Source organism: Streptomyces sp. NBC_01214, from assembly GCF_026340975.1.
GTDB lineage: Bacteria > Actinomycetota > Actinomycetes > Streptomycetales > Streptomycetaceae > Streptomyces.
This window is the reverse complement of record NZ_JAPEOS010000001.1, coordinates 698,591-806,947: the sequence shown is the minus strand read 5'-3', so window position 1 is coordinate 806,947 and position 108,357 is coordinate 698,591. Positions and strand designations below refer to the sequence as shown.

Below are 108,357 nucleotides of genomic sequence, written 5' to 3'. Positions count from 1 at the left end.
CTACGGCTCCATGTCCCGCGAGGGCGAGACCTGGCCGAACGAGGACCGGCTGTCGGCGCTGAACATCCGCCGGGCCGTCGAAGCCAGCCTCAAGCGGCTCCAGACCGACCACATCGACCTGTACCAGTTCCACCACATCGACCGCCGGACCCCCTTCGAGGAGATCTGGCAGGCCGTTGACGTCCTCATCCAGCAGGGCAAGATCCTCTACGCGGGCTCCTCCAACTTCCCCGGCTACAAGATCGCCCAGGCCAACGAGACGGCCGCCCGGCGCGGGATGGTCGGCCTGGTCAGCGAGCAGTGCCTCTACAACCTCGCCGAGCGGCGGGCCGAGATGGAGGTCATCCCGGCTGCCCAGGAGTACGGCCTCGGGGTCATCCCGTGGTCCCCGCTGCACGGCGGCGTGCTCGGCGGGGTCATCAAGAAGGAGGTCGAGGGCGGCCGCCGGGCCTCCGGGCGGGCAGCGGACGCGCTGGCCAACAGCACGGTACGCGCGCAGATCCAGGCGTACGAGGACCTGCTGGAGAAGCACGGACTGGAGCCCGGCGAAACCGCCCTGGCCTGGCTGCTCACGCGGCCGGGCGTGACGGGCCCCATCGTCGGCCCGCGCACCGCCGAACAGCTCGACAGCGCCCTGCGCGCGCTGGAGCTGGAGCTGAGCGAGGAGGTGCTGACCGGACTGGACGAGATCTTCCCCGGGCCGGGACCGTCCCCGGAGGCTTTCGCCTGGTGATCAGGTAGCCGCACGTACGGTGGTCGTCGTCCCTTCGCTCCGGGCGGCGACCACCTCCTGCTCAAGCTGGCGTTGCAATGCCTGCTTGGCTGTCGAAGAAGTTGATGCCCGGGTCGAGGGCGGAGTCCATGATCGAGTGACTTTCGGGCTCCCCGCTCTGGGGGCCGAAGTTCATGGTGCCGAGCACGAGTCGGCTGACCTTGAGGCCGGTGCGTCCGAGCTGCGTGTACGTCTGGGACCCAAGCCCACTGCTTCGAGTGCGCTCGAAGCAAGACCCCGTCGTGAAGGGCGCGTTACAGCCCCTGAGCGGGCCGGTAGGGACCGCCGATCCCCCATGCCTGGTGCAGGACGGCCGCGAACTCGCCCGCCAGCCGGTGCTCGCCCGAGGCGTTCGGGTGAGTGCCGTCGTAGGTGTCGCGGTGGATGTCGTACGCGTCCGGGCGCGCCGCCAGCACGATCGGCGAGGCATCGGTCGTCAGGTCGGCGACCGCCTTCGCGAGGAGCTCGTTGAAGCGGGCCACCTCGGCCTCGAAGGGGGCGTCCTCCTCGGCCCGGCTGTTCGGGATGACCGGCAGCAGCACCATGCGGACGTCGGGGCGGGCGGCGCGGGCCCCGGCGACGAACCGGCGGACGTTGGCGGCGGTCTGCTCGGCGTCGGTGTAGAAGCCGAGGTCGATCAGGCCCAGGGAGACCAGCAGGACGTCGGCGCCGGTGTCGGCGACCGCGGGACCTATGAGGGGGGCCATGTGCTGCCAGCCCTCGCCCCAGCCGGCCAGGTGGCGGCGGGCGGGCTCCGGGAAGCAAGGGTCGGCGTACGCGTGGCTGCTGGGCGTGTCGGCGACGGTGTCGTACAGCTCGCAGCGCGGACCGACGATCCGGTAGGGGCCGCCGAAGGTCGAGCTGAGGTGCTGCCACATCCGGTAGCGCCAGGTGTAGTCGCCGGCGCGTCCGATGGTCATGGAGTCGCCGACGAACATGAAACGCATCCGGTCATCATCGCGGATCGCGCGACAGAAACCCCTGTGACGCCGGACACGCGGCACGTACTGGCAGGCTGGGGGAATGCGCCTGCCCATGCCGTCCGCCGCCGCGTCCGCCGCCGTTGCCACCACCGCCGCCGTCGCCGCCGCACTCGCCGTGCTGCCGGGCCCGGCCCTCGCGGCGGAGACCCCCGCCACGTCCTCCTTCACCATCTCCGACCCGCGGATCAAGGAGTCGAGCGGCCTGGCCGCCAGCCGGATCCACCCGGGCGTGTACTGGACGCACAACGACAGCGACGACGGCCCGTACATCTACGCGGTGGACTCGGCGTCGGGCAGGACGGTGGCCCGCGTGACGCTGAAGGGGATCGGCACGCCGCGCGACGTCGAGGCGATCTCGCTGGGCCCGGACGGGCAGCTCTACGTGGGGGACATCGGCGACAACCGCAACGGCACCTGGGACCACGTGTGGATCTACCGCTTCCCGGAACCGAAGCAACTGGGTGACGTCACGGTCGAGGCGACGCAGTTCACGGTGAAGTACGCGGACGGGGCGCGCAACGCGGAGGCCCTGATGGTCCATCCGGTGACGGGACGCGTCTACATCGCGAGCAAGGACGAGAACAAGGGCGGCCTGTACGAGGGCCCCGCGGAGCTGACGACGGGCGGCACGAACGTGTTCCGGCGGGTCGCCGCCGTGCCGTGGGTGACGGACGGGGCGTTCTCCCCCGACGGCACCCGACTGACGTTGCGGGGCTACTTCACGGCCCGCACCTACCCGTGGAAGGACGGCCTGCCGGTGGGCGAGGGCGAGCGGGTGGACGCGCCGTGGCAGGGGCAGGCGGAGTCGGTGACGTACACGCCGGACGGCTCCACGCTGATGTTCGGCGCGGAGGGCGAGGGCAGCCGGGTCATCGCGATCCCGGTGTCCGCCGCGGCCGCCTCGGCTTCGGCGTCACCGCAGCCGGGCGCCCCGTCGGGGGCGGCCCCCGCGTCGGAGCCGACGGGCAGCTTCGGCAAGGGGGCCCTCGTCCTGGCGGGCGGCCTGATCCTCGTCCTCGGCGCCAAACGCCTCCTCCGCCGCCGCGGCTGACCCAGCCCCCGCCACCCCATCCGACCCCGCCGGACCCATCCGGCTCCGCCCGCCCCCTCCGGCTCCGCCGACCCAACCCGGCCCCGGCGTGCCGATCCGGCTTCGCCGGGCCAATCCAGCCCCTCCGGCGTTTGGGGAGCGGGGACCGGGGCGGAGCCCCGGCAACGGCGCGGGCGCCGAACCACCTCGTTCCGGGTGCGGCGCCGTTGCGGGGGCGCTGCCCCCGAGCCCCCGCTCCTCAAACGCCGGAGGGGCTGAATGTGCCCGGGGGGGCTGAATCGGCGGAGCCGGATGGGGTCGGTTACTCCTCGTGGATCGGGATGCGGCCGTTCACCGGCGCCGGGGGCGTGGTGGCCGGCGGCGGGGTCTGGCCCATCGTGGCCAGGAGTTGGCGGGCCACGCCCAGACCCGTACCGCCCATCGTGAGCGCCTTCGCGAACATCTCCGACATGCCCTCGGCCCCGTTCAGCAGGACCATGTGCTCCACGTTCCCGAAGGCCCCCGCGCCCGCCTCCACGATCGCCGGCCAGTTCTCGGCCAGCTGCTGCGCGACGACCGCCTCCTGGTTCTCCGCCAGCGCGGCGGCCCGCGCCTTGATCGCTTCCGCCTCGGCGAGACCGCGGGCCTTCGCCGACTCCGCCTCCGCCAGGCCCCGCGCCTGCGTGGCCGCGGCCTCCGCCTCACCGGTCGCCCGCGTGGCCTTCGCCGACGCGATGCCCCGCGCCTCCACGGCCTGCGCGTCGGCGGTCGCCGCCGTCGTCACCCGCGTCGCCTCGGCGGCCGCCGCGAGCTCCGTCTCGCGCGCCTTCGCCTGCGCCGCGGAGATCCGCGCGTCGCGCTCGGCCTCGGCCCGGGTGCGGGTCTCGTACGCCGCCGCGTCCGCCGGTTTGCGCACGTCCGCCTGCAGTTGCTGCTCGCGCCGGTGCGCCTCGAGCTCCGCGACCCGGGTCTCCTGGACGACGACCTCCTGGCGGGCTGCCGCCTCCGACAGCGGGCCCGCCTGGCGGGCCGTCGCCGCCGCCTTGTCCCGCTCGGCCTGGTAGCCGGCCTGGAGGATCTCGCTGTCCCGCGTCGCCTCGGCCATCCGGGCGAAGGCGGCCTGCTCGGCCTCCGTGGCCAGCCGGTTCGCCTCGGCCTGCGCGATCCGCGCGTCCCGCTGTACGGCCGCCGCGTGCGGCATCGCCAGGTTCTTGATGTAGCCGGTCGGGTCCTCGATCTCGTGGATCTGCAGCGAGTCGACGATCAGGCCGAGCTTCTCCATCTCGGTACCGCAGGCCATCCGGGTCTGGCCCGTCAGCTTCTCCCGGTCGCGGATCATGTCCTCGACCGTCAACCCGCCCACGATGGACCGCAGGTGGCCCGCGAAGACGATGTGCACGCGCTCGGGCATCATCTTCTGCTGGTCCAGGAAACGACGGGCCGCGTTGGCGATCGACACGAGGTCGTCACCGACCTTGAAGATGACGACGCCCTTCACCCGCAGCGGGATGCCCTGGTGGGTGACGCAGTCCACGGACAGCTGCGTCTCGTTGAGGTCCAAGGACAGTTTGCGTACCGCCTGCACGCCCGGGAGCACGAGCGTCCCCCGCCCGGTGACGATCCGGAACCCCATGCCCTGCCCGAGGCCCTCGGTCTTGTGCGTGGAGCCGGAGATGACGAGTGCCTCGTTCGGTTCGGCCACCCGCCACATGAGCTTGAACAGGCCGATCAGAGCCACGATTGCGACGAGAACGATTCCCGCCACGACGCCGATAGCCATCGGCAACGCCCCCTTAGCGCGGTGCCGTTCGGCACCGACGAGGCCGAGTCTGCGCCTGCCGCGGCCCCGCCGGAAGATGCGGGCCGCGTCTTGTCGCCATCCTGATACGTACAGGTGGGACGGGGCGTCAGTTGTCGTAGGCGGCCATCACGTACACCGTGCGCGGGGGCAGGTACTCGACCACCGTCACCACCGTCCCGACGGCGAGCCGGCCGGTCCCCGTGACCGGGTGGGCGAGGAAGTGCTCCGCCCCGCCCCGGATCCGTACGATGACCTCGCCCACCAGCCCCGGGCCGACCGTCCCGGTCACCCGGCCGGTCAGTCCCACCATGTCCGCGTCGGCGCCCGTGTCCCCCATGGGGCGAGGGTACGCCGCACGGCTGCCGGACGGAGCCGAGCGGGGCTTGTCGAGCGGGCTACGAGTGGCCGAGGTCCGCGGCCGGCAGGTCCGACTCCGAGACCGGGACCGAGCCGGTGTCGGGGGCCGGTCGCAAGGTGAACTCGTCCGAGGCCATCGAGTCGAGCACGGGCGGCGGCGGCCGCAGCGGCGCCGGCATGACCGCGGCCTCCGAGTGGCCGCCGCAGCCGTAGGACAGCGACACCAGACGGCCGTCGGCCGGGCTGAACTCGTTCGCGCAGACGCCGAAGGCCTGGCCGAGCGAGCCGCCGATGGCGACGAGGAAGCCGCAGGAGACGCAGGACGCGGGCGCGGCCTGCGCCATCGGGGTCTTGGCGCCGAAGGACTCGTCCCAACGGTCGGCGGCGGTGTGCAGCCCGTACCGCGAGAGCACGCGCGCCCGGCGCATGCCCAGTTCCTCGGCGACCGAGGTGATGGAGCCGCGTACGGGGACCACCGCGCGGTCGGTGACGTCGGCGTCCTCGGCCTCGACCAGTTCGGCCATCTCGGTGGAGACCACCGAGTTCGGCGGCGGGGCGTCCTCGCCCGACCAGCCCGGCTCCAGGCGCAGGTCCTCGGCGTCGGTGGGCAGCAGGTCGCCGGGGCCCATGTCGCCGGGGCGCAGCCGCTCGCTCCACGGCACCCACTCGGGGGCCAGCAGCGCGTCGTCGCCGGGCAGCAGCACCGTTTCGTCGAGGGTGACGTTCTTCGCGCGGGAGGCGCGGGTCACGGTGACGGCCCAGCGCCAGCCGCGGTAGCCCGGCTCCTTGGACTCGAAGAAGTGGGTGACGACGCGGTCGCCCTCCGCCACGGCGGAGACGTGCGCGCCGACCACTCCGGGGAAGGCGGCCTCCTCGGCCGCCGCGCGGGCGAGTTCTACCGCCTCGACGCAGAGGCGGTCGGGGGTACGCGGGGTACGGCTTCGCGTCGCAGCACTCACTGGTCTCGTTCTCTCCTACGCCGTCTCACGTGTGCGCCGTCCGTACTGTCGTCCACAACGACCCGTCGGTGCTGTCCGTACGGGGCACGGGCGGAGCGGACCAGAGGGCCGCGTCGACGTCCGCACCCGATCGGACTCCGGGCGCACCTCACTGCAACCCATTCTGCGGGATCACGAAGAGGCGCGCGGCCAGGAGCATCCGCCGGTGGCGCGCTACGCACGCTACCTCCTCTTAAGCCTCGGGCACACATGCAAGGTCCGATTCGCGGACAAGCCACCGGCCGCGCGACGCGCCGGGAGGCGCCCCGGCAGGGCCGGGTGGGGCACTATGTCGAGTGTGGCACCCGTACGGTCGTCCGACGACGGCTCGGGACCGGCCAGGCGGGCCGGCCGGGCTGTCGGGCGTGCGCTGCACCTTCCGGCGCGGGGGATCCGGCGGGCCACGCACGCGCACGGGGCGGGGGAATCTGGCCTCGGCAAGTTGATCGAGCTGCACGCCATCAACGGCGCCGGCGATGTGATGATCACGGTGGCGTTGGCGTCGACGGTGTTCTTCTCCGTTCCCACGGACGAGGCGCGCAGCCGGGTGGCCCTGTACCTGGCGATCACGATGGCCCCCTTCACCGTGCTGGCCCCGGTGATCGGTCCGCTGCTGGACCGGCTGCCGCACGGCCGGCGGGCGGCGATGGCGACGTCGATGCTGGCCCGCGCGCTCTTGGCGCTGCTGATGTCGGGTGCGGTGGCCACGGGGGGCATCGAGCTGTATCCGGCGGCACTGGGCGTACTGGTGGCGTCCAAGGCGTACGGGGTGGTCCGCAGTGCGGTGGTGCCCCGGCTGTTGCCGCCGAAATTCTCACTCGTCAAGGCGAACTCCCGGGTCACGTTGGCGGGTCTGCTGGCGACGGGCGCGGCGGCGCCGGTGGGGGCCGCCCTGCATCTGATCGGGCCGCCGTGGCCGCTGTACGGGGCCTGCGTGATCTTCGTGTGGGGGACCTTCGCGGCGTTCACGCTGCCGCACAAGGTGGACGAGGCCAAGGGCGAGCGCCGGGCGCGGCTGTCCACGCACGAGGCGCACTCGAAGCGGCCGGGCCTGCGGACGGTCAGCCGTTCGGTGCTGTGCGGGCTGCTGGCGAACGCCTCGATGCGTGCGCTGTCCGGGTTCCTGATCTTCTTCCTGGCGTTCCTGCTGCGCGAGCATCCCGTGGCGGGGCAGAGCGCGGCGGTGTCGCTGGGCATCGTGGGCGTCTCGGCGGGCGTGGGCAACGCCTGCGGTACGGCGGTGGGGGCGTGGCTGCGGGCGCGGGCGCCGGAGGCGATCATCGCGGCGGTGCTGTGCCTGACCCTGGGCGTGGCGGTGCTCGCGGCGGTGTTCTTCAGCGCGCTGTTCATGGCCGTGCTGGCTGCGACGGCGGGCTTCTGCCAGGCGCTGGCGAAGCTGTCGCTGGACGCGATGATCCAGCGGGACGTGCCGGAGGCGGTGCGGACCTCGGCCTTCGCGCGTTCGGAAACGCTGCTCCAGGTGGCGTGGGTCCTGGGCGGCGCGATCGGCATCGTGCTGCCGCTGAACGGGGTACTGGGGATGTCGGTGGCCGCGGCGATCGTGGCCCTGGGCACGACGATGGCGCTGCGCGGCGTCGCCACGGCGCCCCGCCACCACCAAGGCGCCTCCCGCCCCCGGGTCGCCTAGCGCGCCACCGCCGGGGCTCCGCCCCGCACCCCGTACGTGCGCTTCGCGCCCGTGCCCTCAAACGCCGGGCGGGCTGGACAATCCAGCCCCGCCAGGGGGCACCTCCCAGCGGTAGCTGGGGGAGTTTGAGGCGCGGGGGTCCGGGGGCAGCGCCCCCGGCAGCGGCGCCGCACCTGGCCGACCCGGCGGGAGCCGAATCTCGCCGCGCCGCAGGCCACCGGTACCCCATGCAGCGGCGCAGCCCAGGGGCCCGATAGCCTTCGGCTCATGACCGCACCGCTTTTCTCGGGTAGGGCCCGCCGCAGCGTCGCGGCCCTCGGAGCCGTGTCCGCCGGCCTCCTCCTCCTCTCCGCCTGTGGCGAGAAGCCGACGCCGCTGGCGACCGTGACGGTCGGCACCTCGTCGGTGTCCGCCGAAGCCTCCTGCCACAACGACGACGGCAAGGAGCTCTCCATGGACCAGGTCCAGGAGTGCCTCACCAACCTCAAGAACCCCAAGACCGTCGAGTACGCCCGGGGCGACACCCTGCGCCTGGGGGTCGAGCCGGAGATCGTCGAGGACGGCAAGCGCTGGTCGGCGGTCCTGGACGGCCAGCCGATCACCGAGCCCTCCTCGAACACCTACCGCAGCTTCCCGGGGGCCGACGTCTTCGCGACCGGCGGCCAGGGCGAGGCCCCCTCCTCGAAGAAGCTCGCGTTCCTGCAGATCGACGAGGCCGGCAAGCCGCTCGCCGTCTGGTCCTTCAACCTCAAGCTCAAGTAACCGGCCGGCGGCAGCGGTGCGCGCGCTCGTCGTGACCGCGGTGGCGGCGGAGGCAGACTCCGTCACCACCGGGCTGACCCCTCATCCGGACGCTCCTGGTCCTGAGCCACGCACCTTGCCCTTGGGGTATCCCCGGACGAAGTCTGGGGAGGGGTACCGCCTCAACCGCCGGGACCTTCCGGGCATCGCCTTCGACGTGCTGGTCGGGGGCGTCGGTCCGGCGGCGGCCGCCGCCGGGACCGCCACCGCCCTGGCCCTCGCCGACTACTCGCTCGTCGTCTCCGCCGGCATCGGCGGCGGGTTCGTGCCCGCCGCCCCGCTCGGTTCCCTCGTGGTCGCCGACGCGATCGTCGCCGCCGACCTGGGGGCCGAGACCCCCGACGGCTTCCTCGACGTGACGGAGCTCGGCTTCGGGCACAGCGTGCACCTGCCGCCCGCCGAGCTCGCCGCCCGCGCCGCCGAGGCGACCGGGGCGCTGCTCGCGCCCGTGCTGACCGTCTCCACCGTGACCGGGACCGCCGCCCGGGCCGCCGCGCTCGCCGCCCGGCACCCGATGGCCGGGGCCGAGGCCATGGAGGGTTTCGGGGTCGCGGAGGCGGCCGCCGCGCACGGGCTGCCCGTACTGGAGATCCGCGCCGTGTCCAACGCCGTGGGCCCCCGTGACCGTGCCGCCTGGCGGATCGGGGACGCGCTCACCGCGCTCGCCGACGCCTTCCGCGTGCTGGGGCCCGTACTCGCGAACTGGGGAGAACGCCATGAGCACGAGCACCGGTGAACCGCTGAAGATCGCCTATTCGCCCTGCCCGAACGACACGTTCGTCTTCGACGCGTGGGCCCACGGCCGGGTGCCGGGCGCGCCCGCCCTCGACGTCACCTTCGCGGACATCGACATCACCAACGGCATGGCCGAACGCGGCGAGCTGGACGTGCTGAAGGTGTCGTACGCCGTGCTGCCGTGGGTGCTGGAGGAGTACGCGCTGCTGCCCTGCGGCGGGGCGCTGGGGCGCGGCTGCGGCCCGTTGGTGCTGACCCGCGAGCCGGGGGTCGACCTGGCCGGGCGGACGGTGGCCGTGCCGAGCGAACGCTCCACCGCCTACCTGCTGTTCCGGCTGTGGGCCGCGGACGTGCTGCCGGAGGGCGTCGGCAAGGTGGTCGTCCTGCCGTTCCACGAGATCATGCCGGCGGTCCGGGACGGCCGGGTGGACGCCGGGCTGGTGATCCACGAGGCCCGGTTCACCTATCAGGACTACGGGTTGCACTGCCTGGCCGACATGGGTGAGCACTGGGAGTCCACGACCGGCCTGCCGATCCCGCTCGGCGCGATCATCGCCCGGCGCTCGCTGGGCGCGCAGCGACTGCGCGCGCTGGCCGAGTCGGCCCGTACGTCGGTCCGGATGGCCTGGGACGATCCGGAGGCCTCCCGCCCGTACGTCCGCGCGCACGCCCAGGAGCTGGACCCGGCCGTCGCCGACCAGCACATCGGTCTCTACGTCAACGAGTTCACCGCCGGTCTCGGCGAGTCCGGCTACGCGGCGGTGCGCGGGCTGCTCACCCGGGCGGCGGCCGAGGGTCTGGTACCGGCCATCCCGCCCGGCGCGCTGGACTTCCCGCAGGACTGACCGCCCCGCACGTACGACTGCGCCCCGCCGCTCTTTCGAGTGGCGGGGCGCAGCCGTACGCGTGACGGCGCCGGGCTCAGACGTCGAGTTGGTCGGCGACCGCGCGCAGCAGTCCGGCGATCTTCGTGCCGTGCACCTTGTCGGGGTAGCGGCCGCGCTCCAGCATCGGGGTGATGTTCTCGAGCAGGGTCGTGAGGTCCTGCACGATCGAGGCGAGCTCGTCGGGCTTGCGCCGCTGCGCCGCCGCGACGGAGGGCGCCGGGTCCAGTACCGTCACCGAAAGTGCCTGGTCACCGCGCTGGCCGGCGACGACACCGAACTCGACGCGCTGGCCGGGCTTGAGGGCGTCCACCCCGGCGGGGAGCACCGACGAGTGGACGAAGACGTCGCCGCCGTCGTCACGGGAGAGAAAGCCGAAGCCCTTCTCACTGTTGAACCACTTGACCTTGCCGGTAGGCACGTCCGTCCTCTGTCCTTGTGCTCGTCGGGGGTCCGAAGGACCGCGAACGGCTCCGGACAACAGCGCAGCGGGCCATGAGTGACCCGCCACCTCAAGGCTAATGGTCGGGGGCCGGGTGACAAGACGTTCCCCGGTCCTTCACGGTCGGCTGCTTCGGCCAGGGAACTACCCTGGTGAGGTGACTGTTACTCCTCATTCAGACGAAGCGCGGCCCGGCGACGGACTGGTCAAGGCCGGCGGCATCGTGTTCATCGCCGGGGCCGTGGCCACGCTGGCGACCATGGCTCCGCTCTTCCTCGACATGGACCCGTTCCCGTCGTACGCGTGGGCGGTCTGCATGCTCATGGGCGTCGGGTTCGCCATCTCCGCGGCGGGCGTGCTCCGCTCGGCCGCGGCGCAGCGCAGGGCGGCCCGGAGCTCGCAGGCGTAGCGGCCCGGGCAGGACCCCGCCGGGCCCGACGGAGCTTCGACGGCTCAGACGGGTTCGGGCTGTGCGGCGACGTACCGCGCGAGCCACTGCGGCAGCGCAGTGAGGTCGGGCAGGACCACGTCCGCGCCCGCCTCGCGCAGTTCCTCCTCCGGGCACGGGCCGGTCGGCACCACGACGGACAGCGCACCGGCCGTACGGGCCCCGCGTACGTCACCGACGTGGTCGCCGACGTAGACCTGCGCCCCGTACTCGCGCAGCGCACCGGCCTTGGCCTCCGCCCAGAGCCAGCCGACGACCGCGTCGGCCTCGATGCCGAGGTGCGACAGGTGCAGGCGGGCGTTGGGCTCGTGCTTGGCCGTGACGACGATCGCGCGGCCGCCGAGCGCCTGGACGGCCTCGATCGCCTCGCGGGCGCCCGGCATCGCCGGGGTCGGCCCGATGGCGTACGTGGGGTAGATCTCGCGGTAGCGCTCGGCCATGGCCGGGATCTCGGCATCCGGGAACCAGTGCGCGAGCTCCTCCTCCAGCGGCGGGCCCAGTCGGGTGACCGCCTCGTCGGCATCGATGTAGGTCCCCGTCTCGGCCGAGAGGGCCTGGTACGCGGCCTTGATTCCCGGGCGCGAGTCGATGAGGGTCATGTCGAGGTCGAAGCCGACGGTGAGGTTCATGCCCTCCATTGTGCCGAGGCGGCTGCACGGGAGGCCGACGGCGGGCCTACACCAGGGGAACGCACGCCGAGGACTGCCCCACCCCCACGCGGGGCCCCCAATCCCTCATGTCCGTGCTCACCCCTTTCCCGGCGGCAGCACTCGAGGCGTTCGCCCGGGTCGGCCAGCGCAGGCTGTACCGGAGCGCGTACCTGCTCTGCGGAACGCCGACGGCGCGCGCGATCTGACCCGGACCACGCGCGCGAAGCTGTTCCAGCACTGGCGGCGGCTGTCCACCGCCGATCACCCCGAGGCGTACGCCCGGACCGTGCTGACCCGCACCTTCCTCGCCGAGCGGCGGCGCCGGCTGCGGGACCTGCCGGCCCACCGGCGCGTCGACCCGCCGCCGCGGCCCGCGCACGCCGACCTGCGCGTCGCCCTGCTCGCCGCACTGGCCGAACTCCCGCCGCGGGCCCGCGCCATGGTCGTCCTGCGCTACTGGGAGGACCTGAGCGACGGTTGCGACGTCGCAGATGCAGCGCACGATCGTAGGCGGCTGACCGACCCGGCGGTTGAGGCGCGGGGGTCCGGGGGCGGCGCCCCCGGCAGTAGCGCGGTGCCTCGGCTACCGCCGCCGCGCGCGCCACACCAGGTACAGCGCGGACGCCAACGCCGCGCTCCGCAGGACCCACGGCCACATCCCGTGCAGCGCCCCGCTCAGCTGGTCGTCGGACAGGGTCTCCCCCCATTTGCCGTTCATCCGGCCCCACACCCACAGCACCGCCGCAGTGAGCACCGCGCCGGGCGGGCCGAGGACCGCCCATTTCCGCTCGGCCGGCCCCAGCACGCGCGAGGCGTACGGAAGGAGCCAGCCGACCACGAGGAGCAGCCAGTAGCCGGTGACCGTGCCGATGACGAGGACGGCCGCCGCCAGCAGCAGCAAGGCGTTCGGCCGCGGGCGGGCGGCCGGGGCCGCCGGGGCTTGCGGCGCGGCGGCGGCCCCGGCCGCCGCGTCCTTCTTCGCGCGCCGCCGCTCGCGCAGGAACCGTACGAGGCTCCGCGCGCTCCCCTCCTCCGCCCCGGGCGGAGCCGGCGCCGCCGCCTCCTTCTCCCGCGGTTCGTCCTCCGGTCCGTCCTTGAAGAGGTCCGGGATCTCGATGCCGCCCGCGAAGCCCTCGACCTGCGGGCCCGCCCCGTGCGTCCCCGGGCCCATCCGCCACCAGTCGGGCTCGGCCCCGCCGGAGGGGCCGAGCTCGTCCAGCCCGGCCAGGTGCGGCGGCACGTTCTCGGGCTCCGCCGCCGGGCGGGCCGGGGGCACGTTCTGGCGGCGCAGGCGGCCCGGTCCCCGCTGGACGGGGACCGACGGGCCGGTGTCGGCGGGGGCCGCGGGGGCGGGGGCCGCGCCCCGTCGGGAGCCGAGGGTGTCCAGGACCTCCTCGGGCGAGCCGATCCGCTCCAGGATGCGCCGTACGGCGGCCGGGGTGTCCGGGTCGTACTTGGCGCGCCGACGGTCGATCTCGTCCCGCAGCCCCGACACCAACCGCATCCGGTCGCCGGAGGACAGCTGCCGTTGTTGCGCCAAGTCCCCGACGCGGCTCAGATATTCGTAGACCAGGTGGTCGCTTTCGATCCCCACGCCCAGGCTCCTCCCTTACCCCCTGCCCCGAAGGTAGCGCGTGCGCCCGTGGAGCTGCTGCGGGCGCAGCGGATACCGTTGACCGGATGGGGACCGGCCGACTGACCGGCCGACGCGACCAGGAGGCGACTGTGCCCGAGGCAAGCACTGCGGCGGGATCCGCCGGCGGGAGCCCGGCGGGAAGCTCCCCGCGCTCACTCGCCGAGGCGCTGCGCGCCCGTGACGACGCGGCGCTCGCGGCCCTGTTGCGCGCCCGCCCGGACCTGCTCGGACCGGTGCCCGGCGACGTGACGCAGCTGGCCACCCGGGCCGGGACCCGGGCTTCGGTGGTGCGCGCCCTGGACCGGCTGGACCGGTTCGCGCTGCAGACCGCCGAGGCCCTGGCGGTGGGCCCGGACCCGTGCCCGTACGCGGTGTTGGAGGGGCTGCTGACGGGCGGCGAGGACGAACGGGCCCGCGCCGCGCTGCCCGACGCCCTGGCCACCCTGCGCGACCAGGCCCTGGTGTGGGGCGACGAGGACCGGCTGCGGCTGGTCCGCACGGCGCGCGAGCTGCTGGCCCCCTCGGCCTCCCGCCCCTCCCCCACCGGGCTGGGTCCGACCGTCGCCGAGGCCACGGCCGGGATGTCGCCGACCCGGGTGCAGGAGATCGTGGCGGCCGTCGGGCTGCCCGCCACCCACGACCCGGTGTCCGCGGTGACCGCGCTGACCGCGCTGTTCACCGATCCGGAGCGGATGTCGGCGCTGCTGGACGAGGCTCCGGCGGAGGCGCACCAGGTGTTGGGGCGGCTCGTGTGGGGGCCGCCGTACGGGGAGGTGACCCCGAATCCGACGCCGCCGGTGCGCTGGCTGCGCGACCGGGGGCTGCTGCTGCCCGCGACGGCGCGGACCGTCGTGCTGCCCCGCGAGGTGGCGCTGCACCTGCGCGGCGGTCTCGCGCACCGGGACACCGCGCCGGTGGCCCCGCCGGTGCCCGCGCACCGCGAGCACCGTCCACAGCTTGTGGACGCGAACGCCGCCGGGCAGGCGCTGGCCGCGCTGGCCACCGTCGAGGAACTGGTGAAGTCCTGGGAGCACACCGGTCCGCCGGTGCTGCGGGCGGGCGGGCTCTCCGTACGGGACCTGAAGCGGACCGCAGCCGCACTGGACACGACCGAGCAGCAGGCGGCCTTCTGGGCCGAACTGGCCTACGCGACCGGCCTGCTGGCCAGCGACGGAGAGGCGGACGAGCGGTACGCGCCCACCCCGGCCTTCGACGACTGGCTCGAACTGCCGCCCGCCGAGCGCTGGTCGCAGCTCGCGGCGGCCTGGCTGCCGGCCACCCGCACGGCCCCGCTGGTCGGCGAGCAGGACGCCAAGGGGCGCACGCTCTCCGCGCTCGGCCCCGAACTCGACCGCTCCGCCGCCCCCGAGGTGCGCCGGCGGGTGCTGGAACTGCTCGGGGAGCTGCCCGAGGGCGCCTCGCCCGACCCGCAGACCCTGCTGGCGCGGCTCGCCTGGGAGCGTCCGGTGCGCGGGGCGAGCGAGCTGCGGGCCCGGCTCGCGCACTGGGCGCTGGCCGAGGCGGAGGTCCTCGGCGTGACCGGCCGGGGCGCCCTGTCCGGGCCCGGCCGGGCCCTGCTGGAGCACCGCGACCCGGCGCCGCTGCTGGCCCCGCTGTTGCCGGAGCCGGTGGACCACGTGCTGCTCCAGGCCGACCTGACGGCGGTGGCCCCGGGGCCGCTGCTCCGCCCGCTGGGCGACACCCTGGCGGTGCTCGCGGACGTGGAGTCCAAGGGCGGGGCGACGGTGTACCGGTTCACGCCCGGCTCGGTGCGCCGGGCCCTGGACGCCGGCCACGCCGCCGCGGACCTGCACGCCTTCCTCAAGGAGCACAGCCGTACCCCGGTGCCGCAGCCGCTGGCCTACCTGATCGACGACGTGGCCCGCCGGCACGGACACCTGCGGGTCGGCGCGGCCTCCTCGTACCTGCGCTGCGACGACGACGCGATGCTGGGCGAGATCCTGGCCGACAAGCGCTCGGCCGGGTTGGGGCTGCGCCGCCTCGCGCCGACGGTGCTGGCGGCGCAGGCGGATCCGACCGTCCTGCTGGAGGGGTTGCGGGCGATGGGGTACGCGCCGGCCGCGGAGTCCCGTACCGGCGACGTGCTGGTGGCCCGGGCCGACGCGCACCGCACCCCGGCCCGCTCGGCGCCCGTACCGGTGCCGGAGGGCCCGCCGGTGCCGGACCGGACGCTGCTGGCGGCGGCCGTACGGGCGATCCGCGCGGGCGACGCGGCGGCGACGGCGGTGCGCAAGGAGCCCGCGACGAGCTCCGCCGCCGGGACCGGGGTGCCGGGCGAACTGCCGCGCACGAGCGCGGCGGAGACCCTGGCGACGGTGCAGGCGGCAGCGCTGACCGGGTCGGCGGTGTGGATCGGGTACGTGAACGCGGAGGGCGCGGCGAGCCAGCGGGTCATCGCGCCGGTCCGGGTGGAGGGCGGCTTCGTCACCGGCTACGACCACACGGCGGACGAGGTACGGACGTACGCGCTGCACCGGATCACCGGTGTCGCGGAACTGGCGGACGATCAGGTGTAGGGCGCGGGGCCGGCGGGCCGGGGCGGCTCCCGGTCCGCGTCGGCGCCGAAACCCGATGGCCTACACGATGACGGGCCGTCATCCTGAACACATGTCCGACGACGTACCGAACCGCCAGATCCGCGCGGCGCACACCGACACCACGATCACCGTGTACCAGGCCTACTCCCCCTCGCTCGGGGTGCCGGCCGCCCGCGACGGCCGCTTCCCGCCCGCCTGGAAGCGGGAGCGGATGACGTGGATCAAGCCGTCGTTCCTGTGGATGATGTACCGCTGCGGCTGGGGGTCCAAGGACGACCAGCAGACGGTGCTGGCGATCGAGATCACCCGTGAGGGCTTCGACCGGGCGCTGCGCGACGCCTGCCTGTCGCACTACGCGCCGGGCGTGCACGCGGACCGGGCGGCCTGGAAGGAAGCACTGCGCGGGGCGCCCGCCCGGGTCCAGTGGGACCCGGAGCGGGACCTGCGGCTGAATCCGCTGCCGTACCGCTCGCTCCAGCTGGGCCTGTCCGGTCCGGCGTCGCGCGCGTACGCCGACGAGTGGACGGTCGGCATCCGCGATGTGACCGGGCTGGCCCGGGAGGTCCGCGGCCTGCTCGGGGCCGGGGACGAGGCGGCCGCGCGCGCCCTGCTGCCCGCGGAGACCCCGTACCCCGCGGGTCCGCTGCCGCACCTGGGGGCGTAGCCGGTCGGCCGCGGTCGGTCCCGGACGGTCCCGGACGGTCCCGGACGGTTCAGTCGCGGATGAGCAGGACGACGAATCCCACGACGGCACCCAGCAGTAGGGCGAGCAGGGAGTAGCGGGGCCGGTTCTCGCGCAGCACCGGAAGGTGGTGGTCGACGGAGAAGCGGCCCGGACCGGTGAGGGTGAGGGCGACGATCGCGGCGAACAGCACCACTTCGAGTTCCACGCCCTTGGGCGGGAAGTAGGCGCTCAGGCCCCGGACGTCGAGGATGTTGATGAAGGTGCCGGTCAGGGCCGCTCCGGCGAGCGGGGTGAGCAGGCCGAGGGCGAGGCCGAGGCCGCCCAGGGTCTCGGCGAGGCCGGCGATGACGGCCATGGCGTCCCCGGCGGGGTAGCCGGCCATCGTGAAGCCCTTGCCGGTCGCGGTGAGGCCCGGGCCGCCGAACCAGCCGAAGAGCTTCATCGTGCCGTGGCCGGCCATGCTGAGGCCGACGACGAGCCGGAGCAGGAGCAGGCCGGTGTCGTGGGTGACGGTGGTGGTGGGGGTCGAGGAGGCGCTGAAGAGCGTGCGGTCCCAGCTTGCTTGCGTCATGAGGGTCCGTTCCGACGTCGCAGGTGGGCGCCTGGGGGCGCCTGCCACCCTAGGACGCCCGTCGGTGACGGCCCGGGAGCGACGTCGCCGCCCGTCCCCTCGGCCTCCGGCATCTACCCGTTCGGCCCTGGACCGCCCGGACGCCCCCGGCAAGGGGCCGCCGTCGACGGTTGGCTACTGTCCCGAACCATGTCTGAGCTGCCCGATTTCCACAGCGCCATCGTCTAACAGCTTCAAGCTGGTCTGCGTCGGCGTGGCGCTGCCGGGCGAGGGGCATCACCCGATCGCGACCTTCGACCGCATCCGCACGGCCCTGGGCGCCCTCGCCCCGGACGCTCGGGACGCCACGGACGCCGCGGGCACCCCGGCGTCCTCCGAGCCCGTCGAGCCCGTCGAGCCGCCGAAGCGTCGCTGGTGGCAGCGGCGCGGCTGATGCGGCCAGCCGGCGCGGCCACCGGCGAACACCGGTCTCACCTGGGGTCGTAGTCGATCCGCTCCGCGTCGAAGGGCCACGCCTCGTGGAGCCAGCGGGTGATCCTCTCGTGGACCCGTGCGTCCAGCGCGGCCCGGTCGGAGCGGACCCAGTGGCTGACGGCGACCCGGCCGGGGGCCTCCCGGGAGCCGTGGATGTAGAGGCAGCCGATCACCTCGCCGTCGCCGGCGCCGTCGGCCCCGCCTTCCAGGAGGCTGTAGGCGAAGGCGACGCGCTCCTCGAACTCCTGCGCGTGCCGGAGCAGGTCGGCCAGGTTCGCCTCGGCGGACATCCCCGCCACCGGCGGCCAGCCCCGCCCCACGAACCCGGGCGTCGCCCTGATGTGCGCGATGCTCCCGGTCCAGGCGGCGAGGTCGCGCTCGTTGTGCTCGGCGCCGAGCGGCTCCAGCCGGAAGCCGTCGGCGACGAGGGTCCGCGGAACCGCGAAGTCGGCCGGCACGAAGGGCTGCTGATCATGGTTCATGCCAGGACGGTACGTGCCTGCGCCGCCAGGGTCAGCAGCTTTTCCACCGGCCACTGGTCGTCCGCGTGCACCCCGTAGCCAGCGGCCAGGACGCGTCCGTCCGGCGCGATCAGGAAGTCCGCCGGCAGTCCGAGCCGCCCGCCGTCCTGGACGAGCGTCGGCGGCTTTGCCCGGCCGCGCAGGATGTCGAGCGTGCCGACGGCGATCGCCCGCCAGGCGCGCGCGGCCAGCAGTGCGCGGTAGGACGACTCGACGCCGAACTCCGCGTACAGCCGCTTGCGGGGGTCCGCGACGACGGCGAAGGGCAGGTCGGCCACGTGCTCGCGCAGTTCGTCGGCGCCGGAGTGGAAGACCACGACCTCCCGGATCCCGGCGGCTTCTATCTCGGCGTGCCGCCGCACCACCGAGCGCAGGTGCAGATGGCAGATGGGGCAGCCGGCGAACCGGCGGAACTGGAGGTGGACGAGGCGTTCGGGGTCGGGGACGGCCACGGGCGCGCCGTCGGCGACGGCGGTGAGGGTGCGGGTACGGACGATGGAACCGGTGTCGAGCTGCACTGAGGGCACTGAGGTCTCCTCCGTAAGCGTATGACGTACACCTACAGCGTAAGCGTATGCCGTACGCTGTCAACACCATGCCGCGCCCCCGCTCACTCACCCCGGACCAACTGGCCGCCGCCGCCCTCGCCGTGATCGACCGCGAGGGTCTGCCCGGGCTGTCCATGCGGGCCGTCGCCGTCGAACTCGGCATCAGCACCATGGCCCTGTACCGGTACGTCCAGGACCGCGGGGAGCTGGAGGCCCTCGTCGTCGAACTGGTCCTCGGTGCCGTCGACAGCACGCCGCCGCCCCTGACCGCCGGCCCCTGGCGCGCCCGCGTCACGCTCCTCGTCGACCGGATGCGGGACACCGTCGGCGCGCACCCGGCCGTGCTGCCGCTCACCATGAGCCACCGGCACCGCTCCCTGGGCGTGATGCGCTGGGGAGAGACCGTCCTCGGCGTGCTCCGCGAGGCGGGCCTCGGCCCCGAGGAGCAGATCATCGCCCTGCGGGCCCTGCTCGCCTACGCGATCGGCGCGGTCCAGCAGGAACACCTCGGCGCCCTCTCCGGCGCGGGCACCGCCGCGATCGCCGAACTCCCGGCGCAGGAGTTCCCGTACCTGACCGAGGCCGCGCTCGGCGCCCGCCACCTCACCCCGGACCGCGAGTTCCACGGCGGCCTCGCCCTGCTGCTGGACGGCATGGGCCGCTGACCGGCCGGACGCCCCGCCCGGCGCCCCGCCGAAGCGCCGTGTTCCCACCCTCCGCGCCGTACGGCACACTGGAGGTTTGACCTGAATGAAACGGGGCGCCGCGCGTGAATGGTCCACTCATCGTCCAGAGCGACAAGACCCTCCTCCTCGAAGTCGACCACGAGCTCGCCGGAGCCGCCCGGCGTGCCATCGCCCCCTTCGCCGAGCTGGAGCGGGCACCCGAGCACATCCACACCTACCGGATCACCCCGCTCGGCCTGTGGAACGCCCGGGCCGCCGGCCATGACGCCGAGCAGGTCGTCGACGCCCTCGTCGAGTACTCCCGCTACCCCGTCCCGCACGCGCTCCTCGTCGACGTCGCCGAGACCATGGCGCGCTACGGCCGCCTGACCCTCTCCAAGCACCCCGTGCACGGACTGGTGCTGACCAGCACCGACCGGCCGGTGCTGGAGGAGATCCTGCGGTCCAAGAAGATCGCCCCGCTCGTCGGTGCGCGCCTCGACGCCGACACCGTGGCCGTGCACCCCTCCGAGCGCGGACAGATCAAGCAGACGCTGCTCAAGCTCGGCTGGCCCGCCGAGGACCTCGCCGGCTACGTGGACGGCGAAGCGCACCAGATCGACCTGGCCGAGGACGGCTGGGCGCTGCGGCCGTACCAGCAGCAGGCCGTCGAGGGCTTCTGGCACGGCGGCTCCGGTGTGGTCGTCCTGCCCTGCGGCGCCGGAAAGACGCTGGTCGGCGCCGGGGCCATGGCGATGGCCAAGGCGACGACGCTGATCCTGGTGACGAACACCGTCTCGGCCCGCCAGTGGAAGCACGAGCTGGTCAAGCGGACCTCGCTGACGGAGGACGAGATCGGCGAGTACTCCGGTACCCGCAAGGAGATCCGGCCCGTCACCATCGCCACCTACCAGGTCCTGACGACGAAGCGGAAGGGCGTCTACCCGCACCTGGAGCTCTTCGACTCCCGGGACTGGGGCCTGATCGTCTACGACGAGGTGCACCTGCTGCCCGCGCCGGTCTTCAAGTTCACCGCCGACCTCCAGGCGCGGCGCCGGCTCGGCCTGACCGCGACGCTGGTGCGCGAGGACGGGCGGGAGTCGGACGTCTTCTCCCTCATCGGGCCGAAGCGGTTCGACGCCCCGTGGAAGGAGATCGAGGCGCAGGGCTACATCGCGCCCGCCGACTGCGTGGAGGTCCGGGTCAATCTGACGGAGTCGGAGCGGCTCGCGTACGCGACGGCCGAGACGGAGGAGAAGTACCGCTTCTGCGCGACCACGGCGACGAAGCGCAAGGTGACCGAGGCACTGGTGGCCAAGCACCGGGGTGAACAGACCCTCGTCATCGGGCAGTACATCGACCAGCTCGACGAGCTGGGCGAGCACCTGGACGCCCCCGTCATCAAGGGCGAGACCTCCAACGCGCAGCGCGAGAAGCTCTTCAACGCCTTCCGCGAGGGCGAGATCAGCGTGCTGGTCGTCTCGAAGGTCGCGAACTTCTCCATCGACCTGCCGGAGGCCACCGTCGCCATCCAGGTGTCGGGCACCTTCGGCTCCCGCCAGGAGGAGGCCCAGCGCCTGGGCCGCGTGCTGCGGCCGAAGGCGGACGGCCACGAGGCGCGGTTCTACTCGGTCGTCGCGCGCGACACGATCGACCAGGACTTCGCGGCGCACCGCCAGCGGTTCCTGGCCGAACAGGGGTACGCCTACCGGATCATGGACGCCGACGAGCTGTTGGCGAGCGACTGACTCCGGCACGCGCGGGCCGTCAGGACGGCCAGTAGGGGAGCGCACCAGACCCACAGCGGCGGCCAGTCCAGTACGAGGGCCCGGGCCGCGTCGGCCAGGTGCCGGGTCCAGAACTCGGCGGAGGCCTCCGGCAGGACCAGCAGCCCGAGCAGGACGGTCCCGGCCGAGGCCGCCAGCGCGGTGAGCCCGGCGCGGACGCGGCGGGTCAGCAGGAGGTAGGCGGCGATGGCCGCCGGGGCGAGGGTGATCCCGGCGGCGACGCCCAGCGCGAAGCCCTTGCCGAGCGCGGAGCGCGGCCGGCCGAGGTCCCACAGGACCAGGCAGGCGAGGGCCAGGTTGATCAGCCCGGCCAACGGTGCCTGGAACAGCGGCTGGAGCCACAGCCCGGCAATGGTGGCGGCCAGCACGGGCCCGGGCCGGGACCGGAGTCCCGCGAGGCGGCAGGACAGGGCGATCAGCAGGGCGAGCAGGCCGGCGTCGCCGAGGACGAGGACGGCCTTCAGCGCGCCGCTCGGCAACCACGCGGCGGGCGTGAACAGGATCGCCGCGAACGGCGGATACGTGGCGGACGGCCCCCACTCGGCGGCGGAGAAACCCTGGACGAGGGCGTCGGCCACCGGAATGCGCAGGGCGATGCAGAGCACGCCGAGCAGCAGCAGCGAGCCGGTCAGCAGCACACCGGCGAGGGACGACGGCGAGCGGCCGGGAACGGGACTGCGGGTCACCCGCGTGACCCTAGTGGATCAGTGCGGGTGCTGGGCGGGGCCCGAGGTCAATGGCGTATGACGCCCGCGTCTTCGGCGTATTGACCGAGCACGACGACGCTCACGGCGGTCGCCGCGAAGATCTTGACGGCGCGCAGCATGCCGCCGAGGCCGTTGCGCGGGAGGGAGTCGGAGTCGGCGCCGCTAGGACGGCTGCCCTGGATCGAGGTGAAGGTTGCGGGGCTCATGCATCCATGGTGCGTTTTCGCGCCGCCCCGCACATCGCCCCCGGGAGGGAACCTCACGGCCCCCGGGGTCCTCCTCCCGTCGCATGCGCACCCCTAGGGGTGGATACCAAGGTCTGACACTCCTTGGTACGACACCCGTCCGGATGCACGGGGGCCGGTCGGGACGGACCCTGGGAAGGTCCGCGGTCTCGGCGACCACGCCATGGGAGTGATCCGCATGACCCACCGTTCCCGGACGCAGCGCCTCGCGCTGCTCTCCGCATCGACAGCCCTGGTCACGGGCGGGCTGCTGCCGTCCGCCACCGCGTCCGCCGCCCCGGCCCGCGCCGCCGCGGTCGCTGCCGCGGCCGCCCCCACGCCCACACCCACCTCCACGTCCTCCCAACCCGCCCAGGCCGCGGTGAAGACCACCGATCCCCCCAGCGGCATCACGGCCCAGCTACCCGGAAAGGCCGAGGTCCGCATGGGTGCCATCCCCATGGCGGGCGGATCGGTCGACACCCGCGTGTACGGGGTGGAGACCCCGGACGGAGCCACCGGCTTCGCCGTCTACGACATGCCGGGCGACCAGATCCCGCTGGAGGACGCCCTCAAGGGCTTCGTCGACGCGTACGGCCTGACCGGCGGCGGCACCCTGACCACGGAAAACGTCCGCAAGACGACGGTGGACGGCCGCCCGGCCCTCGATGCGGACCTCACCGGCGAGGGCCCCGACGGACCCGCGGTCGGCTCCATCCGCTTCATCTCCGACGACGACCACCTCGTCATGGCCCTGACCTACGGTCCGGAGGCGAAGGAGAAGGACCTGGACGCGACGCACCAGCAGCTCCTCAACTCCCTCCAGATCCCCTGATCCGCTGATCCCCGCCTCCTGATATTCGTTCGCGCCGCACCGCCCCGGTGGCTAGAATCTCCGCTCTTGCCGCCTCCCGCCGCCTCATCGGGGAGAGCCGCCCTCCGGCCGGAAACCGGCGGGCCATCTGTTCCGCATCCAGCAGCTGGAGGCAGTTCCGTGCCCGCGCACGCCCCCGAGACCACCCACGACAATCCGACCGCGCCCACCGACCCGCTGGGTCGCGAGCGGGCCCACCTCACCGCCTCGCGTTCCGCCCTGCGCGCCATGCGCGCGGACGTCGAGTCCCTCGACATCCGCGACGTCACCGCGAACTGGGTCAACGCGATCGTCCTCCAGGCCCAGATCGACGACCGCATCAAGGCCCTCGCCGACCTCGCCCACACCCCTCTGTTCTTCGGCCGCCTCAACTACCTGCACGCACCCGGCGCGGAGCTCGCCGAGGGCGCGGGGGGCGAGCAGTTCTACATCGGCCGCCGCCACGTCCACGACGCCGACGGCGACCCGATGGTCATCGACTGGCGCGCGCCCGTCTCCCAGCCGTTCTACCGGGCCTCCAAGACCGACCCGCAGGACATCGCGCTGCGCAGGCGCTTCGGGTACACCGGCGGCGAGCTGACGGCGTACGAGGACGAGCACCTGTCCGACCCCGGCGAGGTGGCCGCGGTCAGCAAGCTGCTCCAGCAGGAGATCGAGCGCCCGCGCGTGGGCCCGATGCGGGACATCGTCGCGACGATCCAGCCCGAGCAGGACAAACTCGTCCGCGCCGGCCTGACCGGTTCCGTCTGCGTGCAGGGCGGCCCCGGCACCGGCAAGACCGCCGTCGGCCTGCACCGGGTCGCGTACCTGCTCTACGCGCACCGCGACCGCCTCGCCCGCACGGGCACGCTCGTCATCGGACCTAACCGTTCCTTCCTGCACTACATCGAGCAGGTCCTGCCGGCCCTGGGCGAGCTGGAGGTCAAGCAGGCCACCGTCGACGACCTGGTCGCCCGCCCCGGCCTGGAGGTACGCGGCACGGACACCGCCCAAACCGCCGTGGTCAAGGGCGACGCCCGCATGGCGCAGGTGCTGGGCCGCGCCGTCCGCTCGCACGTCACGCGCCCCACGGAGCCGCTGATGGTGGTCCGCGGCTCGCGCCGCTGGCGGGTGCCCGCGTACGAGCTGGAGGAGATGGTCGAGGAGCTGCAGAAGCGCGACATCCGCTACGGCGCGGCCCGCGAGGCCCTGCCGCAGCGCATCGCGCACGCGGTGCTCGTACGGATGGAGCAGGCGGGCGAGGCCCCGGACGACCGGGTGCAGGACGCGGTGGCCCGCAACGCGGCGGTGAAGGCGGCGGTCAAGGAGATCTGGCCGGCCGTCGAACCGGCGAAGCTGGTCCTGCGCCTGCTGTCCGACCCCGAGTTCCTCGCCCTGCACGCGGCGGACGTGCTCACCGAGGACGAGCAGAAGCTCCTGCTGTGGCCGAAGCCGTTCCGGAGCGTGAAGTCGGCGAAGTGGTCGGCGGCGGACCTGGTCCTGATCGACGAGGCGGCCGACCTGGTGGAACGGACGCATTCGCTGGGCCACGTGGTCCTCGACGAGGCCCAAGACCTGTCGCCGATGCAGTACCGGGCGGTGGGGCGGCGCTGCACGACGGGCTCGGCTACGGTCCTCGGCGACCTCGCGCAGGGCACCACGCCGTGGGCCACGCGCAGCTGGGACGAGGCCCTGGCGCACCTGGGCAAGCCGCAGGCGGTGGTGGAGGAACTGACGGCGGGCTTCCGCGTGCCGCGCGAGGTGATCGCCTACGCCTCCCGGCTGCTGCCGTCGATCTCCCCGGGCCTGGCCCCCGTCTCCTCCGTCCGCGAGACGCCGGGATCGCTGCGGATCGAGGAGGCCCCGGACCTGACGGCGGCGGTGCTCGCCGCCTGCCGCGAGTCGCTCGCGCACGAGGGCTCGATCGGCCTGATCGCGGCGGACGCGCGGATCCCGGTGCTCGCGGAGGCCCTGCTGGAGGCGGGGCTGCCGTACCTGTCGCCCGGCGAGGAGACCACCGCCGAGTCGCGGCTGACCCTCGTCCCGGCGTCGCTGGCGAAGGGTCTGGAGTACGACTACGTGGTCCTGGACGAGCCCGCGGCGATCGTGGACGGCGAGCCGGACGAGCGGACGGGCCTGCGCCGCCTGTACGTCTGCCTCACCCGCGCCGTCTCGGGCCTCACGGCCCTCCACTCGGCCCCCCTCCCGACGGCCCTGGCCTGACCTGCGGCCCGCCCTCCTGGGGCTCCGCCCCAGACCCCGCTCCTCAAACGCCGGAGGGGCTGGAAAATACAGCCTCGCCGGCGTTTGAGGCGCGGGGGTCCGGGGGCGGAGCCCCCGGTCAGGAAAGGGCTGTGCGCCAGTCCGCGACGGCCGCCGCCGAGACCGGCCCGCCCCACCCGGAGGGCCTCGCCGCGCCACCGATGTGGAAGGCGTCGATCCCGCCCGCCCGCAGCACCGGCAGGTGCGCGAGCGTCAGCCCGCCGCCCACCAGGATCCGCGCCCCGTACCCCGGCTCACCACCCCGCGCCGCCTCCGCCAGCAGCACCGGCAGCCCGGCTTCCACCCCTGCCGCCGAGCCCGCCGTGAGGTACGTGTCCAGCCCCGGCAGATCTGCCAGCGCCTTGCGCAGCTGGTCCCGGTCCGCAGCACGGTCGATCGCCCGGTGGAACGTCCAGCGACAGCCGTCCAGCTCCGCGACGACCGCCTCGACCGCGGCCAGGTCGGGGGCGCCGCCGACGTCCAGGAAGCCGAGGACGAACTCCTGCGCGCCCTCCGCCCGCAGTTCCCGTGCCGCCCGGGCCAAGGCGGAGACGTCGCCGGCCGCGAAACCGTCCGTCTTGCGGAGCATCACGCGCAGCGGGACGTCCACCGCCGCCCTGATCGCCGCGAAGGTCTCGCGCGGCGGGGTGAGCCCGTCGGCGGCCATGTCGGTGACCAGTTCGAGCCGGTCCGCCCCACCGGCCTGGGCCGCGACCGCGTCCTCCACGTCGAGGGCGATCACCTCCAGGAGCGCACGGTTGCTCATTCGATCCCATCCTTCGGAAGAACACTCAAAATAGGTCTAGTCCAATATCCAGGGTACGGGCCTCCGGCCGCGCTCCACCAGCACAATCACGCCACCCCCACAATGTGCGCATGGACATAGGCATCCCGAGCACCGACACCACGGATCTCCGCGCCCGCTGGCGGGCCACCGTCGCGGCCGCCGGCGCCCCCGCCGACCGCGACCCCGCGCCCTACGCCGACCGCCTCCTCACCGCCTGGGCGGAACCGCAGCGCAGGTACCACACCACCGCTCACCTGGCCGACGTACTCGCGCGGATCGACGTACTGGCCCCGCACGCCGCCGATCCGGCCGCCGTTCAGCTCGCCGCCTGGTTCCACGACGCCGTCTACCGGCCCGACCGGTCCGAGAACGAGGAGCGCAGCGCCGCCCTCGCCGAGCGCGCCCTCCCCGAGCTGGGCATCGACCCCGCGCGCACCGCCGAAGTGGCCCGCCTCGTCCGGCTCACCGTCACCCACGACCCCGCCCCCGGCGACACCGACGGCGAGGCCCTCTGCGACGCCGACCTGGCCGTCCTGGCCGGGGAGCCCGCCGCGTACGCCGCGTACGCGGCCGCCGTCCGCGCCGAGTACGGCTTCGTCCCGGACGACGCCTTCCGCACCGGCCGCGCCGCCGTACTGCGCCAGCTGCTCGACCTGCCGCGGCTCTTCCGCACGCCGTACGGGGCCGCGCACTGGGAGGCCCCGGCCCGCGCCAACCTCGCCGCGGAGCTCGCCGACCTCACCGCTCCCACCGACGGCCCTACCGACGGCCCTGCCGCCGACCGGGGAATTTGATCGCGTTCGCGCTGGTTGGTGACAGTCATGCCCGCAGCAGCCGTACGCCCCCGCATGCCCGTCGCCGTCTACGTCCTCGGCCTGTCCGTCTTCGCGCTCGGCACCAGCGAATTCATGCTCTCCGGCCTGCTGCCACCCATCGCCGAGGACATGGGCGTCACCATCCCGCAGGCGGGCCTGCTCATATCCGCCTTCGCGATCGGCATGGTCATCGGCGCACCGCTGCTGGCCGTGGCCACCCTGCGGCTCCCCCGCCGCACCACCCTCATCTCCCTCATCAGCCTCTTCGGCCTCGGGCAGGTCGCGGGGGCGCTGGCCCCCACGTACGAGCTCCTCTTCGCCTCCCGCGTGGTCTCCGCGTTCGCCTGCGCCGGCTTCTGGGCCGTGGGCGCGGCCGTCGCCATCGCCATGGTCGACAAGGACCAGCGGGCCCGCGCGATGGCCGTCATGATCGGCGGCCTGTCGATCGCGAACGTCCTCGGCGTCCCCGCCGGCGCCTTCCTCGGCGAGCACCTGGGCTGGCGCTCCGCCTTCTGGTCGGTCGCCGCCGCCTCCGCGATCGCCCTCGTCGGCATCCTGGCGCTGATCCCGAAGATCCCGCTGCCCGCCGAGAAGCCGACGCTCGGGCGCGAGCTGCGCATCTACCGCGACCGCCAGGTGTGGCTCTCCATCGGCATCACCGCGCTGGCCGCGGGCGGCGTCTTCTGCGCCTTCAGCTACCTCTCGCCGCTGCTCACGGACGTGGCCGGGCTGGACCCGCGGTGGGTCCCGTGGATCCTCGGCCTCTTCGGCATCGGCGCGCTGGCCGGCACCACCGTCGGCGGCCGGATCGCCGACGCGCACCTGTTCGGCGTGATGATCTGGGGCATCACCGCCTCGACCGTCCTCCTCGCCGCGCTCGCCCTGCTGGCCTCCACCGCCGCCGCGGCGATCGCCCTGGCCTTCCTGCTCGGCTTCTCGACCTTCTTCACCGCCCCGGCGCTCAACGCCCGCATGTTCAACGTCGCCGGCGCCGCCCCGACCCTGGCCGGCGCCACCACCACGGCCGCCTTCAACCTCGGCAACACCGGCGGCCCCTGGCTCGGCGGCACCGTCATCGACGCCGGCCTGGGCTTCGCCTCGACCGCCTGGGCGGGCGCCGCCATGACCGTCACCGCGATCGCCCTCACCACGCTCGCCCTACGCCTGGACCGCCGCCGGACCGCCCCGACCCGCGTCGTGGCCTCCTCGACGCCGACCTCGACCACGGCCCCCGTCAGCGCGTAGCACCGCGATACGCCCGGCAGGTTCCCCGTTCCGGGCCGCGGAAGGCGTGGTCGCAGAGGTCGCAGTTCTGGAGCGGGTGTCGTCTGACGGCCGGATGTGCTGCCGGGGCGCGGAACGGCGGCACGGGCGGGAGCTGGGCCGCGAGGCGGTGGGCCAGGAAGGCGGCCGGGCGGTGCAGGGGCTCCGCCGGCAGGTCGGCGGTCAGGGCGTGGTGTACGGCGCTCGGAGGCAGGTCGCGCTCCAGCCAGGCCGCGACTCCGGGGGCGCGGTGCTCGACGTCAGCGACGGAGAGCAGGAGGCGGGGATCCCCACGGCAGAGACCTGCGAGGAGGTCGGGGTCGCGGTACGCGGGCTGCGGCACCGGGGGGGCAGGGCGCCGGGGCTTCGGTTGCGGCTCGTCCGTGGCGCCGGACCGGCCCGGCTGGTTGCAGGAGACCGTACGGGTGACGACGCGACCGCTGCTGGTGCGTTCGCACGTGCGGCGCAGATAGCCGTGGGCCTCCAGCTCGCGCAGGGCGCCGGCGATCCGGGTCTTCCCCTCGGGGAAACGGGCGGCCAGGGTCCGGATGTCGATGGGCGCGCCGCCGGGAAGGGACTGGATGTGCACGGCCAGGCCGATGGCCAGCAGCGACAGCTCAGGTCGGTCCACCTCCCGCCCCGCCCGACCCGGCCCGGCTCCTCCCGGCTCGGCTCGGCTCGGGAGCGTTCCCCTCGGGCGCGGCCTGCGCCTCGTCGAGGCCCCCGCGGAGGGACTCCGTGCGGGCGGGCGCCCGCCGGTTCCTCCGGGTCGGTCCACCTCCCGGCCCGACCCGGCCCGGCTCCTCCCGGCTCGGCTCGGCTCGGGAGCGTTCCCCTCGGGCGCGGCCTGCGCCTCGTCGAGGCCCCCGCGGAGGGGCTCCGTGCGGGCGGGCGCCCGCCGGTTCCTCCGGGTCGGTCCACCTCCCGGCCCGACAGGGCCCCGACAGGGCCCCGACAGCGAACCCCGACCCGGCTCCGCCACGGGCCCGGTCGCCGCGTCGGGGGCGGGTTCCTACGATGGGAAGGTCCGCTCGGGGAGCCGGTGACCGCTCGGGGACGTGCGTCAGAGGTGATCCTCCATGGGCCGGTACCGCACGCCCACCGTCTTGGCAGCCGCCTCCCTGCTGCTGACCGCGCTGTGCGCGGGCCAGGCCCCCGCGGCCGCCCCGCCGGGCCGGGTCGACATCGACCCGGCGACCGCCGAGCAGCTCGACGACGCGATCACCGCGGCCATGCGCAAGGCCGACATCCCCGGGGTGGGCGTCGGCCTGTGGATCGACGGCGAAGACCCCTACGTGCGCGCCTTCGGCACCTCCGACAAGGCCACCGGCACCCCCATCAAGACCGACATGCACACCCGCATCGGCAGCGTGACCAAGACCTTCACCGTCACCGCCGTCCTCCAGCTCGTCGACGACGGGAAGGTACGGCTCGACGCGCCGATCTCGACCTACCTCGACGGCGTGCCCGGCGGCGACAGGATCACCGTCCGGCAGCTCGCCGACATGCGCAGCGGCCTCTACAACTACACCGAGGACCCGCGCCTGCTGGCCACCTACAAGGCCGACCCGCACCGCGCCTGGACCCCGCAGGAGCTGCTGGACACCGCATTCCGGCACCCTGCCAACTTCCCGCCGGGCACGCGCTGGGAGTACTCCAACACCAATACCGTCGTGCTCGGCCTGCTCGTCGAGAAGGTCAGCGGACAGCCCCTGCACACCTACTTGCAGCAGCACGTCTTCGAACCGGCGGACCTGGACGCGACCTCGCTGCCGACCGGCGCGGAGATCGCGTCCCCGTACGTGCACGGCTACACGAACTTCACCCCGAACGGCGCGACCGTCGACGCCTCCACCTGGAACCCGTCCTGGGCCTGGGCGGCCGGCGCGACGATCTCCACCATGGACGACCTGCACTCCTGGGTCCCGACCTTGGTCAGCGGGCAGCTGCCCGACGGCGACCGCCTGCTGGAGCCGGCCACCCAGGCCCAGCGGCTGCGCATGCTGCCCACCGGGCACCCCGACGTGGGCTACGGACTCGGCATCGCCGAGCTCGACGGCTGGATCGGCCACAACGGCGAGCTGCCCGGCTACGAGACCATCGCCGTCCGGCTCCCGCAGGCCCGCGCCACCATGGTGATCGTGGTGAACTCCGACGTCGACGGGAAGTTCGGCAACCTGAGCTCCCTCATCGCCAACACGGTCACCAAGATCGCGACCCCGGACCACGTCTGGGAGCTCCCGCCGGCGGCCCAGCCCAACACCGTCCCGAATTCGCCCGCCCCCGCCCCCTCGACCCCGAGCCCGGCCCCGAACCGAGCTCCTAGTGCCTAAGCCGCCGGTCGGCCCTTCGGGCGGCGCAGGCCCGCCGTGGTGAGGCGGCGGACGAGTTCCTTGCTGCCGATCTCCACCGCGCCGGCGCCGACCGCGTCCGCGTACCGGTACGAGGGCACGTCGTAGTGGTCCCGCTCGAAGGCCCGCGGCGGGCAGCCGATGGCCGCCGCGAAGGCGTGCAGCTCCTCGTACGAGACGTCGCTGACCAGGTGCGACCACATGCGGCCGTGACCCGGCCAGGTCGGCGGGTCGATGTAGACGGTCACCGGCGGCTCACCGGCCGCCGAAGACCGGGCCCAGGCCGCCGATCGCGGCCACCTTCACACCCGCCTCCGAGCACACCCAGTGCGGGTCGGGTCCCAGCTCCGGCTCCACGTCCAGCGCGTGCGGGTCACCGTGGTTGCATACCGGGCACAGCGGCCATCGTCCGTACTTCTCCAACAGCGAGTCCTTCACGTCCTGGGCGACGAGTCCGGCGAGGTAGTCGACACCCTCCGGCCACTGCTCCACCCACCACCGGCGGTGCGTGACCGAGTCCTCGACGAGGGATACGACATCGGCATCGGCGACCTCGCCGGCGGCGAGGTCGGCGAGAACAAGGGCGCGGGCGACGTGCAGCGCCTGCTCCAGGGGGGTCGCGTGGTCCATGCGCCCATTGTGGACCCGCGGGGGCCCGGCGATGAAGGCCCTCTTTCCGCAGGCCCAATGGCGTATTGACCGGACCCGGCCGTGAAAATAAATTTCAGGAGTGAGCCAGAACACGAAGGAAACTGCCACACGCCCGCCCGTCCCCGCCGGACGCCCCGTCTCGGGCCCCGCCTCGGGCCTCGGCGCAGACCCCGGCGCAGACCCCGGCGCAGGCGGCGCCGAAAGCGCCGTCCCGGCTCCCCCGCCCCACGCCCTCCGGGCCCGGATCCGCAGCCTCGGCCCCTCCATGACCCGCTCCGTGCAGGCCGTCGCCGACGCCGTCGCCGCCGACCCCGCCGCGTGCGCCCGGCTCACCGTCTCCGCCCTCGCCGCACGCACCGGCACCAGCGAGGCCACCGTCGTCCGCACCGCCCGCCTCCTCGGCTACCCCGGCTACCGCGACCTGCGCCTGGCGCTCGCCGCCCTCGCCGCCCAGCAGGAGTCCGGCGCCGCCCCCGCCGTCACCGTCGACATAGCCGTCGACGACCCGCTCGCGGACGTCGTCGCCAAGTTGGCCCACGAGGAGGCGCAGACCCTCACCGACACCGCCGCCGCCCTCGACCTCACCCAGCTCGCCGCCGCCGTCACCGCGCTCGCCACCGCCCGCCGCATCGACATCTACGGCATCGGCGCCTCCGCCCTCGTCGGCCAGGACCTCGCCCAGAAGCTGCTGCGCATCGGGCTCCTCGCCCACGCCCACAGCGACCCCCACCTGGCCGTCACGGGCGCCGTCCAGCTCCGCCCCGGCGACGTCGCCGTCGCGATCACCCACTCCGGCACCACCGGCGACGTGATCGAACCGCTGCGCGTCGCCTTCGAGCGCGGCGCCACCACCCTCGCCCTCACCGGCCGCCCGAACAGCCCCGTCACGCACTGCGCCGACCTCGTACTGGCCACCTCCGCCGCCCGCGAGACCCAGCTGCGCCCGGCCGCCATGTCCAGCCGGACCAGCCAGCTGCTCGTCGTCGACTGCCTCTTCGTCGGCGTCGCCCAGCAGACCTACGAAACCGCCGCCCCCGCCCTCGCCGCCACCTACGAAGCCCTAGCCCACCGCCACACCGGCAAACCCGGCCCCGCCCCATCCGGCCCCGCCACCACGCCCAGCCCCGCCGGCGCTTGAGGCGCGGGGCCCGGGGCGGAGCCCCGATCTCGAAGCCCAGCCCGCACACCACCCGCACCCGCACCCGCCAGGGAGCCGCCACATGACCGCCCACGAAGAACTCCGCGCCCAGCTGGACACCCTCACCACCGAGGCCTTCCGCCAGGACCTCGCCGAGATCGACCGGCTGTCCACCCTCGACATCGCCCGCACCATGAACGCCGAGGACGCCACCGTCCCGGCCGCCGTCGCCGCACAGCTCCCCCGCATCGCCGCCGCCGTCGACGCCATCGCCGAGCGGATGGCCCGGGGCGGGCGGCTGGTCTACGCGGGCGCCGGCACGGCCGGCCGGATGGGCGTCCTGGACGCCAGCGAGTGCCCGCCCACCTTCAACACCGACCCGGCCGACGTCGTCGGCCTGATCGCGGGCGGCCCGTCCGCCATGGTCAAGGCCGTCGAGGGCGCCGAGGACTCGAAGGAGCTGGCCGCCGAGGACCTCGCCGCGCTGGAGATCGGGCCGCACGACAGCGTCGTCGGCATCTCCGCCTCCGGCCGCACCCCGTACGCGATCGGCGCCGTCGAGTTCGCCCGTACCCGCGGCGCGCTCACCGTCGGGCTGTCCTGCAACGCCGGATCCGCCCTCGCCGCCGCCGCCGACCACGGCATCGAGGTCGTCGTCGGACCCGAACTCCTCACCGGATCCACCCGCCTGAAGGCCGGCACCGCGCAGAAGCTCGTCCTCAACCTCATCTCGACCATCACGATGATCCGCCTCGGGAAGACGTACGGGAACCTGATGGTCGACATGCGCTCCTCGAACGAGAAGCTGCGCGCCCGCGCCCGCCGCATCGTCGCGCTGGCCACCGGCGCACCCGACGCGGAGATCGAAGCCGCCCTGACCGCCACCGGCGGCGAGGTGAAGAACGCCGTACTCGTCGTCCTCGGCGGAGTCGACGGCCCCACGGCCGCCGAGCTGCTCGCCGCCTCGCAGGGCCACCTGCGCGCCGCCCTCGAACTCGCCCCCGCCCGCACCCGCTGACCCCGCCCCCGAGCCAAGGCGATCCCACATGTCCACTGACAAGAACCGCGCCACCGCCGCCGCGATCCTTCCGCTGGTCGGCGGCCCGGACAACATCACCTCGATCGCGCACTGCATGACCCGCCTGCGCATCTCGCTGCGCGACCGCTCGCTGGTCCAGGACGAGGCCCTGCGCGCCCTGCCCGCGGTGCTCGGGGTGGTCGAAGACGACACATACCAGATCGTGCTGGGCCCGGGCACCGTCGCCCGCGTGACCCCGGAGTTCGAGGCGCTCGTAGCGGAAGCCCGCTCGGCAGCCCCCTCCCCGGAGACTGCGACCGCCCGCACGGTCACCGCGGACGACCTCGCTGCCCAGGGCGCAGCACTGAAAGAGGCTCAGAAGGCGCGCAACGCCACGCCCTTCAAGCTCTTCCTGCGCCGGATCGCGAACATCTTCGTCCCGCTGATCCCGGCACTGATCGGCTGCGGCATCATCGCCGGCCTGAACGGCCTGCTGACGAACCTCGGCTGGGTGCCCGCCGTCGTGCCCGCCCTCGCCGCCATCGCCTCCGGCTTCATGTCCCTGATCGCCGTCTTCGTCGGCTACAACACGGCCAAGGAGTTCGGCGGTACGCCGGTCCTGGGCGGCGCGGTCGCCGCGATCATCGTCTTCCCGGGCGTCGCGAAGATCGACGCCTTCGGCCTGGAGCTCAAGCCCGGCCAGGGCGGCGTCCTCGGCGCGCTCGCCGCCGCCCTCCTCGCCGTGTACGTGGAGAAGTGGTGCCGCAGGTGGGTACCGGAGACCCTGGACGTCCTCGTCACACCCACCCTCACCGTGCTGATCTCGGGCCTCGTGACCATCTTCGGCCTCATGTACCTCGCCGGCGGGGCCTCCGCCGCCATCGGCACCTTCGCGAACTGGCTCCTCGCCAGCGGCGGCGCCTTCGCGGGCCTGGTCCTGGGCGGCCTCTTCCTCCCCCTCGTGATGCTCGGCCTGCACCAGGCCCTGATCCCCCTCCACACCACCCTGATCGAGCAGGACGGCTACACCGTCCTGCTGCCCATCCTCGCCATGGCGGGCGCGGGCCAGGTCGGCGCGGCCATCGCCGTCTACTACCGGCTCCCGCGCAACGGCTCGCTCCGCGCCACCATCAGGTCCGCGCTCCCGGCCGGCTTCCTGGGCGTCGGCGAACCGCTGATCTACGGCGTCTCCCTGCCACTGGGCCGCCCCTTCGTCACCGCCTGCATCGGCGGCGCGGCCGGCGGCGCCTTCGTCGGCCTCTTCCACCAACTGGGCGTCGCCTTCGGGTCCACCGCCATCGGCCCCTCGGGCTGGGCCCTGTTCCCGCTGCTCGACGGCCGCTCCAGCGCGGGCACCACCCTCGCGATCTACGCGGGCGGCCTGCTGGTCGGCTACCTCGTGGGCTTCGCCGCCACCTACTTCTTCGGCTTCACCCGCCAGATGCTGACCGACCTCGACACCGACCCGGACCGGGGCCAGGACCCGGACGCCACCACGGCCACCGCCGGAACACCCCCGAAGGAACGGGTGCCCGCGTAAGCCGCATGCTGTGCGGATGCAGCTGCCCTCCGAAGCCGTCGCCGCCACGACCCGCATCGACGTCGTACGCATCACCGCCGGTCCCGAGCGGCACGGCGACCCGATGACCGGACCCGTCGTCGGGCACTGGGAGGGTCCCGCCGTCGCCGAGGTGCTCGCGGCCGTACGGAAGATCCCCGCCGCCGACATCACCCTGTGCGGGTTCGCCCCGGGCTGGGGCCTCCGCGCGTACGCCGACCCGGCCGGACCGCCCCTGTACGAAGCGGCGTTCTGCTACGGCTGCGACATGGCCTGGCTCTGGGGCCCCCGGGTCCCGGAGCGGCTGCACCGCCAGACCTTCGCCTCGGACTCGCCCTACGCGCTGTTCCTGCGCATGCGCATGCGCGCCTCGGGTCCGTCGTCATGCGGGCACGGGCATGATGCAGAGATGATCAACTCCATACCTCCCGTGGTCCCCGCCGGCCGGATGCGCGCCCTGCCGCAGCCGGAGTTCGAGCTGCCGGGCGGACTGCTGCTGCTGCGCCCCTGGGCGGCCCACGACGTCCCCGCGCTCGTCGAGTCCTGTCTCGACCCGGACATCCGGCACTGGAACCGGCCCGCCCTCCTCGGCCCCGCCGAGGCCGAGGAACGGATCGCCCGCTGGCACGCCCGCTGGCAGGACGAGGAAGCCGCGATCTGGGCCGTCGCCCCCGCCACCGGCGGCCCGGCCGTCGGGCTCATCGGCATCGGCGACCTCGACCTCGCGGGCGGCAGCGGCGAGATCCTGTACTGGCTGCTGCCCGCCGGGCGCGGCCGCGGGGCCATGGTGGCGGCCACGGAACGCGTCAGCCGCTGGGCGTTCGAGGACCTCGGCCTGCACCGGATACGGATCACCCACTCCGTGGCGAACCCGGCCTCCTGCGCCATCGCGACGAAGGCCGGATTCCCCCTGGAAGGCACCATGCGCGGCGCCCTCCTGCACGCGGACGGCTGGCACGACGAACACCTCCACGCCCGCCTGCGTACCGACGCCCCGGTGTGAGAGGGGCTCACCGGGCCTGGGGCTGGGGCCGGATCGGGGGCAGGTACGGGGTCGGAGTCGGGGTCGGGGTCGGAGTGGGGGTAGGAGTCGGGGACGGCGTCGCGGTCGGGGGCGGGGTCGCGCCCTTTTCGGTCGCGCTGGCCTTTTCCAGGAGCTCTGCGTAGGGCGTCTCCGCCGTGGAGCCGCGCACCTGCATGAGGCCGTACCGCTCAGATGCCTCTTCGTTCGTGCGCGGGTTTCTAGGGTCGTAGGAGATCCGTCTGTTCGGTGGCGACACGTCCACGATGACGTGCGGATTCCTGCCGCCCACCCCCACCTTCCACAGGGTGATGCGCTGTGGGCCGCGGGTCACGTTCAGGACTTCGCTGCTGTTCGAGATGGGGGTCCGGTATCGATACTCCGCATCGGCAGGATCCCCCGGCTGGCAGTCCTCCATGAGCGTCCTACCCGACATCCTGGAGCGCTCGTAGTCCGCGGTCATCTTCATTCTGTCTTTCCTGATCACGTACACCTCGGTCCGGGCCCTGACCGCTTCGTACTTGTGAGGAACGGCACCCTCTATCTCAATGACCGCATCCTGGACGACCTCTTCCCCGGGATTGAGTACGCGGCCGACCGGCGAGACGAACTCGCCATCGTAAATCAACTCGGGTGCGGCAGGCTTGTCTAGCTTTTTACGCGCAGCCAGACGGTCAGACTTGTTACTCGCAGGCACACCGTGGACCCAATAGATGCTGCCGAGGACGTAGACGGGCACCTGGCCCGCGTTCTTCAGGAACAGGCGGACCGTCACGTACGCTCGCCCCGACCCCTTTTCCATGTTCGACTCCCTGAACTCGGCCCCACTCTGGATCAGCGGCGTCGTCACAAAGGGAACATAGACCTGCGAATATGCAAGGTTGGCGGTGGCGAGAAGGGTGGAAATTATCAACCCGATCGCGACTTTCCTGGGAACGCGGAGCCCCTTCCACGCCCCGCATTTGAGAAGTCCGTACAGGGCCAGCGAGGACCAGACACCGAGGGCTATTCCGACCTCGGTGTAACCGGTGAACCGCTCGCCGATCTGTAGGAGGAGCAGGAGGACGCTACAGAGGAGGGAGATCGCGACACCGACCAGAACGACCACTCCCGAGTAACGCCACCGCCTCTTGGTCCAGTAGTCGATGGCGGCCACGGCGGCCGACACCTCCACCACGGCCACGACGAGGATGGTGAGTCCCGCGATCCGTCCGGCGTACGTGAGGGCATCGCCGCTGTCCGACATGCCGATCAGGAAGAGCGGATATGCCGTCGCGAGGAGGCCCACGACCATGAAGAAGCAAATGGTTCGTCGCACCCACGCCACGTCCGGCCAGACGGTGTGGTCTCCGCCGAGCCAGTGGATCTCGTGCCCCGGTTCCACACCGGCACGATCCAGGATTTTTCGGAGCTCCTTGAGGGATCCGGCCTTGCCGACCCGCCTGCCGCCCACCGAAACCGGCCGCAAGCCGAGTTCTCCAGGCGGTCCCACGGAAACCTCGGGCGTGTTCGCCATAACACCAGCCTGCCGCTCGACCGCGAGCGGCGCCCCTCGAGCGCCCCCTCGTGCGCCCCTTTGTGCGCCCCCCACCAGGGTGCGCCCGACCCGTCGCAGAGGGAGGCTGGTGTTGACGTTGATGTCGCTCGACCCCCGGAGGAGTCCCATGCGTACCCGAATCCTCGCGGTCACCGCTGCCCTCGTACTGGCCGCCTTCGGCGCCGCGGTCCCCGTTGCGCAGGGCGCCGTACCGACCGTCCCCGGACCGACGTGCGAGGCCCACCACGGAACGGTGGAGTACGACTCCGCCACCGGCATCTACAACTGCGTGGGCGGCTACTACGACGGCGAACGCATCACCAGCTGAATCCGGCTCAGCCCGCGGCGGTACGCAAGAACCGCACCAGGTCATCGACCCCGTAGCCGAGCTTCGGCCCGCGCTCGGCGGCCATCAGGAGCAACTGGCCCACGATCTCCGCACCCCAGCCGTCCGTACCGTCCTGCGACCACTCCCACAGCTTCTCGATGCCGAGGTCGGACATGAGCAGCCCGTGCTCCGTCCGGACCTCCCGGCAGGTCTCGGCGACGGCGTCCAGCAGCCGCGCCCCCGGCCGTTCGCAGCGCAGCCCGAAGTACCCGCCGACGTACTCGACCACGCACCCCTGCGGCGGGCGCGCCTCGATGCGCTCGTAGCTCGGCGACTCCTCCACCGGGCAATGGATCAGAGTGAACCGGTGCCACCCCGGCGGCGGAGGCGGCTTGGGGCGCCACGCGGTCAGCCCGAACGCCTCCTGCACCAGCGCGGTCGCCTCGTCCGCCGTGGCGGCCGTCCGCGACTCCCGCCGCTCCCCGTCGTCCCCGACGGCCGTCCAGTGCCCGCTGCCCTCATCGCCCTGCACGCGCACGGACAGTCCCACGCCTCCACGCCTCCACGCACCAGCGGCGAGGGCCGTCTCCAGCCCCCGCAGTTTCCAGCCGAGTTCGAAGGCGAAGTTCACCGCCTCCACGGACTCGCTCACGCGCCCGCCGCCCGCTCGTGCAGGACGGCGGCCAGCCGGAGCGCGGTGTCGAGGTTGCAGCGGCCGAGGTCGACCAGCGGCAGGCCGTACGTACCGGCGGCCGATACCCGCTCCACGTCCAGCGAAGGGAACAGCACCCCGACCGCGGCAAGCGATTCCCGCAGCTGCTGGACGGCCTCCTCGGCCGCCTGCATGCGCTCCTGTGGGGAGAGCACCATGACATGTCACCTTTCTACTCTGAGTATCCAACTTCTTCACACAGAGTGGCGACGCGCTCACTAGCCTTTCAAGTGCGGACCCCGCAACAACCGCACATGTTGCTCAGGGAGTTGCCATGCCACGAAAGAACCTCGATCCCTCCTCCTCACCCCGCGCCCTCCTGGGCGCGGAACTGCGCGTAGCGCGCGAACGCGCGGGCATGAGCCAGGCCGAACTCGGCGAACGGCTCTTCGTCAGCGGATCGTTCATCGGCCAGCTCGAAGCCGGCACGCGCCGCATGCACCTCGAATTCGCCAAGCAGATCGACGAGATCCTCGGCACCGGCGGCTTCTTCGCCCGCAACTGCGGGGCACTGGCCAAGTCGAAGTACCCGAACCACTTCGCAGAGGCTGCTGAAGCAGAAGCAGAGGCGAAGACGATCCGGGAGTACGCACCCTTGGCGCTGCCCGGGGTGCTCCAGACGAAGGCATACGCCCGAGCTGTCTTCATCGCCTACCAGCCAACGGCCACCGAGGAGGTCATCTCCGAACTGGTGCAGAACCGGCTGGACAGGGCCGCGGTCCTCAGCGATCCAACAACCCCGTTGTTCTGGTGTGTACTCGACGAATCGGCCCTCCGACGAGTCGTCGGCAGCCGGGCAGTGATGGCCGAAGTCCTGCGTCACATCACCGCCCTGATCCGTGCACGCCGGATCTTCGTGCAGGTACTGCCGTTCAGCGCGGGAGCACATTCGTCCATGGGCGGCACCCTGAAGCTAATGACCTTCGAGGACGCTCCCCCGCTGGCGTACGTCCAGGGCAACGCCATAGGAGTGCTTCTAGACGATCCGGCAACCGTGGCTCGCCATTCACTGACCTACGATCTCCTCACGGCCGGCGCGCTGTCACCCAGCGATTCGCTGGCTTTGATCGAGTCCGTGGCGGAGGATTACGAACATGACCAGCACGCCTGAGTACGACCTGTCAGCAGCCGCGTGGCACAAGTCCAGCTACAGCGACGGCAGCGGCGGCAACTGTCTGGAGATGGCCACCTGGCGGAAGTCGACGTACAGCGACGGCACTGGCGGCGACTGCCTCGAAGTCGCCGACGGCCACCCCGGCCTCGTCCCCGTGAGGGACTCCAAGCAGCCCGAAGGCCCGCACGTGGTGTTCCACGCGCAGGCCTGGGCCCGGTTCGTCGGGTCGCTCTGAGCGGTCAGAGACCGTCGGTGAACAGCAGCTTGTTCGGGCTGTCGTCGCTGAGGTTCTGGACGATGTCCTTCGTGGACACCTCGTCCAGGAAGTCCGACACCTCCGCCGGCAGCGCGTTCGGGTGCTCCGACTTGTAGAGCGCGGCCACACCGGTGACGTGCGGCGCGGCCATCGACGTACCGTCCATGGTCGTGCTGCCACCGCCCAGACGCGCGGAGATGATGTCCTTGCCGGGGGCGTAGAGGTCCAGGCAGGTGCCCCAGTTCGAGAAGTCGGTCTCCTCGTCGAAGCGGTTCGTCGCGCCGACCGTCACCACGCGCTCGGCGGACGCGGGCGAGACCCGGCAGGCGTCGATGTTGTCGTTGCCCGCCGCGATGACCGGCAGCACGCCCCGGTCGGACACGGCGGTCACGGCCGCGTTGACCGCTTCGAGCCGGCCGCCGCCCAGCGAGGCGTTCAGGACGGCCGGCTGCCGGATGTTGTTGGCCACCCAGTCGAAGCCCGCGATGATGCCCGCCCAGGAACCCCGGTTGTCACAGCCGAGGACCCGGACGCTGACCAAGGTCACCTTGCGCGCCACGCCGAAGGTCGTCCCGCCGACCGTGCCCGCGACGTGCGTGCCGTGGCCGTTGCAGTCCCCACCGTTGCGGCCGTCCCCGATCGCGTCGAAGCCCGGCCGTGCACGGCCCTCGAAGTCGGGGTGGCGGAAGTCGATGCCGCTGTCGACGATGTACGCCGTCACGCCCTGGCCGCTGCGGTTGGCGCTGAAGTTGTTGTCCAGCGGCAGGAACCGCTGGTCGATGCGGTCCAGGCCCCAGGAGTTGGACGGCGACTTGGTCCCGACCCCCTTCGCGGGGGTCGGCTGCACGGTCACCGTCGCGTCCTGCGTCACGGACGTCACACCGACCGCCTCACGGACGGACTTCAGCTGCTCCGCCGTGAGGGCCCCCGCGAATCCGTTGATCGTCTTGGTGTAGGTGAACTTCGACGTCAGGCCCAGTCGCTTCGCGAACGCCGCCGGGGCCACCTTCTTGTCGAGGCTGACGATGTAGCTGCCCGGGATGGCGTTCGCGGACGTGTGGAGCGGCGCCGGGGTGGGCTCCGGGGCCGCGGCAGAGGCCGTGCCGGCCGCAACGGGGGTGACGGTGAGGAGAACGGCGGTGGCCAGACGTGCGAGCAAACGCATGGAAGGAGCTCCCTGACGTGCTTGGAAGGTCGGCGTGGAAGAGCCGCCCCCGCGATCTGGAGTCCTCCGCGGGTGCGGCCCCCCAATGCATCGGGCACCCCCTCGGCGCGGCTTGAACCGTCGCCGCCACCTGGCCGATCGCCCGATCGCCGCGTCGACATGCCGTGTCGCGCGCGCTGCAGAAAGGGTTCGTCGCTTGCGCCGCCCAGGCTGCGGCCCGCTCCGCCCCGCTCCCGGAAACCCGTGCGAGATTCACCCGTACGTCCGGCCCCCACATCAGGGAGCGCGCGTCCGGTGCCCGCCGTGCATCCGCCACACCCACGGGCGTCGTTGACCGGCCCCGCCGCGCGTGATCGCCTCAGGCCATGCGCATCCGCCTGAGCCGAGCCCTGCCCGTGGCCTTCACCGCACTGGCCGCCGTCGCCACGCCCGCAGTCGCGGCCACCACCGACGTGCCGGAACCCGTACCGCACACGGCCCCCGCCGACCACGCCACGTACATCGTCACCGTAAGGAAGGACGTCGACCCGGCCGAAGTGGCCGAGCGCGTCGACGCCACCCCCGTCCACGTCTACCGCACGGTCCTGCACGGCTTCTCCGCCCGGCTGAGCCCCGAACAGGTCGAGGCCCTGCGCGCGATGCCCGACGTCGAGACCGTGGAGGAGGACAGCGGGGCCACCGGCTTCGGCACCGGCATCGGCACCGGCTTCTGAGGCCCCGGCTCCTGAGGCCCCTCCCCGCCCCGACGGGCGCGGGGAGACTGGGTTCATGGAGCTGCCCGCCGAAGTCGTGACCGGTACCGCGTTGATCGAGGTGGTACGGATATCCGCCCTCCCGACCGAGGAGGGCGCCCCGTACCCGGGCAGGCCGGTCGCCCACTGGTCGGGGGACGAGGTGACCGGCGCCCTCGCGCTCATCGGGACCCTGCCGGGCAGTGAGCAGCACCGGTGCGGCTTCGCACCCGGATGGAGCGTGCGCGCCTACGACGACTGCCTCGGACCGGCCTTGATGGAGGCCGCGTTCTGCTTCGGCTGCCACGAGGTGCGCATGCACGGACCGGCCGTCCCGCCCGCCCTCGCCAAACAGTTCTTCGACGCGGACGCTCCGCAGGCCGCCGCGCTCCTCGCCCGCTTCCGCGGGTCGGGGGCGCGGCACGGTCTGTGACACGGGCGGCGGCCCGGGAGCCCGGGTCAGAGCCCGCCGGTGAAGAGCAGCTTGTTCGAGGTAGCAGGGCTGACACTGGTCAGCACGTCCTTGGTGGACTGCGCGTCGAGGAACTCGACGACGTCCCCCGGGGTCGCGGTCGGGTTCTTGGCCTTGTAGAGCGCCGCGACACCGGTCACGTGCGGCGCGGACATCGAGGTGCCGCTGTGGGAGATGCTGCCGCCGCCGAGCTGGGCGGAGACGATGTCCTCGCCCGGAGCGAAGAGGGAGACGCACTCGCCGTGGTTGGAGAAGGAGCTCTCCTCGTCGAACTGGTCGGTCGCCGCCACCGTGAACACCTTCGGCGCGGAGGCCGGGGAGACCAGGCAGGCGTCCTTCGCGGAGTTGCCCGCCGCGATGATCGGCAGCACACCCGCGTCGGTGACCGCGTTCGCGGCGTTGTTCAGCGCCTCCGACCGGTCCCCGCCCAAGGAGCCGTTCAGGACCGCCGGCTGCTGGGCGTTCTTGGCCACCCAGTCCAGGCCCGCGATGATCCCGGAGAAGGTGCCCGTGCCGTCGCAGTTGAGGACGCGGACGCTGACCACGTGGGCCTGGCGCGCCACTCCGTACGTCTGGCCGGCGACCGTGCCCGCGACGTGCGTGCCGTGGCCGTTGCAGTCCTGGCCGTTGCGGCCGTCGTCGACGGCGTCGAAGCCGAAGGCGGCACGGGTGGCGCCCGGCCCGCCGAACTCCGCGTGCTGGTAGTCGATGCCGGTGTCGAGGATGTAGGCGGTCACGCCGGCGCCGTCGCCCGCGACGGCGAAGTCGTTGTCCAGCGGCAGCTTCCCCTGGTCGATCCGGTCCAGGCCCCACGAGGTCGCCGGGACCCGGGTGCCGCTTACGGTGCTCGGCCGCGGGACGGACCGGACGTTCGCGTCCTCCTCCACCGACGTCACCCCCGGGCTGTTGCGGACGGCCGTCAGCTGGAGCGGGGTCAGCGGGACGGCGAAGCCGTTGAGCGCCGAGGTGTAGACGAACGAGGGCTCCAGGCCCAGCTCCTGCGCGGCCTCGGCCGCGTCCACCCCCTTCTCCAACGTCACGATGTACTCGCCGGGCACCGGGTTGGCGGCGGTCTTCAGCGGGGCCGGAGTCGGCTCCGGGGCCGCGGCGGAGGCCGTACCGGCGGCGACCGGGGGGACGGTGAGGAGGGCGGCGGCGGCCAGTCGGGCGAGCAGGCGCATGGAAGGAACTCCCTGACGGGTGGCGGGAAGGCACGGGTGAGCCGCCGCCCCCACGGCACCGGGTGCTCCTGCGGGGGCGGCCCTCAGCTCCATCGGTGCCACCTCTCGGCTGGTTGAATCACCGGCTCACCTGGTTGCCCGTCGGGTGTGCGCGTCGACGCGGCCAGATCACCCGTACGGCCCGCCCCCGGACCAGGGAGCGCACGGCCGGTGCGCCGGCCCGTGCTCCCGCCACACCCACCGGCGTCGTTGACCGGCCCCGCCGCGCGTGATGGCCTCGGGCCATGCGCATCCGCCTGAGCCGTGCCCTGCCCGTGGCCGTCGCCGTACTGGCCGCCGTCGCCGCCCCGCCAGTCGCCGCGGCCACCGCCGACGTGCGGGAACCCGTACCGCACACGGCCCCCGCCGCCGACCACGCCCCGTACATCGTCACCGTGCGGGAGGACAGCGACCCGGCCGAGGTGGCGGACCGGGTCGGCGCCACCCCGGTGCACGTCTACCGCGCCGTCCTGCACGGCTTCTCCGCCCGGCTGAACTCGGAACAGGTCGAGGCCCTGCGCGAGATGCCGGACGTCGAGACCGTGGAGGAGGACGGCCGGGCCACCGGCGGCGACGGCTTCGGACCCTACCGGTGGTGGGGGTCCTCAGACGTGTGACCGTGCGGCCGCGCCTGCGGTCGGGCCCCCTTGTCCGGCCGGCCGCCCCGCGACCGCCCCGCGACCGCCCCGCGTCACCAGCCGAAGACCGGGTCCACGTCGAAGACCGGCGGCAGCAGGCCCTTGCGGTCCAGGTTGACGAAGACGTACGAGCCGGGCGGCCCGGGGTGGAACGCGAACCGCTCGCCCAGGGGCAGGTCGCGCAGGACCGTGGGCTCCGCCCGGCGCCGGCCGTCGCGCAGGCCGCGGTGGGTGAGGTACGTCCACCAGCGGTCGGAGGTCACCACGCCGACCTGGCCCGGGCCGGTCGGCGCCAGCCCGCGGACCTCCTCGTCGCCGACGCCCGCGTGCCACAGGCGTCGGCCGTCGGTGAGGGAGTAGGCGGACACGCCGTTCCCCTCCCCCTGCTTCACCGGGGTGACCAGTAGATCTCCGGTCAGCACCGGGGACGGCTCGGACAGCAGGTCCCCGTCCGGACCCGTGGCGGGTACGGAGCCCCGCACGCGGCCCGTGTCGTCGAGCAGGAGCACCGCGTCGATGCCCCTTTCCGCGGTCTCCGTGACGCGCAGGACCGGCGGGACGGCGGACAGCACCCGCACCTCGCGCAGCCGGCTCGCCGTCGGCAGCGCGCTCTGCCAGGCGCGGGTACCCGTACGGGCGTCGACGGCCGTGATCCGGGCGGCGTCGCCGCACTGCTCCACGTACAGGGCGCGTTGCTCCGAGCCGTCGACGGCCTTCACCGTGCAGTCGGCCGGGACCGGGACCCGCCAGAGCTCCTGGCCGCCGCGCAGGTCGAGGCCGGTCACCGTGTCCCGGTCCGCCACGACGGCGCTCGGGCCGGCCGCGGCCACCAGGGCCCGGCCGGTGTCCCGGGTCCAGCGGACCCGGCCCTCGGCCAGGTCCACGGCGACGACCTGCGAGCCGCACGTGCCCACGCTCTCCCCGTACGCGAGGAGGCCGATGCCCGACGGGATCGTCCGGCTGAGCGCGCAGAGCGGCGTGCGCTCCGGGGCGGGCAGCCGCCAGCCCTTGCGGCCCTCCCCGTTGTAGGAGACGAGCCCGTCCGTGCGGGCCCGTACGAGCCTTCCGGGCGCGGGCGCCCAGACGCCGACCGGGGCCGCCGCCGGATGCACCGGCTCCTGCCACCCGGACAGGTCCAGCTGCGGGCCGCGCATCCGCTCGAAGCCCAGCCAGCCGGGCCCCAGCGCGGCCAGCGCCACGCAGGCGGCGATCACGCGGACGTGCACCGGGGCGCGGCCGTGGCTGCGCTTCCTCGGCATGCGCCACAGCAGCCACGCGGCGGCGGCGCACAGCGGGGCGAGGAGCGCGAGGGTGCCCGTGCCGCGCGGGCAACTGTCGATCCCGCACACGCGGACGGGGGCGTCGGCGACCACCAACTTCGCCAGGAGGACCAGGTACAGGGCCGCCACCGCCGCGAACGCTGCGGCAGCAGCGCACGCGAGGTGCCCCGAGAGCCGCACGCGCGGCGGTCGTTCCATTTCCATGATCCCCCTCGGCCGCAGCCTAACCGGGGGCCTTCGGCTCACAGCACGGAGCCTCCGGTGGCGTCGACCACACGCCCGGTCACCCAGCGCTCGGCGGCGGAGCCGGGACTGCCGAGCGGCTCCGACTGGAGGGCGAAGGCCCGGCCGCCGTCCTTCGCGATCCGCTCGACGGTCTCGCGTACGTGAGCACGCCGGTGGTGCCGTCGGCGGCGAACCGCTCGGCGACGGCCCGTCCGATGCCCCTGCTGCCGCCCGTGACCAGCACGTTCTTCCGTAACGATCGCTACGGAAAACTAGGCGCGGGCCGCCTCGATGAAGGCGCGGATCAGCCCGGGGTCCTTCACGCCGCGCTCCCGCTCCACCCCGCTGGACACGTCCACGCCCCACGCCCCGGTGGCCGCGAGCGCCTCCCGCACGTTGCCCGGGTTCAGCCCGCCGGCGAGCAGCCAGCGCCCCTCGGGCGCGGTGAAGTCCGCCGCACCCCAGTTCCACGGCTTGCCGGAGCCCGGGTCGGGCGCGTCCAGCAGCAGCAGGTCCTCGCCGTACTCGCCGCAGCGCTGCACGCGCTCGGCGGTGGCCCGCAGCAGGGTCCGGCCGTCGGCGCGCAGCGCCGCGAAGTCCTCGGGGCCCTCCTCGCCGTGCAGCTGCACCCCGCGCACACCGCTCTCCTCGGCGAACCGGCGCACCTCCGCCACCGCCTGCCCCCGGAACACGCCGACGGTGAGCACCCCGTCGGGCACCCGCGCGGCCAGCTCCCGCGCGGTGGCGGCGTCCACGGTCCGCGGGCTCCCGGGCGCGAAGACGAACCCGACGGCGTCCGCCCCGGCGGCCACGGCCACGTCGACATCGTGCGCGGCCCTGAGCCCGCAGATCTTGACGAAGAGATCGCTCATGCGACCAGTCAACCAAACCCGCCGCACCCACGGGTGGCACGTCCCATAGGCCGGGCACGGCAGCCCCGCCGTCGCTAGCCTGGGACAAGGCACACACCCACAGCACGGCACGCCCCGGAGGACGACGGTGACGACCATGATCGAACGGGCCACACCCATAGAGACGTCGTCGGCGCCACTGGCCTTCGAAGACCTTCTGCGCACGGTCGCAGAGATGGACACACCAGACGGCTTCAAGGCCGAGCTCATCCGGGGGAAGATCGTCGTGTCACCGTTTTCCAGGCTGCGCTACTCCCGTCGCATGCGCCTGTTGCGCGAGCAGCTCCAGTCCCACGTGCCCGACGGCCACTTCGCCGACACCTCCCCCTTCCTTTTCCGGTTCCCGTCGGCGGAGCGCGGCTACGGACCGGACCTGTACGTCGCGGACGAGGCAGCCTTCGAAGAGGACGGACTGCACGCGGACGGAGCCGCACTGTCCCTGGTCGGAGAGTTCACGTCCGTCTCCACCAAGGACGCCGACTGGAACGAGAAGCTCGACGTCTACGGACTCCTTGTACCGGTCTACCTGGTCGTCGACATGCAGGACTCGGAGATCACCTGCTTCTGGGACCCCTCCCCGCACGGGTACCGCTCCCGTACGACGGTGTCCTTCGGCGAGCCCCTGCACGTCCCGGAACCGTTCGACTTCGCGATCGACACCACCGGCTTCTGACCCCGTCCGGGAAACGCCCGAGGGCGGCACCCCCGTGGGGGTGCCGCCCTCGTTCGAGAACAGCCGATCAACCAGTGGCCGGAGCCGGGGTCGATCAGAAGTCCATGTCACCGCCCGGCATGCCGCCGCCCGCGGGGGCACCGGCCTTCTCGGGCTTGTCGGCGATGACGGCCTCGGTCGTCAGGAACAGCGCGGCGATCGACGCGGCGTTCTGCAGCGCGGAGCGCGTGACCTTCGCCGGGTCGATGATGCCCTCGGCGATCATGTCGACATACTCGCCGGTCGCGGCGTTCAGGCCGTGACCGATCGGCAGGTTGCGCACCTTCTCGACGACGACGCCACCCTCGAGACCACCGTTGACGGCGATCTGCTTGAGCGGGGCCTCGAGCGCGAGCTTCACGGCGTTGGCGCCGGTCGCCTCGTCACCCTCGAGCTCCAGCTTCTCGAAGACCGCGGAGGCCTGCAGCAGGGCCACGCCACCACCGGCGACGATGCCCTCCTCGACGGCCGCCTTCGCGTTGCGAACGGCGTCCTCGATGCGGTGCTTGCGCTCCTTGAGCTCAACCTCGGTCGCGGCACCGGCCTTGATGACGGCCACGCCGCCGGCCAGCTTCGCGAGGCGCTCCTGGAGCTTCTCGCGGTCGTAGTCCGAGTCGGAGTTCTCGATCTCGGCGCGGATCTGGTTCACGCGACCGGCGACCTGGTCGCTGTCACCGGCACCGTCGACGATGGTGGTCTCGTCCTTGGTGATGACGACCTTGCGGGCGCGGCCGAGCAGGTCGAGACCGGCGTTCTCCAGCTTGAGGCCGACCTCCTCGGAGATGACCGTGCCGCCCGTGAGGATGGCGATGTCACCGAGCATGGCCTTGCGGCGGTCACCGAAGCCCGGGGCCTTGACGGCGACGGACTTGAAGGTGCCACGGATCTTGTTGACGACGAGGGTGGAGAGCGCCTCGCCCTCGACGTCCTCGGCGATGATCAGCAGCGGCTTGCCGGACTGCATGACCTTCTCCAGGAGCGGCAGCAGGTCCTTGACCGAGCCGATCTTGGAGTTGACGATCAGGATGTACGGGTCGTCGAGGGACGACTCCATGCGCTCCATGTCGGTGGCGAAGTACGCCGAGATGTAGCCCTTGTCGAAGCGCATGCCCTCGGTGAGCTCGAGCTCCAGCCCGAAGGTCTGGGACTCCTCGACGGTGATGACGCCTTCCTTGCCGACCTTGTCCATGGCCTCGGCGATGAGCTCGCCGATCTGGGTGTCGGCGGCGGAGATGGAGGCCGTCGAAGCGATCTGCTCCTTGGTCTCGACATCCTTCGCCTGGGCGAGCAGGGCGGCGGAGACGGCCTCGACGGCCTTCTCGATACCGCGCTTGAGGGCCATCGGGTTGGCACCGGCGGCCACGTTGCGCAGGCCCTCGCGGACGAGCGCCTGGGCCAGCACGGTGGCGGTGGTCGTACCGTCGCCGGCGACGTCGTCCGTCTTCTTGGCGACTTCCTTGACCAGCTCGGCGCCGATCTTCTCGTACGGGTCCTCGAGCTCGATCTCCTTGGCGATGGAAACACCATCGTTGGTGATCGTGGGGGCGCCCCACTTCTTCTCAAGGACGACGTTGCGACCCTTGGGGCCAAGGGTGACCTTGACGGCGTCGGCGAGCTGGTTCATCCCACGCTCGAGGCCGCGGCGGGCCTCCTCGTCGAACGCAATGATCTTGGCCATCTGAAGTGGTCCTCCCGGACAGCGGTGGATTGCTCCTGGACCGCGCCCGCGCCCGCGACGGACGGCCTGCGTGCCCGACGGTTCCTTCCCGCCGGACCCTGCGGGCCTCACCGACCCGGTCCTCGTTCAGTAGCACTCTCAACCGGAGAGTGCTAACGCCAATGATTAGCACTCGACCCCCTCGAGTGCAAGCGGCTTCGAGTGATGCCCGGCTACTACCGGGCACACGCACGAGGGGCCCCCATCCCGTGTCCAGGATGTGGGCCCCTCGTGGTGTTCCAGGTCTTCGCTGAAGACCGTGCGTCGGTGGTCGATCGCTCCAGGACTAGCCGAGTGCGAGCTTGACCATGTCCGCCTGCGGACCCTTCTGGCCCTGCGAGATCTCGAACTCGACCCGCTGACCCTCTTCAAGGGTGCGGTACCCGTCCATCTGGATGGCGCTGTAGTGGACGAACACATCCGCACCACCGTCGACCGCGATGAAGCCGTAGCCCTTCTCCGCGTTGAACCACTTGACGGTGCCCTGAGCCATGCCTAACTCCCCTATTACTGGCCCTTGCGCAGGAACGCACTTCACGATCCCGGGTCAGAACTTGCGTCGGAACGCGTCGACCGAGGCTGAATGTATCTGCGCGGATGCTGTCTGCAACAGGTCAATCCGATGAGAATTCTGGACACCGAGAAACATTGAAATAGAGTGAAAATTTGCCATACTCCCGGACAACTCGGGCCTGACATATCTCGCCAAAGCCCCATAGCGCACTCGCATGTTGGCCCGATATCGACCCTTGCGCGGCCCGTTCATATGCAGGGGGCAAGAACAGCGGAGGGGACTTCCCCAACCCTACCGTGCCCAATCAAGCAGAATTGCCCCCTCCGCTTTAGCGGAGGGGGCAATTTCGTTTTGCGCGTGTCACCGGAGCGGTGACCGGGGAGATGCGGTGCGGATCCGGGGAATCAGCAACCGCCGGCGACGGCCGGGATGATCGAGACGCCGGCGCCGTCCGGCGTCGCCGCCTGCAGCCCGCCCTCGAAGCGCACGTCGTCGTCGTTGACGTAGACGTTCACGAAGCGGCGCAGCTTGCCCTGGTCGTCCAGGACGCGCGCGGCGATGCCCGGGTGGTTCTTCTCCAGGGACTCGATGACCTCGGCGAGGGTCGCGCCCTCGGCCGCGACCTCGGCGACGCCGCCGGTGTAGGTGCGCAGGATGGTGGGGATGCGGACGTTGACGCTCATGGCGCTACTGCCTTTCCGGGTGCAGGAGGAAGAGGATCAGGCCAGGCCGGCGGCGCGGAACGCGTCCAGGCTCGGGCGGATGGTGGCGGTCTGCCCGCTGTCCGCGGCCACCGCCTCCAGGGTCTTGAGGCCGTCACCGGTGTTGAGGACCACGGTGGTCAGCGTCGGGTCGAGCTGCCCGCCCTCGATGAGCTTCTTCGTCACGCCGACGGTCACACCGCCCGCGGTCTCGGCGAAGATGCCCTCGGTCTGCGCGAGGATCTTGATGGCCTCGACGACCTGCTCGTCGGTGACGTCCTCGACGAAACCGCCGGTGCGGCGGGCGATGTCCAGGACGTACGGACCGTCCGCCGGGTTGCCGATGGCCAGCGACTTGGCGATGGTGTTCGGCTTCTGCGGGCGGACCACGTCGTGACCGGCCTTGAAGGCGGTGGACACCGGGGAGCAGCCCTCGGCCTGGGCGCCGAAGATCTTGTACGGCTTGTCCTCGACGAGGCCGAGCTTGATGAGCTCCTGCAGACCCTTGTCGATCTTCGTCAGCTGCGATCCGGACGCGATCGGGATCACGATCTGGTCGGGCAGCTGCCAGCCGAGCTGCTCGCAGATCTCGTACGCCAGCGTCTTGGAGCCCTCGCCGTAGTAAGGACGCAGGTTGACGTTGACGAAGCCCCAGCCCTCGCCCAGCGGGTCGCCGATGAGCTCGGAGCAGAAGCGGTTGACGTCGTCGTAGTTGCCCTCGATGCCGACCAGGTCACCGCCGTACACACCGGCCATGACGACCTTGCCCTGCTCCAGGTCGTGCGGGATGAACACGCAGGAGCGGAAGCCGGCCCGGGCGGCCGCGGCGCCGACGGCGCCGGCCAGGTTGCCGGTCGAGGAGCAGGACAGGGTGGTGAAGCCGAAGGCGCGGGCGGCCTCGACGGCGATGGCCACGACGCGGTCCTTGAAGGAGTGCGTCGGGTTGCCGGAGTCGTCCTTGACGTACAGCTTGCCGGTGATGCCCAGTTCCTTGGCCAGGTTGGCCGCGTCCACGAGCTTGGTGAAGCCGGGGTTCAGGCTGGGCTTGGCGGCCACGTCCGCGGGGACGGGCAGCAGCGGCGCGTAGCGCCAGATGTTGTTGGGGCCGGCCTCGATCGCGGCGCGCAGGGCCTCGACGTCTTCGGGCGAACCAGTGCCGGTCGGCAGGTCGTAGGCGACTTCCAGCGGTCCGAAGCACTCGGCGCACGCGAAGATGGGGCCGAGCTCGAAACGGGTACCGCACTCGCGACAGGAAAGGCCGGTGGCGGGTCCGAGGTCGACAGAATCAAGGTGGGCAGAGGTGGCGACGGTCTGTGCAGCCATGATGGCGAGGCCCTTTCTCCTCATCTTCCCCATGGCGCACTTCGCCATGAGACGGAATTGGCACCTTCCCTAGCCGGGGACCTCGCTGACGAGCGCTGACGCGCGATCGCGAGAACCGACTGGAGGGTTGCCGGGGCTTCAACGGGCCGTGTCCCTCTGCCCCTCTGGATGAGCGGTATGGCACCGGCACACGCGCTCTATGGCGCGCCGGTGCGTTTGTGCGCGGGACCCCCGGCATGCGGTGGTCCTTCGCGTTGTTCAAGACTGTAACCGAAGGCCCGGGCGGTTGAGACAGCCGTCCGAACCTCGAGATGGATCACATAAGGGCGAATATCGCCGACACGCAGGGAGTGCTGAGGGTGCTGGAAGAGGTGGAGCGATGGCTGGCCGACCGCTCCTGGTCCGCCGCCGACCGACCGCTCGACCAGCTGCTCGACCGGAAACGGGCGGCCGGAACCACGGTCAGCGTGGTGCTGCCCGCACTGGACGAGGAGGCGACGGTCGGCGCGATCGTCGAGGTCATCCGGCGTGAGCTGATCGAGGGACTGCCGGTCCCCCTGGTGGACGAGCTGGTCGTCATCGACTCGGGCTCCGCCGACCGGACCGCGGAGGTCGCGGCGAAGGCCGGGGCCCGGGTGGTGCACCGCGACGAGATCCTGCCCCGCCTCCCGGCGCTGCCCGGCAAGGGCGAGGTGCTGTGGCGCTCGCTGCTGGCCACCACCGGCGACATCGTCTGCTTCGTGGACGCCGACCTGCGGGACTTCTCGGCCTCCTTCGTCTCCGGGATCGTGGGCCCGCTGCTGACCGACCCCGGAGTGCAGTTCGTCAAGGCGATGTACGACCGGCCGCTGGGGGACGCCCCGGGCCAGGGCGGCCGGGTCACCGAGCTGGTCGCCCGCCCGCTCCTCAACCTCCACTGGCCGCAGCTGGCCGGCTTCGTGCAACCGCTGGGCGGCGAGTACGCCGTGCGCCGCTCCCTGCTGGAGCAGCTGCCGTTCCCCGTCGGCTACGGCGTCGAGCTGGGCCTGCTGGTCGACGCGCTGCACACGGTCGGGCTGGACGCGCTGGCCCAGGTGGACGTCGGCGTACGGGTCCACCGCCACCAGGGCGGGCAGGCACTGGGCCGGATGGCCGCGGCGATCTACCGCACCGCCCAGGTACGGCTCTCGCGCGGGCACCTCGTACGACCGGAGCTCACGCAGTTCGAGCGCGGGCCGGAGGGTTTCGTACCGCGGACGCATCCCGTGGACACGGAGGAGCGGCCGCCGATGGCGGGCATCAAGGAGTACGCGCTGCGTCGCGTGGCGTGAGCGAACGTACGGTTTGAGCGGGTGCGGGCCGGGCTAGGTTGGCGGCATGGCTTCCCAGGTGCTCGTCGCAGCGAACCGCGGCCCCCTCTCCTACGCCCTCGCAGCGGACGGGACGCTCAGTGCCCGGCGCGGCGGGGGCGGTCTCGTCTCCGGACTCTCCACGGCCCTCGCCGAGCAGCCGGACGCGCTGTGGATCTGTGCGGCACTGTCGGACGCGGACCGGGAGGCGGTCCGCCGGGGCGTGGCCGAGCCGGGCGTCCGGATGTTGGACATCGATCCCACGATGTATGACGCCGCGTACAACGGCATCGCCAACTCTGTGCTGTGGTTCACGCACCACCACTTGTACGACATCCCGCGCGAACCGGTCTTCGACGCCGGGTTCCGCCGGCGGTGGGAGTCGTACGAGCGCTACAACCAGGCCTTCGCCGAGGCCCTGGCCGAGGAGGCCGGGCAGGGCGCGCAGGTGCTGGTCCAGGACTACCACCTGGCCCTGGTGCCCGGACTGCTGCGGGTGCTCCGGCCCGACCTGCGGATCGCACACTTCACGCACACCCCGTGGGCGGCGCCGGGCTACCTCGCCATGCTTCCGGACACGGTCCGCGAGACCCTGCTGTGGGGCATGCTCGGCGCGGACGTGCTGGGCTTCCACACCGAGGCCTGGGCGGCGGAGTTCCTGGGATCGGCGCGGCTCGACGACGCGTGGGGGCGGTCGGAGGTGCACGGCGGCTCGGTGGTGGAGCACCACCGGTACGCGGTGTGGCCCACCCGGACGACGCACGTGTGCGCGTACCCGCTGGGCGTGGACGGGGACGAACTGCGGGCACTGGCGCAACGGCCGGAGGTGAACGCCAAGCTGGCGGAGCTGCGGGCGGAGGTCGACGGCCTGCGGACGATCGTCCGCGTGGACCGCACGGAGCTGTCGAAGAACATCCTGCGCGGCCTGCTGGCCTACCGGGAGCTGCTGACCGCGCGCCCGCAGTGGCGGGGCCGGGTGGTCCACCTGGCGTCGGCGTACCCGTCGCGGCAGGACCTGAAGGTGTACCGGGACTACACGCAGTCGGTGCGGGACCTGGCGGCGGAGATCAACGCGGAGTTCGGTACGGAGGACTGGCAGCCGGTGCTGGTGTCGGTGAAGGACGACTTCGAACGCTCGCTGGCGGCGTACCGGCTGGCGGACGTGGCGCTGGTGAACCCGGTGCGGGACGGGATGAACCTGGTGGCGAAGGAGATCCCGGTGGTGTCGGAGGCGGGGTGCGTGCTGGTGCTGTCCACCGGGGCGGGGGCGTACGAGGAGCTCCGCCAGGACGCGCTGACGGTGAACCCGTACGACGTGACGGCGACGGCGGACGCGCTGCACGCGGCGCTGTCCATGCCGATGGGTGAACGCGCGGAACGCACGAAGCGCCTCTCCGCTGCCGCGACGGCCCTCCCGCCGACGGCCTGGTTCGAGGCCCAACTCGCAGCCCTCGCCCCATCCAGCCCCAGCTGAAGAACCGGGCTCCGCCCGAACCCGGTCCTCAAACGCCGGACGTCTGAAAAATCCAGCCCCGCACATCCAGCCCCGCACATCCAGCCCCGCCGGCGTTTGAGGCGCGGGGGTTCGGGGGCGGAGCCCCCGCACATCCAGCCCCGGCTGAAAAACCGGGCTCCGCCCGAACCCGGTCCTCAAACGCCGGACGGCTGAAACATCCAGCCCCGCCGGCGATTGAGGCGCGGGGGGCAGGGGTGAAATCAGCGGCGGATGGCTTCGGCCAGGGCGGACAGGAAGGAGGCGACCGTTCCCGGTCCGGGAAGGACCAGGTCGGCCCGCGCGGCGAGCTCGGGGACCTCCGCCGAGCCACTGCACACCAGCAGCCCCGGCAGGCCGTCCGCCCGCCCCTTCTCCACCGCCGAGAACGCCGCCAGGTCGCCCAGGTCGTCGCCCGCGTACAGCACCGCCTCCGCGTCCCGTTCCGCCAGGAACTCGGTCAGGGCGACGCCCTTGTCCATGCCGGGCGGCCTCAGCTCCAGCACCGCCCGCCCCGGCTCGACCATCAGCCCGTGCCGCGCCGCGAGCTCCGCCAGCGGCTCCCGCAGCGCCGCGAAGGCCGCCGCCGGGTCCTCCGCCCGCCGGGTGTGCACGGCCAGGGCCCGGCCCTTCTCCTCGATCCAGGTGCCGCGCCAGGCCCCGATGGAATCCAGGAACCCCGGCAGCTCCGCCCGGACCGCCGCCACCCCGGGGTGCTCGGCGGGCGCGTGGACGATGCCGCTGACGGCGTCCCACCGTTCGGCTCCGTAGTGGCCGAGGACGACCAGGTGCTGCAGGCCGGGGACCCCGGCGAAGCCCCCGTAGCGGACGGCGACGCCCGCCGGTCGGCCGGTGATCACCGCCACCGAGTCGACCTCGGGGGCGAGTGCGGACAGGGCCGGAACGGCTCCGGGATGGGCCCGGGCCTGGTCCGGGTCCGGGACGATGTCGGCGAGGGTGCCGTCGAAGTCCAGGGCGACCACGGACCGGCGGGGTACGCGGAGCAGGGCTTCGAGTCCCTCGCGTCCGGCTGCGGTGACGGGCATCGGCAGATCGTGCGGATGACTCCCCATACGCACGACCCTAACGGCCGCGCGGTGCCACGGCTACGGCTATCGCCGGGCTCGCTGGGCCTCTCGGATCCTGCGCAGCCGGTTCACGGTGCCCGGGGCGTGGGCCAGCGCCCGCGGGTCGTCCATCAGTGCGTTGAGCAACTGGTAGTAGCGGACGGGGGTCATCCCCAGCCCTTCCCGGATGGCCCGTTCCTTGGCTCCGGGCCCGGGCCAGGTGCGTCCCTCGTACGCGAGCACCGCGGCCTCCGTGGCCGTCAGCTGCCCCTCGTCCGTCATACCGCCAGATTAACGCCGCGCGCTGACACCCGGCCCGCCGCCACCGCTCAGCGCGGGTCGGCCGCCCGGGCGGCGGTGGCGATCTGCTCCAGCACCTTCGCGGGCTGTCCGCCCGGCTGGACGGTCTTGCCGATGTTCTGCTTGATGTCCTCGCTGACGCCCGCCCAGGACTTCTTGCCGACGGGGTACAGCCGGGAGTTCGGCAGGGCCGTCAGGAAGGGCTTCAGCTGCGGGGCCGAGGCGCCCGTGGCGGCCTGCTTGGCCTGGTAGCCGCTGGTGGTGGCGGGCAGCAGGTCGTACTTCTCGGTGAAGGCCGTCACGTTCTTCGGCTGGTACAGGAAGTCCAGGAACTTGCCGGACTCCTGGCGGTGGCCGTTCTTGAAGGCCATGATCCAGTCCGCGACGCCCATCGCGGGCTGGTCGCTGCCGTCGGAGGTGGGCAGCGGCACCATGCCGAACTTCACGCCCTTGGCGGCGGCCTGCTTGAGCAGGGTCGGGTGCCCGTTGAGCATGCCGACCTCGCCCTTGGTGAAGCCGTCGAAGGCGGCCTGGCGGTCCAGCTTGCCGGGCTCCACGGGGCCGGTCAGCCCCTGGCCGACCATCTTGTCCCGGAGGAACTCCAGCGCCTTGGCGTTGGGGGCGGAGTCGATCGAGTACGACTCCTCGTTGTCGGTGTAGCCGCCGCCGCCCGCGAGCATCCACATCATCGTCTCGGCCTGCGCCTCCTCGCGGCCCAGCGGCAGCGCGAAGGGGGTGGGCACGTTCGCGGCCTTGAGCTTCTTGGCGGCGGCTTCGAGGTCCGCCCAGTTCTTCGGCTGCCAGCCCTTGGCGTCCTTGCCGATCACACCGGCGTCGGCGAGCAGCTTCTCGTTGTAGAAGAGCAGCCGGGTGCTGGCCACGAAGGGCATGCCGTACTGGACCTGCTTGACCTTGCCGGCGTCCGCGAGCGGCCCGAGGAAGTCGGCCTCGGTCTTCACGGAGAGCAGCTCTTCCGCCGAGTACAGCTTGCCGGCGGCCGCGTAGTCGGAGTAGGCGCCGATCTGGGCTATGTCGGGGGCCTTGCCGGCCTTGACCATCTCGGCGACCTTGGCGTCGACCTCGGACCAGGAGTAGACGCTGACCTCGACCTTGGTGCCCGGGTTGGCCTTCTCGAAGCCCGCGGCGAGGTCCTTCCAGTACGCCTCGGAGGAGTTCTGCGGATTGTCCCCGTAGTCGGCCGCCACGACCCGCAGGGTCACCTCGTTGTCTCCGGTGAGCCCGTCGAGGGCTCCGCAGCCCGTCAGCGTCACGGCAGTCAGGCACAGCACGGCGCCGGACGCGGCCAGGCTCAGGTAACGGCCCTTCACAGTTGTCCATCCACTCTTTCTTGTACGTACGATCCACGTAAGGTCTACACCACTTTGGCGGCTCGTCCACATCGAGCTCCCGACCTGGATCCCGAATTTGTATGGCCACTCAACAATCTCCCCCATTGGACTAGACCTTTCCCCGCCGAGCACGCGAGACTGTCTCTGTGAAACCCGTGAAACACGTCATCGCCCTCGATGTGGGCGGCACCGGGATGAAGGCCGCCCTCGTCGCCGAAGGGGGGCACCACCCAGCGGTAGCTGGGGGAGGCACCCTGCTCCACGAAGCGCGCCGGGCCACCGGCCGCGAGCGGGGTCCCGACGCCGTCGTCGAGACGATCCAGGACTTCGCCGCCGAGCTGCTCGACATCGGCCGGGAGCGCTTCGGACGGCCCGCCTCGGCCGCCGGCATCGCCGTCCCGGGCATCGTCGACGCCGAGCACGGGATCGCCGTCTACGCGGCGAACCTGGGCTGGCGCGACGTACCGATGCGCGCCCTGCTCGGCAGCCGCCTCGGCGGCATCCCCGTGGCCCTCGGCCACGACGTGCGCACGGGCGGACTCGCCGAGGGCCGCATCGGCGCCGGCCGGGGCGCCGACCGCTTCCTCTTCGTCCCGCTCGGCACCGGCATCGCCGGAGCCATCGGCATCGCCGGCCGCATCGAGGCCGGCGCCCACGGCTACGCGGGCGAGATCGGGCACATCGTGGTGCGCCCGGGCGGCCCCGCCTGCGGCTGCGGCCAGCACGGCTGCTTGGAAACCCTCGCCTCCGCCGCGGCCGTCAGCCGCGCCTGGGCGTCGGCCTCCGGCGACCCGGAGGCCGACGCCGCGGACTGCGCCGAGGCCGTCGCGTCCGGGGACGCGCGCGCCCGGGAGGTCTGGCTGGCCGCGGTCGGCGCCCTCGCCGACGGACTGGTCACCGCGATCACCCTGCTGGACCCGCGCACGCTGATCATCGGCGGCGGGCTGGCGGAAGCCGGGGAGACCTTGTTCACACCACTACGAACGGCCGTGGAGGAGCGCGTGACGTTCCAGCGGCTCCCCCACATCGTTCCGGCTGCCCTCGGGGACACCGCCGGATGCCTGGGCGCAGGGCTGCTCGCCTGGGACCTACTCGCCACGGAGGTACCTGCCTGATGTCCGGAAGCGCGCACAGCACTGTTCTTTCGGGCGCCAGGGTGGTGCTGCCCACCGGAACGGTGGCGAACGGCAGGGTCATCGTCGACGGCGACCGCATCGCCGGCAGCGCCCACGAGGGTGCGCGGAGCGTCGACCTGTCCGGGCACTGGGTCGTCCCCGGCTTCGTCGACATGCACAACCACGGTGGCGGCGGCGCCTCGTTCACCTCCGGCACCGCCGAGGACGTCCTCAAGGGAGTCCGCACCCACCGCGAGCACGGCACCACCACCCTGGTCGCCTCCACCGTCACCGGGGACCTGGACGAGCTCGCCCGGCGGGCCGGGCTGCTCGCCGAGCTGACGCAAGCGGGCGAGATCGCCGGCATCCACTTCGAGGGGCCGTTCATCAACCCCTGCCGCAAGGGCGCCCACAAGGAGGACCTGCTCCGCGACCCCGACCCGGCCGAGGTCCGCAAGCTCATCGACGCCGCGCACGGCGCCGCCCGCATGTTCACCCTCGCCACCGAACTGCCGGGCGGCCTGGACTCCGTACGGCTGCTCGCCGAACACGGGGTCATCGCGGCGATCGGCCACACGGACGCCACGTACGAGCAGACGCGCGCCGCCATCGACGCGGGCGCGACCGTGGCCACCCACCTCTTCAACGCGATGCCGCCCCTCGCCCACCGCGAACCCGGCCCGATCGCCGCGCTGCTGGAGGACGAGCGGATCACCGTCGAGCTCATCAACGACGGCACCCACCTGCACCCGGCGGCACTGGAACTGGCCTTCCACCACGCGGGCGCGCACCGCGTCGCGCTGATCACCGACGCGATGGACGCGGCCGGCTTCGGCGACGGGACCTACCACCTCGGCCCGCTGGAGGTCGAGGTCAAGCGCGGCGTGGCACGACTGGTGGAGGGCGGCTCCATCGCCGGATCGACGCTGACCCTGGACACCGCCTTCAAGCGCTCGGTGACCCTCGACAAGCTGCCGGTGGAGTCCGTGGTCCGGGCGATCTCCGCCAACCCGGCCAAGCTGATCGGCCTGTACGACGAGATCGGCTCGCTGGAGCCCGGCAAGTACGCGGACCTCGTCGTGCTGGACGCCGCGTTCGACGTCAAGGGAGTCATGCGCCGCGGCGAATGGATCGTCAGCCTGCCCTCCTGATCGCCGATCTGACGGCCGAGCGGCTGCACGGAGGGATAACGGTCGGCCCCGGGGCTGGGCCGACCGCCGTGCGTTTGGCATGATCCCGGCAGCAACAGACCCGGGAGTGCCCATGATCCTTACCGTGACGCTCAACACCGCGCTCGACGTCACGTACCAAGTGCCGCGGCTGCTTCCGCACGCCTCGCACCGGGTCTCCACCGTCACCGAACGCCCCGGGGGCAAGGGGATCAACGTCGCGCACGTCCTGGCCGCCCTCGGCCACGAGGTGACCGCGACGGGCTTCGCCGGCGGTCCCGTCGGTTCCGTCGTACGGGGGCTGCTGGCGCAGTCGCCGGGGGTGGTCGACGCCCTGGTGCCCTGCGCGGGCAACACCCGCCGCACGGTGGCCGTCACCGACGCGGCCTCCGGCGACACCACGCAGTTCAACGAGCCGGGCCCGCAGATCACCGCCGCCGAGTGGTCGCGGTTCCTGACCCACTACGAGGACCTCGTGCGCGGCGCCCGCGCGGTGGCCCTGTGCGGCAGCCTCCCGCCGGGCGTGCCGGTGGGCGCGTACGCGCTGCTCGTACGGTCGGCCCGCGCGGCCGGGGTGCCCGTCCTGCTGGACACCAGCGGCGAGGCCCTGCGCCGCGGAGTGGCCGCCCGCCCGGAGATCATCAAGCCGAACGCCGCCGAACTGGCCGAGCTCACCGGATCCCGCGACCCGCTCCCCGCCACCCGCGACGCCCGCCGCCGGGGCGCCCACGCGGTGGTCACCTCGCTCGGCCCGGCCGGCCTGCTGGCCTCCACCGCCGAGGGCTCCTGGCAGGCGGCCCCGCCGCGCCGGCTGTCCGGCAACCCGACCGGAGCAGGCGACTCCGCGGTCGCCGGCCTGCTGTCCGCACTGGCGGAGGGCCTGGACTGGCCGGAACGCCTCACCCGCGCGGTCGCCCTCTCGGCGGCCACCGTCCTCGCCCCGGTGGCGGGGGCCTTCGACCCCGGCGTCTACGAAGAGCTGCGGCACGCCGTACGCGTCACCGACGGCGGCTGACGACTCCACCAATCCGGCTGAGGATCCATCAAAGTGTCGCGCAGGCAACACTCTTGACGACCCTTCCGGAGCGTAAGGCTGCCTTTTCGGCCAACTATGATCATGATTCCGTCGACCCTGATCGCGGACGCTGTTGATCTACGAAAATGCAAGGTAGAGGCACATGAACCGAATTTCCCGCAGGGCGCTCGCCATCACCACCGGCGTAGTGGCCGTCTCCACCCTGGCCGCCGTCCCCGCCCAGGCCCAGGCGATCTCGGGGGGCTCCTGCGGCGCGGGCTACTACCAGCAGGACGCCTACCCGCTCGGTGACGACCGCGGCGCCACCGGCGCCGGCGTGATGTTCCTGTACTACAACAAGTCCACCGGCAAGAACTGCGCGATCCTGCGCCGCGACTCCAAGTTCGCGGTCACCGACGGCATGGGCATCTCCATCGACGCCAGCAACGGCAGGTCCGACACCGACGGCCAGCGCGCCTACACCCAGTACGCGGGCCCGGTCTACGTCTCCGCCGCCGGCGCGTGCGTCAAGCTCACCGGCTTCATCACGGGCTTCTGGAACACCCAGGACTCCAGCTACCTGGAGAAGACCCACCGGGAGACCACCGGCTGGGTGCACTGCGGCTAGCGGGCCCGCGCACAAACGGAACCAGGCTCTGCCGCGTGTGCGGCAGAGCCTGGTTCGTTCCGGGGGCGTCCGCCCCCGCCGCCCCCGCCGTCAGCGCCGTCAGCGCCTGACGTGGCCCGAAGCCAGCTCCAGCTGGTCGAAGACGACGTCGCACTGGTTGCCGGCCTCGCACGAGATCTTCATCGCGTTCGTGCCCTTCTTGAGGTTGATGAACGCGAAGGTGCGCGTCCAGCCCTTGTCCCAGGCGCCGTCCGCCGCCCTGGCGAAGTTGTCCAGGTTCAGCGACTGGTTCGGGCTCTGCCCGTTGACCGTGAGGGTCGCCTTGCCGGGCTTGCCGGGAACGCCGTAGTTGACGAACAGCGTGTACTCGCCCGCCTCCGGCACGTCCACCGTCCAGGTGAGCGCAGCACCGACCTGGTTGAAGCCGGCGACGTACTGGCCGCCCGAGCTCTTCGAACCGGGCACCGTGCTCTCCAGCCGCGCACCGCCGGTCAGCACCATGCCCGCACCGGCCGCCTCGCCCTTGGGCAGCGGGGCCTGCGAGGGCTTCGGGCTGCTCGGGGCCGGGCTGGCCGGGTTCTGGGGGGCCGCCGACTGCTGGCCGTCGTTCGCGGTGGGCTGTTCCTCGCCCTTGTCCTTGTCGCCGAACTGCAGGGCGGCGACGATGCCGATCACGACCACGGCGACCACCGCGACGGCCGCGATCAGCAGGCCGCGACGGCTGGAGCCACCGCCGCCGCCGTGACCGCCCGGGTGCGGAGTCGTCTGGGTCTGGTGCTGCGGGGGGTGCGCCTGCTGCGGAACGCCGTAGCCGCCCGCCTGGAGCGCTTCGGGGGCCTGGTACTGGGCCTGGTAGCCCGGGCTCTGCTGCGGGACGGGTCCGCGCTGGCCGCCGTTCCTGCGCTCACCGACCGTGCGCACCTGGTGGTGCGAGGTGCGGGGGACGCCGGGCTGGGGACCGTGATGACCGCCGGCCGACGCGCCGGGGTAGCCGTATCCACCGCCCGATGCGGGCGGGGTGGCTCCGGCCGCCTGGCCATCCTCGTAGAGGTAGCCGAACGGATCGTCGTCCTCGGGCTTGTTCGCCCCACCGTGCGGGCCGTTGTTCGCGGGCGTCGTCATCGCAGGTCACTCCTTTCGACCCCCGGGAGCCTACCCCGAACAGGTGCCCCCACGAGCGGCAGACCGCGTCATCCCGCCCGGCGATGCGCCTTCGACCGGGACCTCTTCTCGATGTACATCCGCTGATCGGCGGAGCGCAGCACCTCGTCGGCGGACATCCCGCAGCTGGCCCAGCCGATGCCGAAACTGGCCCCGACCCGCACCGCACGGCCGTCCACCCTGATCGGCGGGATGATCGCGTTGCGCAGCCGGACGGCGAGGTCGGCGGCGTCGGCGGCGCCCAGACCGTCGGCAAGGACGACGAATTCGTCACCACCCAGCCGGGCGACGGTGTCACCGTCCCTGACGCCGGTCGTCAGCCGCCGGGCCACCTCGATCAGGACCGCGTCGCCCGTGTGGTGCCCGAACCGGTCGTTGATCGACTTGAAGCCGTCCAGGTCGCAGAAGAGGACCGCGAGCCCCTTCGTCCCGTCGTCGATGTCGGTCGCGGGCGCCACCGTGTGCACGTGGTGGTCGTACGGACCATCCGACGGGGCGGGCGGCGCCCCGGGGAACTCGAAGGGGTCGGCCCCGGTGAACAGGTCGGGGCCGTCGGCATGAAACCCGTGCTCACCGGCACCACCCGCCTCCGCCCCCACCGGGTTCCCGTCGTGCCCCGCGTGCGCCGCATGCCCCCCGTGCGGCCCGTGCGCCGCGTGCCCGTCGTATCCGTCGCGCCCCTCGAAGGCCGCGTCCAGCGCCTCGATCGCGCTGGCCCGTACGGACTGTGGCCTACGGCACAGCCGGGCGCCGAGCCGGGCCCGCAGCTCGGCGCTGTTGGGCAGGCCGGTCAGCGAGTCGTGGCTGGCGCGGTGGGCGAGCTGGAGCTCGTGCCGCTTGCGCTCCTCGATGTCCTCGACGTGCGTGAGCAGGAACCGGGGCCCGTCGGCCGCGTCGGCGACGACGGAGTTGCGCAGCGAGACCCATACATACGTGCCGTCGCGGCGCCCCAGCCGCAGCTCGGCCCGGCCGCCCTCGGCGGAGGTGCGCAGCAGGGTGCCGATGTCCTCGGGGTGGACCAGGTCGGAGAAGGAGTAGCGGCGCAGGACGGAGGCGGGCCGGCCGAGCAGCCGGCACAGCGCGTCGTTGGTCCGCAGCAGCCGGCCGTGCTGGTCCCCGCCCATCTCGGCGATCGCCATCCCGCTGGGCGCGTACTCGAAGGCCTGGCGGAACGACTCTTCACTGGCCCGCAGCGCCTGCTGCTCGCGCTCCAGCCGGACGAGGGCGCGCTGCATGTTCGCCCTGAGCCTGGCATTGCTGATCGCAATCGCGGCCTGGAAGGCGTACATCTGGAGCGCTTCGCGGCCCCAGGCGCCGGGCCGGCGGCCGTTGCGCGGTCTGTCCACCGAAATGACACCCAGAAGTTCCCCGCCGGACGCGTACATGGGCGCGTAGAGCCGGTCCTCGGGGTGCCACTCGTCCTCGAACCGCGGATCGGGGCCGTCGGTGTGCCACTGGGGGACGTCGTCCTCCATGAGGACCCAGCCCTCGGTGTGCGGGATGAACCTGAGCCCGTCCCAGTTCTCACCCATCGTCAGGCGGCGCTCCCAGGAGGCGCGGGAGCCGACGCGGCCGGTGATGAGGGCCTCCGCAGCAGGATCGCCGGCGAAGGCGGCGACGACGAGATCACCGTCCGGGCGAACGAGGTTGACACAGGCGAGTTCGTAGCCGAGCCCCACGACGATGCCGTCCACGACGGTCTGCAGGGTGTCCGCCAGGCTCCGGGCCGTATTGAGCTCGGCCACCACCCGATGCAGCTGCCGCAGGGTCGCAAGACGGACGTACGGCTCCGACTCGGTCTCCATTGCTCGCTCTCCCCGAGACCTCGACAGCAACTCCAGGTTTGTCATCGGCGTTTCGTTGCGGTGTCCCGTCCACTGAATCACAGTGAGCTGTGCGGCAGGTACACAGGGTCAACAAATCTTGCCCTCTGTGACTCAAGTCACATCAGATGAATATCGGTGCGCACCGGGCTCGTGCACTGACTGGGAGCGCTCCCCCGCATTCTCGAGAGCAAACGATACGCCCGGGCCTAGGCCAAGGGGCGGGGGCGCGACTCGGACCAGGGCCCGATGTGCGGCGCGGAAGGGCGAGATTAGCGTTTCAGCGTGCTGAAGACGACCCCCGTACCCGCCCCGTCCCACGGAACCCCCCATGCTGAGGGAGTGAGCAATGACGAGTTCCGGGCTGCGATGTCCCGGCTGGCGGCGGGCGTGTGCCTGATCACCGCGCACGAGCCCCCGCTGACGGCGGACGGCCCGCGCGGCGAGGACGTCGGCATGACGGCGACCGCCTTCATGTCCGTGTCCCTGGACCCGCCGCTGGTCCTGGTGAGCCTGCGGGAGGGCTCCCGGATGGACGACCTGCTGGCGGAACAGCCCCTGTGGGCGGTGTCGGTCCTCGCCGACCACCAGCTCCAGGTGGCGGGCCGCTTCTCGATGAAGGGCCGCATCAGCGACCGGCTGCTCTTCGCCGACCTGCCGTACGTACGCGGCGAGGCCTCCGGCGCCCCCCTGCTGAACGGCGCCCTGGCCACCCTGGAATGCCGTACGGAGAACCGCGTCGAGGCGGGCGACCACACCCTGGTCGTCGGCCGGGTCCTGACGGCCGGCCTGCCGTCCCCGGACGGGCAGCCGCTGACGTACTTCCGCGGGCGCTACCGACACCTGGGCTCGTAGGACACGCAGGACGCGGAGGGCGCACCCGGCGCTCGTGGGGGCCGTGGGGCCCGTAGGGCTCGTAGGACACGCAGCGCACGCAGGGCACGCTGGACGCGGAGGGCACGCAGCGCACCCGGAGCTCGTGGGGCCCGTAGGGATCCTGAGGCGCGTAAGACGGGCACCGGCGGGGCTACCAGTCCCGGCCCGTGCGGCCGCGCTTGGTCTCGGCCCGCGCCTTCTTCTCGCGCAGCCGGCGCTCATTGATCCCGCGCGGGATCTTCGTCGGCCGGCGCTGCTTCGGCGGCGGCGCCGTCGCCTCGGCCAGCAGCGAGGCCAGCCGGACCAGTGCCATCTCCCGGTTGCGCAGCTGCGAGCGGTGCTCGGAGGCCCGTACGGTCACCACCCCGTCCACCAGCTTCGCCGCGAGCCGCTCCAGCGCCCGCTCCTTCCACACCTCGGGCAGCGCCTTGGTGGCCGCCAGGTCGAACAGCAGCTCCACGCGCGAGTCCGAAGTGTTCACGTGCTGACCGCCCGGCCCCGAGGACCGCGAGAACCGCCAGGCGAGCTCCCCCTCGGGAAGCACGACGGAACCGCGGATGACGTAAGGACCAGGCATGCCCCTATGATCCGCCCCCGACGCGGCCGCCGTCACCCGCATTTTCCGCCCTGCCCATTCGGCTCACGGAGATTCCCCGTCACGGACAATTCACGACGGGAACCCGACCGGCCTCTCGTCGCGTTATAGGGGGCAGCGGTAGTTTGACCGCCTGTACGTGCATGTTGGATGAGGAAAGGGACAATCCCATGGCTGTCAGCCTGTCCAAGGGCGGCAACGTCTCGCTCTCGAAGGAGGCCCCGGGCCTCGCTGCCGTCACGGTCGGCCTCGGCTGGGACGTCCGTACGACCACCGGAGTCGACTTCGACCTCGACGCCTCGGCCATCGCGGTCAACCCGACCGGCAAGGTCGTCTCCGACGGCCACTTCGTCTTCTTCAACAACAAGTCCACCCCGGACCAGACCATCGTCCACACCGGTGACAACCGCACCGGCGAGGGCGCGGGCGACGACGAGGCCATCAACGTCAACCTCGCCGGCCTCCCGGCCGACGTGGACAAGATCGTCTTCCCGGTCTCCATCTACGACGCCGAGGCCCGCAGCCAGAACTTCGGCCAGGTCCGCAACGCGTACATCCGCGTCGTGAACCAGGCCGGCGGCGCCGAGATCGCCCGCTACGACCTCTCCGAGGACGCGGCGACCGAGACCGCCATGGTCTTCGGCGAGCTCTACCGCAACGGCGCCGAGTGGAAGTTCCGCGCCGTCGGCCAGGGTTACGCCTCCGGCCTCACCGGCATCGCGCAGGACTTCGGCGTCAACGTCTAAGACCGCACGGTCCGGCACCCGCCGGACACCAGCGCTGGTGAAGCCCCCTCCCGGCCGTCCGGGGAGGGGGCTTCGCTACCGTTCGACAGGTGATCCTGCAACCGCTCGTCCCCATCGACGGCGCCCTTCCCGGCCCGGTACTCGCCGAGATCGCGACCCTCTACTCGACGAACCACGCGTTCTTCGAACTCAGCGGAGACTTTCCCGACCCGGACCGCATCACGGTCGAACAGGTCGCCGCCGCGCTCGCCGGCGAACTCGCCCACGACGGTGCCGAGGTGCTCCTCGCCCGGTCCGCCGGACGCCTCGTCGGGCTGGCCGCCACCCTCGCGCAGGCACCCGCCGACGACGACCCGGACCCGTGGATCGGCCTGTTGCTCATCGACGCCACCGCGCACCGCGAGGGATACGGCCGCGCCGTGGCCACCCTGGTCGAGGACCGCTTCCGCGCCGCCGGACGCGCGGACGTCCGCATCGCCGTACTGGACAACAACCCCGGCGCCCTCGCCTTCTGGCAGTCCCGGGGGTACGTCACCCTGCGCAAGGCCAAGGACCGTGAGCTGGGCCGCGACTGCACCGTGCTGCGCAAGCCGCTCGAAGCCCCGTAACGGACCGGTCCGCCGCTCAGGCCACTTGGGCCACTTGGGCCACTGAGGCTGCTACTTCGGCCGGTCCTTCCCGTACAGCCACACGTCCCAGACCTCCTTCAGGTCCTGCCCCGTCTTCTTCTCGGCGTAGACGGTGAACTCGGACGTGTTCGCGTTCCCGTGGCGGTGGTCGGTGGCCCAGCCGCGCACCAGGGCGAAGAACTTCTCGTCGCCCACCTCCTGGCGGATCCGGTGCAGGACCATCGCGCCGCGGTAGTACACCGGGGACGCGGTGATCTCCTCGGGCCCGGGCGGGGCGGCCGGCGGGAACGCGTCCCAGTCGACACCGGCGTCCTCGTCCACGTCCGTGTCCCCGGCCAGGAACGCCTCGAAGTGCTGCTGCGCCGTGGGCCCGCCGTGGTCCTCGGCCCACAGCCACTCGGCGTAGGTCGCGAAACCCTCGTTGAGCCAGATGTCCTTCCAGGACTTCGGCGACACCGAATTGCCGAACCACTGGTGCGCGAGCTCGTGCACGACGAGCTCCTCGTCCTCGGGCGCGCCGGAGTAGACGGGCCGGCCCTGGGTCTCCAGGGCGTAGGCGAGGGTTCCGGTGGGCACCACGATCGCACCCGCCGTGGCGAAGGGGTACGGGCCGAACCGGCCGCCGCTCCACTCCACCATCTCCGGCAGCCGCGCGAGCGGACCGGTGCTCGCGGCCTCCTCCCCGGGCGCCACGGCGCTGTAGAGGCCGGTCCCCGAGGGCGTCCGCCCGGTCGTCACCTTGTACCGCCCGACGGCGGCGGTCGCCAGATAGCTCGCCATCGGCTCCGGACTGTGCCACGCGAAGGCGGTCCGCCCGTCCGCGCCCTCGGTACGGGAGCGCAACTCGCCGTTCGACACCGCCTCGTAGCCACGCGGAACGGTGAGCGTGATGTCGTACGCGGCCTTGTCGCTGGGATGGTGGTTGCCGGGGAACCAGGTCATCGACCCGACCGGCTCGCCGACGGCGACCGCGCCGTCCTCCGTGGTGATCCAGCCCTCCTTGGCCCCGTCCGGATCGGCGAGGGACTTCGGCTTCCCGCTGTAGTCGACCTCCGTCCGGAAGACCTCGCCCTTCTTCAGGTCCTCGGCGGGGCGCACGGTCAGCTCGGTGCCGGTCCGGTTGTACCGGGCCCCCTCGCCCTGGACGGTCACGCGCTCGACGTCCAGGCCGCTGAGGTCCAGGTTGAAGGAGCTGAGCGCCTGCCCGGCGCGGGCCGTGATCACGGCCTTTCCGTGCAGCTGCCCGTCGGCGGGGTCGTAGTCCAGGTCCAGCGCGTAGTGGTCGACCTGGTAGCCGCCGTTCCCGGCCCGGGGGAAGTACGGATCGCGCAGCCCCGACGCACCCGGCCGCCCCTGCACCGTCTCCCCCGTACACCCCGTGGTGAGGGCGAGCAGGGCGGCGACGGCAGGGGCGGCGAGGCGGGAGAGAGCACGGAGTTCCACGTGCTCGATCCTAGGCGGCCCGGCTCCGCGGGTTACTTGCCGAGCGCGTCCACGCCCGCCTTGGCGAACTTCTCGTCCAGGTCACCGCTCGGGGCACCGGCCACGCCGACACCGGCGACGGGCGCGCCGTTCGCCTGGACCGGGGTGCCACCACCGAGGAAGAGGGTGCCGGGGATGTCCTTCAGGTTCGGGGTCTGGGCGAGGCGGCCCACGAGCACCGAGGTCGGGGCGTTCCAGGACACGGCGGTGAAGGCCTTGCGCTGCGCCGACTCGTAGGACTGCGGACCCGCGCCGTCGCCGCGCAGGGTGACGATGGTGTTGCCGTTGCGGTCGACGACCGCGACCGTCACCTTCTGGTTCTCGGACTCGGCGGCCTTCAGCGCGGCCTGGGCGGCGCGGGTCGCGGCGTCGACGGTGAGGTGCGTCGTCGTGGTGAAGTCCTTGCCGGCCGGCCCGTCCTTCTTCGAGGAGGCCGGGGCGACGGACGCCGAGGCGGCGTCGGAGGCGGGGGTCGCGCTGGCGCTCACGGCACCGAAGGCTCCGGCGCCCAGGGCGACGGCGAGGGCGGTACCGGTGAGAACGCGGGTGCGGGTGTTCATCTCTGCTCCTGAGAACGGTGGCACGGGGCACGGGGTCGGCATCGGGTCGCTCCGGGCCGGTCGTACCGGCTCCTTCACTGCTCCAAGCCTCGCCCCGGAACCCCGCGCCCCCCGTCCCCGTACCGGCTCGCCCCGCCCACCGCACCGGATGACCCCGGGGTCATCCGATCGGTCGATGCGGCCCGCCTCCGGCGCGGTATCTCCTATTCACGCCCTCCTCCACCCCCGCCACCCCCGCCGACGCTCGAGGCGCGGGCCGGGGGCGAAGCCCCGCACTTCCAGCCCCGCCACCCCCTCAGCCCCGCCACCCCTCAGCCCCGCCGGCGTTTGAGGCGCGGGGTGCGGGGCGGAGCCCCGGAGCGGCGCCGCCGCCGACAATGGACGCATGCCCCCGACCGAGGAGCACCCCGTGCACCCCGCCCCGCCGCCACCACCGCCACCACCCGCGCCGCGCGACGACACCCGCACGCTGACCACGGTCGCCCACACCGCGTTCTTCCTCCTCCTCGGCGCCTCCTTGGTCCGCTTCCTCCTCCGCCACCCCGGCGAACCCCGCACCCCGTGGATCCTCGCCCTCAGCATCACCCTGGCCCTGCTCTACGTACTCGGCCCCGCCCTCGGCGCCGCCCCCACCGCCCGGCGGCTGCTCTGGCTCGGCCTGGTCGTCACCACCTGGATGGTCCTGGTCGTCCTCGCGCCGAGCTTCGCCTGGTGCGCCGTACCGCTGTTCTTCACCGCCCTGCGCACCCTCCCGCCGCGCGCCGCCATCGTCCTCGTGGCCCTCCTCACCGGCTTCGTGGTGATCGCCCAGCTCCAGCTGGCCAAGTCCTTCGACCCCAACCTCCTCCTGGCCCCGCCCGCCGTCGCCGCCCTCGCCACCGCCGTCTTCGTCCACATGGAGCGCCAGGCCCAGGCCCAGCGCACCCTCATCGACGACCTGATCCGCACCCGCCGCGAGCTGGCCGCCACCGAACGCCGCGAAGGCACCCTCGCCGAACGGCAGCGGCTGTCCATGGAGATCCACGACACCCTCGCCCAGAACCTGTCCAGCCAGCAGATGCTGCTCCAGGCCGCGGACCGCACCTGGGACACCGACCCGGCCACCGCCCGCGCGCACGTCCGTACCGCCACCGGCATCGCGGCCCACGGCCTCGCCGAAGCCCGCCGGCTCGTGCACGACCTGGCCCCGCCCGAGCTCGCCGACGGCGCGGGCCTCGCCGAAGCCCTGCGCTCCCTCGACGCCGGCCCGGACATCGAGGTCCGCTTCCACCTCGAAGGCACCCCGGCCCCGCTCCCGGACCGCGTCCAGTCCGCCCTGCTGCGCATAGCCCAGGGCGCGCTGGCCAACGTCCGCGAGCACTCCGGCGCCCGTACGACCGCCCTCACCCTGAGCTTCCTGGGCGACCAGGTCGTCCTGGACGTCGCCGACGACGGCCACGGCTTCACACAACCCCGCACCGGCACCGACAGCGGCATCGGCACCCGCACCGGCACCCGCACCGGCTCCCCCGACCGCGGGCACGGCCTCCCGGCCATGCGGGCCCGCGTCCGCCAGCTCGGCGGCACCCTGACGATCGAATCCACGCCGGGCGAGGGCACCGTCCTCTCCGCGGCCATCCCCCTGGAGCCGGCCCCATGACGACGATCCTCCTCTGCGACGACCACGTGGTGGTCCGCGCCGGACTCCTGGCCCTGCTCGGCAGCGAGCCCGACATCGAGGTACTCGGCGAGGCGGGCAGCGGCGAGGAGGCCGTCGCCCTCGCCGCGAAGCTCCACCCCGACGTGGTCCTGATGGACCTCCAGCTGGGCGAGGGCATCGACGGCGTCGAGGCGACCCGCCGCATCACGGCGCTCCCCCGGCCCCCGCACGTGCTGGTCCTCACCACCTACGACACCGACGCGGACATCACCCGCGCGATCGGCGCCGGCGCCACCGGCTACCTCCTCAAGGCCGAACGCCCGGAGGAACTCTTCGCCGCCATCCACTCCGCGGCCCAGGGCCGCACCACCCTGTCCGCACCGGTGGCCAGCCGGGTCATGGCCCACATGCGCGGCACCCGCCCCACCCTGACCGACCGCGAACTCGACATCCTCGGCCAGCTGGCCCGGGGCCTGGGCAACCGCGACATCGCCCGCGCCCTGTTCATCAGCGAGGCCACCGTCAAGACCCACCTGGGCCGCATCTACGACAAACTCGGCGTCGACACCCGCGCCGGCGCGGTCTCCGTGGCCAAGGAACAGCGCCTCCTGCCCTGACACCGGAGGTGAACGCCCCCGGCACCCGTGACACCATCAGCTACGTGCTCGACATCGGCTACTCCCTCTCCCGGCGCTTCCCGGACCCCCCGCAGACCGACTACCGCTCCGCGGACGTCCACGCCCTGCGGCACGACCTGTTCTGCGGGGACGTCTACCTCGCCGACACCGACAAGGACCGGGAAGTGTCCACAGCCTGGGGATGGGTGCCCGTACTGGACTTCGCCTGGGCCCTGTGCGACATCGTCGAGCAGCTCGACAAGGACCCCCGCGGCAACCGCTCCGCCAACCGGCAGTTCGCCGAACTCGACTTCACCGAGTCCACGGACCGGATGCTCTTCGAGCGCCGCTTCGGCTGGGTCGACGTCGAGGCCGATTGGATGCCGGCCGAGGAAGCCCCGCTGACCTTCAGCCACCGCCTGCTGCGCCGCGAGGCGCGCGACTTCCTGCACGACCTCATCGCCGACCTGATCGACATGCACGACGGCCTCGCCGACAACCCGGCCATCTGGACCCTCCAGGCCCGCTTCCCCCGCGTCCCGGCGTAGGCCGGCTCCCGCGGCCCGCCCTCCGGGGCGGTCAGGGCCGCGGCGAGCCCGTGGGCCCCGTGGGCCCCGTGGGCCCCGTCGGCCCCGCCGGCCCGGCGGACAGGAGCTCCCGGAACACCTGGGTGGAGCGCGGGTTCTGCCCGCACTGCCACACGCCGTGCGGGCAGTAGTCGGTGATGCTGTGGTAGAGCGGCTGGTGCTCGGCGAACCAGGCCAGCATGCGCCGCACGTACTCGGGATTGTCGCCGTGGCGGAACAGCCCCCATTCGGGGTACGAGATCCGCTTGCCGTGCGCCTTCGCGAAGTCGACCTGCTGCTGGAGTCCGTAGGGCTGGGTGACCTGCTCGTCGAAGGTCCGGCCGGGCTCCTGGTCGTAGGAATCCATGCCGATCACGTCGACCACGTCGTCGCCGGGATAGCAGCTGGTCCAGGCGATCGCGTCACCCCCGCGGTTGGGGGCGTAGTCGAACCGGAACCGCTGGCCCTCCACCGACCGCATGGCGGCCACGATGCGCCGCCAGTACGTCTTCCAGTTCTCCGGGTCGGGACGACAACGGTGGGTGTAGTTGAAGCCGTTCATCTCCCAGCCGAGCACGATCACCGTGTCCGGCACCCCGAGGTCGACCAGGCGCCTGGCCAACCGCTGGAAGTGGTGGTCGTTCGCGCCCCGGGCGCCGGAACGGATCAGCTCTGCGACCCGGTCGTCGGCAACACCGGCCTCGTTGCGTTCCTGCATGGGCACGTTCAGGACGAACAGCCGATCGGCCTTCTCCTTGCGCCACCGCGCCCAGGTGCGCAGCGAATCCGGTGCCCCCTCGATGTTCGACCAGGTGTCGCCGGGCAGATAGGTGTGCCCTGCGCGCAGCTCGGTACCGCCGAGCCAGCGCGAAAGTTCCTCCATCCGCTCGACGCCGGGCGAGTCGTAGTGGAGATAGGCGCCCACGGCGACCCCGGTGACCTCGGCGCCCTCCGTCCCCGCGCTGCCCCCGGCTCCATCCCGCGGCGGCGGGCTCCCGAAGAAGCCCCCCACGACGAGCAGGCCGACGGCGACCGTACTGGCGCAGGCACCCGCCATCCAGCGGCTCCGACGGAACATGCCACCTCCACAGGCCTCACTCACCGATGTGTCTGCCTGCGACGTTAGGCACCTCATCCGATGCCCCGCTCGTCCGCACACCCGCCCACTCGGCCATTCGCCGCAACCACCCACCCGCCCCCACCGGGCCCCGCCGCCAGGGGACAGCGCCCCAATCTTCAGCCCCGCCGGCGCTTGAGGCGCGGGGCCCGGGGCAGCGCCCCAATCTTCAGCCCCGCCGGCGTTTGAGGCGCGGGGTCCGGGGCAGCGCCCCGGCAACGATGCCGCAGGCTACGAAACGACCCGCACCCCCAGCTGGGAAGCAAGCGCCGGGGCCAGGTCGAACAGCTGCGCCGGGCTGATCACCGCCCCGGTCAGCGAATCCACCCCCCGCGCGATCTCCAGCACGGACGCCTCCCGCAGATCCACGTCCCCCATCCGCACCCCGCTGAAATCCACCCCCCGCAGGGCACAGTCCCGGAACTCCACCCGCTCCAGCACCGCTCCCGCGAAGTCCGGCTCCACCAGCACGCACCCCTCGAAGACCACGTCCTTGAGCCGCGCCTTCCGCAGGTTCAGGTAGTCGATCTTGCCCCCGCGGACCACCACCCGCTCCAGCACCGCCCCGTGCAGCTGCACCCCGCCCAGCCGCGCGTCCACCACTTCCACGTCCCGCAGCGAAGCCCCCGACAGGTCCGTCCCCACCCCCCGGACACCCTCCAGCACCGAATCCAGGATCCGGGCCTTCGCCAGCCCCGCCTCGTCCAGCGCGCACCGTCGCACCGCGCAGTCCATGAACCGGGCCCCGATCCCCTCCTGCCCCGCCAGGTCGAGATCCACGAACTCCAGCCCGTCGTAGTCCCCGTCCGGCTCCAGCCCGTCCCCCTCCCACACCGTCAGCTCGGGCAACCTCAGCTCCGGCCGCCGCGCCGCCTTGACCGTCTCCTGCTGCCCTTTGCGCGCCATGCCCCCATCGTGAACCACCCCACTGACAACAGCCGCCAACAGTCGCCGACGGCCGCCCTTGACCTCAACCCCGCTCGAGGTAGCACCGTGATCGTCATGCCCACCATGCGAGCCATCCGCCTCCACGCCTTCGGCCCCGCCGAGAACCTCTCCTACGAGCACACCGACGCTCCCGTCCCCGCCCCCGGCCAGGTCCGCATCGCGGTCGCCGCCGCCGGCGTCCACCTCCTCGACACGAGCCTCCGCCAGGGCATCCAGGGCCCGCCCGCCCCGCTCCCCGAGCTCCCGACCTCCCCCAGCTACCGCTGGGAGGTGCCCCCGCCGGCCGCGAGGTCGCCGGCACCGTCGACGCCCTCGGCCCCGGCACCGACCCCGCCTGGCTCGGCCGCACCGTCGTCGTCCACCTCGGCTTCGCCCCCGGCGGCTACGCCCAGTACGCCGACGCCGACGCCGACCGCCTGCACCCCGTACCGCCCGGCCTCGACCCCGCCGAGGCCGTCGCCATGATCGGCACCGGCCGCACCACCCTCGGGATCCTGCAGTTCGCCGACCTCGGCCCGGACTCGGTCGCCCTGATCCCCGCCGCCGCCGGCGGCATCGGCACCCTCCTCGTCCAGTACGCGGTCAACGCCGGCGCCACCGTCATCGCCCTCGCCGGCGGCCCCGCCAAAACCGCCCGGGCCGCGGCGAACGGCGCCCACCTCGCCCTCGACTACACCGACCCCGGCTGGTCCGACGCCGTACGCGCCCACCACCCCGGCGGCGCCACCGTCCTCTTCGACTCCGTCGGCGGCGAAACCGCCCGCACCGCCCTCGGCCTCCTCGCCCCCGGCGCCCGGCACCTCGTCTTCGGCTGGTCCGGCGGTCCCCTCCACCTCACCGACGCCGAACGCGCCGACCTCGACGCCCGCGCCATCACCACCCGGGGCGTCCTCGGCCCCACCATGCTCCAGCAGGTCGGCGCCCCCGACCCGCTGCGCGTCCTGGAAACCCGCGCCCTCGCCGAAGCCGCCGCGGGCCGCCTGCGCCCCGCCCTGACCCGCTACCCGCTCGCCGAAGCCGCCACCGCCCACCACGACCTTGAGACCCGCGCCACCACCGGCAAAGTAGTCCTGGAACCCTGACCCGCCCCGTCCCGGTCGGGACTTGTCCACTGGTGGGAGGGGCAACTCAACTCCGGCAACGACGGATGCCCGACCCCCACGACGACGCGGGGCTCCAGAACATCAAGGACGGGGAGGGGTTCGTGGTCGTCCCGCGCGGGCGGCCACCGCCTCGGCACGTGCCGTGGCCCGGTCCGCAGGGTGCTCCAGGTGCTCCAGGTGCTCCGCCAGGTTGTCCAGAGCCTCGGCAATGTCATCCCGCCATGCCGCGTAAGCCGCATCGGTGCAGGGCGCTCCGGGACGCTGGCCACGCACGCTCCGCAGGTGGCGGAGGGCTGCCTTGAGCGCGGGAGCGACCGGCGGCAAGGACTCCGGTGCGCTCACCCCGCCCCGCCGAGCTTGCGGAGGGCGTCGTCCGTCAGGCGGTTCACGGTCCACTCGTCCATCGGTACCGCTCCGACCGATCGGTAGAAGTCGATGGCAGGCACGTTCCAGTCGAGGACCGACCACTCCAGCCGCTCGTACCCCCGCCCGACACAGGTCCGCGCCAATTCCCGCAGCAGCGCCTTGCCGTGGCCGCCACCGCGCACGCCCGGCCGCACGTACAGGTCCTCCAGATAGATCCCGTGCACCCCGCGCCACGTCGAGAAGGACAGGAACCAGATCGCGAAGCCCACGGCCTCCCCGTCCTCCGTCTCCGCGACGTGCGCGAACACCGCCGGGCGCGCCCCGAACAGCGCCTCCCGCAGCTGCTCCTCGGTGGCCCGCGCCTCGTGCGGCACCTTCTCGTACTCCGCGAGTTCGCGGATCATCGCGTGGATGGCGGGCACGTCGTCGACTTCAGCGCTACGGATCATGCCCGCAGCCTAGGACTGAGCCCCAAGCCCCGTCACCGCTCCATGAGCACCTCGGCGACGGTCAACTGGTCCTCGTCCAGGCGCTCTTCCCCGTCCGCCACGTCCCACAGGCAGTTCTGGAGCACCCTCCCCAGCGTCCAGGCGCGCGCCCGCTCCCGCTCCAGCCCCGCCACCTCCGTCAGCAGGTCGAACCGCCACCGCACGTCCCCGGCCCGGAAGTTGTTGATGATCGCCGGCATCAGATCGAAACCCGGATCGCCCGCCAGGGGCTTGGGGTCGATCGCCAGCCACGGCTCCCGGCCGCCCGCCAGCACGTTCTCGTAGTGCAGGTCCCAGTGCAGCAGCCGGTCCCCCGGCTCCCCCACGACCTCCGCCACCGCCGCCGCGCAGTCCTTCAGCACCCGCCGGTCCCGCGCGTCCACCAGCTGCCCCAGCGCCCGCGGCACCTCCTCCAACATCCCGGAGGCCATCTCACCGAGCCCGCGCAACCCGGCCGGAGCCGGCACCGCCGTCAGCCGTGCCAGCAACTCCCCGACCACCACGACCGCCTGCCGCGCGTCCTCCCGCGCGAGCGCCGCCAGATCCCGCCCCTCGTCCAACCGCTCCAGCAGCAGGGTCCCGGTGTCCACGTCGTGCTCCAGCAGCCGTACGCACCCCTGGCCGGCCCACGCGCGCAGCGCGACCGGCTCCCCCACGCTCTCCTCGTCCAGCGACACCAGCTTCAGCACGGCCCCGCTGCCGTCGGCCCGCTCCACCGGCAACACCAGCGCCGTCACCCCGTGCATCACCGGCCCGGTCCGCCGCAGCCCCCACTGGTCCAAGAAGCGCGCCGCCCGCGCGGGCAAGGCGGCGATGAACTCCCGCCCCGCGTCCCCGTTGAACCCGACCTGCGCCTCGATCAACCCGTCCGGAATCTCAACCATACGAAGACCGTAACCGGCGGTTCAGCGGTCGGATCGGTGGCACGAATCCCCCGCGCCGAGGTGGGGTCGCCTCAATCGCCGGCGGGGCTTCAAAGGGTGGGGCGGTGCCCCGCACGAGGATCTCCTCGGCTCGCGCCAGACGGCCGCGGTCCTGCCGTACGACCTGGGTTGCGCGCTCGTCCTGCGGGGACCCTCCTACGTGTCCCCACCCCACACCAGGGCTCCGACAGCACCACCCATCCCCTTACAGGTCTCCTCGGGCCCGCTTTTTCAGCCTCGCCGGCGATTGAGGCGCGGGGCCGGGCGGAGCCCGGTGGGGATCCGGCCGCGCCGCACACCGCCGAGCAGCCCCACCATCCAGCCCCGCCGGCGATTGAGGCGCGGGCTCGCACTTTCAGCCTCGCCGGCGATTGAGGCGCGGGGCCGGGCGGAGCCCGGTGGGGGGCCGGCCCCGCCGTACAGCATCGCGCCGCCGGCTTTCGGTACGCCCCCGCCACCCCACCCGCATCGGACACCCGGCCACCCCTCCACCCCCGAACCACGACACCCCGTCCCTGGACACCCTTCCGGAACGAGGTGTACCAACTCCCCCATGACGATCAACGGCGGTATTTCCTTCTGGTACGCGTCCGAGCGGAGCGGCACCCCGGCCACCCCGCCCCGCGCCCCCCTCACCACCGACGGCACGGCCGACGTCGTCATCGTCGGCGGCGGCTACACCGGCCTGTGGACCGCCTACTACCTCAAGCGCGCCGCCCCCGACCTCCGCATCACCGTCCTGGAACAGAAGTTCTGCGGCTACGGCGCCTCCGGCCGCAACGGCGGCTGGCTCTACAACGGCATCGCCGGCCGCGACCGCTACGCCGCCCTCCACGGCCGGCCGGCCGCCCGCCGCCTCCAGCAGGCCATGAACCAGACCGTCACCGAGGTCATCGACGTCGCCGCCAAGGAAGGCATCGACGCCGACATCCACCGCGGCGGCGTCCTCGAAGTCGCCCGCACCCCCGCCCAACTCAGCCGCCTGAAGGCCTTCCACGCCCACGAGGTCGCCTTCGGCGAGACCGACCGCGAGCTCCACGACGCCCCCGCCACCCGCGCCCGCATCGACATCGCCGACGCCGTCGGCTCCAGCTGGAGCCCCCACGGCGCCCGCATCCACCCCCTGAAGCTGGTCAAGGGCCTGGCCGCCGCCGTCGAAGCCCTCGGGGTGGTCATCCACGAGTCCACCCCCGTCACCGAGATCGCCCCGCGCCGGGCCGTCACCCCGTACGGCACGGTCCGCGCGCCCTACGTACTGCGCTGCACCGAGGGGTTCACCGCCGCCCTCAAGGGTCAGAAGCGCTCGTGGCTCCCCATGAACTCCTCGATGATCGTGACGGCCCCGCTCCCCGCCGAGACCTGGTCCCGACTGGGCTGGTCGGACAGCACGCTCCTCGGCGACATGGCCCACGCGTACATGTACGCCCAGCGCACCGCCGACGACCGCATCGCGATCGGCGGTCGCGGGGTCCCGTACCGCTTCGGGTCCCGCACCGACAACGACGGCCGCACCCAACCGGCCACCGTCTCCGCCCTGACCACCCTCCTGACCTCCTTCTTCCCGCAGCTCGCGGGTACGGAGATCACCCATGCCTGGTCGGGCGTGCTCGGCGTGCCCCGCGACTGGTGCGCCACCGTCACCCTGGACCGCGCCTCGGGCCTGGGCTGGGCGGGCGGCTACGTGGGCTCGGGCGTCGCCACCGCCAACCTCGCGGCCCGCACCCTGCGCGATCTCGTCCTCGGCGAATCCACCGAACTGACCGCCCTGCCCTGGGTAGACCACCGCGTCCGCCGCTGGGAGCCGGAACCCTTCCGCTGGCTCGGCGTCCAGGCCCTCTACGCCGCCTACCGCGAGGCGGACCGCCACGAGACCGCCACCCACCGCCCGACGACCACCCCCCTGGCCCGCCTGGCCGACCGCATCTCGGGCCGCCACTGACCGCGGCCCGGCGGAAACGCGAGAACCCCGGCCCAGAGATCTGAGCCGGGGTTCCGGTGGGGCCCCCTGTCGGATTCGAACCGACGACCTACGCATTACAAGTGCGTTGCTCTGGCCGGACTGAGCTAAGGAGGCACGGCGGCCCGCGTGTACTGCGTGCGAAGCCGCCATCACTCTACACAGCACCCGAATCCCCGGGCCATCGCATTGAACCCGCCCGAGTGGGTGCTGACACGCGCGTTCCGTCCTGCCGCGGACCGCCCCGCTCAGCCGCGGGCCGGATATCCGGCCCCCTCCGCGGTCTCCACCACGGCGGACGGTTCCGCCCGCGGGTTCAGGGTCTTGACCACCGCCTCCGTGAGGGGGCGCAGGGCGAACACGTGGCGGACCGCTTCGAGGTCCACGTCGCGCTGGTAGTAGCCCTCCGCGAAGTCCACGTACGCCTCCGCAGTGCCGGCCGCCAGGACCCGGAAGAGGAAGCCCGTGCCGTCGCCGTCGCCCTCGGGGATCTCCACCGGCCCGGCCCGCCATGCGGTGTCGGAGTTCTCCCGCCAGAACACCACGGTGGCCACCTGCACGTCGTCGTCGCAGAAGGCCGGCTCCGCGAGCAGCGGCCGGAAGACCTCCGGCAGGGTGTCCACGAGGCCGGGCCACAGGGCCATGTCGTCGTTCGTGTAGGGACTCATCCAGGACTCGTGGTCGAAGCCCCGGCCGAAGACCCCGTCGGGCGTGAAGAGGATCGCGTACTCGTCGCCGGCACCGTTGGTCATCAGCGCGGCCTCGACACCCGGCCCCCATGCGGGGTCGTAGTCGAAGTAGCTGCCGCCCCGGCGACCCATCACGGCGTCCAGGGCCGCCAGCGCCCGGCAGCGGTCCCGCAGGACCGGGACGTCGGGGAGCACCGTGATCAGTTCGTGCACGTCGCGGGGAGGATGCGTGGCGTTCATGCACGTCATCCAAGCAGGGGGTGCTGACAGATCGCACAGACTTCGATGTCACGTCCGTGCGGTGCTGACAGGAGCCGCCCGGGCGGGTAGCGTCGAGCGGAAGTCCACCTAGTGGACTAGACCCATTCTTCCTTCCACTCGGATCGTCCGGCACGTTCCTGCCGGTAGAAGGGATTCATCACCATGGCTTCCGTCACTTTCGACAAGGCGACCCGGCTGTACCCCGGCGGCGACAAGCCCGCCGTCGACCAGCTCGAGCTGGAGATCCACGACGGCGAGTTCCTCGTCCTCGTCGGCCCGTCCGGCTGCGGCAAGTCCACCTCGCTGCGCATGCTGGCCGGCCTGGAGGACGTCAACGGCGGCGCCATCCGCATCGGTGACCGCGACGTCACGCACCTGCCGCCCAAGGACCGGGACATCGCGATGGTGTTCCAGAACTACGCGCTCTACCCGCACATGACCGTCGCCGACAACATGGGCTTCGCGCTCAAGATCGCCGGTGAGGACAAGGCCACCATCCGCAAGAAGGTGGAGGACGCGGCGAAGATGCTCGACCTCACCCAGTACCTCGACCGGAAGCCGAAGGCGCTCTCCGGCGGTCAGCGCCAGCGCGTCGCCATGGGCCGCGCCATCGTGCGCAAGCCGCAGGTGTTCCTCATGGACGAGCCGCTGTCGAACCTCGACGCCAAGCTCCGCGTCTCCACCCGCACGCAGATCGCGGCGCTCCAGCGCGACCTCGGCATCACCACGGTCTACGTCACCCACGACCAGGTCGAGGCCATGACGATGGGCGACCGCGTGGCCGTCCTGAAGGACGGGCTGCTCCAGCAGGTCGACACCCCGCGCAACATGTACGACCGCCCCGCGAACCTCTTCGTCGCCGGCTTCATCGGCTCGCCGGCCATGAACCTGGTCGAGGTCCCGATCACCGACGGCGGCGTGAAGTTCGGCGACAGCGTCGTCCCGGTGTCCCGCGAGGCGCTGTCCGCGGCGGCCGACGCGGGCGACCGCACCGTCACGGTCGGCGTCCGCCCGGAGCACTTCGACGTCGCCGAGACCGGCGGTCTGACCATCGTCGTGAACGTCGTCGAGGAGCTCGGCGCCGACGGCTACGTCTACGGATCCACGACCTCCGCCGGCGGCTCGCAGGACCTCGTGGTCCGCGTGGGCGGCCGCCAGGTCCCGGAGAAGGGCTCCAGCCTCCACGTGGTGCCGCGCGCCGACGAGATCCACGTCTTCTCGACCTCCTCCGGCGAGCGACTGTCCGACTAGAAGTTCCGACTAGAAGTTCCCGCAGGTTTAGCAGTCGTTGGAGGGGCGTCCCGTCAAGGGGCGCCCCTCCGGCGTCCGTTGCCCGTCCGCTGCCCGCCCGCCGCCCGTCCGCGGCTCGTTCGGGACCGCCGTCGCAACCCCCGCAGACCGGGCCATTCGGCCCCAACCGTCAACCCCCAATTCGAAAAACCACGTCGAACCATCCCCCGACAGAGTGACTAAATGTCGCCAAATCTTCACCGAGCGCTACTCTCGCCCTCGTGACCCACACTGCCCGCCGTATCGGCCGTTCCCTCGCCCTGGTCCTGCCCGTCGTCCTGGTCCTGTCCGGGACCCTCGCGGTCACCATGGTCCCCTGGGCGGACACTTCGTCCTCGCAGGTCCTGACCGCTGCCGCCGAGGACGTCTCCGTCCCCGCGAAGCCGCGCGCCGCGCACGAGGTGCTGCGCGACCAGCTCGTCGGTGAGTTGCAGCAGGGTGGGCGGCCGGACGACGTCCTCACCCACCTCCAGCAGGAGGTGGACCGGCGGCCGTCGCTCGCCGAGCACTGCGTGGGGATCGCGCGGGCGGTGGGGCGGGCCGCCGTGGACGCGTACGGCCCGACGAAGGCCCAGTCGTTCGCCCGGCCCGTCTGCGACACCTCGTACGCCTCCGGCGTCGCTTCCATGGGCTGACGCGCGCCACCTCCCTACGCTGGCCGTCATGACCGACGACCACCGATCCGCTCCATCCGCTCCGCCCGCTCCTTCCGCAGCCGCGTTCCCCGCCGCCCCCACCCAGGCCGTCGTCCTGGCGGGCGGCCAGGGTTCGCGGCTGCGCCCGTACACGGACGACCGCCCGAAGCCGATGGTCGAGATCCCGGGGACCGGGGTGCCGATCATCGGGCACCAGCTGGCCTGGCTGGCCTCCGAGGGGGTCACGGACGCCGTGGTCTCCTGCGGGCACCTGGCCGGGGTGCTCCAGGAGTGGCTCGCCGGGGCCCGGTTGCCGCTGCGCGTGACCACGGTGGTCGAGGAGGAGCCACTGGGGCGCGGCGGCGGTCTCAAGTACGCCGCCCGGCACCTCCCGCATCCCGACGGGGCCTGGTACGCGACCAACGGCGACGTGTGGACCCGGTTCTCGCTCCGCGAGATGGCCGCCTTCCACGCGGAGCGCGACGCGGTGGCCACGCTCGCGCTGGCGCGCCCGCGGATCCCGTGGGGGGTCGTGGAGACCAACGAGTTCGGGCAGGTGCTGGACTTCATCGAGGCCCCGCCGTCGCCCTACCCGGTCAACGCCGGCGTGTACGTCTTCAGTGCCGAATTCACCGCGCTGCTCCCGGACTTGGGGGACCACGAGCGGACGACGTTCCCGCGCCTGGCCCGTGAACGGCGCCTCGCGGGCTTCCCGCTGCCACAGGGGGCCTACTGGCGGGCGATCGACACCGCGAAGGACCTCGCCGAGGCCGCGCGGGAGTTGGCGGCGCACAAGGGCGCCTGAGGCCCCCCACGGGCCGACCGCTGCCCGTCGGCCCGCACGTACTACTCCCCGTACGCACTACGGCCCGTACGTACGCGGCTTCGTGCACCCGGCACACGTACGGGGCCCGGCACGCTCGCGCGCGCCGGGCCCCGTCTCGCCGGTGCCGATATAAGCCGATATCAGCCGTGTTGTCAGCCGGTATCAGCCGGTGTCAGCCGATGAGCCCACCGATCAGGCCCGGCTGCTTCGGGGCCGGGGCCCCGCCGCCCGTGCTGCTCCCCGCGGAGGAGGGGGGCTGCCTGGGCGGGGAGGACTGGCGGGGGGTACTGCGCGGGGTCTGCTGCTTGCCGGTGGTGCCGCGCGTCGCGGCGGGCGACTCGGAGCGGGTCCCCGAGGTCCCCTTGGAGGGGGTGCTGGACGCGGTCTTCCCGGACTTGGCGGCGGGCTCGGTCGCGCTGGCCGAGGGCGAGGCGGACTTGGTCGGCGGCTTCGTGGGCTGCTGCTGTACGGGCTGCTGAGTGGCCGGTGCCTGCGGCAGCGGCCGGCCGGGCAGGTAGTTGCTGGGGGCTTCGCCCGGCCCGGGGACGGTGACGACGGTGGAGGAGCGGACGGCGCCGCCGAGGAGCGAGCCGACGAGCAGGGTGAGCCCGCACACGACGGTGGCCATGACGGCCCCGCGGCGCAGGACGCGCCGCCGCAGCTGCCAGACCTCGGAGCGCGGACCGAGGGTCCGCCAGGCCTCGCCGGCGAGGCGCCCGTCGAGGGAGTAGACCGGGGCGCCGGCGATGATCAGCGGGCTCCAGGCGGCGAGGTAGATGATGTCGGGCGCGTCGTAGGCCGGGACGGTCTTCCAGCTCACCGTCATCAGCAGTGCGGCCGACAGCAGGGCCCCGAAACAGGCGGCGAACCGCTGCCACAGGCCGAAGACCGTCAGCACGCCGACGATGACCTGGAGGAAGGCCACGCTCAGGCCCGCGCCGACCGGGTGGGCGAGGGCGAAGTCGCGCAGCGGCTCGGCGAGGGCCCAGGGGTTCAGCGTGCGCAGCCAGGTGACCATGGAGCCGCGTTCGCCGCCGTCGAAGTAGACGGGGTCGCAGAGCTTGCCCATGCCGGCGTAGATGGAGATGAAGCCGAGGAAGACGCGCAGCGGGAGCAGCACGACGCCGAGGTTCATCCGGCGGCCGGGGTAGTAGGAGGCCTGGCCGCGGGTGTCGGGGCCGGCCCGGCGGGAATCGGCCCCGGGGCCGGAGCCGGGCGGCTCCTGGTAGTACGGCAGGTCGCGCACGGCCGCCAGCGGGCGGGTCTCGGAGGGGTCGCCGTAGCTGCGCTGGCCGATGACGGTCGGCGTGGCGAGGGTGTCCTCGGCGAGGTCGTGGGCCAGGTCGACGCGGGGGATGACCTGGGTGGTGCCGCCGTCGTACTCGTCGTGTCCGCGGCCGGCCTCGCGGACGGCCTGGAGCAGGCCGCCCATGGCGGCGGCGTCGCCGGCGTCGGACTTGCCGCTCCAGACCACGGGGGCCCGGCGGCGGGTGGCCCCGGCGGCGGCCACGACGGCGCCACCCAGAACGGGTGTGCGGCCGGGGGGCTTCGCGGGCTTGGAACGCGCGCTCGGGCTCGGTGCGAGCCGCACGCGGAAGCTGGCGTGGTTGACGATGACCTGTGCGGGGTCGCACGGCACCTTGACCATGCTCAGCGCGGGCTGGTCGTCGAACCCTGACGTTCTGGTGTCCACACTCATCTAACCGAGTGATCAGTGCTTAGGACACTGCCTTGACGCCAGGGATGTGTCCGAGGCCCGTCAAGATCAAGCCACCCCGCCCGAATCGGGCGGGGTGACACGCTCACGGGTCATGTTCCGTGCGCCAAGTGGATCAGTTGCGCGAGGGATCCGGCGTGCGGGGACCCGTTGCGCGGGGATCAGACGCGGCCGCGGTCGGCGCGGCGGCGGGCCGCCTCGTAGAGGACCACGCCGGCGGCGACGCCGGCGTTGAGGGACTCGGCGCCGCCCGGCATCGGGATGCGGACGAGGTAGTCGCAGTTCTCGCCGACGAGGCGGCCGAGGCCCTTGCCCTCGGAGCCGACGACGATGACGACCGGGCCCGCCAGCTCGGCGAGGTCGTTGACCGTGTGCGTGCCTTCGGCCGCGAGGCCGACGATGGTGAGGCCAGCCTTCTTGTAGTCCTGGAGGGCGCGGGTCAGGTTGGTGACGCGCGAGACCGGGGTGCGGGCGGCGGTGCCGGCCGAGGTCTTCCAGGCGCCGGCGGTCATGCCGGCGGCGCGGCGCTCGGGGATGACCACGCCGTGGCCGCCGAAGGCGGAGACGGAGCGGACGATCGCGCCGAGGTTGCGCGGGTCGGTGACGCCGTCGAGGGCGACGATGAGCGGGTCCTCGCCGTCGTCGTAGGCGGCCGCCGTGAGGTCCTCGGGGTGCGCGTACTCGTACGGCGGGACCTGGAGGACCAGGCCCTGGTGGTTGAGCCCGTTGGTCATGCGGTCGAGCTCGGGGCGCGGGGCTTCCATCAGGTTGATGTTGCCGCGCTCGCCGGCGAGCTGGAGGGCCTCGCGGACGCGCTCGTCGTTGTCGATGAACTGCTGGACGTAGAGGGTGGTGGCGGGGACGCCGTCGCGCAGCGCCTCGAAGACCGGGTTGCGGCCGACGACCATCTCGCTGGTGCCCTTGGGGCCGCCGCGGCGGGGGGCGGGGCGGCGCTTGGCGGCCTGCCGGGCCATGGCGCCCGCGATGCGGTTCGCCTTGTGCTTCTTGCGGTCCTCGGCCTTGGGCGTGGGGCCCTTGCCTTCCAGGCCCTTGCGCCGCTGGCCACCGCTGCCGACCGTGGCGCCCTTCTTGTTGGACGTGCGGCGGTTCCTGCGCTGGCTGTTCCCGGCCATGACCTCTACCTGTTTTCGTTGGTGCTGCGATATGTACGTATGAAGAGTGTGCCGCCCGGAGCGCCGGGCAGCACACCAAGCTCAGCTGCCCGGGCTCAGCGGGAGCCGAGCGTCCAGCGCGGACCCGTGGGGCTGTCCTCGATGACCAGCCCGGACTGCTGGAGCTGGTCGCGGATCGCGTCGGCGGTCGCCCAGTCCTTGCGGCCCCGGGCGGACTCGCGCTGCTCCAGGACGAGCCGTACGAGGGTGTCCACGGCGCCGTGGAGCTCCTCGCCGCGGTCGGAGCCGGTCCCGCTGTCCCAGTGGGGGTCGAGCGGGTCCAGGCCGAGGACGCCCAGCATGGCCCGCACCTCGGACAGGCGCGCGATGGCCGCGTCCTTGTCGTCGGCGGCGAGGGCGCTGTTGCCCTGGCGGACGGTGGTGTGGACGATCGCGAGGGCCTGCGGGACGCCCAGGTCGTCGTCCATGGCCTCGGCGAAGGCGGGCGGGACCTCGCCCGCCGGCTCGACGGGACCGCCGGCCTTCTCGATGACGCGCTGGTAGAAGCCCTCGATCCGGGCGAAGGCCGACTCGGCCTCGCGCAGGGCCTCCTCGCTGTACTCGATCATCGACCGGTAGTGCGGGGTGCCGAGGTAGTAGCGCAGGACGATCGGGCGCCACTGCTTGACCATCTCGGAGACGAGGACGGAGTTGCCCAGCGACTTGGACATCTTCTCGCCGGACATGGTGACCCAGGCGTTGTGGACCCAGTACTTGGCGAACTCGTCGCCGAAGGCCTGGGCCTGGGCGATCTCGTTCTCGTGGTGCGGGAAGATCAGGTCGAGCCCGCCACCGTGGATGTCGAAGGCCTCACCGAGGTACTTGTGCGCCATGGCCGAGCACTCCAGGTGCCAGCCGGGACGGCCGCGGCCCCACGGGGTCTCCCAGGAGGGCTCGCCGGGCTTGGCGGACTTCCACATGGCGAAGTCGCGCGGGTCGCGCTTGCCGGTCTCGCCGGTGCTCTCCGGCTGGCGGATGTTGTCGAGCTCCTGGCGGGAGAGCGAGAGGTAGCCGGGGAAGGACTTCACGTCGAAGTAGACGTTGCCCTCGGACTCGTACGCGTGACCGCGCTCGATGAGCCCGCGCATCATCTCGATCATCTCCGGGACGTGCCCGGTGGCGCGCGGCTCGTAGGTGGGCCGCAGGCAGCCGAGCGCGTCGTAGCCGGAGTTGAAGGCCAGTTCGTTCTCGTAGCCGATGGACCACCAGGGGCGGCCCTGTTCGGCCGCCTTGGCGATGATCTTGTCGTCGATGTCGGTGACGTTGCGGATGAAGGTCACTTCGTAGCCGCGGTAGGCGAACCAGCGGCGCATGACGTCGAAGTTGAGGTACGAGCGGATGTGCCCGATGTGCGGGGCGGCCTGCACGGTGGCACCACAGAGGTAGATCGAGACACAGCCCGCGGTGAGCGGGGTGAAGTCGCGGATCTGCCGGGCGCTGGTGTCGTACAGGCGAATAGTCACGGCATCCAGGGTAGTGGGCCTGTAGCAGTGCCCCGCGACCCTTTCGGGACCCGGGGCACGTTTGTTGCCGAAGATGTACGGCCGCTGCGGGGGATCAGGCCCGGTTCGTCCGGTACACGAGGGCCGTGGCGATGGCGGCGAGCCCTTCGGCGCGGCCGGTGAGCCCCAGCCCGTCGGTGGTGGTGCCGGACACCGAGACGGGGGCGCCGGCGGCGGCCGCGAGCGCCTTCTGTGCTTCTTCGCGCCGCTTGCCGATCTTCGGGCGTACGCCGATCACCTGGATGGCGATGTTGCCGATCTCGAAGCCCTCGGCGCGGACGATCCGGGCCGCCTCCGCCAGGAGGGTGACGCCGGCGGCGCCGGACCACTCGGGGCGGGAGGTGCCGAAGTGCGCGCCGAGGTCGCCGACGCCGGCGGCGGAGAAGAGCGCGTCGCAGGCGGCGTGGGCGGCGACGTCACCGTCGGAGTGCCCGGCGAGGCCGTCCTCGCCCTCCCAGAGCAGGCCGGCGCACCACAGCTCGCGGCCGGTCTCGAAGGCGTGCACGTCGGTGCCGATGCCGACGAGCGGGATCAGCGGGGCGGCGGGCACGGTCGACCCAGTGGGACTAGTAGCCATCGTTGGCCCTCCTGCGGGCGAGTACGGCCTCTGCGAGGACCAGGTCGAGCGGGCGGGTGACCTTGAAGGCCTCTTCGTGGCCGGGGATCACCACGACGGTGACACCGAGCCGTTCCACCATTCCGGCGTCGTCGGTGGCGCCCTCGCCGTCGACGGCGATCGCGGCGTGCGCCCGCTGGAGGGTGGCGACGTCGAAGCCCTGCGGGGTCTGCACGGCGCGCAGCCGGGCCCGCTCGGGCGTGCCGAGGACCGGCTCGGCCTCGCCGGGCTTGCCGGGCTCGACCTCCTTGACGGTGTCGGCCAGGGGCAGCGCGGGCACCACGGCGGGCGCTCCGTCGCGCACGGCCTCGATGACCGAGTCCACGGTGTCCACGGGGACGAGCGGGCGGGCCGCGTCGTGGATGAGTACGGAGGTGACGTCCGGCGGCAACGCGTCCAGGCCGGCGCGGACGGACTCCTGGCGGGTCTCCCCGCCGGGGACGACCAGCAGCTCGGTGCGCTCGGGCAGCGCGTGCTCGCCCAGCAGCAGGCGCACCTCGGCGGCCTCGGCGGGCGGGGCCACGACCACCACGAGGGAGACCGCGCGGGAGCGGGCCATCGCGCGCACGGCGTGGATGAGCATCGGGGTGCCGCCGAGGGCCCGCAGGGCCTTGGGGGCACCGGGACCGAGGCGTACCCCCCGGCCGGCGGCCGGGATCACCGCGGCGGTGCGGTGGGGACGCGTTACGTCAGACATTCAGTAGCTCCGAGCCAGGTTTGTGACTTCGGCCGACATGGGTATGGCCTGAAGGGTGCCGGGTGCGACGCCCTTCGCCCCTTCCGTGGACGAGCGGTCGAGCGGGCAGCCCGGGCCCGGCACGCCATCGCAGTGGTGGCAGTGGGGCAGTAAGACAAAAGGTACGGATACAGACATGCCGCAGCGCCCGGCAACAGGCCTCTCGTGGAGGAGAGACCTTGTCATCGGGCACCGCGGCAAGCTGCGCACCAAAATGGTGCACGGCGACTCGCGTCAGGACGCGAGCACCTCGTCGAGGAGGGCCTCAGCCTTGTCCTCGTTCGTGTTCTCAGCGAGCGCGAGCTCGCTCACCAGAATCTGGCGCGCCTTCGCGAGCATGCGCTTCTCACCCGCGGAAAGCCCGCGCTCACGCTCACGACGCCACAGGTCACGCACCACTTCGGCGACCTTGATGACATCGCCAGAAGCGAGCTTCTCCAGATTTGCCTTGTAGCGCCGGGACCAGTTCGTCGGCTCTTCTGCATACGGTGCACGAAGCACCTCGAAGACCCGGTCCAGCCCGTCCTGGCCGACTACGTCGCGAACGCCGACGAACTCCGCATTGTCCGCAGGCACACGAACCGTCAGGTCGCCCTGGGCGACCTTGAGCACCAAGTAGGTCTTGTCCACGCCTTTGATCTGACGAGTCTCAATGGCCTCGATCAGCGCGGCCCCGTGATGGGGATAGACCACGGTGTCGCCAACCTTGAACGTCATGTGACAGGTACCCCTTCCGTGGCTATCCAGGGTAACACGAGAACTGACTGTTATGAATGGCGTTTTCGCAGGTCAGGGCACATCTCGGGGCTTGACAACAGCAACACGAACGTGCTGCGGAGGGCTCCCGGAAGGGGGTATTCGCAGGTCGGGGGCGCTGCGCGGACCGGGCGAAAGGGCCACGCTACACCTGCCCGGCACCCCCATCAGTGTGACGTACGTCCCGTTTTGCCGGGTTCCGAGTCGGGAAACCGAACTACTCCGTCCGACTGGCGACAGCCCCCACCGGGCAGGTTCCGGCCCAATCCCGAATTGATCACGAGGTGCCGTTCGAGGGAATCCCCGAATTGATCAACAAGGGTCCGGCGCACGATATGCGAGCGGCACAAGATCGGCGCGGCGAACGGCACGGTGGAATGCAAGATCGCGGGGCGCTCCCGGGGCGGGGACTGCGCTGCGGAGGGTCGGGTGCGGGGGCGGGGCGGCGGCTCGGTAACCTAAGCGCGCTGACACACCCTTAGAGCGGCTTTACCTCGGCCGTTCCGAGCGTCCACCCGCCCCTTCCGTTCGTCCAAGGAGATGCCGCCGCCGTGAGCCGCAGCCTTCGACGCGGCGCCCTCGCCGCCACCGCCGTCGTGTTCTCGATCGCCTCGCTGGCCGCATGCGGTGCGGGCCAGGATGCGCAGACCCTCCAGATCAAGCCGGACAACGCCGCCGCCACCAAGGGCGAGATCGAGGTCCAGAACGCGCTGGTGATCACCCAGGGCCAGAAGGGCGAGAAGGGCCCGGCGGTCGTCTCCGCGACGGTCTTCAACAACGGCACCAAGGCGGAGACCGTTGACAGCATCACCCTCCCGGGTAGCAAGGGCAAGGTTGCGCTGAAGCCGGCCGAAGGCTCCGGCAAGGTCACCGTGCCGGCCCTCGGCTACGTGGTGATCGGCGGCAAGGGCAACGCCTCCGCCGTGATCGAGGACGGCGCAGCGAACGTCCGGGACGGCGAGGTCCAGAAGGTCGTCTTCCAGCTGAGCAGCACGGGCGGCGTCGAGCTGGAGGCCTTCGTGGTCCCGGCCACCGGCCCGTACGCACCGTTCGGCCCGACCGCGGCGCCGGCCACGGCCCCGTCCGGCTCCCCCTCGGGCGCGCCGTCGGGCTCCCCGTCGGGCTCCCCGTCGGCCGGGGCCTCCGGTGCGGCCGCGGGTGCCACTCCGTCCGGGTCCCCCTCGGCCGGTGGCGCCGGTACGCCGTCCGGTTCCCCGTCGCACAGCGCCGGCCACTGACGGACCCCACGTACGCAAACGGGAAGGGCCCCCATCCGCATCGGCGGGTGGGGGCCCTTCCCGTACGCCCCTCAGGGCCGGGTCCGACCTACGGCTCGAACTCCGTTCCGCGTGCGCCCCTCGCACGGCGAGGCCCGGGGGGCCTCACCGGCTTCGGGACGCTGCGCCGACCTCCGGCCGGCCCCGGACCGCGCGAACGACGTCGGCCTACGGCTCGAACTTGTAACCGAGGCCGCGGACCGTGACCAGGTAGCGCGGTGCGCCCGGGTCCGGCTCGATCTTGGCGCGCAGGCGCTTGACGTGGACGTCCAGCGTCTTGGTGTCACCGACGTAGTCGGCGCCCCAGACCCGGTCGATGAGCTGCATGCGGGTCAGCACGCGGCCCGCGTTGCGCAGCAGCATCTCCAGCAGGTCGAACTCCTTCAGCGGGAGGTCCACCTTGCCGCCGGAGACGGTGACCACGTGGCGGTCGACGTCCATCCGTACGGGGCCGGCCTCCAGGGCCGCCGGGGTGACCTCTTCCGGCTCCCCGCGGCGGCGCAGGACCGCACGGATGCGGGCGACCAGCTCGCGGGAGGAGAAGGGCTTCGTGACGTAGTCATCTGCTCCTATCTCCAGCCCGACGACCTTGTCGATCTCGCTGTCCTTGGCGGTCACCATGATCACGGGAACGTTGGAGCGGCCGCGCAGCTGCCGACAGACCTCCGTGCCGGGCAGGCCGGGGAGCATCAGGTCGAGGAGGACGAGGTCGGCGCCGTTGCGCTCGAACTCGTCGAGCCCGTCGGGCCCGGTCGCGGCGATGGCGACCTCGAAGCCCTCCTTGCGGAGCATGTAGGACAGGGCGTCGCTGAAGGATTCCTCATCCTCGACGACGAGCACTCGGGTCACGGAAGGACCTCCGGGGCAGGAATGGCTGGAGCGGTTTGTGGGTCAGGCAGGGGTCGGGTGGGTGCGGGGGGCCGCCGCCGGGGCCGTGGCGGCTGCTTCAGGGAGTCGCAGGGTGAACGTGGAACCCTGGCCCTCCGAGCTCCATACCGACACCTCCCCGCCGTGCGAGGCCGCCACGTGCTTCACGATCGCAAGGCCGAGGCCCGTTCCTCCCGTGGCTCGGGAGCGGGCCGGGTCCACGCGGTAGAAGCGCTCGAAGATGCGCTCGCGGTCCTTTTCCGGGATGCCGATGCCCTGGTCGGTCACGGCGATCTCGATCAAGTCTCCCCCAGGAGCCGTCACCTTGCGTCCGGCGATGCCGACGCGGGTGCGGGCGGGGCTGTAGTTGACGGCGTTCTCGACCAGGTTCCCGAGGGCGGCGGCGAGCTGACCGCGGTTGCCCCATACGCGCAGGTCGGCGGTGCCGCCCGCGGCCATGGTGATCTGCTTCGAGGACGCCGTGTGGCGGCAGCGGTCTATGGCTTCGGCGACCAGCGTGTCCACGCGCACGGGCTCGGCGTCCTCCAGCGGGTCGTCGTTCTGTACCCGGGAGAGGTCGATGAGTTCTTGCACGAGGTTGATCAGCCGGGTGGACTCGATCTGCATGCGGCCCGCGAAGCGGCTGACCGCCTCGGGGTCGTCCGCGGCGTCCATGACGGCCTCGGACAGCAGGGAGATCGCTCCGACCGGGGTCTTCAGCTCGTGGGACACGTTGGCCACGAAGTCGCGGCGTACGGCCTCGATGCGGCGGGCCTCGGTGAGGTCCTCGACCAGGAGGAGCACCAGGCGGGAGCCGAGCGGGGCGACGCGCGCCGAGACCGCGAGGGCCTCTCCCCGGCCGGTGCCGCGCCGGGGCAGGTCCAGCTCCACCTGCCGTATCTCCCCGTCGCGGCGGGTGTCGCGGGCCATGTGGAGCATCGGCTCCACGGCGAGCTTTCCGCCGCGGACCAGGCCGAGGGCGTACGCCGCCGAGCTGGCCTTGACCACCGCGTCGCCCTCGTCCAGTACGACCGCCGAGGAGCGCAGCACGGAGAGGACGGTGTCCACGCCGGGCGGCAGCACCGCGTTGAGGTCGGGGCGGATGGAGCTCCGGGTGGGGCGGGCCTGGTCGCGCTCGCTCCAGCGGAACGCCAGCATCGCGATCACACCGGTGCAAAGACCGGCGATCGCTGCAGCTGCGGCGACCGCCGCGTTCACGTCCATGGATCCAGGTTAAGCAGGCACGACGACACTTCCACAGCCGTTCGGGTGGCACCTCGAACAGTCGTCGCCCAGAGTTCACCCTGGCGACGGGGTTGATTCACTTGTGGTGCCGGAGTCGGACGCGTTTGCGGCTCACCGTGACACCGTGGGGCCGCTGGCCGCCCCGGCCCGCCCCGGGCAGTACTTGCAGTGAGCAGTAGGTCGAGAGAGGGACACGAGACATGCGCGACGCGTACCACGAGGAACTGGACTCGATCGGAGAAGGCCTGGTCGAGATGGCCCGGCTCGTCGGCTCCGCGATCGGGCGGGCCACGACGTCCATGCTCGACGCCGACCTGAAGCTCGCCGAGAACGTCATCGCCGCCGACCAGAAGGTCGATGACCTCCAGCACGACCTGGAGGCGCGCGCCATCGCCCTGCTGGCCCGCCAGCAGCCGGTCGCCACCGACCTGCGCATCGTCGTGACCTCCCTGCGGATGAGCGCCGACCTGGAGCGCAGCGGTGACCTCGCCCAGCACGTGGCGAAGCTCGCCCGGCTGCGCTTCCCGGACCGGGCCGTGCCGCGGGACCTGCACGCCACCATCCTGGAGATGGGACAGCTGGCGCAGCGCCTGATGGCGAAGGCCGCCGAGGTGATCATCACGAAGGACGTCGACCTCGCCCTCCAGCTGGAGCAGGACGACGACGAGATGGACCAGCTGCACCGCACGCTGTTCCAGCACCTGATGGACGACCGCTGGAAGCACGGCATCGAGACGGCCGTGGACGTGACCCTGCTGGGCCGCTACTACGAGCGCTTCGCGGACCACGCGGTGTCGGTGGCCAAGCGCGTGGTCTACCTGGTGACGGGTGAGCACGCGGACGACCTCCAGCAGCCGACCCAGGTCGAGGGCATCTGACACCGGCCCCGTAAGCGGGGGATCCGGAAGCGGAGGATCCGGACGAGGGCACCGGAACGAGGGCATCGGAACGAGGGCCCACCGAGCCCCAATGCGCCGTTGACGCGCCGGTACCGCTGGGCATGAATGAGGGCGAGGGCGGTCGTCGTACGAAGTCCCGTATGCCACGGGGCACCGCCCCCGCGAGGAGGAACCATGCCCGATTCCCCCGTCCCCATCACCCCGGAGCAGGAGCAGCCGCCGAGGCCGGAGCCGCTGCGGCTACCGCTGCTCGCCGCCTGCGGGTGCGGCTCCGGCTGCGGCTGCGGCTGCCAGTCCGGCGCCCCCTGCCAGTGCGGCGGCTGACCGCCTCCACCGGCTCCGCGCACGCGCACGACGGGCCCCGTCCGAGTTCCCTCGGCCGGGGCCCTTCGCATGCGCGGCCGAGGGAACTCGGACGGGGCCTACCTCAGCAGCCAGTCGCGGGTCAGTTCCATGACCTCCGCTTGTGTGCGACCACCGTGGTCGACGTGGATGAAGTGCTCGCCGATCCGCAGCGAGTAGGCCAGCAGGCAGCGGACCTCGACGTCGTCCTCGTCGGTGCAGATGGCACGGAACAGCGAACGCAGGTACTCCATGCGCCGGTTGTCGGTGCGCCGCAGCCGCCGTGCGACGTCCTCGTCGCGCCTGGCCCAGTCACGGATCGCGAGGTCGGCCCTGGTGCCCCTGATCGGCCCGTCGGCCGTCGAGGCGATCGCGAACAGCCGCTCCAGCTTGGCCCGCTCGTCGCCCCCGCCGCCCTCGACCTGCTCGATCACGGCCTCGGCGACCTCGTGCTCCCAGGTGTCGAGCATCTCGGTGAGGAGCGCGCCCCGGCTGCCGAAGTACCCGTAGAAGCCGCCCTTGCTGACGCCGAGCGCCTGCGCCAGCGCCTCGACGCGGACGGCCTCGGGACCGCCGGCGGCGAGGGCCCGCAGCCCTTCCTCGATCCACTTTCCGCGCGGTGTGCGGGTCGCGCCCATGCTGTGCTCCTCCTCACACGGCCCCCGTCTATACGGTGCCGTATAGACGAGTGCTAGCCTCGATCTATACGGCATCGTATAGATAGGGGCTGACCGATGAGACTCCCCAAGACCGCCCACACCTCCCGCCCCTGGCGGGTCCACGAGATCGCCGGCGACTTCCAGGTCGAGGACGTGTGGGCGCTACCGACCCCGGGCGGGCCCGACGACCTCGCCCGCCTGGTGCGCCAGTTCGCCGGCGATACGGGGGACCCCGTCCCCTCCCCCGTGGCGCGCGTACTCTTCGCGGTCCGCTGGAAGCTCGGCAAGATGTTCGGCTGGGACGAGCCCGACGGCGGCCTCGGCTCCCGGGTCCCGACCCTGCGCGACCGCCTGCCGGCCGACCTCCGCGAGGGCGAGCGGGGCCCCGACCTCCGGTCGGTCCCGTTCACCTCGGTCTTCCAGACCCACGACGAGTGGGCGGCCGAGAGCGCCAACCGGACCATGCACGGGCTGATGCACATCGGCTGGGTCCCGGACGGCGCGGGCGGCTACCGCGGCCAGCTGACCGTCCTGGTGAAGCCGAACGGCCGCCTCGGCTCCCTCTACATGCTGGGCATCAAGCCCTTCCGCTACCTCGGCGTCTACCCGGCCCTGCTGCGCTCGATCGGCCGCGAATGGCGGGAGAACGCACCCACCGCCGCCCCCTGAACCACCCACGCCCTCACCCGGCCGGGGGAGGCGGATCGTTCCGGCGGCCGACGCCACCCTGCGGCGGTCGGTGCGAGGTTTCAGGGCATGACCAGTGCTGAACGGATGACGAAGGCGCTCTGGAGCGCCCGGTGGCAGCGACGGCCGCGCGCGGTGGCCCGGGCGGCGCTGCTGTGGGCCGTGTCGTACGCCGGCTTCGGCCTGGCGTGCGCGCTGAGCGGGACCTCCTTGCTCTACCACGGCGGTGACCCCGTGCCCTCCGGGCTGGGCTGGGCGGTCGTGGGGGTGGGTGCGCTGGGGACGGCGGCCAGCGGAGCCGTGGTGCTGTGCGGGCCGCGGCCGGCACTACGGGTGCTGCTCTGGGTGGTCTGCGGGCTGGCCGGGATCGCTGCGTTCAGCCTGCTGATGGACGTGATCACGCTGATGTTCGGTCAGGGAGTGGACAGCTGGGCCTCGGCCGCGCACAAGGTCCTCGCGGCGGTCGGGGCGGTCCTGCTCGCGGCCACGGCCCGGTCCGGCCGCCGCCGGCCCGCCGGGACCACCGGGACCACCGGGACCACCGGGACCACCAGCACCGCCGGGACCGCCGGGACCGCCGTACGAGCGCCGTCCGCTGCCCCGCGCGCCGTCCAGCTCGGCGCCTGGGTCGCAACCCTGGCCTTCGTCCCGTACGCGGCGATGAAGCTGGTCTGGGCGTCCGGCGGGACGTTCGCGGGGATCACCGGCGCGGAGATGCTCGCGGTCTCGGAGCGCAACGGCGCCTCGGGGATCTTCCTCGCACTGGAGTCCTGGGGCCTGGACCCCACCGCACTGCTGGCCGCGCTCGGCGTTTTCCTGTTGTGGGGCCTGGTCCGTCCGTGGGGGCAGGTCTTCCCGCGCTGGACGCCGTTCCTGCACGGCCGACGGGTGCCGCGCTGGCTCCCGCTCGCCCCGGCTCTGCTCGGCGCCGCCACGCTCGCCCCGTACGGCGTTGCGGGCGTCGGATACGCGGCCCTGGCCACGGCCGGCGCAGTGACGATGCGGCGCGGTGACTTCCACTCCTCGGACGACGCGCTCCTGGTGGCCTGGATCGGGGTGGTCGCCTTCGCCGCTTACGGGATCGCCCTGACCATCGCGGCCCGCTCGTACTGGCTGCGGACGCGTCCCGCCCGCTAGCGCCGGCGCTCCCCCGCGCTTGAGGACCCGCGGTGGGCCCAGGGCAAAAGAGGGCCCCTGACCCGCACCATGTGCGCAGGTCAGGGGCGTGATTGCTCTTCTTGCTACTTCTTGCCCTGGTTCTTGACGGCCTCGATGGCGGCAGCCGCGGCGGCCGGGTCGAGGTAGGTGCCGCCCGGCTTCAGGGGCTTGAAGTCGGCGTCCAGTTCGTAGACGAGCGGGATGCCGGTCGGGATGTTCAGGCCCGTGATGTCGGCGTCGGAGATGCCGTCCAGGTGCTTGACCAGACCGCGCAGGGAGTTGCCGTGCGCGGCGACCAGGACCGTGCGACCGGCCAGCAGGTCCGGGACGATGCCGTCGTACCAGTACGGCAGCATCCGCTCGACGACGTCCTTGAGGCACTCCGTGCGCGGACGCAGCTCGTTCGGGATCGACGCGTAGCGCGGGTCCGCGGACTGCGAGAACTCCGTGCCGTCCTCCAGGACCGGCGGCGGGGTGTCGTACGAGCGGCGCCACAGCATGAACTGCTCCTCGCCGAACTCCGCGAGGGTCTGCGCCTTGTCCTTGCCCTGGAGCGCACCGTAGTGGCGCTCGTTCAGGCGCCAGGAGCGGTGCACCGGGATCCAGTGGCGGTCGGCGGCCTCCAGCGCGAGCTGCGCCGTGCGGATGGCGCGCTTCTGGAGGGAGGTGTGCAGCACGTCGGGCAGCAGGCCGGCGTCCTTGAGCAGCTCACCGCCCCGGACCGCCTCCTTCTCGCCCTTCTCGGTGAGGTTGACGTCCACCCAGCCGGTGAACAGGTTCTTCGCGTTCCAGTCGCTCTCGCCGTGGCGGAGGAGGATCAGCTTGTACGGTGCGTCGGCCATGCGTACGAGCCTAGTGGACGCCCGGCGGCGCTCGCGCGCGGTGCGGGGTCCCGTCGGATTGACGGTGCGCGTCAATCGAGTGGCGCCCCGACACCCGCCACTCGTAATGTGCACGGCGTACGAGTGATGCTTACACCGCCGGGGGGATCCGTTATGTCCGCTGCCCGTTTGGCACAGGTGGTCCGGGAGAGCGTCTCCGGGCTGCCCCGGGCCTTCTGGTGGCTCTGGACGAGCACGCTGGTGAACCGGCTCGGGGCCTTCGTCGTCACCTTCATGACCCTGTACCTGACCCTGGACCGGGGCTACTCGGCCTCCTTCGCAGGACTCGTGGTGGCCCTCCACGGGCTCGGCGGGGTCCTCTCCTCGCTCGTCGCGGGCGTGATGACCGACCGGCTCGGGCGCCGGCCCACGATGCTGGCGGCCCAGGCGTCGACCGCCTTCTCGGTGGCGCTGCTCGGCTTCATGGAGCACCCGGCGGCGATCGCGGCCGTGGCCCTGCTGGTCGGCATGACCTCGAACGCCTCCCGGCCGGCGGTCGCGGCGATGATGGCGGACATCGTCCGCCCCGAGGACCGCGTACGGGCCTTCGCGCTCAACTACTGGGCCCTCAACCTCGGCTTCGCCATCAGCGCCATGGCGGCCGGGCTGATCGCGGAGTACAGCTACCTGGCCGGCTTCTTGGGCGAGGCCGCGCTGACCCTGGTCTGCGCGGTGCTGGTCTTCGTCAAGCTGCCCGAGTCGCGGCCGGACCGGCCCGCCCGGGCCGGGGGCGCGTCGGCCACCATCGGGGAGGAGCCGGCGATCGGGCTCGGGACCGTACTGCGGGACGGGCGGTTCATGGGTGTCGTCGGGCTGTCGTTCCTGATCTCGCTGATCTTCACGCAGGGCTCGGTCGGCCTGCCGGTCGCGATGGGCTCCGCGGGCTTCTCGCCCAGGGACTACGGGCTGGTCGTCGCCGTGAACGGGCTGCTGATCGTGCTGCTGCAGATCCCGGTCACGGCGTTCATCGAGCGGCGCGACCCGCAGAAGCTGCTGGTGGTCTCGGCGCTGCTGGCCGGGTACGGGTTCGCGCTGACGGCCTTCGCCGGGCCGTTGTGGGCGTACGCGCTGACGGTGTGCGTGTGGACGCTGGCCGAGATCGTGAACTCGCCGACCCAGATGGGCCTGGTCGTACGGCTCTCGCCGGTCCACGGGCGCGGCCGCTACCAGGGGGTCTACAACCTGTCCTGGGCGGTGGCCGCGCTGGTGGCGCCGCTGATGGCGGGCTTCCTGATCGACCGGTACGGGGCCGACTGGCTGTGGGGGGCCACCGCCGTCCTCGGCACGGTCGCGGCGGCCGGCTACTGGCTGCTGATGCGGAGGCTTCCCGAGGGGGGCGTGGTCGGGGCCGCGGGGGCTGGCGCTCCGGCCGACACCAAGCCGTTGCCGGCTGCCGCCGAGGCATGACGCGGCTGGCGCCGCTGCTGGGGCTCCGCCCCAGACCTCGCGCCTCAAACGCCGGCGGGGCTATATTTCAGCCCCGCCGGCGTTTGAGGCGCGGGGGTTCGGGGGCAGCGCCCCCGTTACGACGGCTGCGTCAGGTGCTTGAACGCGTCGAGGTTGAAGGTCGGCTCGCCGCGCGAGACCCGCCACTCGTACTCGCGCCGGATCGCGCTCGCGAAGCCCAGCTCCAGCAACGTGTTGAAGGAGCCGTCCGCCGCCTCCAGGACGGTGCCGAGCAGCCGGTCCAGTTCCTCCGGGTCGACGACCGACAGCGGGAGCCGGGCCGTCAGGTAGATGTCGCCGAGGCGGTCCACCGCGTACGCCATGCCGTACAGCTTGAGGTTGCGCTCCAGCAGCCAGCGGTGGACGCCCGCCTCGTTCTCGTCGGGGTGGCGGATCACGAAGGCGTTGACCGAGAGCGAATGCCTTCCGACCTTGAGCGAGCACGTGGTGCTCAGCTTGCGGGTGCCGGGGAGCTGGACGACGTAGGACCCCGGCTCGGGGCTCTCCCAGCTCAGCTCCGCGCCGGTGAGCGCGCTCTCGATGATCTCGGCGGTGTCAGCCATGGTGGGAGCGTACGCGACGACGATGATCATGCATGGCCGCGGTGTAGACGTCGGCCGTGCCGCTCGCCGCCGTGTCCCAGCCGAAGAACTGCGCGTGCCGCGCCGCCTGGGCGCCCATCCGGTCCGCGAGCGCCGGCTCGTCCACGAAGCGCCGCAACTCCCGCGCGTAGTCCACCGGGTCGTGGCCGGGTACGAGGATCCCCGTGACCCCGTCGTTGACGGCGACGGGCAGCCCGCCGACCTCGGCGGCGAGCACCGGCGTACCGGCGGCCTGGGCCTCTATCGCGACGAGCCCGAAGGACTCGTTGTAAGAGGGCATGACCAGCACGGACGCCGCCCGGAACCAGTCCGCGAGGCCGTCCTGCGCGACCGGCGGGTGGAAGTGCACGAGGTCGGCGATGCCGAGCTTCGCGGCGAGCTTGTGCAGGCCTTCCGGCTTGGCGAGGCCGCTGCCGCTGGGCCCGCCGACGACGGGTACGAAGAGGCGGCGGCGCAGCGAGGGGTCCTGGTCGACCATGACGGCGACGGCGCGCAGCAGGATGTCGGGGGCCTTCAGCGGCTGGATCCGGCCGGCGAAGAGGGGGATGACGGCGTCCTGGGGCAGGCCGAGGCGGGCGCGGGCGGCGGACCGGCCGTCGCCGACGGTGAACCGGTCGAGGTTCACTCCGGGGTGGACGACGGCCACCTTGGCGGGGTCGGCCTCGTAGTGCCGGACGAGCTCGTCGGCCTCCTCGGCGGTGTTCGCGATGAGCCGGTCGGCGGCGGCCACGATCTGGGTCTCGCCTATGACGCGGGCGGCGGGCTCGGGCGTGTCCCCCTCGGCCAGCGCCGCGTTCTTGACCTTCGCCATGGTGTGCATGGCGTGCACGAGCGGGACGCCCCAGCGCTGCGCGGCGAGCCAGCCCACGTGGCCGGAGAGCCAGTAGTGGGAGTGGACGAGGTCGTAGTAGCCGGGGCGGTGGCCGGCCCAGGCCTGCATGACGCCGTGGGTGAAGGCGCACAGCTGGGCCGGGAGCTCCTCCTTCGCGAGGCCTTCGTAGGGGCCCGCGTCGACGTGCCGTACGAGGACTCCGGGGGCCAGGTCGACCGCGGGGGGCAGCCCGCCGGTGGTGGCCCGGGTGAAGATCTCGACCTCGATGTTGATCGCGGCGAGCCGCTTGGCCAGCTCGACGATGTAGACGTTCATGCCGCCGGCGTCGCCGGTACCGGGCTGGTGCAGCGGTGAGGTGTGCACGCTGAGCATGGCCACGCGGCGCGGCTTGCGGTGGTGTCCGACGGCGGGAAGTCGCAGGCGGGGCGGCTCGTGGCGGGTGGCACGGGCGGCAGCGAGGCGGCCACTGAGGCGGGACACGTACTGGCTCAAGGGACCAGTCCTCTCGGCTCGGACGGCGCACGCACGACGCTCGGACGGCATGACGGACCGCATGCCGGACGGCATGACGGCGAGGGCGCGGAAGACGCCCTGCAAGGAGTGCAACCCGGATGCCCGTCCCGCGCATTCCGGGGTGTCCGGTTTTCCCGGAGGTTTCCTCTTCTTCAGTGGTGCGCAGCGGGATTTTCCTGGTGCGCGGGCCCTCCGCTTACCCTCGGCTCATGGCCTCCCGCAGTACCCCGCCCTCCAGCCGCGCGCCCGGCCGCCCCGTGGGCTCGGTGACGCGCGGGACGACCAATCCGAACCGGTTGCGCCGGATGGACCGCTGGATCGCGGCCACCCACGGGGCCGCGCTGCGGCGCGCGGAGGCGCCGGTCGCGGTGGACCTCGGCTACGGGGCCGCCCCCTGGACGGCGGTCGAGCTGCTGGCACGGCTGCGGGACGCGGCGCCGCGGGTACGGGTGGTCGGCATCGAGATCGAGCCGGCCCGGGTGGCGGGCGCGAAGCCGTACGAGCGGGAAGGGCTGAGCTTCCGGCACGGCGGTTTCGAGGTACCGCTGGACGGCGGGGCCCGACCGGCACTGATCCGCGCGGCGAACGTATTGCGCCAGTACGACGAGGAGCAGGTCGCCGAGGTGTGGGCACGGCTGTGCGGGCGGCTGGCCCCGGACGGGCTGCTCGTGGAGGGGACCTGCGACGAGATCGGGCGGCGGCACGTGTGGGTGGCGCTGGGCCCGGAAGGGGCGCGCACAGTGACCTTCGCGACCCGGCTGGGCTCCCTGGAGCGCCCCTCCGACCTGGCGGAACGGCTACCGAAGGCGCTGATCCACCGGAACGTGCCGGGCGAGCCGGTGCACGCGTTCCTGCGCGACTTCGACCGGGCGTGGGCGGCGGCGGCTCCGTACGCCGCGTACGGGGCGCGGCAGCGCTGGATCCGGACGGCGCGGGCGCTGGCCGGCGACTGGCCGCTGGTGGACGGTCCGCGGCGGTGGCGGCAGGGGGAACTGACCCTGCCCTGGGAGGCGTTGCGCCCGCTGGGGTGATTGCGGCGGGCGGGGGAACCGGGGGCGGGGGCGTTCCGTTGAACCGTGCGGGGTCGGGAAGGTCGTCCGTTGGGGCGGACAAGATCGGATCGCCATCCACAAGGGTGTTGGAATTCATCGACTCGTGGCACCATCCCGATGTCAGCGATAAGTTACTGATGAATAGTCAGATCTGATGCGAGGTCTGACTCGGGTGCCTGGGGGGACCATGGGAGCCGCAAGGCGACGGCGAGGCGCAAGTTCTCTCGTGCTGCTGTGCACGATGGCGATACTGACGGCGCCGGGCCTCGCCACGGGCGTGGCGTACGCGGCTCCGGCGGCCCCGGTGGCCCCCGCAGCTCCGGCGGCACCGGCCGCACCCCTGCCCGAACCGGGCGGCAAGTCCCTGGAGCAGGTCCGCAAGGAGATCGAGGAGCTGTATCGGCAGGCGGGTGCCGCCACGGACGCCTACAACCTCGCCGAGGCCGAGACCAAGGCCCAGTCGGACAAGATCGTCGAGGTCGCCCGTCTCGTCGTCGCCGGCAAGGAGCGGATCACCGCCCTGAAGAACCGGGCGGGCGCCGCCGCCCGCGCCCAGTACCGCACGGGCGGGATGCCGCCGGGCGCGCAGCTGGCGCTGAGCGACGACCCGAACCACTACCTCGACGGGGCGGGTCGGCTGCGCGAGGGCGAGAAGGCCACCTCGGGCATGCTCTCCGAACTGGACCGGACCCAGGCCGACTTGCAGCGCTACGCCGAGGAGGCGAGCGAGCGCTGGGCCATCCTGGAGGCCAACAGGGTCAAGTCGGAGGACGCCAAGAAGCAGATCGAGGAGAAGATCAAGGCGGCGGAGGAGCTGGAGAGCAAGCTGGAGGCCGAGGAGAAGGCCCGGCTGATCCAGCTGGAGCAGGAAGCCCAGTACAAGGCCCAGACCGCGTGGCTGTCGACGGGTGCGATGAAGGACGTCAAGGGCACGGCCACGGATGCGGGCAAGCGGGCCGTGCAGTTCGCCACCGCCCAGATCGGCAAGCCGTACAAATGGGGTGCCGTGGGTCCGTCGTCCTTCGACTGCTCCGGGCTGACCTCCCAGGCCTGGCTGGCGGCGGGCCGGGGCATCCCGCGCACCTCGCAGGAGCAGCTGCGGCTGCTGCCGAAGGTCGCGCTGAAGGACATGCGCCCGGGCGACCTGATCATCTACTTCGACGATGCGACCCACGTCGGCATGTACGTCGGCGACGGCGCGATGGTCCACGCCCCGCGCCCCGGCCGGAACATCACGCTGGCGGGTGCGGGCTCGATGCCGATCAAGGCCGTGGTCCGCCCCGACGCGTAGCCCCTGCGGGGTCGCTCGGCGGCCGGTCCGGGCGGAGCCCCGCCCCCTGCCGGGCGGCTCCCTGCCGGGCGGCTCCCCGGCGGGGCTCCGCCCCTCAAAGGCCGGAGGGGCTGGAAAGCACGGTGGCCGGCCGGAAGCTCGGAGCGGGGCGAAAATCCAGCCTCGCCGGCGTTTGAGGCGCGGGGTCCGGGGCGGAGCTCCGATCCTTCCGCCGCGCCGGCCCGATGCGGGGACGGGGGCAACCCCCGGGGGCTCGGACACGTCTCGCTGAACGGGACGGAACGCGGCCCCGCCGTGACCTTTGTCATCCAGTGAGCCGATTTTCCCCCGCGATAACCGCATATGACGGAGGCCCTCACCAAGGACGGCATTCCGTTCGTCGGGCCGGGACCGCTAGGGTCTGCCGGACGAGCGCACCCTCGGGGGGAGGGAAGGAACCGGAGACGATGCCCGTACCCGTACCGCGGCAGAGGGACACCTCGGCCACGGAGAGCGGTCTGGCCGTTCTGCACACCGCCGCCCCGGCCGTAGCCGCCACGGGCGTCGCTCAGGCGACCCCTCAACCGACCCCGCTGACCCTCCTCGTCATCGAGGACGACCCGGCCGGCGGCCTCACCGTCCCCGAGATCCTCGACGCGGACGGGCACCGCATCCGGGTCCGCACCGCCCGCAACCTCACCGAGGCCGAGCGGCTGCTCACGCCCGACGTGCACTGCATCCTCCTCGACCTGTCCCTCCCGGACGCCAGCGCCCGTACGCCGGGAGCTACGGCCAACGGCTCGACCAACGGCTCGGCCAACGGCTCGACGAACGGGACCGGCGCCGCCGCCGGCACCGCCATCGCCGTGGACGAGCTGGTCGCCCTCCGCCAGGTGCTGCGCATCGCCCCGCGCCACGCCGTCCTCGTCCTCACCGGCGAGGACGATGCCGAGCGCGCCGCCGAGGCCGTCCGGGTCGGCGCCCAGGACTTCCTCTTCCGTGACGAGCTGGACGGCCGGCTGCTGAGCCGCGCCATCCGCTACGCCGTGGAGAGAAAGCGGGCGGACATCGCCCAGTACAAGCTCGCAGAATCGAAACTGCGCGCCCAGGAGAACGCCCGCCTCGAACGCGGCCTGCTCCCCACGCCCCTCCTGGAGGGCTCCGACCTCCGCTTCGCCGCCCGCTACCGCCCCGGCCGCAGCCGGGCCCTGCTCGGCGGTGACTTCTACGACACCGTCCGCACCCCCGACGGCACCGTCCACGCCATGATCGGCGACGTCTGCGGCCACGGCCCCGACGAGGCCGCGCTCGGCGTCGAGCTCCGCATCGCCTGGCGCGCCCTGACCCTGGCCGGCCTCTGCGGCGACGACCTGCTGGCCACCCTCCAGGAGGTCCTGGAGGTGGAGCGGCCGTGCGAGGAGATATTCGCGACGCTGTGCACGGTCGACATCGCCCCGGACGGACGCCGCGCCGGTCTGTGCCTGGCCGGCCATCCGGCCCCGCTGATCTCCCGACCGGGTCGCCGCGCGCGACTGCTCCCGTACGAGAACAGCGGCCCGGCCCTCGGGCTCCTGCCCCGGGCCCGCTGGCCGCGCCGCCAGGTGGAGCTCGGCGGCACCTGGAGCCTGATGCTCTACACCGACGGCCTGATCGAGGGCCACATCGGCGAGGGCAAGGAACGTCTGGGCCAGGACGGCATGGTCGACATGATCAACCGCCACCTGGACCTCGGTCTGAGCGGTGAGGGCCTACTGGAGGCCTCCGTCACCGAGGCCCGCCGGCTCAACGGCGGCGAGCTGACCGACGACGTGGCCGTGGTCCTGCTCTCCCGCGCCGAGGGCTGAGCCCGCCGCGCTCCTGCGCCGGGGCCCGGGCCCCGGCCACGGGCTCCGGCCCGGCCACGGCTCCAAGCTCCGGCTCCTGTCGCCGCAGTACGCCTAGCGTCCGCCGTTGTAAGGCCCGTACGGCCCGTCGCTGCTGCTGCCGCCGCGCCGGCCGCCACCGCCCGAGACCTGCTTGAGGGCCGGGCGCACGTCGACGAAGAACACGATGGTCGCCACGAGACCGGCGATCTGCAGGAACAGCATCCCCAGGAAGAAGTCCACGGCCACGGTGACGCCGAGGATGACCAGCCAGAAGGTCTTGCTCTGCTTGTCGGCCGCCCGGTACGCGTCCTCCCGCGCCACCAGGGCGAACACGAAGGCCACGACGGCGAGCACCAGCATGACGAGCCCCAGGAACGGGATCACGCCTCGATCGAACCCTTCCATCAACATCGCTTCGACCGCCTTCTCAGCTTCTGCTTCGCACTTCCGATGCCACCCGACTCCACGCTACCGGCACGGGCCCCTTCATGAACCACAACGGGCCGGGCACCTGAAGGGTGCCCGGCCCGCCGTCGCTCATGCGGCTGCGCGTCAGTTCGCTTCGCCCGCGGTGACCGCGGCCTTCTTGGCCGTGCTCTTGCGCGCAGTGATCTTCTTCGCGGCGGTCTTATCCTCGCCCGCGGCCTCGGCCACCGGCTCCGACGCCGGCTCGGCCGCCGGCTCCGCCCCGGCCTCGGGCTCGGGCTCGACGGCCACGGCGATGTCGACGATCTCGGCGGAGACCTCGCCCCGCCAGGTCCGCACGGCCTGCTCGCCGTGCACGGCGACCTTGTCGTACGTCTCCTTGGCGCGCACCGCGTACTCGGCGGCCACGCCGACACCGCGCAGCGCCAGGTCCTGGGCGGTCTCCCCGAGCTTCTTCGGGTCGATCGCGCCAAGCACCTCGGCGAACTTGGCGGTGACCGCCTCCTGGACGGCCTTCGGGTCCGTGTTCTTCACGGCCTCGATGCGCGCGGGGGCTTCGGCGCGCAGCTGCTCGATCAGGTCGGGCACCTTCTTGGCCTGCTGCACGGCCAGATCGGCGGTGCCTGCGGCGAAGTAGAGGGGAGTGGGGTCGGTGAGGGTCTTCTTCAGGTCATCGGCGATGGCCATGTGCTGGTCCTCCCGGATCAACTTCAGTTCGGCTTCGACGGCATCTCGTCGGTGGGCACGTCGAGCGCGTTCTCCTTGCGGAACGACTCGTAGATCTGGAGCAGCACCTGCTTCTGCCGCTCGTTGATGGAGGGGTCGGCGAGTATGACGGCTCGCGTCTCCACCTCGTCCGGATCCCGCTCATCCAGGATCCCGGCCTGCACGTACAACGTCTCCGCGGAGATCCGCAGCGCCTTGGCCAGCTGCTGCAGGATGTCCGCGCTGGGCTTGCGCAGCCCGCGCTCGATCTGGCTCAGGTACGGATTCGACACCCCCGCCTGCTCGGCCAGCTGCCGCAGCGAAAGCTGGGCCTGCCGACGCTGCTCACGGAGGTATTCGCCGAGATTTCCGACGTTGAGCGATGCCATGCTCAGATCCTGCCCGACCTTGCTAACTATTGCAAGCGACCTGCTTGCAGCATCTCCCACTGGTCACCCGCGCGGAACGGCGTACCAGCGGCGGTGCACGAGCGGTTCGACGGACAGCACCGCGGCGCCCGCGACCGCGCCCACCAGGAGCGCGTACACGCCCCCGCCGCGAACGAGTACGCCGCCGCAGGCGGCGGCCACGGCCAGCGGCCGCAGCAGGGTCAGCGGGCCCAGGCCCGCCACCATGGCCAAGGTACTGGCGCGGAACGGCAGCACGAGGTAAGCGGCGAGCGACACCAGCACGGCCGAGGCGTAGCAGGCGAGGGGGACCAGGAACCCGATGCCGCCCTCGGCGAGCGCCGCGTACGCCCGGTGGCGGTCGGCGGCGGCCAGCAGGACGGCGCCGGCCGTGAACACGGGGGCGAGCAGCAGCCCGCCGCCGACGGCCAGGCCGCGCAGGGACGCCCGTACGACGGCGTGGCCCTTGCGGATCCTGGCGTCCCGCCCGGCGTACGCGCGGAAGCCGCTGAACGCCGAGTCCACCAGGCCCAGCGCGATGAGCGCCCCGGCCAGGGCCGGCGCCGCGTCCTGCGGGGTCACCGCGCCGCTCCGACGAGCTGCTCGGGGCCCACGAGCCGGCGCGCGGCACGGCCCAACGCCCTGCGCAGCGGTGCCTCCAACTCGGGCCGGACCCCGATGATCGGGCGCAGGGTGGTGCAGAACGGGTTCGCCAGCCCCCGGGGTTCGTACAGCAGCGGCCGCATCCCCGGCGCGGCCGCCGCGTGCAGCAGCGTCTCGTCGGTGTGCGCCCGGCGGGCCGAGGCGACACCGTCGTGACGGCCCAGCGGGTGGCGCATCCGCGTCCGGTGGAACACCCAGGCCCCGACGGGCGCGAGCCGGGTGGCGGCGATGTCGAAGTGGCAGAAGGCGAGCGCGGGCGAGGCGGCCTGGGCCCGGAAGAACTCCGCGAGGTCGGGGCCCCGGAAATGGTGCAGTACCCCGGTGGACACGTACACGGTGGCCGCCTCCGGCAGGTCGAAGGCGTTCCCGTGGACGAAACGGCAGTCCAGGTCCTCGGCCCGGGCCAGCCGGTCGGCCTCGCCGACGAGCGCGGCGTCCAGGTCCACGCCGACGAGCTCGACCTCCGGGCCGAGCGGGCCGTGGGCGGCGAGCCAGCGCACGACGTAGCCGAGCCCGGAACCGACGTCGACCAGTCGCAACGGGCCGGTGGCCGTCGCGCGGACGGCCTCGAAGAGCGGGCCGAGCACGTGGACGAGCCGCTCCCCGAGGCGCAGTTCCTCGCTGAGCCGCTGCAGTTCGGTGTGTACGCCGATCATGAGCCGGTCCACGGCGAACGGGTCGAGCACGTCGTGCCGGTCGGCGGGCAGCGCGGCGACGATGCGTGCGGCGCGCCGGTCCCCGGCCTCACGGAGCCGCTGCACGACCTCACCCCGGTGCACGGGCAGGCGCGCTCCGCTGCGCGGGTCCGTGACGGTGATCAGGTCGGATATTTCGAGGTGGGGCACGGTCGAGACCCTAACCGCTGCCGTCCGGCCCCCACCGGTCCGCACGACCGGCCGCCGCCGCGATACTCGGTGGATCCGGTAGAGCGGGCGCCACAAGATGGGGCACATGAGTCCGTCGAACGTCCCTCCCGTCCCGAACGTCCCTCCCGTCCCGCATCAGGTGGAGTTCCTGCGCCACCCCCACCCCGGTCTCCCGCACCTCACTGCCTGGGGCATCCGCATCGACGGCACCGACCTGCGCGTCCTCGTCGCGGAGGCGACCCGCGCACTCTGGGACCAGGAAATCGACGAGGACGACGACACCCCGCAGGAGCGCGACGAGTTCCTGCTGCGCCAGCACGCCCCGCTGCACCTGGTCGACGACCACGACGGCGCCCGGGCCCGGGCCCACTTCCTGGGCGAGGCGCCACCGGAGCTCCGCGACCGCAACACCGGCGCCCTGTGTCTCCTGAGCTGCCCCTGCGGGATCGACGAATGCTGGCCCCTGCTCGCCGCGGTCCGCGTCACGGAGAGCGCAGTCACGTGGTCCGGCTTCTACCAGATCCACCGGCCGCAGTGGGGCGAACTGCCCCTGGGCCCGTACGTCTTCACGCGCCCGGCCTACGACGCGGCCCTGGCCGCGCCGATCCCGCTCGCCGAGGATCCGCTCGCCCCACTGCTCGGGATGGAGTAGCCCTACGGGGTCGAGAGCCGCACCTCCGTCAGGTAGCCGGTCGGAGATCCGGCCCGCGGCAGGCTCACCCCGGGGTGCGGGCCCGGTCCGAGCGCCTCCAGCACCTCGGCGGCCGGATACCCGAACAGGTCGACGTCATGGAGGACCACCGCAACGACCGACGGCCCGGTCGGTCCCGGCCCGCACCGGCCGAGGTGGACGGCTGCCAGGCCCGGCCGGTCGTGGTCGGTCCTGCCGAGGCGGTCCGGGCAGTCGCCGTAGACGAGCAGCTCCAGGCCTTGGTAGCGGGCGGTGAAGGCCCAGCCCGTCCCGCAGACCCAGGTCTCCCGCACGTCCGCCAAGGTCGCGACGGCCCACCGGGCCTCCCGCTCGGACAGACCGAACCGCAAGACGCCGGCCCGGTGCGGCAGGGCCAGACCCGTGGACGGCACCACCTCGAACACCCCTAGCCCTCCGGGCCGAGCGCCGCCACTGCGGCCCGTACCCGGGAGTCCGGGTCGGACGCGGCACCGGCGGCGGGGTCGAAGTACTCGGCCTCCCCGCAGGCGCCCGCCAGGAACCGGGCGATCAGGCCCCGGGCGAAGGA

At 72.5% G+C, this 108,357-nt stretch carries 114 protein-coding genes, 1 tRNA gene, 4 pseudogenes and 1 riboswitch (2 of these 120 only partly in view); of the genes and pseudogenes, 57 read left to right on the top strand and 62 right to left on the bottom strand.

The window, feature by feature from the left end:
* Nucleotides 1-733, top strand: partial view of an aldo/keto reductase gene (locus tag OG594_RS04025; protein ID WP_266595198.1) — the 3' portion only. The gene continues 257 nt to the left of window position 1, outside the view; the window shows 733 of its 990 coding nt (coding positions 258-990); its start codon lies off the left edge, out of view; the stop codon is at nt 731-733.
* 91 nt (nt 734-824) lie between these two features.
* Here the strand turns inward: OG594_RS04025 and OG594_RS04020 are convergent.
* Both OG594_RS04020 and OG594_RS04015 read right to left on the bottom strand, forming a co-directional pair.
* Nucleotides 825-962, bottom strand: a pseudogene (locus tag OG594_RS04020) (aldo/keto reductase); the annotation flags it as partial.
* Nucleotides 963-1,026: 64 nt separating this feature from the next.
* On the bottom strand, nt 1,027-1,719 hold the full coding sequence (locus OG594_RS04015) for a GDSL-type esterase/lipase family protein (protein ID WP_266595196.1): 693 nt from the start codon (nt 1,717-1,719) through the stop codon (nt 1,027-1,029).
* Between the two features lie 76 nt (nt 1,720-1,795).
* Here OG594_RS04015 and OG594_RS04010 point away from each other — a divergent pair, with 76 nt between their 5' ends.
* Nucleotides 1,796-2,806 carry a WD40 repeat domain-containing protein gene (locus OG594_RS04010; RefSeq protein ID WP_266595194.1) on the top strand — a complete coding sequence of 337 codons (1,011 nt, stop codon included), beginning with the start codon at nt 1,796-1,798 and terminating at the stop codon, nt 2,804-2,806.
* Between the two features lie 301 nt (nt 2,807-3,107).
* On the opposite strand, the gene OG594_RS04005 is transcribed toward OG594_RS04010, so the two are convergent.
* From OG594_RS04005 to OG594_RS03995, 3 genes are all read right to left on the bottom strand, one after another.
* The gene (locus OG594_RS04005) at nt 3,108-4,565 is read right to left on the bottom strand and encodes a flotillin family protein (RefSeq protein WP_266595192.1); all 1,458 of its coding nucleotides are present in this window, start codon (nt 4,563-4,565) and stop codon (nt 3,108-3,110) included.
* A gap of 127 nt (nt 4,566-4,692) precedes the next feature.
* A complete protein-coding gene (locus OG594_RS04000; RefSeq protein WP_266602580.1) occupies nt 4,693-4,896 on the bottom strand; it encodes a hypothetical protein in 204 nt (67 codons plus the stop codon).
* A gap of 85 nt (nt 4,897-4,981) precedes the next feature.
* Nucleotides 4,982-5,902: a DUF3027 domain-containing protein gene (locus OG594_RS03995; protein WP_266595190.1), complete on the bottom strand. Its 921-nt coding sequence runs from the start codon at nt 5,900-5,902 to the stop codon at nt 4,982-4,984.
* A gap of 328 nt (nt 5,903-6,230) precedes the next feature.
* On the opposite strand from OG594_RS03995, the gene OG594_RS03990 reads away from it, so the two are divergent.
* From OG594_RS03990 to OG594_RS03975, 4 genes are all read left to right on the top strand, one after another.
* The gene (locus tag OG594_RS03990; protein ID WP_266595188.1) at nt 6,231-7,589 is read left to right on the top strand and encodes an MFS transporter; all 1,359 of its coding nucleotides are present in this window, start codon (nt 6,231-6,233) and stop codon (nt 7,587-7,589) included.
* A 267-nt stretch (nt 7,590-7,856) separates the two neighbouring features.
* Complete coding sequence (locus OG594_RS03985) at nt 7,857-8,351, top strand: DUF2771 domain-containing protein (RefSeq protein ID WP_266595186.1); 495 nt, start codon at nt 7,857-7,859, stop codon at nt 8,349-8,351.
* 16 nt (nt 8,352-8,367) lie between these two features.
* Nucleotides 8,368-9,126, top strand: coding sequence for a futalosine hydrolase (locus tag OG594_RS03980; protein WP_266595184.1), 759 nt, complete (start codon nt 8,368-8,370; stop codon nt 9,124-9,126).
* Nucleotides 9,107-9,970, top strand: coding sequence for a 1,4-dihydroxy-6-naphthoate synthase (locus OG594_RS03975; protein WP_266595182.1), 864 nt, complete (start codon nt 9,107-9,109; stop codon nt 9,968-9,970). The genes OG594_RS03980 and OG594_RS03975 overlap by 20 nt, the downstream gene beginning before the upstream one ends.
* Before the next feature lie 76 nt (nt 9,971-10,046).
* On the opposite strand, the gene OG594_RS47015 is transcribed toward OG594_RS03975, so the two are convergent.
* Nucleotides 10,047-10,430, bottom strand: a complete 384-nt coding sequence (locus OG594_RS47015; protein WP_030012939.1) for a cold-shock protein — start codon at nt 10,428-10,430, stop codon at nt 10,047-10,049.
* A 178-nt stretch (nt 10,431-10,608) separates the two neighbouring features.
* Here OG594_RS47015 and OG594_RS03965 point away from each other — a divergent pair, with 178 nt between their 5' ends.
* The gene (locus OG594_RS03965) at nt 10,609-10,860 is read left to right on the top strand and encodes a hypothetical protein (protein ID WP_266595180.1); all 252 of its coding nucleotides are present in this window, start codon (nt 10,609-10,611) and stop codon (nt 10,858-10,860) included.
* 44 nt (nt 10,861-10,904) lie between these two features.
* Here OG594_RS03965 and OG594_RS03960 read toward each other — a convergent pair whose 3' ends face one another.
* The gene (locus tag OG594_RS03960) at nt 10,905-11,528 is read right to left on the bottom strand and encodes an HAD family hydrolase (RefSeq protein ID WP_266595178.1); all 624 of its coding nucleotides are present in this window, start codon (nt 11,526-11,528) and stop codon (nt 10,905-10,907) included.
* Nucleotides 11,529-11,635: 107 nt separating this feature from the next.
* Here OG594_RS03960 and OG594_RS03955 point away from each other — a divergent pair.
* Nucleotides 11,636-12,096 (top strand): annotated as a pseudogene (locus tag OG594_RS03955) (sigma factor); the annotation flags it as partial.
* Nucleotides 12,097-12,132: 36 nt separating this feature from the next.
* On the opposite strand, the gene OG594_RS03950 reads toward OG594_RS03955, so the two are convergent.
* Nucleotides 12,133-13,143 (bottom strand): hypothetical protein, encoded by a 1,011-nt coding sequence (locus OG594_RS03950; RefSeq protein WP_266595176.1) that lies wholly within the window; start codon nt 13,141-13,143, stop codon nt 12,133-12,135.
* Between the two features lie 86 nt (nt 13,144-13,229).
* On the opposite strand from OG594_RS03950, the gene OG594_RS03945 reads away from it, so the two are divergent.
* Together OG594_RS03945 and OG594_RS03940 are read left to right on the top strand one after the other, a co-directional pair.
* Nucleotides 13,230-15,722, top strand: coding sequence for a helicase C-terminal domain-containing protein (locus tag OG594_RS03945; protein ID WP_266595174.1), 2,493 nt, complete (start codon nt 13,230-13,232; stop codon nt 15,720-15,722).
* A gap of 91 nt (nt 15,723-15,813) precedes the next feature.
* Nucleotides 15,814-16,407: a DUF4291 domain-containing protein gene (locus OG594_RS03940; protein WP_266595172.1), complete on the top strand. Its 594-nt coding sequence runs from the start codon at nt 15,814-15,816 to the stop codon at nt 16,405-16,407.
* A 49-nt stretch (nt 16,408-16,456) separates the two neighbouring features.
* Here the strand turns inward: OG594_RS03940 and OG594_RS03935 are convergent, their stop codons facing one another.
* Nucleotides 16,457-16,999: a DoxX family protein gene (locus tag OG594_RS03935; protein ID WP_266595170.1), complete on the bottom strand. Its 543-nt coding sequence runs from the start codon at nt 16,997-16,999 to the stop codon at nt 16,457-16,459.
* A 253-nt stretch (nt 17,000-17,252) separates the two neighbouring features.
* On the opposite strand from OG594_RS03935, the gene OG594_RS03930 reads away from it, so the two are divergent.
* The gene (locus OG594_RS03930) at nt 17,253-17,432 is read left to right on the top strand and encodes a hypothetical protein (RefSeq protein WP_266595168.1); all 180 of its coding nucleotides are present in this window, start codon (nt 17,253-17,255) and stop codon (nt 17,430-17,432) included.
* A 37-nt stretch (nt 17,433-17,469) separates the two neighbouring features.
* Here OG594_RS03930 and OG594_RS03925 read toward each other — a convergent pair whose 3' ends face one another.
* Nucleotides 17,470-17,955, bottom strand: coding sequence for an N-acetyltransferase (locus OG594_RS03925; RefSeq protein ID WP_266595166.1), 486 nt, complete (start codon nt 17,953-17,955; stop codon nt 17,470-17,472).
* Nucleotides 17,952-18,521 (bottom strand): peroxiredoxin-like family protein, encoded by a 570-nt coding sequence (locus OG594_RS03920; protein WP_266595164.1) that lies wholly within the window; start codon nt 18,519-18,521, stop codon nt 17,952-17,954. Before OG594_RS03920 ends, OG594_RS03925 begins: the two co-directional genes overlap by 4 nt.
* A 47-nt stretch (nt 18,522-18,568) precedes the next feature.
* Between OG594_RS03920 and OG594_RS03915 the strand changes: the two genes are divergently transcribed.
* Nucleotides 18,569-19,207: a TetR/AcrR family transcriptional regulator C-terminal domain-containing protein gene (locus OG594_RS03915; protein WP_323185165.1), complete on the top strand. Its 639-nt coding sequence runs from the start codon at nt 18,569-18,571 to the stop codon at nt 19,205-19,207.
* A 104-nt stretch (nt 19,208-19,311) separates the two neighbouring features.
* Nucleotides 19,312-20,955, top strand: a complete 1,644-nt coding sequence (locus OG594_RS03910) for a DNA repair helicase XPB (protein WP_266595162.1) — start codon at nt 19,312-19,314, stop codon at nt 20,953-20,955.
* Here the strand turns inward: OG594_RS03910 and OG594_RS03905 are convergent.
* Together OG594_RS03905 and OG594_RS03900 are read right to left on the bottom strand one after the other, a co-directional pair.
* Entirely contained in the window at nt 20,913-21,680 is a 768-nt protein-coding gene (locus OG594_RS03905) for a glycosyltransferase 87 family protein (RefSeq protein WP_266595159.1), read from the bottom strand. The two genes, OG594_RS03910 and OG594_RS03905, sit on opposite strands and share 43 nt — an antisense overlap.
* A gap of 47 nt (nt 21,681-21,727) precedes the next feature.
* A complete protein-coding gene (locus OG594_RS03900) occupies nt 21,728-21,907 on the bottom strand; it encodes a hypothetical protein (RefSeq protein ID WP_266595157.1) in 180 nt (59 codons plus the stop codon).
* Between the two features lie 217 nt (nt 21,908-22,124).
* Between OG594_RS03900 and OG594_RS03895 the strand changes: the two genes are divergently transcribed.
* Both OG594_RS03895 and OG594_RS03890 read left to right on the top strand, forming a co-directional pair.
* Nucleotides 22,125-22,760 (top strand): hypothetical protein, encoded by a 636-nt coding sequence (locus OG594_RS03895; protein ID WP_266595155.1) that lies wholly within the window; start codon nt 22,125-22,127, stop codon nt 22,758-22,760.
* Nucleotides 22,761-22,919: 159 nt separating this feature from the next.
* A complete protein-coding gene (locus OG594_RS03890; RefSeq protein ID WP_266595153.1) occupies nt 22,920-25,001 on the top strand; it encodes an AAA family ATPase in 2,082 nt (693 codons plus the stop codon).
* A 118-nt stretch (nt 25,002-25,119) separates the two neighbouring features.
* On the opposite strand, the gene OG594_RS03885 is transcribed toward OG594_RS03890, so the two are convergent.
* Nucleotides 25,120-25,806 (bottom strand): copper homeostasis protein CutC, encoded by a 687-nt coding sequence (locus OG594_RS03885; protein WP_266595151.1) that lies wholly within the window; start codon nt 25,804-25,806, stop codon nt 25,120-25,122.
* A 110-nt stretch (nt 25,807-25,916) separates the two neighbouring features.
* Here OG594_RS03885 and OG594_RS03880 point away from each other — a divergent pair, with 110 nt between their 5' ends.
* Complete coding sequence (locus tag OG594_RS03880; RefSeq protein ID WP_266595149.1) at nt 25,917-26,621, top strand: hypothetical protein; 705 nt, start codon at nt 25,917-25,919, stop codon at nt 26,619-26,621.
* A 54-nt stretch (nt 26,622-26,675) separates the two neighbouring features.
* The gene (locus tag OG594_RS03875) at nt 26,676-27,887 is read left to right on the top strand and encodes a Cmx/CmrA family chloramphenicol efflux MFS transporter (RefSeq protein ID WP_266602576.1); all 1,212 of its coding nucleotides are present in this window, start codon (nt 26,676-26,678) and stop codon (nt 27,885-27,887) included.
* Here the strand turns inward: OG594_RS03875 and OG594_RS03870 are convergent.
* Nucleotides 27,877-28,536 carry a helix-turn-helix domain-containing protein gene (locus tag OG594_RS03870; protein ID WP_266595142.1) on the bottom strand — a complete coding sequence of 220 codons (660 nt, stop codon included), beginning with the start codon at nt 28,534-28,536 and terminating at the stop codon, nt 27,877-27,879. The genes OG594_RS03875 and OG594_RS03870 overlap by 11 nt on opposite strands.
* A 448-nt stretch (nt 28,537-28,984) precedes the next feature.
* On the opposite strand from OG594_RS03870, the gene OG594_RS03865 reads away from it, so the two are divergent.
* A complete protein-coding gene (locus OG594_RS03865; protein WP_266595140.1) occupies nt 28,985-30,238 on the top strand; it encodes a serine hydrolase in 1,254 nt (417 codons plus the stop codon).
* On the opposite strand, the gene OG594_RS03860 is transcribed toward OG594_RS03865, so the two are convergent.
* Together OG594_RS03860 and OG594_RS03855 are read right to left on the bottom strand one after the other, a co-directional pair.
* The gene (locus tag OG594_RS03860) at nt 30,235-30,504 is read right to left on the bottom strand and encodes a DUF4031 domain-containing protein (protein WP_266595138.1); all 270 of its coding nucleotides are present in this window, start codon (nt 30,502-30,504) and stop codon (nt 30,235-30,237) included. The two genes, OG594_RS03865 and OG594_RS03860, sit on opposite strands and share 4 nt — an antisense overlap.
* A gap of 7 nt (nt 30,505-30,511) precedes the next feature.
* Complete coding sequence (locus OG594_RS03855) at nt 30,512-30,886, bottom strand: hypothetical protein (protein WP_266595136.1); 375 nt, start codon at nt 30,884-30,886, stop codon at nt 30,512-30,514.
* A 265-nt stretch (nt 30,887-31,151) separates the two neighbouring features.
* Between OG594_RS03855 and OG594_RS03850 the strand changes: the two genes are divergently transcribed.
* The 4 genes from OG594_RS03850 to OG594_RS47010 all read left to right on the top strand — a co-directional run bounded on the left by OG594_RS03850 (nt 31,152) and on the right by OG594_RS47010 (nt 35,624).
* Nucleotides 31,152-32,045 (top strand): MurR/RpiR family transcriptional regulator, encoded by an 894-nt coding sequence (locus OG594_RS03850; protein ID WP_266602574.1) that lies wholly within the window; start codon nt 31,152-31,154, stop codon nt 32,043-32,045.
* Between the two features lie 82 nt (nt 32,046-32,127).
* Nucleotides 32,128-33,063 (top strand): N-acetylmuramic acid 6-phosphate etherase, encoded by a 936-nt coding sequence (gene murQ / locus OG594_RS03845; RefSeq protein ID WP_266595133.1) that lies wholly within the window; start codon nt 32,128-32,130, stop codon nt 33,061-33,063.
* Between the two features lie 28 nt (nt 33,064-33,091).
* Nucleotides 33,092-34,603: a PTS transporter subunit EIIC gene (locus tag OG594_RS03840; protein WP_266595131.1), complete on the top strand. Its 1,512-nt coding sequence runs from the start codon at nt 33,092-33,094 to the stop codon at nt 34,601-34,603.
* Nucleotides 34,604-34,619: 16 nt separating this feature from the next.
* Entirely contained in the window at nt 34,620-35,624 is a 1,005-nt protein-coding gene (locus OG594_RS47010; protein WP_323185164.1) for a GNAT family protein, read from the top strand.
* Nucleotides 35,625-35,631: 7 nt separating this feature from the next.
* Here OG594_RS47010 and OG594_RS03830 read toward each other — a convergent pair whose 3' ends face one another.
* Nucleotides 35,632-37,158: a hypothetical protein gene (locus OG594_RS03830; protein ID WP_266595129.1), complete on the bottom strand. Its 1,527-nt coding sequence runs from the start codon at nt 37,156-37,158 to the stop codon at nt 35,632-35,634.
* 148 nt (nt 37,159-37,306) lie between these two features.
* Here OG594_RS03830 and OG594_RS03825 point away from each other — a divergent pair, with 148 nt between their 5' ends.
* The gene (locus OG594_RS03825) at nt 37,307-37,507 is read left to right on the top strand and encodes a hypothetical protein (protein WP_266595126.1); all 201 of its coding nucleotides are present in this window, start codon (nt 37,307-37,309) and stop codon (nt 37,505-37,507) included.
* A gap of 7 nt (nt 37,508-37,514) precedes the next feature.
* On the opposite strand, the gene OG594_RS03820 is transcribed toward OG594_RS03825, so the two are convergent.
* Both OG594_RS03820 and OG594_RS03815 read right to left on the bottom strand, forming a co-directional pair.
* Nucleotides 37,515-38,159 carry a hypothetical protein gene (locus tag OG594_RS03820; protein ID WP_266595124.1) on the bottom strand — a complete coding sequence of 215 codons (645 nt, stop codon included), beginning with the start codon at nt 38,157-38,159 and terminating at the stop codon, nt 37,515-37,517.
* The gene (locus OG594_RS03815) at nt 38,156-38,377 is read right to left on the bottom strand and encodes a hypothetical protein (RefSeq protein WP_266595122.1); all 222 of its coding nucleotides are present in this window, start codon (nt 38,375-38,377) and stop codon (nt 38,156-38,158) included. Before OG594_RS03815 ends, OG594_RS03820 begins: the two co-directional genes overlap by 4 nt.
* A gap of 116 nt (nt 38,378-38,493) precedes the next feature.
* On the opposite strand from OG594_RS03815, the gene OG594_RS03810 reads away from it, so the two are divergent.
* Nucleotides 38,494-39,330, top strand: coding sequence for a helix-turn-helix transcriptional regulator (locus OG594_RS03810; protein ID WP_266595120.1), 837 nt, complete (start codon nt 38,494-38,496; stop codon nt 39,328-39,330).
* Complete coding sequence (locus OG594_RS03805; RefSeq protein WP_266595118.1) at nt 39,314-39,568, top strand: DUF397 domain-containing protein; 255 nt, start codon at nt 39,314-39,316, stop codon at nt 39,566-39,568. Before OG594_RS03810 ends, OG594_RS03805 begins: the two co-directional genes overlap by 17 nt.
* Nucleotides 39,569-39,572: 4 nt before the next feature.
* Here the strand turns inward: OG594_RS03805 and OG594_RS03800 are convergent, their stop codons facing one another.
* Nucleotides 39,573-40,754, bottom strand: a complete 1,182-nt coding sequence (locus OG594_RS03800) for a S8 family peptidase (protein ID WP_266595116.1) — start codon at nt 40,752-40,754, stop codon at nt 39,573-39,575.
* Between the two features lie 365 nt (nt 40,755-41,119).
* Between OG594_RS03800 and OG594_RS03795 the strand changes: the two genes are divergently transcribed.
* Both OG594_RS03795 and OG594_RS03790 read left to right on the top strand, forming a co-directional pair.
* Nucleotides 41,120-41,467: a protease inhibitor I9 family protein gene (locus OG594_RS03795; protein ID WP_266595113.1), complete on the top strand. Its 348-nt coding sequence runs from the start codon at nt 41,120-41,122 to the stop codon at nt 41,465-41,467.
* Nucleotides 41,468-41,522: 55 nt separating this feature from the next.
* Nucleotides 41,523-41,918, top strand: coding sequence for a hypothetical protein (locus tag OG594_RS03790; protein WP_266595111.1), 396 nt, complete (start codon nt 41,523-41,525; stop codon nt 41,916-41,918).
* A gap of 26 nt (nt 41,919-41,944) precedes the next feature.
* On the opposite strand, the gene OG594_RS03785 is transcribed toward OG594_RS03790, so the two are convergent.
* Nucleotides 41,945-43,138, bottom strand: coding sequence for a S8 family peptidase (locus OG594_RS03785; RefSeq protein WP_266595109.1), 1,194 nt, complete (start codon nt 43,136-43,138; stop codon nt 41,945-41,947).
* A 284-nt stretch (nt 43,139-43,422) separates the two neighbouring features.
* Between OG594_RS03785 and OG594_RS03780 the strand changes: the two genes are divergently transcribed.
* A complete protein-coding gene (locus OG594_RS03780) occupies nt 43,423-43,794 on the top strand; it encodes a protease inhibitor I9 family protein (protein ID WP_266595107.1) in 372 nt (123 codons plus the stop codon).
* 74 nt (nt 43,795-43,868) lie between these two features.
* Here the strand turns inward: OG594_RS03780 and OG594_RS03775 are convergent, their stop codons facing one another.
* Complete coding sequence (locus tag OG594_RS03775; RefSeq protein ID WP_266595105.1) at nt 43,869-45,293, bottom strand: PQQ-binding-like beta-propeller repeat protein; 1,425 nt, start codon at nt 45,291-45,293, stop codon at nt 43,869-43,871.
* A gap of 63 nt (nt 45,294-45,356) precedes the next feature.
* Here OG594_RS03775 and OG594_RS47005 point away from each other — a divergent pair, with 63 nt between their 5' ends.
* A complete protein-coding gene (locus tag OG594_RS47005) occupies nt 45,357-45,485 on the top strand; it encodes a hypothetical protein (protein ID WP_323185314.1) in 129 nt (42 codons plus the stop codon).
* 22 nt (nt 45,486-45,507) lie between these two features.
* Here OG594_RS47005 and OG594_RS47000 read toward each other — a convergent pair.
* Nucleotides 45,508-45,564 (bottom strand): annotated as a pseudogene (locus tag OG594_RS47000) (hypothetical protein); the annotation flags it as partial.
* Between the two features lie 28 nt (nt 45,565-45,592).
* Entirely contained in the window at nt 45,593-46,192 is a 600-nt protein-coding gene (locus tag OG594_RS03765) for a phosphoribosylanthranilate isomerase (RefSeq protein WP_266595102.1), read from the bottom strand.
* Nucleotides 46,193-46,406: 214 nt separating this feature from the next.
* Between OG594_RS03765 and OG594_RS03760 the strand changes: the two genes are divergently transcribed.
* Nucleotides 46,407-46,904 carry a Uma2 family endonuclease gene (locus tag OG594_RS03760; RefSeq protein ID WP_323185162.1) on the top strand — a complete coding sequence of 166 codons (498 nt, stop codon included), beginning with the start codon at nt 46,407-46,409 and terminating at the stop codon, nt 46,902-46,904.
* A gap of 94 nt (nt 46,905-46,998) precedes the next feature.
* Here the strand turns inward: OG594_RS03760 and groL are convergent, their stop codons facing one another.
* From groL to thrC, 4 genes are all read right to left on the bottom strand, one after another.
* Nucleotides 46,999-48,621 carry a chaperonin GroEL gene (gene groL, locus OG594_RS03755; RefSeq protein ID WP_033223630.1) on the bottom strand — a complete coding sequence of 541 codons (1,623 nt, stop codon included), beginning with the start codon at nt 48,619-48,621 and terminating at the stop codon, nt 46,999-47,001.
* Nucleotides 48,622-48,946: 325 nt separating this feature from the next.
* Complete coding sequence (locus OG594_RS03750) at nt 48,947-49,153, bottom strand: cold-shock protein (RefSeq protein WP_030009783.1); 207 nt, start codon at nt 49,151-49,153, stop codon at nt 48,947-48,949.
* Between the two features lie 425 nt (nt 49,154-49,578).
* Nucleotides 49,579-49,857, bottom strand: coding sequence for a MoaD/ThiS family protein (locus OG594_RS03745; RefSeq protein ID WP_266595097.1), 279 nt, complete (start codon nt 49,855-49,857; stop codon nt 49,579-49,581).
* A gap of 36 nt (nt 49,858-49,893) precedes the next feature.
* A complete protein-coding gene (thrC, locus tag OG594_RS03740; protein ID WP_266595095.1) occupies nt 49,894-51,198 on the bottom strand; it encodes a threonine synthase in 1,305 nt (434 codons plus the stop codon).
* Nucleotides 51,199-51,215: 17 nt separating this feature from the next.
* Nucleotides 51,216-51,373: riboswitch (SAM riboswitch) on the bottom strand.
* A 184-nt stretch (nt 51,374-51,557) separates the two neighbouring features.
* Here thrC and OG594_RS03735 point away from each other — a divergent pair.
* On the top strand, nt 51,558-52,508 hold the full coding sequence (locus tag OG594_RS03735) for a glucosyl-3-phosphoglycerate synthase (protein ID WP_266602570.1): 951 nt from the start codon (nt 51,558-51,560) through the stop codon (nt 52,506-52,508).
* Between the two features lie 46 nt (nt 52,509-52,554).
* Nucleotides 52,555-54,000, top strand: coding sequence for a trehalose-6-phosphate synthase (locus OG594_RS03730; protein ID WP_266595093.1), 1,446 nt, complete (start codon nt 52,555-52,557; stop codon nt 53,998-54,000).
* A 242-nt stretch (nt 54,001-54,242) separates the two neighbouring features.
* Here OG594_RS03730 and otsB read toward each other — a convergent pair whose 3' ends face one another.
* The 3 genes from otsB to OG594_RS03715 are packed head-to-tail and all read right to left on the bottom strand — an operon-like array spanning nt 54,243 to nt 56,713.
* The gene (gene otsB / locus OG594_RS03725) at nt 54,243-55,091 is read right to left on the bottom strand and encodes a trehalose-phosphatase (protein WP_266595091.1); all 849 of its coding nucleotides are present in this window, start codon (nt 55,089-55,091) and stop codon (nt 54,243-54,245) included.
* Between the two features lie 39 nt (nt 55,092-55,130).
* The gene (locus tag OG594_RS03720; RefSeq protein ID WP_030031449.1) at nt 55,131-55,367 is read right to left on the bottom strand and encodes a DUF3263 domain-containing protein; all 237 of its coding nucleotides are present in this window, start codon (nt 55,365-55,367) and stop codon (nt 55,131-55,133) included.
* Between the two features lie 47 nt (nt 55,368-55,414).
* Nucleotides 55,415-56,713, bottom strand: a complete 1,299-nt coding sequence (locus OG594_RS03715) for an extracellular solute-binding protein (protein WP_266595088.1) — start codon at nt 56,711-56,713, stop codon at nt 55,415-55,417.
* A gap of 176 nt (nt 56,714-56,889) precedes the next feature.
* Between OG594_RS03715 and OG594_RS03710 the strand changes: the two genes are divergently transcribed.
* From OG594_RS03710 to OG594_RS03695, 4 genes are all read left to right on the top strand, one after another.
* On the top strand, nt 56,890-57,849 hold the full coding sequence (locus OG594_RS03710; protein ID WP_266602568.1) for an ROK family protein: 960 nt from the start codon (nt 56,890-56,892) through the stop codon (nt 57,847-57,849).
* The gene (nagA, locus tag OG594_RS03705; protein ID WP_266595086.1) at nt 57,849-59,000 is read left to right on the top strand and encodes an N-acetylglucosamine-6-phosphate deacetylase; all 1,152 of its coding nucleotides are present in this window, start codon (nt 57,849-57,851) and stop codon (nt 58,998-59,000) included. Before OG594_RS03710 ends, nagA begins: the two co-directional genes overlap by 1 nt.
* 112 nt (nt 59,001-59,112) lie before the next feature.
* On the top strand, nt 59,113-60,033 hold the full coding sequence (locus OG594_RS03700) for a 1-phosphofructokinase family hexose kinase (RefSeq protein WP_266595084.1): 921 nt from the start codon (nt 59,113-59,115) through the stop codon (nt 60,031-60,033).
* Between the two features lie 163 nt (nt 60,034-60,196).
* Nucleotides 60,197-60,661, top strand: coding sequence for a hypothetical protein (locus OG594_RS03695; RefSeq protein ID WP_266595082.1), 465 nt, complete (start codon nt 60,197-60,199; stop codon nt 60,659-60,661).
* A gap of 99 nt (nt 60,662-60,760) precedes the next feature.
* Here the strand turns inward: OG594_RS03695 and OG594_RS03690 are convergent, their stop codons facing one another.
* Nucleotides 60,761-61,783 carry a CBM35 domain-containing protein gene (locus OG594_RS03690; RefSeq protein ID WP_266595080.1) on the bottom strand — a complete coding sequence of 341 codons (1,023 nt, stop codon included), beginning with the start codon at nt 61,781-61,783 and terminating at the stop codon, nt 60,761-60,763.
* 68 nt (nt 61,784-61,851) lie between these two features.
* Nucleotides 61,852-63,627, bottom strand: a complete 1,776-nt coding sequence (cdgB, locus tag OG594_RS03685) for a diguanylate cyclase CdgB (RefSeq protein WP_266595078.1) — start codon at nt 63,625-63,627, stop codon at nt 61,852-61,854.
* Between the two features lie 303 nt (nt 63,628-63,930).
* Between cdgB and OG594_RS03680 the strand changes: the two genes are divergently transcribed.
* On the top strand, nt 63,931-64,500 hold the full coding sequence (locus OG594_RS03680; RefSeq protein WP_266595076.1) for a flavin reductase family protein: 570 nt from the start codon (nt 63,931-63,933) through the stop codon (nt 64,498-64,500).
* Nucleotides 64,501-64,672: 172 nt separating this feature from the next.
* Here the strand turns inward: OG594_RS03680 and arfB are convergent, their stop codons facing one another.
* Nucleotides 64,673-65,098: an alternative ribosome rescue aminoacyl-tRNA hydrolase ArfB gene (gene arfB / locus OG594_RS03675; RefSeq protein ID WP_030009237.1), complete on the bottom strand. Its 426-nt coding sequence runs from the start codon at nt 65,096-65,098 to the stop codon at nt 64,673-64,675.
* 188 nt (nt 65,099-65,286) lie between these two features.
* On the opposite strand from arfB, the gene OG594_RS03670 reads away from it, so the two are divergent.
* A complete protein-coding gene (locus tag OG594_RS03670; RefSeq protein ID WP_030009238.1) occupies nt 65,287-65,862 on the top strand; it encodes a TerD family protein in 576 nt (191 codons plus the stop codon).
* Nucleotides 65,863-65,951: 89 nt separating this feature from the next.
* Entirely contained in the window at nt 65,952-66,470 is a 519-nt protein-coding gene (locus OG594_RS03665) for a GNAT family N-acetyltransferase (RefSeq protein ID WP_266595072.1), read from the top strand.
* A gap of 51 nt (nt 66,471-66,521) precedes the next feature.
* Here OG594_RS03665 and OG594_RS03660 read toward each other — a convergent pair whose 3' ends face one another.
* Both OG594_RS03660 and OG594_RS03655 read right to left on the bottom strand, forming a co-directional pair.
* The gene (locus OG594_RS03660; RefSeq protein WP_266595070.1) at nt 66,522-67,934 is read right to left on the bottom strand and encodes a M1 family metallopeptidase; all 1,413 of its coding nucleotides are present in this window, start codon (nt 67,932-67,934) and stop codon (nt 66,522-66,524) included.
* 32 nt (nt 67,935-67,966) lie between these two features.
* Nucleotides 67,967-68,533 carry a heme-binding protein gene (locus OG594_RS03655; protein WP_266595068.1) on the bottom strand — a complete coding sequence of 189 codons (567 nt, stop codon included), beginning with the start codon at nt 68,531-68,533 and terminating at the stop codon, nt 67,967-67,969.
* 385 nt (nt 68,534-68,918) lie between these two features.
* Here OG594_RS03655 and OG594_RS03650 point away from each other — a divergent pair, with 385 nt between their 5' ends.
* Genes OG594_RS03650 through OG594_RS03640 form a run of 3 tightly spaced genes read left to right on the top strand, consistent with a single transcriptional unit; the run spans nt 68,919 to nt 71,337 of the window.
* Nucleotides 68,919-70,172 carry a sensor histidine kinase gene (locus tag OG594_RS03650; RefSeq protein WP_266595066.1) on the top strand — a complete coding sequence of 418 codons (1,254 nt, stop codon included), beginning with the start codon at nt 68,919-68,921 and terminating at the stop codon, nt 70,170-70,172.
* The gene (locus OG594_RS03645) at nt 70,169-70,789 is read left to right on the top strand and encodes a response regulator transcription factor (RefSeq protein ID WP_030009243.1); all 621 of its coding nucleotides are present in this window, start codon (nt 70,169-70,171) and stop codon (nt 70,787-70,789) included. Before OG594_RS03650 ends, OG594_RS03645 begins: the two co-directional genes overlap by 4 nt.
* Nucleotides 70,790-70,833: 44 nt before the next feature.
* Nucleotides 70,834-71,337, top strand: coding sequence for a hypothetical protein (locus tag OG594_RS03640; RefSeq protein ID WP_266602566.1), 504 nt, complete (start codon nt 70,834-70,836; stop codon nt 71,335-71,337).
* Between the two features lie 31 nt (nt 71,338-71,368).
* Here OG594_RS03640 and OG594_RS03635 read toward each other — a convergent pair whose 3' ends face one another.
* The gene (locus tag OG594_RS03635; RefSeq protein ID WP_266595063.1) at nt 71,369-72,433 is read right to left on the bottom strand and encodes a glycoside hydrolase family 26 protein; all 1,065 of its coding nucleotides are present in this window, start codon (nt 72,431-72,433) and stop codon (nt 71,369-71,371) included.
* A gap of 270 nt (nt 72,434-72,703) precedes the next feature.
* Nucleotides 72,704-73,378, bottom strand: a complete 675-nt coding sequence (locus OG594_RS03630) for a pentapeptide repeat-containing protein (RefSeq protein ID WP_266595060.1) — start codon at nt 73,376-73,378, stop codon at nt 72,704-72,706.
* Between the two features lie 105 nt (nt 73,379-73,483).
* On the opposite strand from OG594_RS03630, the pseudogene OG594_RS03625 reads away from it, so the two are divergent.
* Nucleotides 73,484-74,502, top strand: a pseudogene (locus tag OG594_RS03625) (zinc-binding dehydrogenase).
* A 359-nt stretch (nt 74,503-74,861) separates the two neighbouring features.
* On the opposite strand, the gene OG594_RS03620 reads toward OG594_RS03625, so the two are convergent.
* Nucleotides 74,862-75,338 (bottom strand): GNAT family N-acetyltransferase, encoded by a 477-nt coding sequence (locus OG594_RS03620; RefSeq protein ID WP_266595058.1) that lies wholly within the window; start codon nt 75,336-75,338, stop codon nt 74,862-74,864.
* A 32-nt stretch (nt 75,339-75,370) separates the two neighbouring features.
* Nucleotides 75,371-76,261, bottom strand: a complete 891-nt coding sequence (locus tag OG594_RS03615) for an aminoglycoside phosphotransferase family protein (protein WP_266595056.1) — start codon at nt 76,259-76,261, stop codon at nt 75,371-75,373.
* A 592-nt stretch (nt 76,262-76,853) separates the two neighbouring features.
* On the opposite strand from OG594_RS03615, the gene OG594_RS03610 reads away from it, so the two are divergent.
* Nucleotides 76,854-78,239, top strand: a complete 1,386-nt coding sequence (locus OG594_RS03610; protein WP_266595054.1) for an FAD-binding oxidoreductase — start codon at nt 76,854-76,856, stop codon at nt 78,237-78,239.
* 57 nt (nt 78,240-78,296) lie between these two features.
* Here the strand turns inward: OG594_RS03610 and OG594_RS03605 are convergent.
* Nucleotides 78,297-78,374, bottom strand: a tRNA-Thr gene (locus OG594_RS03605).
* Between the two features lie 131 nt (nt 78,375-78,505).
* Nucleotides 78,506-79,186: a hypothetical protein gene (locus OG594_RS03600; protein WP_266595052.1), complete on the bottom strand. Its 681-nt coding sequence runs from the start codon at nt 79,184-79,186 to the stop codon at nt 78,506-78,508.
* 183 nt (nt 79,187-79,369) lie between these two features.
* On the opposite strand from OG594_RS03600, the gene OG594_RS03595 reads away from it, so the two are divergent.
* The 3 genes from OG594_RS03595 to OG594_RS03585 all read left to right on the top strand — a co-directional run bounded on the left by OG594_RS03595 (nt 79,370) and on the right by OG594_RS03585 (nt 81,937).
* Nucleotides 79,370-80,458, top strand: a complete 1,089-nt coding sequence (locus OG594_RS03595; RefSeq protein ID WP_266595050.1) for an ABC transporter ATP-binding protein — start codon at nt 79,370-79,372, stop codon at nt 80,456-80,458.
* A gap of 260 nt (nt 80,459-80,718) precedes the next feature.
* The gene (locus tag OG594_RS03590) at nt 80,719-81,132 is read left to right on the top strand and encodes a hypothetical protein (RefSeq protein WP_266595048.1); all 414 of its coding nucleotides are present in this window, start codon (nt 80,719-80,721) and stop codon (nt 81,130-81,132) included.
* A gap of 28 nt (nt 81,133-81,160) precedes the next feature.
* The gene (locus OG594_RS03585; protein ID WP_266595046.1) at nt 81,161-81,937 is read left to right on the top strand and encodes a nucleotidyltransferase family protein; all 777 of its coding nucleotides are present in this window, start codon (nt 81,161-81,163) and stop codon (nt 81,935-81,937) included.
* Between the two features lie 193 nt (nt 81,938-82,130).
* Here OG594_RS03585 and OG594_RS03580 read toward each other — a convergent pair whose 3' ends face one another.
* The 6 genes from OG594_RS03580 to OG594_RS03555 all read right to left on the bottom strand — a co-directional run bounded on the left by OG594_RS03580 (nt 82,131) and on the right by OG594_RS03555 (nt 88,418).
* Nucleotides 82,131-83,657 carry a DoxX family protein gene (locus OG594_RS03580; protein ID WP_266595044.1) on the bottom strand — a complete coding sequence of 509 codons (1,527 nt, stop codon included), beginning with the start codon at nt 83,655-83,657 and terminating at the stop codon, nt 82,131-82,133.
* A gap of 179 nt (nt 83,658-83,836) precedes the next feature.
* Nucleotides 83,837-84,808 carry a 23S rRNA (guanosine(2251)-2'-O)-methyltransferase RlmB gene (gene rlmB / locus OG594_RS03575; protein WP_266595042.1) on the bottom strand — a complete coding sequence of 324 codons (972 nt, stop codon included), beginning with the start codon at nt 84,806-84,808 and terminating at the stop codon, nt 83,837-83,839.
* Between the two features lie 95 nt (nt 84,809-84,903).
* On the bottom strand, nt 84,904-86,310 hold the full coding sequence (cysS, locus tag OG594_RS03570; RefSeq protein ID WP_266595039.1) for a cysteine--tRNA ligase: 1,407 nt from the start codon (nt 86,308-86,310) through the stop codon (nt 84,904-84,906).
* 94 nt (nt 86,311-86,404) lie between these two features.
* Nucleotides 86,405-86,926, bottom strand: a complete 522-nt coding sequence (gene ispF, locus OG594_RS03565) for a 2-C-methyl-D-erythritol 2,4-cyclodiphosphate synthase (RefSeq protein ID WP_266595037.1) — start codon at nt 86,924-86,926, stop codon at nt 86,405-86,407.
* Complete coding sequence (gene ispD / locus OG594_RS03560) at nt 86,916-87,662, bottom strand: 2-C-methyl-D-erythritol 4-phosphate cytidylyltransferase (RefSeq protein ID WP_266595035.1); 747 nt, start codon at nt 87,660-87,662, stop codon at nt 86,916-86,918. Before ispD ends, ispF begins: the two co-directional genes overlap by 11 nt.
* 273 nt (nt 87,663-87,935) lie before the next feature.
* On the bottom strand, nt 87,936-88,418 hold the full coding sequence (locus OG594_RS03555; RefSeq protein ID WP_003953493.1) for a CarD family transcriptional regulator: 483 nt from the start codon (nt 88,416-88,418) through the stop codon (nt 87,936-87,938).
* 590 nt (nt 88,419-89,008) lie between these two features.
* Between OG594_RS03555 and OG594_RS03550 the strand changes: the two genes are divergently transcribed.
* The gene (locus OG594_RS03550; RefSeq protein ID WP_266595033.1) at nt 89,009-89,695 is read left to right on the top strand and encodes a DUF461 domain-containing protein; all 687 of its coding nucleotides are present in this window, start codon (nt 89,009-89,011) and stop codon (nt 89,693-89,695) included.
* Nucleotides 89,696-89,902: 207 nt separating this feature from the next.
* On the opposite strand, the gene OG594_RS03545 is transcribed toward OG594_RS03550, so the two are convergent.
* Together OG594_RS03545 and OG594_RS03540 are read right to left on the bottom strand one after the other, a co-directional pair.
* The gene (locus tag OG594_RS03545) at nt 89,903-90,583 is read right to left on the bottom strand and encodes a response regulator transcription factor (protein WP_030009598.1); all 681 of its coding nucleotides are present in this window, start codon (nt 90,581-90,583) and stop codon (nt 89,903-89,905) included.
* Between the two features lie 42 nt (nt 90,584-90,625).
* Entirely contained in the window at nt 90,626-91,825 is a 1,200-nt protein-coding gene (locus tag OG594_RS03540; RefSeq protein WP_266595031.1) for a cell wall metabolism sensor histidine kinase WalK, read from the bottom strand.
* Between the two features lie 221 nt (nt 91,826-92,046).
* Between OG594_RS03540 and phoU the strand changes: the two genes are divergently transcribed.
* Together phoU and OG594_RS03530 are read left to right on the top strand one after the other, a co-directional pair.
* Complete coding sequence (gene phoU / locus OG594_RS03535) at nt 92,047-92,724, top strand: phosphate signaling complex protein PhoU (RefSeq protein ID WP_266595029.1); 678 nt, start codon at nt 92,047-92,049, stop codon at nt 92,722-92,724.
* A 195-nt stretch (nt 92,725-92,919) separates the two neighbouring features.
* Nucleotides 92,920-93,069 (top strand): hypothetical protein, encoded by a 150-nt coding sequence (locus OG594_RS03530; RefSeq protein ID WP_167344738.1) that lies wholly within the window; start codon nt 92,920-92,922, stop codon nt 93,067-93,069.
* 98 nt (nt 93,070-93,167) lie between these two features.
* Here the strand turns inward: OG594_RS03530 and OG594_RS03525 are convergent, their stop codons facing one another.
* A complete protein-coding gene (locus OG594_RS03525; RefSeq protein WP_266595026.1) occupies nt 93,168-93,725 on the bottom strand; it encodes a TetR/AcrR family transcriptional regulator in 558 nt (185 codons plus the stop codon).
* A gap of 96 nt (nt 93,726-93,821) precedes the next feature.
* Here OG594_RS03525 and OG594_RS03520 point away from each other — a divergent pair, with 96 nt between their 5' ends.
* Nucleotides 93,822-94,415: a DUF2867 domain-containing protein gene (locus tag OG594_RS03520; protein WP_266595024.1), complete on the top strand. Its 594-nt coding sequence runs from the start codon at nt 93,822-93,824 to the stop codon at nt 94,413-94,415.
* Between the two features lie 87 nt (nt 94,416-94,502).
* On the top strand, nt 94,503-95,570 hold the full coding sequence (locus OG594_RS03515; protein ID WP_266595022.1) for a hypothetical protein: 1,068 nt from the start codon (nt 94,503-94,505) through the stop codon (nt 95,568-95,570).
* Nucleotides 95,571-95,674: 104 nt separating this feature from the next.
* On the opposite strand, the gene OG594_RS03510 is transcribed toward OG594_RS03515, so the two are convergent.
* Nucleotides 95,675-96,433 carry a phosphoglyceromutase gene (locus OG594_RS03510; RefSeq protein ID WP_266595020.1) on the bottom strand — a complete coding sequence of 253 codons (759 nt, stop codon included), beginning with the start codon at nt 96,431-96,433 and terminating at the stop codon, nt 95,675-95,677.
* Nucleotides 96,434-96,586: 153 nt separating this feature from the next.
* Here OG594_RS03510 and OG594_RS03505 point away from each other — a divergent pair, with 153 nt between their 5' ends.
* Nucleotides 96,587-97,879 (top strand): MFS transporter, encoded by a 1,293-nt coding sequence (locus OG594_RS03505; protein ID WP_266595018.1) that lies wholly within the window; start codon nt 96,587-96,589, stop codon nt 97,877-97,879.
* A gap of 116 nt (nt 97,880-97,995) precedes the next feature.
* Here OG594_RS03505 and OG594_RS03500 read toward each other — a convergent pair whose 3' ends face one another.
* Nucleotides 97,996-98,481: a YbjN domain-containing protein gene (locus OG594_RS03500; RefSeq protein WP_030012782.1), complete on the bottom strand. Its 486-nt coding sequence runs from the start codon at nt 98,479-98,481 to the stop codon at nt 97,996-97,998.
* Complete coding sequence (gene mshA, locus OG594_RS03495) at nt 98,474-99,844, bottom strand: D-inositol-3-phosphate glycosyltransferase (RefSeq protein ID WP_266595014.1); 1,371 nt, start codon at nt 99,842-99,844, stop codon at nt 98,474-98,476. The genes OG594_RS03500 and mshA overlap by 8 nt, the downstream gene beginning before the upstream one ends.
* Nucleotides 99,845-100,074: 230 nt before the next feature.
* Between mshA and OG594_RS03490 the strand changes: the two genes are divergently transcribed.
* From OG594_RS03490 to OG594_RS03480, 3 genes are all read left to right on the top strand, one after another.
* On the top strand, nt 100,075-100,896 hold the full coding sequence (locus OG594_RS03490) for a class I SAM-dependent methyltransferase (RefSeq protein ID WP_266595012.1): 822 nt from the start codon (nt 100,075-100,077) through the stop codon (nt 100,894-100,896).
* A 262-nt stretch (nt 100,897-101,158) separates the two neighbouring features.
* Nucleotides 101,159-102,208: an NlpC/P60 family protein gene (locus tag OG594_RS03485; RefSeq protein WP_266595010.1), complete on the top strand. Its 1,050-nt coding sequence runs from the start codon at nt 101,159-101,161 to the stop codon at nt 102,206-102,208.
* A gap of 446 nt (nt 102,209-102,654) precedes the next feature.
* A complete protein-coding gene (locus tag OG594_RS03480) occupies nt 102,655-104,031 on the top strand; it encodes a PP2C family protein-serine/threonine phosphatase (protein WP_266595008.1) in 1,377 nt (458 codons plus the stop codon).
* Nucleotides 104,032-104,124: 93 nt separating this feature from the next.
* On the opposite strand, the gene OG594_RS03475 is transcribed toward OG594_RS03480, so the two are convergent.
* From OG594_RS03475 to OG594_RS03455, 5 genes are all read right to left on the bottom strand, one after another.
* Nucleotides 104,125-104,463, bottom strand: coding sequence for a DUF2516 family protein (locus OG594_RS03475; protein ID WP_189734889.1), 339 nt, complete (start codon nt 104,461-104,463; stop codon nt 104,125-104,127).
* Between the two features lie 141 nt (nt 104,464-104,604).
* Nucleotides 104,605-105,165 (bottom strand): hypothetical protein, encoded by a 561-nt coding sequence (locus OG594_RS03470; RefSeq protein ID WP_266595004.1) that lies wholly within the window; start codon nt 105,163-105,165, stop codon nt 104,605-104,607.
* A 23-nt stretch (nt 105,166-105,188) separates the two neighbouring features.
* Nucleotides 105,189-105,572 (bottom strand): helix-turn-helix domain-containing protein, encoded by a 384-nt coding sequence (locus OG594_RS03465; protein WP_037717984.1) that lies wholly within the window; start codon nt 105,570-105,572, stop codon nt 105,189-105,191.
* Between the two features lie 63 nt (nt 105,573-105,635).
* A complete protein-coding gene (locus tag OG594_RS03460; protein ID WP_266595000.1) occupies nt 105,636-106,172 on the bottom strand; it encodes a hypothetical protein in 537 nt (178 codons plus the stop codon).
* Complete coding sequence (locus tag OG594_RS03455) at nt 106,169-107,098, bottom strand: class I SAM-dependent methyltransferase (protein WP_266594998.1); 930 nt, start codon at nt 107,096-107,098, stop codon at nt 106,169-106,171. The genes OG594_RS03460 and OG594_RS03455 overlap by 4 nt, the downstream gene beginning before the upstream one ends.
* A 106-nt stretch (nt 107,099-107,204) precedes the next feature.
* On the opposite strand from OG594_RS03455, the gene OG594_RS03450 reads away from it, so the two are divergent.
* Nucleotides 107,205-107,771 carry a hypothetical protein gene (locus tag OG594_RS03450; RefSeq protein WP_266594996.1) on the top strand — a complete coding sequence of 189 codons (567 nt, stop codon included), beginning with the start codon at nt 107,205-107,207 and terminating at the stop codon, nt 107,769-107,771.
* Between the two features lie 2 nt (nt 107,772-107,773).
* Here OG594_RS03450 and OG594_RS03445 read toward each other — a convergent pair whose 3' ends face one another.
* Both OG594_RS03445 and OG594_RS03440 read right to left on the bottom strand, forming a co-directional pair.
* Nucleotides 107,774-108,214 carry a hypothetical protein gene (locus OG594_RS03445; RefSeq protein WP_266594994.1) on the bottom strand — a complete coding sequence of 147 codons (441 nt, stop codon included), beginning with the start codon at nt 108,212-108,214 and terminating at the stop codon, nt 107,774-107,776.
* A 2-nt stretch (nt 108,215-108,216) separates the two neighbouring features.
* Nucleotides 108,217-108,357, bottom strand: the 3' end of a protein-coding gene (locus tag OG594_RS03440) for a hypothetical protein (protein ID WP_266594992.1). It continues 171 nt past the right edge of the window; only the last 141 of its 312 coding nucleotides appear in the window; its start codon lies beyond the right edge, outside the window; its stop codon occupies nt 108,217-108,219.

What these genes read in the sequence shown, in the direction of transcription:
- OG594_RS04015 (WP_266595196.1), bottom strand. Translation starts at nt 1,719, where the DNA reads ATGCGTTTCATGTTCGTCGGCGACTCCATGACCATCGGACGCGCCGGC.
- OG594_RS04010 (WP_266595194.1), top strand. Translation starts at nt 1,796, where the DNA reads ATGCGCCTGCCCATGCCGTCCGCCGCCGCGTCCGCCGCCGTTGCCACC.
- OG594_RS04005 (WP_266595192.1), bottom strand. Translation starts at nt 4,565, where the DNA reads ATGGCTATCGGCGTCGTGGCGGGAATCGTTCTCGTCGCAATCGTGGCT.
- OG594_RS04000 (WP_266602580.1), bottom strand. Translation starts at nt 4,896, where the DNA reads ATGGTGGGACTGACCGGCCGGGTGACCGGGACGGTCGGCCCGGGGCTG.
- OG594_RS03990 (WP_266595188.1), top strand. Translation starts at nt 6,231, where the DNA reads ATGTCGAGTGTGGCACCCGTACGGTCGTCCGACGACGGCTCGGGACCG.
- OG594_RS03985 (WP_266595186.1), top strand. Translation starts at nt 7,857, where the DNA reads ATGACCGCACCGCTTTTCTCGGGTAGGGCCCGCCGCAGCGTCGCGGCC.
- OG594_RS03975 (WP_266595182.1), top strand. Translation starts at nt 9,107, where the DNA reads ATGAGCACGAGCACCGGTGAACCGCTGAAGATCGCCTATTCGCCCTGC.
- OG594_RS03960 (WP_266595178.1), bottom strand. Translation starts at nt 11,528, where the DNA reads ATGAACCTCACCGTCGGCTTCGACCTCGACATGACCCTCATCGACTCG.
- OG594_RS03945 (WP_266595174.1), top strand. Translation starts at nt 13,230, where the DNA reads ATGGGGACCGGCCGACTGACCGGCCGACGCGACCAGGAGGCGACTGTG.
- OG594_RS03940 (WP_266595172.1), top strand. Translation starts at nt 15,814, where the DNA reads ATGTCCGACGACGTACCGAACCGCCAGATCCGCGCGGCGCACACCGAC.
- OG594_RS03935 (WP_266595170.1), bottom strand. Translation starts at nt 16,999, where the DNA reads ATGACGCAAGCAAGCTGGGACCGCACGCTCTTCAGCGCCTCCTCGACC.
- OG594_RS03925 (WP_266595166.1), bottom strand. Translation starts at nt 17,955, where the DNA reads ATGAACCATGATCAGCAGCCCTTCGTGCCGGCCGACTTCGCGGTTCCG.
- OG594_RS03915 (WP_323185165.1), top strand. Translation starts at nt 18,569, where the DNA reads ATGCCGTACGCTGTCAACACCATGCCGCGCCCCCGCTCACTCACCCCG.
- OG594_RS03900 (WP_266595157.1), bottom strand. Translation starts at nt 21,907, where the DNA reads ATGAGCCCCGCAACCTTCACCTCGATCCAGGGCAGCCGTCCTAGCGGC.
- OG594_RS03895 (WP_266595155.1), top strand. Translation starts at nt 22,125, where the DNA reads ATGACCCACCGTTCCCGGACGCAGCGCCTCGCGCTGCTCTCCGCATCG.
- OG594_RS03885 (WP_266595151.1), bottom strand. Translation starts at nt 25,806, where the DNA reads ATGAGCAACCGTGCGCTCCTGGAGGTGATCGCCCTCGACGTGGAGGAC.
- OG594_RS03880 (WP_266595149.1), top strand. Translation starts at nt 25,917, where the DNA reads ATGGACATAGGCATCCCGAGCACCGACACCACGGATCTCCGCGCCCGC.
- OG594_RS03875 (WP_266602576.1), top strand. Translation starts at nt 26,676, where the DNA reads ATGCCCGTCGCCGTCTACGTCCTCGGCCTGTCCGTCTTCGCGCTCGGC.
- OG594_RS03865 (WP_266595140.1), top strand. Translation starts at nt 28,985, where the DNA reads ATGGGCCGGTACCGCACGCCCACCGTCTTGGCAGCCGCCTCCCTGCTG.
- OG594_RS03855 (WP_266595136.1), bottom strand. Translation starts at nt 30,886, where the DNA reads ATGGACCACGCGACCCCCCTGGAGCAGGCGCTGCACGTCGCCCGCGCC.
- murQ (WP_266595133.1), top strand. Translation starts at nt 32,128, where the DNA reads ATGACCGCCCACGAAGAACTCCGCGCCCAGCTGGACACCCTCACCACC.
- OG594_RS03840 (WP_266595131.1), top strand. Translation starts at nt 33,092, where the DNA reads ATGTCCACTGACAAGAACCGCGCCACCGCCGCCGCGATCCTTCCGCTG.
- OG594_RS47010 (WP_323185164.1), top strand. Translation starts at nt 34,620, where the DNA reads ATGCAGCTGCCCTCCGAAGCCGTCGCCGCCACGACCCGCATCGACGTC.
- OG594_RS03830 (WP_266595129.1), bottom strand. Translation starts at nt 37,158, where the DNA reads ATGGCGAACACGCCCGAGGTTTCCGTGGGACCGCCTGGAGAACTCGGC.
- OG594_RS03825 (WP_266595126.1), top strand. Translation starts at nt 37,307, where the DNA reads ATGCGTACCCGAATCCTCGCGGTCACCGCTGCCCTCGTACTGGCCGCC.
- OG594_RS03815 (WP_266595122.1), bottom strand. Translation starts at nt 38,377, where the DNA reads ATGGTGCTCTCCCCACAGGAGCGCATGCAGGCGGCCGAGGAGGCCGTC.
- OG594_RS03810 (WP_266595120.1), top strand. Translation starts at nt 38,494, where the DNA reads ATGCCACGAAAGAACCTCGATCCCTCCTCCTCACCCCGCGCCCTCCTG.
- OG594_RS03805 (WP_266595118.1), top strand. Translation starts at nt 39,314, where the DNA reads ATGACCAGCACGCCTGAGTACGACCTGTCAGCAGCCGCGTGGCACAAG.
- OG594_RS03800 (WP_266595116.1), bottom strand. Translation starts at nt 40,754, where the DNA reads ATGCGTTTGCTCGCACGTCTGGCCACCGCCGTTCTCCTCACCGTCACC.
- OG594_RS03795 (WP_266595113.1), top strand. Translation starts at nt 41,120, where the DNA reads ATGCGCATCCGCCTGAGCCGAGCCCTGCCCGTGGCCTTCACCGCACTG.
- OG594_RS03790 (WP_266595111.1), top strand. Translation starts at nt 41,523, where the DNA reads ATGGAGCTGCCCGCCGAAGTCGTGACCGGTACCGCGTTGATCGAGGTG.
- OG594_RS03785 (WP_266595109.1), bottom strand. Translation starts at nt 43,138, where the DNA reads ATGCGCCTGCTCGCCCGACTGGCCGCCGCCGCCCTCCTCACCGTCCCC.
- OG594_RS03780 (WP_266595107.1), top strand. Translation starts at nt 43,423, where the DNA reads ATGCGCATCCGCCTGAGCCGTGCCCTGCCCGTGGCCGTCGCCGTACTG.
- OG594_RS03775 (WP_266595105.1), bottom strand. Translation starts at nt 45,293, where the DNA reads ATGGAACGACCGCCGCGCGTGCGGCTCTCGGGGCACCTCGCGTGCGCT.
- OG594_RS03765 (WP_266595102.1), bottom strand. Translation starts at nt 46,192, where the DNA reads ATGAGCGATCTCTTCGTCAAGATCTGCGGGCTCAGGGCCGCGCACGAT.
- OG594_RS03760 (WP_323185162.1), top strand. Translation starts at nt 46,407, where the DNA reads ATGGACACACCAGACGGCTTCAAGGCCGAGCTCATCCGGGGGAAGATC.
- groL (WP_033223630.1), bottom strand. Translation starts at nt 48,621, where the DNA reads ATGGCCAAGATCATTGCGTTCGACGAGGAGGCCCGCCGCGGCCTCGAG.
- OG594_RS03750 (WP_030009783.1), bottom strand. Translation starts at nt 49,153, where the DNA reads ATGGCTCAGGGCACCGTCAAGTGGTTCAACGCGGAGAAGGGCTACGGC.
- OG594_RS03745 (WP_266595097.1), bottom strand. Translation starts at nt 49,857, where the DNA reads ATGAGCGTCAACGTCCGCATCCCCACCATCCTGCGCACCTACACCGGC.
- thrC (WP_266595095.1), bottom strand. Translation starts at nt 51,198, where the DNA reads ATGGCTGCACAGACCGTCGCCACCTCTGCCCACCTTGATTCTGTCGAC.
- OG594_RS03730 (WP_266595093.1), top strand. Translation starts at nt 52,555, where the DNA reads ATGGCTTCCCAGGTGCTCGTCGCAGCGAACCGCGGCCCCCTCTCCTAC.
- otsB (WP_266595091.1), bottom strand. Translation starts at nt 55,091, where the DNA reads ATGGGGAGTCATCCGCACGATCTGCCGATGCCCGTCACCGCAGCCGGA.
- OG594_RS03720 (WP_030031449.1), bottom strand. Translation starts at nt 55,367, where the DNA reads ATGACGGACGAGGGGCAGCTGACGGCCACGGAGGCCGCGGTGCTCGCG.
- nagA (WP_266595086.1), top strand. Translation starts at nt 57,849, where the DNA reads ATGTCCGGAAGCGCGCACAGCACTGTTCTTTCGGGCGCCAGGGTGGTG.
- OG594_RS03700 (WP_266595084.1), top strand. Translation starts at nt 59,113, where the DNA reads ATGATCCTTACCGTGACGCTCAACACCGCGCTCGACGTCACGTACCAA.
- OG594_RS03695 (WP_266595082.1), top strand. Translation starts at nt 60,197, where the DNA reads ATGAACCGAATTTCCCGCAGGGCGCTCGCCATCACCACCGGCGTAGTG.
- OG594_RS03690 (WP_266595080.1), bottom strand. Translation starts at nt 61,783, where the DNA reads ATGACGACGCCCGCGAACAACGGCCCGCACGGTGGGGCGAACAAGCCC.
- cdgB (WP_266595078.1), bottom strand. Translation starts at nt 63,627, where the DNA reads ATGGAGACCGAGTCGGAGCCGTACGTCCGTCTTGCGACCCTGCGGCAG.
- arfB (WP_030009237.1), bottom strand. Translation starts at nt 65,098, where the DNA reads ATGCCTGGTCCTTACGTCATCCGCGGTTCCGTCGTGCTTCCCGAGGGG.
- OG594_RS03670 (WP_030009238.1), top strand. Translation starts at nt 65,287, where the DNA reads ATGGCTGTCAGCCTGTCCAAGGGCGGCAACGTCTCGCTCTCGAAGGAG.
- OG594_RS03655 (WP_266595068.1), bottom strand. Translation starts at nt 68,533, where the DNA reads ATGAACACCCGCACCCGCGTTCTCACCGGTACCGCCCTCGCCGTCGCC.
- OG594_RS03650 (WP_266595066.1), top strand. Translation starts at nt 68,919, where the DNA reads ATGCCCCCGACCGAGGAGCACCCCGTGCACCCCGCCCCGCCGCCACCA.
- OG594_RS03645 (WP_030009243.1), top strand. Translation starts at nt 70,169, where the DNA reads ATGACGACGATCCTCCTCTGCGACGACCACGTGGTGGTCCGCGCCGGA.
- OG594_RS03635 (WP_266595063.1), bottom strand. Translation starts at nt 72,433, where the DNA reads ATGTTCCGTCGGAGCCGCTGGATGGCGGGTGCCTGCGCCAGTACGGTC.
- OG594_RS03630 (WP_266595060.1), bottom strand. Translation starts at nt 73,378, where the DNA reads ATGGCGCGCAAAGGGCAGCAGGAGACGGTCAAGGCGGCGCGGCGGCCG.
- OG594_RS03620 (WP_266595058.1), bottom strand. Translation starts at nt 75,338, where the DNA reads ATGATCCGTAGCGCTGAAGTCGACGACGTGCCCGCCATCCACGCGATG.
- OG594_RS03615 (WP_266595056.1), bottom strand. Translation starts at nt 76,261, where the DNA reads ATGGTTGAGATTCCGGACGGGTTGATCGAGGCGCAGGTCGGGTTCAAC.
- OG594_RS03610 (WP_266595054.1), top strand. Translation starts at nt 76,854, where the DNA reads ATGACGATCAACGGCGGTATTTCCTTCTGGTACGCGTCCGAGCGGAGC.
- OG594_RS03600 (WP_266595052.1), bottom strand. Translation starts at nt 79,186, where the DNA reads ATGAACGCCACGCATCCTCCCCGCGACGTGCACGAACTGATCACGGTG.
- OG594_RS03595 (WP_266595050.1), top strand. Translation starts at nt 79,370, where the DNA reads ATGGCTTCCGTCACTTTCGACAAGGCGACCCGGCTGTACCCCGGCGGC.
- OG594_RS03585 (WP_266595046.1), top strand. Translation starts at nt 81,161, where the DNA reads ATGACCGACGACCACCGATCCGCTCCATCCGCTCCGCCCGCTCCTTCC.
- OG594_RS03580 (WP_266595044.1), bottom strand. Translation starts at nt 83,657, where the DNA reads ATGAGTGTGGACACCAGAACGTCAGGGTTCGACGACCAGCCCGCGCTG.
- rlmB (WP_266595042.1), bottom strand. Translation starts at nt 84,808, where the DNA reads ATGGCCGGGAACAGCCAGCGCAGGAACCGCCGCACGTCCAACAAGAAG.
- ispF (WP_266595037.1), bottom strand. Translation starts at nt 86,926, where the DNA reads ATGGCTACTAGTCCCACTGGGTCGACCGTGCCCGCCGCCCCGCTGATC.
- ispD (WP_266595035.1), bottom strand. Translation starts at nt 87,662, where the DNA reads ATGTCTGACGTAACGCGTCCCCACCGCACCGCCGCGGTGATCCCGGCC.
- OG594_RS03555 (WP_003953493.1), bottom strand. Translation starts at nt 88,418, where the DNA reads ATGACGTTCAAGGTTGGCGACACCGTGGTCTATCCCCATCACGGGGCC.
- OG594_RS03540 (WP_266595031.1), bottom strand. Translation starts at nt 91,825, where the DNA reads ATGGACGTGAACGCGGCGGTCGCCGCAGCTGCAGCGATCGCCGGTCTT.
- phoU (WP_266595029.1), top strand. Translation starts at nt 92,047, where the DNA reads ATGCGCGACGCGTACCACGAGGAACTGGACTCGATCGGAGAAGGCCTG.
- OG594_RS03530 (WP_167344738.1), top strand. Translation starts at nt 92,920, where the DNA reads ATGCCCGATTCCCCCGTCCCCATCACCCCGGAGCAGGAGCAGCCGCCG.
- OG594_RS03525 (WP_266595026.1), bottom strand. Translation starts at nt 93,725, where the DNA reads ATGGGCGCGACCCGCACACCGCGCGGAAAGTGGATCGAGGAAGGGCTG.
- OG594_RS03520 (WP_266595024.1), top strand. Translation starts at nt 93,822, where the DNA reads ATGAGACTCCCCAAGACCGCCCACACCTCCCGCCCCTGGCGGGTCCAC.
- OG594_RS03515 (WP_266595022.1), top strand. Translation starts at nt 94,503, where the DNA reads ATGACCAGTGCTGAACGGATGACGAAGGCGCTCTGGAGCGCCCGGTGG.
- OG594_RS03510 (WP_266595020.1), bottom strand. Translation starts at nt 96,433, where the DNA reads ATGGCCGACGCACCGTACAAGCTGATCCTCCTCCGCCACGGCGAGAGC.
- OG594_RS03505 (WP_266595018.1), top strand. Translation starts at nt 96,587, where the DNA reads ATGTCCGCTGCCCGTTTGGCACAGGTGGTCCGGGAGAGCGTCTCCGGG.
- OG594_RS03500 (WP_030012782.1), bottom strand. Translation starts at nt 98,481, where the DNA reads ATGGCTGACACCGCCGAGATCATCGAGAGCGCGCTCACCGGCGCGGAG.
- OG594_RS03490 (WP_266595012.1), top strand. Translation starts at nt 100,075, where the DNA reads ATGGCCTCCCGCAGTACCCCGCCCTCCAGCCGCGCGCCCGGCCGCCCC.
- OG594_RS03485 (WP_266595010.1), top strand. Translation starts at nt 101,159, where the DNA reads ATGGCGATACTGACGGCGCCGGGCCTCGCCACGGGCGTGGCGTACGCG.
- OG594_RS03480 (WP_266595008.1), top strand. Translation starts at nt 102,655, where the DNA reads ATGCCCGTACCCGTACCGCGGCAGAGGGACACCTCGGCCACGGAGAGC.
- OG594_RS03475 (WP_189734889.1), bottom strand. Translation starts at nt 104,463, where the DNA reads ATGTTGATGGAAGGGTTCGATCGAGGCGTGATCCCGTTCCTGGGGCTC.
- OG594_RS03470 (WP_266595004.1), bottom strand. Translation starts at nt 105,165, where the DNA reads ATGGCCATCGCCGATGACCTGAAGAAGACCCTCACCGACCCCACTCCC.
- OG594_RS03465 (WP_037717984.1), bottom strand. Translation starts at nt 105,572, where the DNA reads ATGGCATCGCTCAACGTCGGAAATCTCGGCGAATACCTCCGTGAGCAG.
- OG594_RS03450 (WP_266594996.1), top strand. Translation starts at nt 107,205, where the DNA reads ATGAGTCCGTCGAACGTCCCTCCCGTCCCGAACGTCCCTCCCGTCCCG.